The organism is Brevundimonas sp. SL161 (genome assembly GCF_049896985.1).
Taxonomy (GTDB): domain Bacteria; phylum Pseudomonadota; class Alphaproteobacteria; order Caulobacterales; family Caulobacteraceae; genus Brevundimonas.
This window is the reverse complement of the sequence record NZ_JAFCVJ010000001.1, coordinates 1-111,170: the sequence shown is the minus strand read 5'-3', so window position 1 is coordinate 111,170 and position 111,170 is coordinate 1. Positions and strand designations below refer to the sequence as shown.

Here is a 111,170-nt window from a genome sequence, read left to right as displayed (position 1 = left end):
ACGTACTGGCGTTCTTCCGGCGTCAGTTCCTCCCAGCTACGGCCGTTGTAGCTGAAGACATGCTGGCCGTTCTGGCTGGGCGGGGCCGGCGGAACGGGCGGCAAAGGCGGCGCCGGTGGCGCGATCATGCGGAAGGGCGCGGGCGGAGCCGGAGGCGCCGGCGGTGCGACCATCGCGGGCGGAGCCGGAGGTGCGGGCGGTGCGGGCGGGGCCGGCGGGGCGAACCCGAAGGCCGCGAGATTGAAGAAGCCGCGAGGCGTTTCAACGGCCGGAGCGGCGTCCGTCCTCGGCGCGGCAGCCTGGGCGATGGTGGAAGCGGCCGCGACGGCGGCTGAGGCGGCCTGGGTCGTCTTGGGGCTCCGCGAATGCAGCTCCAGAGCGGCGATGGGGGTGGCCACGGCGGTCAGTACGGCGACGGCGGTCAGGATGACGGCCGGGCGACGTGCGGGGGACTTGTCGGTCATCAGGGTTGCGATCCTTCGTTTCAGGGAGCGGCCGTCGCCCGCCATCGCGGTTGCGGCCAAAGACGTGGTTTGTGGATCCGGGGCGGCGGCGAGGCCGATCAGGGCGCGGGCATAGGCGTGACGATCCACCTGTCCGACGGCGACGGCGTCGGCCGCCTCCTCGGAGCGTTCGATCAGACTGCGATGCAGCATCCAGATCAGGGGATTGAACCAGAGCAGGGCCAGGGCCAGCCGCGACAGGACCAGGAAGAGCCAGTCGCGACGACGGATGTGGGCCATCTCATGGGCCATGACGGCGGCGGCCGTCTGGGGCCGGGACAGGGTTGCGGGGTCGATCAGGACGGCGCCGGGCGGCAGGCCCCAGCTCAGCGGGCTGGCGATCCGGTCGCTGGATCTCAGCAGGGGACGGGCGGCAGGCGCGAGCGTCCGCAGGGCCTCGGTCCAGACCTCGGACTTCACGGGCTTGCCGGCCCCGGTCCAGCGCGAGAGGGTCCAGACCCCGGCCGCGAACCGGCCGGCGACGATCAGGGCCCCGATGGTCCAGGCCAGGGCCAGGGTCTGTCCCAGCGACGGCAGCAAGAGGGCGCCGGAGACGGTGACCCCCTCGACCGGATGCAGGTCGCCGCTCCACAGGGCGAGCGGCGTGGCGGCCTGGGCAGGCACGGGGAGCAGGGCGAAGTTCAGCGCCGGGCCGAAGGTCATCAGCACCGGCAGTGCCAGCAGGATGCAGACCGTGGCGCGAAGCACATCGACCCGGTCGACGGCACGGCGCGCAACGAGATGGGACAGGGCCAGACCCAGGCCGGCGACGACCGACGACTTGGCCAGCAGGGCGACCAGAAGGGCGGCGCTCATTGCTCGCGCTCCCGCGCCGCGTCGAGAAGCTTTTCCAGGGCCGCGATTTCGGTCGGCTTCAGCGGTTCGCCCATGCCAAGCAGGGCGGTGGCGGCGCTGGCGGCGGAGCCGGCGAAGAAGGTGTCGACCATCCGCTTCAGGGCGCCGGCGGCGACGGTCTCAGTGCGGGGTACGGGCCGATAGTCGAACCCGTCCCCGCCCGCCGCCCGCGATACCAGCCCGCGATCTTCCAGTCGCTTCAGCAGGGTTCGAACGGCGGAGTCGCTCAATGTATCGGGCATGGCCGCGCGCACGGCGGCGGCGGTCGCGACATCGAGGCGACAGAGGAGTTCGAACACCTCTCGCTCCCGCCTCGGCAAGCCTTCGATCATCGCACCCTCTCCCGATCCGGTCCGCTACATTTGTAGCGTTACATATGTAGCGGATTGGGGCGGGATTGGGGCGGCGAAATGAAGACTTGGACAGACGTCGATCAGGCGGCCGGGGCGTCCAGCGAAGCCATGTCGATAACGAAGCGATAGCGGACGTCGGACTTTTCCATCCGATCGAAGGCGTGGTTGATCTCGTCCATCCGGATCATCTCGACGTCGGGATGGATGTTCTTCTCGGCGCAGAAATCGAGCATCTCCTGGGTCTCGCGGATGCCGCCGATGGGCGAACCCGAGACGCGACGGCGAGCCATCAGCAGCGGAAGGGTCGACATCTCTTCCATCGGACCCAGCTGGCCGACGATGACCAGGGTGCCGTCGATGTCGAGCAGCGGCATATAGGGGTTGAGGTCGTGCTTTACCGGCACGGTGTCGATGATCAGGTCCAGGCTGTTCGCCGCCGCCTTCATCGCCGCCTTGTCGGACGAGACCAGCAGTTCATGCGCGCCCAGTTCCTTCGCATCCGCCTCCTTGTCGGCCGAGCGGCTGAGGACGACGACATGGGCGCCGAGGCCGGCGGCCAGCTTGACCGCCATGTGGCCGAGACCGCCCAGGCCGATGACGCCGACACGGGTGCCTGCCTTGACGCCCCAGGTCTTCAGCGGCGACCAGGTGGTAATGCCGGCGCACAGCAGGGGCGCGGCCTTGGCGATGTCGAGCGCGTCCGGCACCGACAGGACGAACTCCTCGCGCACCACAAGGTGCTTGGAATAGCCGCCGTAGGTCGGCTCTCCGGTCACCCGGTCCTTGCCGTTGTAGGTCTGGGTGTTGCCGTGGCGGCAGAGCTGCTCCTCGCCCTTGTCGCACTGGTCGCAATGCTGGCAGCTGTCGACCATACAACCGACGCCGACGCGATCGCCCTCCTTGAACTTCGTGACCTCGGGGCCGACAGCGGTGACGACGCCGATGATCTCGTGGCCCGGCACGATCGGATAGGACGAGAAGCCCCAGTCGTTGCGGGCCTGGTGCAGGTCGGAGTGGCAGACGCCGCTGTACAGGATCTCCATGGCGACGTCGTTCGCGCGCAGCTCGCGTCGATCGAACTCCCACGGGGCCAGAGGGGTCGTGGTCGAATGGGCGGCGTATCCGATGGTCTTCATGGGGCGATCCTTGAACGGCTGGCGCGGCGTCGGCGCATGGCCGACCCGTGGATGGTTCAAGGATAGGCCGCGACTGACCGCCCGATTACCCGCTATAATCGGCATGATCCTATGAATGGAGATCATCAATGAAGCGGGACGAACTCGGCGATCTCGCCGCCTTCCTGGCCGTGGCCGAAGAGCGCAGCTTCACCCGGGCTGCGGGGCGGCTGGGCCTGTCGCAGTCGGCGCTCAGCCATACGATCCGACGGCTTGAAGCCCGTCTGGGCCTTCGTCTGCTGCTGCGCACGACCCGCAGCGTCGCCCCGACCGAGGCAGGCGAGCGGCTGGTCGAGACGCTGCGCCCGGCCTTCGACACCATCAACGCCCGCATCGACGCCCTCAGCGAATTGCGTGACCGGCCCGCCGGAACCATCCGCATCACATCGGGCGAGCATGCCGCCCATACGGTGCTGTGGCCGGCGCTTCAGCGGCTGCTGCCGTCCTATCCGGACATCACCGTGGAGATCGCCACCGACTACCGCATGGTCGATCTGGCAGAAGGACGGTTCGACGCGGGCGTGCGGTTGGGCGAACACCTCGCCGACGACATGATCGCCGTGCCGATCGGGCCGGACATGCGAATGGTGGTCGTCGGCTCGCCCGCCTATTTCTCCGGGCGACCGGTCCCGCAGACCCCGCACGACCTGACGGCTCACGTCTGCATCAACCTGCGCCTGCCGACGCGTGGCGGCCTCTATGTCTGGGAGTTCGAGAAGGACGGCCGACCGCTGAACGTCCGCGTCGACGGCCCCCTGATCGTCAACGACATGAACCTGATGGTTCAGGGGGCGCTGTCCGGCCTCGGACTGTCCATCGTGATGGAGGATCAGGTCTGGGCGGAGGTCGCCGACGGCCGGCTGATAAGGGTGCTGGAGGACTGGTCCCCGCCCTTCCCGGGCTACCACCTCTACTATCCCAGCCGACGCCAGCCGACGCCGGCCTTCACCGTCCTCATCGAGGCCCTGCGCTATCGCCAATGACCCGAGAACCGATCATCCGCCGAGGAGAAGCCGCCGTTCAGATCAGGGGGCGGGAATCCAGCGACGGTCTTCGAGCAGGGCGATGATCCGCTCGGCGGCCGTGTCGGGGGTGAGCGCGAGCGTATCGAGGACCAGGTCGGGGTCGGACGGCGGCTCGTAGGACGAACCGACGCCGGTCAGGTCGGCGATGACGCCGGCATCGGCCCGGGCATACAGGCCCTTGGGGTCGCGCGCGCGGCAGGTGTCCAGAGGGGCGTCGACGAAGATTTCAAGGAAGCCGTTCGCGGGCAGACGGTCACGGACGGCCTGGCGCGCCGTTTCGCTGGGCGAGACGAAGGCGCAGAGACTGATCACGCCGCCTTCCGCGAACAGACGCGCCACTTCGCCCGCCCGGCGCACGTTCTCGGCCCGGTCCTCCGGCGAGAAGCCGAGGTCCCGGTTCAGGCCGTGGCGCAGATTGTCGCCGTCTAGCAGGACCGTCCTTATGCTCCGTCCGTGGAGTTTGCGCTCCAGGGCCGTGGCCAGGGTCGACTTGCCTGCACCGGGCAGACCCGTGAGCCAGATGGCGCCGCCCTCGTGGCCGTTCAGGCGCGACCGGTCACGCCTCGAGACCGCCTCGGCGGTCGGATAGATGTGCCTCGCCCGACCCAGGGCGGCCCGGGCCACGCCCGCCGCCGCGACGGCGCCGGTTTCCCTGTCGATCAGGGTAAGGCCGCCCATGGCCGGATCGTCCGTGAACGGATCGAAGGCAACCGGCGACGGCAGCGTCAGTTCGGCGGCGGCGATCTCGTTCAGGCTCAGACCCGCTGCATGGCCGGCCTCGGCCTCCGCCAATGCGATCTTCACCGGCGAGGTCCGGCCTCCGATGCGGATCCTGTAGGCGCGGTTGGGGGTGAAGGCCTGGTCGTCCATCCACAGCAAACTGGCCGAGAACCGGTCCGCCGAGGTCGGCCGGGCATGAGGCAGGGCCAGGACGTCGCCGCGCGCCACATCGACCTCCTCCTTGAGTACAAGGGTCACCGCGTCGCCGGCCTCGGCCGAGGTCCGGTCCCCCTCCCAGGTCACGATGCGCGAGACGGTCGCCGTCTTGCCGGACGGACTGACCACGATCTGGTCGCCGGCGCGGACGCGGCCCGACGCCACCGTTCCGGCATAGCCGCGGAAGCTGTGGTCGGGGCGATTGACGTACTGGACGAGGAAGCGGAACGGCCGCGACAGGCGGTTGTCCTCGACCGGCAGGCTCTCGAGCGCCTCGATCAGGGTCGGCCCCTCGAACCACGACAGCCGGGATGCGCGGCGGACAACATTATCCCCCAGACGCGCGCTGATCGGGACGGCGGTGACGGACCGGAAGGCGAGACCCGCCGCGAAGGCGGCGTAGGCGGAGGCGATGGTTTCGAAGACCGAGGGATCGTAGTCGACCCGGTCGATCTTGTTCACCGCCAGGATGACGTGGCGGATCCCGAACAGGGAGACGATACGGCTGTGACGCTCGGTCTGGGCCGTGACGCCCCGCGACGCATCGACCAGGATGACGGCCGCGTCGCACCCGGACGCGCCGGTCGCCATGTTGCGGGTATACTGCTCATGGCCGGGGGTGTCGGCGACGATGAAGTTGCGGCGGGCCGTCGAGAAATAGCGATGGGCCACGTCGATGGTGATGCCCTGTTCGCGCTCGGCCTCGAGCCCGTCCAGCAGCAGGGCGAAATCCAGACCGTCGCCCGCCGTGCCGAAGCGGCGGCTGTCGCGCTCAAGCGCGGCGAGCTGGTCGTCCGCGATCTGGCCGGTGTCATACAGGAGGCGGCCGATCAGGGTAGACTTGCCGTCATCGACCGAACCGCAGGTCAGGAACCGCAGGTGATCGCGCCCCGCCAGATCGGGAACGGGGTCGGGAACGGGAACGATCCGGGACAAGGGTACGACTTCGCCGTCCATCAGAAATAGCCCTCGCGCTTCTTGCGCTCCATCGAGGCGGTCTCGTCGGCATCGATCAGCCGGCCCTGGCGCTCGGAGGACCGGCTGGAGCGGAGTTCCGCGATGACGGAGTCGATGTCGGCGGCGTCCGACTCCACGGCGGCCGAGAGCGGGTAGCAGCCGAGCGAACGGAAGCGCACACGGCGTCGCTGCGGAACCTCGCCGGCCTGCAGCGGCAGACGCTCGTCGTCGCGCACGATCAGGGCGCCGTTGCGCTCGACGACCGGCCGCAGGGCGGAGAAATAGAGGGGGACCACCGGGATGGCCTCGATCCGCGTGTATTCCCAGACATCGAGCTCGGTCCAGTTCGACAGGGGAAACACCCGCAGGGATTCTCCGGGCTGGAGGGCCGAGTTCCAGAGCTTCCACAGCTCGGGCTTCTGGCGGCGCGGATCCCAGGTGTGGCCGGGACCACGCACAGAGAAGATCCGCTCCTTGGCCCGGCTTTTCTCCTCGTCGCGCCGGGCTCCGCCGAAGGCGACGTCGAAGCCGTGCAGGTCCAGCGCCTGTTTGAGCGCATCCGTCTTCATGACCTGGGTATGCAGCGACGATCCCGAGGCGACGGGGCTGACGCCACGCTCCACGCCGGCCCGATTGATGTGGACCATCAGGCGGACGCCATAGGTTTCGGCGACCGTATCCCGATGCCGGATCATGTCGCGGAACTTCCAGGTCGTGTCGATGTGGAGCAGCGGGAACGGAGGCGGAGCGGGATAGAAGGCCTTGGCGGCGAGGTGCAGCAGGACGCCGGAGTCCTTGCCGATCGAATACAGCATCACCGGGTTGCGTGCGGTGGCGGCGACCTCGCGGAAGATCTCGATCGCCTCGGCCTCCAGACGCCTGAGGTGGGGCGATAGCCGTCCGATCGGCGCCAGGGGCGCGGATGACGTGGGGGTCGGAAGAATGAGGGGTGCGGCAAGGGTCATGGAAGCCTCGTGGATGCCCCAGTCAAACCCCACCGGTGCGGCCTGGGTCGAACGATTTGATCTCGGTGAGGCCGATAGTTTTTCTTACCCATCATCCGACGAAGGCCCGTTCGAGGACGTAGTCCCCGGGCGCCGCGTTGGAGCCCTCCGTCAGCCCCGCCCGCTCAAGCAGGGCCGACACATCCCGGATCATGGCCGTCGATCCACACAACATGGCGCGATCGGTTGCGGGGGCAAAGCCGGGGTCGAGGCCCAGATCGGAGAACAGGGCGCCATCCTCGATTCGTCTCGTGATCCGTCCCGGCCGCTCGAACGGTTCGCGCGTGACGGTCGGATAGTAGAACAGCCGCCCCCGGGCGAGGTCGCCGACCAGGGGATCGTCGAATATGTCGCGCGCCAGGAAGGTTCGGTAGGCCAGGTCCTGCACCTGTCGAACGGTGTGGGTCACGACGATCTGGTCGAACCGCGCCCAGGCTTCCGGCTCGCGCAGCACGCTCAACCAGGGCGCCAGACCTGTCCCGCTGGCGATCAGGAACAGTCGCCGGCCAGGGGTCAGGGCGTCCAGCACCAGGGTGCCGGTCGGCTTGCGGCCCAGCAGGATCCTGTCTCCGGCGGCCAGCCGTCCGAGCCGCGAGGTCAGGGGGCCGGCGGGAACCTGGATGGAGAAAAACTCGAGCGCGTCCGCCCAGCCCGGGCTGGCGATCGAATAGGCCCTCAGCGTCGGCTTGCCCGTTCCGTCCTCGGCCGGGAGGCCGAGCATGACGAACTCGCCGGAGCGAAACCGGAAGCTCTCCGGTCGCTCGACCGCGAAGCTGAACAGCCGGTCGGTCCAGCGCCGGGTCCACAGGATGCCGGGCTCATGCCAGGCGGAAGCGGCGGCGGGACGGGCGGGCGCAAGGGTGTCGGTCATGGCGATCCTTCAGGCAGGACCTCGCCCATAGGAGACGGCGTCGCCGGAGCGCGAACGACTTCTTCTGCCGCCGTGAGGCAGAAAAACTGCGACCCCGCCCCTAGAGCTGGTCCAGGCTGGTGTCGTGGAAGGCCGCCTGTTTCCTCATCCAGTCGGTGAAGGCCCTGGCGCTGGGCGACAGCGGCCGGTCCTTCGGGTGCACCACATGATAGGCGAAACCGACGACCGCCCCGCCGTCGTGGAAGGGCGCGACCAGCCGCCCGGCCGCCAGATCCGCCTGGGCCAGGGTGCGCTTGGCCAGGGCGACGCCGCGGCCCGCGACCGCCGCCTCGATCAGCATGGCGGACTGGTTGAAGCGCGAGCCCCGTCGCGCGTCGGCATGCCGAACACCGCGCGCCATCAGCCACATCGGCCAGTCGGGTCGCCCGGGGTCCCCGTCCCCCGACATGTCGTGCAGCAGCACATGATGGACCAGGTCCGCCGGGCTGCGGATCGCATTCAGCGACTGCATCAACGACGGCGCACAGACCGGCAGGACGCTCTCGATCAGCAGCCGTTCGCTCGCATGCCCCGGGTAGTGGCCGGGACCATAACGGATCGCCAGATCGACCTGGCCCTGATCGAAGGCGACCGGCTCCATGTCCGCCGACACCCAGACCTCGATCTCGGGATGGAGGGCGTGGAAGTCGTCCATGCGGGGCATCAGCCATTTGGACGCAAACGACGGCGCGACGCTGATCGAGACCTGGCGACGACGGGGCGGCTCCCGCATGAGGGCCGAGACGTCGCGCAGCCGGTCCAGCCCCTCGGCCACCAGCGGCGCCGACGACCGGCCCAGGTCGGTCAGCTGCAACCCCCTGGCCTCGCGCTTGAACAGCGGGGCGCGAATGATCTCCTCGAGCTGCCGGATCTGCTGGCTGACGGCGCCGGGGGTCACCGCCAGCTCCTCCGCCGCGCGCGAGAAGCTCAGGTGCCTTGCGGCGCTCTCAAAGACGCGCAGGGCGTTCAGGGGCAAAAGGGTTCGGGCCATCGCTGATAGAAAACCTAATAGGACGACAAAGACAATATCGTTTGTTGGTCATCGTCGCCGGACCTAGGGCTGGGACAGAAGCTCGGCCGTCAGAGCGCCGTGAAATGATCCGATGCGCGTTTTCCTCGCCTCCATTCCCTTGCCGGGAACCTCCATCGTCGTGATTGGCGCGGGCGACGCCGCCGCCGCCAAGGCGCGCCTGTTCGACGGGTCCGGGGCGAAACTGCGCTGGTTCGCAGGACCGGCCGCCGAGCCTGACGAGGCGTGGATCACGCGCTGGCCTGAGGCGGAAGATCTCTGCGGCGCCAGGCTGGTCTTCATCGCCCTCCCCGACCCGACCCAGTCGGCCTTCTTCGCCGGACTGGGTCGGACGTCCGGCGCCCAGGTCAATGTCGTCGATCAACCTGGGTTGAGCGATTTCCACACCCCCGCCCTGATAGACCGGGACGGGGTGGTGGTCGGGATCGCCACCGGGGGTGTCGCACCGGTCCTGGCCCGCGAGGTGCGCGCGCGGGTCGAGGCGGCCCTGCCCCAGGGGCTGGACCGCCTCGCCCGCCTTGCCGAAGGCCTGCGCGAGACGGTGATGGCGACCCTGCCTGACTTCATGGCCCGGCGTCGGTTCTGGGAGGCCGCATTCCGCGGCGCGCCCCGGGATCTGGCCGTCGAAGGTCGAACGGCGGAGGCGCGTCGCGAGATGCTGCGGCTGCTGAACCGTCCCGAACAGCCGAAGGGCGTCGTGCATCTGGTCGGGGCCGGACCGGGCGATCCCGAACTGCTGACGCTCAAGGCGCTGCGCGCGCTTCAGGACGCCGACCTCATCATCCATGACCGGCTGGCGCCGCCCGCCGTCCTGGACCGCGCGCGCCGCGACGCGCGCCGGATCTACGTCGGCAAGAGACGCGGCGAGCACTCCGTTCCGCAGGAGCAGATCGCTGAACTGATGATCGCGGAGGCGAAGGCCGGGCACCGTGTGGTCCGCCTGAAGGGCGGCGACCCCTTCGTGTTCGGCCGCGGCGGCGAGGAGCTGGAGGCCGTGCGGGCCGCCGGAATCGACGTCATCGTCGTGCCCGGCATAACCGCCGCCCTGGGATGCGCGGCGGCGGCGGGCATTCCGCTGACTCATCGCGACCAGGCGCAGGCCGTGAGTTTTGTGACCGCCGAGACCCGGCCCGGCGGGGCCGGGCCCGACTGGACCTCCCTCGCGGTCCCCAACCACACGCTCGCCGTCTATATGGGCGTCGCGGGCGCGGCGGCGGTGCAGGCGGGTCTGATCGCGGCTGGCCGGGCGCCGGACACGCCGGTCGCGGTGATCGAGAACGGATCCCGTCCCGATCAGCGCGTCCTGACAGGCCGACTCGACGGTCTCGCCCGTCTGGTGGCCCGCGAGAAGGTCATCAGCCCGGCGCTGCTGATCGTCGGCGAGGTCGCGGCCTGGGCCCGATCGAGCGCAACAGAACAGGAGGTCGCGGCATGAAGATCGTGACCGCCAACCGCCTGTCAGACGGCCGGGTGATCTACGCCGACGCGTCGGGAGACCCTGTAGGCACGCTCGACCAGGCGGGCCGGTTCGACGGCGACGCCGCCGATCTCGCCCTGTCACAGGCAGCGCTCCGACCCGCCACCTTCGTCAACCCCTACCTGGTCGAGGTCGACGACGGCCGTCCCTCGGGCCGCGACCGGTTCAAGGAGCAGATCCGCTCGCAGGGCCCCACCGTCGGCAACAGTCTGGAGCGGCTCTGATGTACCGGTACGACGAGTTCGACACAGCCGTGGTCCGCGAGCGGATCGAAGAGTTCCGCGACCAGGTTTCGCGCCGGGTGTCGGGCGGCCTGACTGAGGACGAGTTCAAGCCGTTGCGCCTGATGAACGGCGTCTATCTGCAGCTCCACGCCTATATGCTGCGCGTCGCGGTGCCCTACGGGACCATGAACAGCGGCCAGATGCGACGCCTGGCCCGCATCGCGCGCGTCTACGACAAGGGCTACGGCCATTTCACGACCCGCACCAACATCCAGTACAATTGGCCGGCGCTCAGTGACGTCCCCGCGATCCTGTCGGAGCTGGCCGAGGTCGAGATGCACGCCATCCAGACGTCGGGGAACTGCATCCGCAACGTGACGACGGACGTGTTTGCCGGTTGCGCGGACGACGAGATCGAGGATCCCCGCCCGTGGTGCGAGATCCTGCGCCAGTGGTCGACCATCCACCCCGAATTCTCGTTCCTCCCACGCAAGTTCAAGATCGCGGTGATCGCGGCGCCGAAGGACCGGGCCGCCATGCGCACCCACGACGTCGGCCTGCAGCTGGCCCGGGGCGAGGATGGAGCGGCGGCCTTCCGGGTCTTCGTCGGCGGCGGCCAGGGACGGATCCCCCACATCGCGCAGGAGATCGCGCCGGCGGTGCCGGCCCGCGACCTGCTGGCCTATCTGACCGCCATTCTCCGCGCCTGGAACCTGCTGGGTCGCCGTGACAACATCCACAAGGCGCGGATCAAGATCCTGGTGGCCTCGCTCGGCATCGACGCCTTCCGCGAGGAGGTCGAGCGCCACTTCGCCACCCTGAGGCGCGAGGACCTGCGGATCCCCGACGAGGAGGTCGCCCGCATCCGCGCCTATTTCGCCCCGCCGCCATTCGCCGACCTGCCGAGGACCAGCGGGGCCTTCGACCGGGCGAGTCTCGCCGATCCCGACTTCGCCCGTTTCGCGCGCAACAATGTCCGACGCCATCGCCAGCCGGGCTATGCGACCCTCATCATCTCACTGAAGCCGCAGGGCGGGGTTCCGGGCGACATCACAGCCGACCAGATGGACCTGGTCGCGGATCTCGCCGAGCGCTTTTCCTTCGACGAGGTGCGGGCGGCCTACGAGCAGAACCTGGTCCTGCCCCATGTCCGTCTGGACGACACGCCGGAGATCTGGCGGCGGCTGGCCGAAGCCGGTCTGGCGACCCCGAACGCGGACCTGGTGACGGACATCATCGCCTGCCCCGGGCTGGACTATTGCAGCCTGGCCAATGCCCGGTCGATCCCGGTCGCCCAGGCCCTGTCCGAACAGCTCGCCGACCTCGACTATCAGGAACGGCTGGGTCCAATCCGGGTCAATATGAGCGGCTGCATCAACGCCTGCGGCCACCACCATGTCGGCCACATCGGCGTGCTCGGCGTCGACCGGAAGGGCGAGGAATACTACCAGATCACCATCGGCGGTTCGGCGGACGAGCAGGCGGCGCTGGGCGAGATCGTCGGCCGGAGCCTGGCCGCCGACGAGGTCGCGCCGGCGGTCGGACGGGCTCTGGATCGCTATCTCGAGGTGCGGCGCGAGGGCGAGACCTTCCTGCAGACCGTTCGTCGCCTGGGCGCTGATCCGTTCCGCGACGCCATCTATGGGGCGTTCAATGCAGTGGCTTGATACGGCGCCCGAGGGCGCGCGGCTGCCCGTGACGACTCCGTTGGAAGAGGTCGAGGCGGCGGCGCGGGACGCCGGGGTTCTGGTTCTGGAATTCGACGCCTTTCGCGATGGGCGAGGCTTCTCCCTCGCGGCGGTCCTGCGCGAGCGCGGCTATCGCGGACGATTGATCGCAGAGGGGCGGCTCATTCCCGACCAGGCTCGTCACCTGCGCCGCTCCGGCTTCGACGGCGTGGTGCTGGGCCCCGGCGCCGACATCGAGGCGTGGAGGCGGATGGATGCCGCCTTCAGCGCGACCTACCAGCTCGCAGAGGACGACGCGGCGCCGATCTGGCGGCACCGGACCCTCGCACGGGAGACGCCCGAGGCCGTGGTCAAGCGGCTCAATCGCGACACGCAGGACGGCAACGCGGAGGATATTCTTTGCGCGGCGCTGGATCCGTCGCTCGGGTTGAGGCCCGCGATCCTGTCGTCGTTCGGCGCCGAGGCCGGCGTGTTGCTGTCGCTGGCCGCTCGCATCGATCCGTCGATTCCGGTCATCTTCCTCGATACCGGCATGCATTTCCTGCAGACCCCGGCCTACAGAAAGGCCCTGTCAGAGCGTCTGGGCCTGACCGACGTCCGGCTGGTGACGCCCGACGCGGGCGAGCGCTGCGACCTCGACCCTGACGAAGACCTGTGGCGCGCCGACCCCGACGCCTGCTGCGATCTGCGCAAGGTGCGTCCGCTCGAGCGGGCTCTGGCCGGCATCGACGCCGTGATCACCGGCCGCAAGCGACACCAGACCCTGGACCGGCGTGACCTGCGGCCGTTCGAACTCTTCCAGGGTCGCATCCGGGTCAATCCGCTGCACGACTGGTCGGAGGAACAGGTCGAGGCCTGGTTCGACGCCGAGGACCTGCCGAGGCATCCGCTCTTCGACCAGGGCTACCGGTCGATCGGTTGCTGGCCCTGCACCACAGTCGTCAAGGCCGGCGAGGACGGCCGCCTCGGCCGCTGGTCCGGAGCCGCCAAGACCGAATGCGGTATACATCTGGGTCGCCGCACGATGGCCGTCGGCTGATCCTTCCCGCCTCCCCCGTTTCCAGAGAGACCCGCTTGACGCTTCGACGTTCCGTAATCGACCTGATCGGCCAGACCCCGCTTCTGCGCCTGAACCGCCTCTCGGATGCGACGGGGTGCGAAATCCTGGGCAAGGCGGAGTTCCTGAATCCCGGCCAGTCGATCAAGGACCGCGCCGCCCTGTCCATCATCCAGCGCGCACGAGCGTCCGGCGAACTGCGTCCGGGCGGGACCATTGTCGAGGGCACCGCCGGCAACACCGGGATCGGTCTGAGCCTCGTCGGAGCCGCCCTCGATCACCCGGTCGTGGTCGTCATGCCCCGCACCCAGTCGGAGGAAAAAAAGCTGGCGCTGCGGGCGCTCGGGGCCTGGCTGGTCGAGGTGGATGCAGCGCCCTTCTCGAGCCCCGGCCATTTCGTCCATCACTCGGCGCGTCTGGCGCGTGAACTCGACGCCGAACGGCCCAACGGCGCCTTCTGGGCCAACCAGTTCGACAACCTCTCCAACCGCCTCTCCCACTACGAAGGGACCGGGCCGGAGATCTGGGAGGAGACCCAGGGTCGCATCGACGGTTTCGTCAGCGTCGTCGGGTCCGGCGGCACCCTGGCGGGGGTGGGCGGCTTCCTTAAGGAACGCAATCCGGGCATCCAGACCGCCCTCGCCGACCCGGCCGGCGCCTCGCTCTACAGCTGGTTCACCCGCGGCGAGATGAAGTCCGAAGGGTCCTCGATCACCGAGGGTATCGGGTTAGGCCGGATCACCGGCAACCTCGAAGGCTTCACGCCGGACCACGCGTTCCGCGTCGAGGACGCCGAGTTCCTGCCGGTCCTCTTCGATCTGGTTCGGGAGGAAGGCCTCTCGCTGGGGGGATCGAGCGGGGTCAACCTTGTCGGCGCGGTGCGGCTGGCCCGGGAACTCGGCCCTGGCAAGACCATCGTCACCCTGCTGTGCGACCCCGGCACGCGATACGCCTCGCGTCTGTTCAACGTCGAGTATCTGTCGGCGCGCGGCCTGCCCGTGCCGGACTGGCTGACGCCAGGCTGATGGAAGAGTTCCTGCTGTTCGCAGCCGTCGGCTTCGCGGCCCAGATCGTTGACGGGGCGCTCGGCATGGCGTTCGGCGTCATTTCCTCGACCCTGCTGCTCAGCCTGGGCACGCCGCCGGCCATCGCCTCGGCCAGCGTGCACGCGGCCAAGGTATTCACCGGAACCGCGTCCGGCCTGTCCCATCTCGCCCATGGCAATATCCGCTGGTCGCTGTTCTGGCCCCTCGCCGTCGGAGGCATGATCGGCGGCGTGGTCGGCGGCGTCTTCCTGACGTCGGTCGACGGCGCCCTGATCAAGCCCTGGGTGCTGGGATGGCTCGCGCTGATGGGGGTGATCATCCTGGTGCGCGCCACCCGGGAGATCCGGCTTCGACATGCGCCGATCAAGGGCGCCGTTCCACTCGGCCTGGTGGGCGGCTTTCTGGACGCGCTCGGCGGCGGAGGCTGGGGGCCGACAGTGACGACCACCCTGGTGAGCGTCGGCGAACCGCCGCGTCAGGCCGTCGGCACAGGCAACGCCGCCGAGGCCGTGGTCGCAGCGGCCGTCTCGACCACCTTCCTCGTCGCCCTGGTCACGGGGCATTGGGAGGACATCGACGGGCTGAGACAGTACGGGACCTCGGTCGCCGGCCTGATCGTCGGCGGCGTCATCGCCGCGCCCTTGGCCGCCCTCATCTCCCGCGTCCTGCCTGTGCGGCCCTTCGCCTGGTTGATCGGCCTGCTGATCCTGGTGCTCGCGGGCGTCCAGCTGGTGGGGCCTCTGCTCAGCCGCTGAGCCTCGTCGGGGGAGCAGGACCGACAGCGACCCGAGCCGTCACATCCAGCTGTGGAGCCTCAACAGGTTGTCCTGAGCCAGGCGTGGACATCCACCAGAAGCCGTCCCCCACTCCAGCTCGACTCATCAGTCGCCCCCGTCCCGATCCGGTTCCGACAGGCCGAGATCACCCTCGTCGAACAGGTGGAATTCGTGCCAGACGCCATTCAGCACGCCGAAAGCGACGGCCAGTCCGACGCCGAGTATCCAGGCGAAATACCACATGGTGTCTGTCCTTCAGCGATCAGTAGAGGTCGGGGTTGGTGTTGAACTCGGTCGAGCTGCTCCGCCCCCACAGCACCCGGTAGACCCAGGCCGTGTAGAGCAGGATCAGGGGCAGGAAGACGAGGGTCACGCCCAGCATGATGAACAGCGTCAGATGGGTTGAGGACGCGTTCCAGACGGTCAGGCTTGAGCCGGGATCGATCGAACTGGGCAGGATGAAGGGGAACATCGACAGGCCGACGGTCGAGATGATGCCGACTGTTCCCAGAGACGAGCCGCCGAAGGCCAGCGGCTCGGACCGCCGCCAGAGGCCCGCGAGCGCCACAACCGTCCCCAGAAGACCGAGCATGGGCGCAGCGATCGTCCAAGGCGCGGCCGTGTAGTTGTCGAGCCAGGCGCCCGGCGCGGCCACGACCGCAGTGCGCAGCGGATTGGACATGCCCGAGGGATCGATCAGGCCCACGATGCGGAAGCCCAGGTCACCGAAGGCGACGAACAGGCCGCCACCGACGAACAGGACCAGACTTGCCACGCCGGCGATCGTGCCGAACACTCGGGCCCGCGCCTGAACGGGCCCCCGCTCCGCCTTGAGGCCTAGCCAGGCCGCGCCGTGAAGCACGAGCATGGCGACCGAGAGCAGGCCGCACAGCAGGCTGAACGGCGTGAACAGCCCCAGCAGACTGCCCTCGTAGAAGGACCGCAGATCGCCATCCAGGCGGAAGGGCGCGCCCAGGAGGACGTTGCCGACCGCGACGCCGAAGACCAGCGCCGGCACGAACCCGCCGACGAACAGCGCCCAGTCCCAGAATGCGCGCCAGCGTCTGTCGGGGCGCTTGGAGCGATATTTGAACGCGACCGGCCGCAGGATCAGCGCCGACAGCACCAGGAACATGGCCAGATAGAAGCCCGAGAAGCTGACGGCATAGACGAAGGGCCAGGCGGCGAAGATCGCGCCGCCGCCCAGGATGAACCACACCTGGTTGCCTTCCCAGGTCGCGCCGACGGTGTTGATCACCATGCGGCGCTCCTCGTCCGTCTTCGCCACGAACGGCAGCAGGGCGCCGACGCCCAGGTCGAACCCGTCGGTCAGGGCGAAGGCGATCAGCAGCACGCCCATGAGGCCCCACCAGATCAGGCGGAGGCTGGCGTAGTCGAGGGGCAGTTCCATCTCGGATATCCTTGGGATTCGATAGTCAGGCGACGGTGGGCGCAGGCGTCGGAGCAGGACGGTCCGGTCCGTCGGTCGGGTCTGGCGTCGCAGGTGCGACGTCCAGACCGAACAGGTCGATCTCGGCGAACGGCCCCTTCTTGATCGTCTTCAGGATCAGCCCGACCTCGACCACCGCCAGCGCGCCGTAGAGAACGGTGAAGCCGATGATGGTGGCCCACAGTTGAGGCACGCTGAGGCTGGAGGCTCCCAGGAAGGTCGGCAGCACCCCCTCGACGGCCCAGGGCTGTCGTCCGACCTCGGCAAGAATCCAGCCCAGTTCGGTCGATATCCACGGCAACGGGATGGCCAGTACGGCCAGCCACAGGAACCAGCGCGTCTCATGCTTGCGCAGGGTGCAGAGCACAAAGGCGGTGGCGAACAGACCGATCATCAGGAACCCGATCCCGGCCATGATCCGGAACGACCAGAACATCACCGGCACATTGGGCACTGTGCTCCAGGCGGCGAGGACCACCTGATCCGGCGTGGCGTCACGGGGGTCGGCGACATAGCGTTTCAGCAGCAGCGAATAGCCGAGGTCGCGGCGGTTGAGTTCGAAGTCGCCACGCGCGCCGACGTCGGTCGGGTCGGCCTTGATCCGCTCCAGGGCGTCATAGGCCAGGACACCGGATTCGATGCGGGTCTGGGCGATCGCGACCAGTTCGAGAATGCCTTCAACCGGCGTGTCGATGCTGCGGGTGGAGATGAGGCCGAGCACATAGGGAATCTTGACCTCATAGTGGGTCTCGCGGTCTTCGAGGCTGGGAATGCCGAAGGCGGTCAGGCCGGCGGGCGCCGGCTCGGTGCGCCACATGGCCTCAAGGGCCGCCAGCTTCATTTTCTGGTTGTCGGTCAGGGCATAGCCGCTCTCGTCTCCCAGAACGACGACCGAGAGAGAGGCCGCCAGGCCGAAGGCCGCCGCGACGGTCATCGAGCGTTTGGCGAATCCCCTGTGGCGACCCTTCAGCAGGTAGAAGGCCGATATGCCCAGGACGAAGACCGCAGCGATGACGTAGCCGGCGCTGACCGTGTGAACGAACTTGGCCTGGGCCACCGGGTTGAACAGCACGGCCATGAAGTCCGAGACCTCCATCCGCATCGTGTCGGGATTGAAGGTCGCGCCGACGGGGTTCTGCATCCAGCCATTGGCGATCAGGATCCACAGCGCCGACAGATTGGTGCCCAGCGCCACCATGAAAGTGACGAACAGGTGCCCGACCCGGCTGAGCTTGTCCCAGCCGAAGAACATCAGCCCGACGAAGGTCGCTTCCAGGAAGAAGGCCATCAGACCCTCGATGGCCAGCGGCGCTCCGAAGATGTCGCCGACGTAGTGGGAGAAGTAGGACCAGTTCATCCCGAACTGGAATTCCATGGTGATCCCGGTCGCCACGCCCAGCGCGAAATTGATCCCGAACAACAGACCCCAGAACCGGGTGATGCTCCGCCAGATCGGTCGGCGGGTCATCACATAGATGCTCTCCATGATGACCAGCATGAACGACAGGCCGATCGTCAGCGGCACGAACAGGAAGTGATACAGAGCCGTCAACGCGAACTGCAGCCGCGAAAGGTCAACGACCGCAAGGTCAATCATGGGGCAGGCTCCGCAGCGCCGGCCCGATGGCCGACAAACCTTCGCCTACGACCGTATGCGATGCTCCGCCTTGATTTCGATCAAGGCCCGAGCCTGCGCCGGCGTCTAGGGCGGACCCATGACGGCCGACGCCCTTCCAACACTTGCTCCCGGTTCCTGGCTCAAGGCCGCGGGCCGGCCCCATCGTCGGCTGCTGGGTCTGTCAGCGGCTCTGGTCGTCGGCGACGTCGCGCCGGCGATCGGTTTCGCGGCCGGCCTCGGCCTGGCCATCGGCGCCCTTGAGCATTCGGTCGCCGAGGCCGCCCCCTGGCTGGTTCTGGCCGCCGCGAGTCTGGTGCTGCGAGGCTGGATGGGTCAGGCCGCGACCTTCGTTTCCGCCAAGGCCGCGGCGGCGGTCAAGGGCGAGGTCCGGCAGGGGATCGTCGCCGATCTGTTCGCCGGTCGGCGATCTGCCGCCGCCGCCCTGACCGCGGTTGTCGAGGCGGTCGAAACCCTGGACGGTCATGTCGCCCGCTTTGCCCCCGTTCGCCTGGCCGCGACCGTTTCGCCCGTGATCGTGATCGCGGTGTGCGCCCTGGCCAGCCCGGTCGTTGCCGGCATCCTTCTGCTGACCCTGGTCCCCTTCGTGGTCGGCATGGCCCTGGCCGGTGGCGCGGCGGCGGCCGAGAGCCGGCGGCAGTTCCAGGCGCTTGAACGGCTGTCCGGGATGTTTCTGGACCGCGTCCGCGCCCTTCCCACCCTTCTCTCCTTCCAGGCCGAGGCGCGCACCACGCGCGAGATCGCCGGCGCGGCCGACGAGCTGGAGCGCCGCACGGGTCGGGTGCTCAAGGTGGCGTTCGTCTCGTCGGCCGTGCTGGAGTTTTTCTCGGCCCTCTCGGTCGCGCTGGTCGCGGTCTACTGCGGCTTCAACCTGTTGCGCATCCTGCCGTTTCCCGTGCCCGAGACGCTGGACCTGGGCCGCGCCTTCTTCGTGCTGGCCATGGCGCCCGAGGTCTATGCCCCCATGCGCCGTCTGGCCGCAGCCTATCACGAGAAACAGGCCGCCGAAGCCGCCGTGCCGTCGATGGCCGGGCCGGAGCCGGGTCGACCCGGCATTGCCCCGCCGTCCCGCCGGTGGTCGAGCGCCCCGGAACTCGACTTCCGATCGGTCACGATCCGCTACGGCGACGGCGCGCCGGCGATCACCGATTTCGACCTCCATGTCCCGACCGGAGCGATCGTGGCCCTGGTCGGCCACAGCGGCTCGGGCAAGACCAGCCTGCTGCATCTGCTGCTGGGCCTGGCGCCGCTGTCATCGGGCGAAGTCCGGGTCGGCGGTCACGGCCTGTCGCACGCGGGCGCGTTCGCCGGAGCCGTCGGCTGGGCCAGCCAGAACCCGGTCGTGGCCCCCGGAGCCCTCTTCGACAACATCGCTCTGGCGAGGCCGGGTGCGAGCGTAGAGGAGATCCGCGACGCCGCCGCCCGCGCGGGTCTCCAGGGTGATCTGGGCCGCATCCTCGACGAACGCGGCGGCGGGCTCTCGGGCGGCGAGCGCCGACGTCTGGGCCTCGCCAGGGCTCTGCTGTCGCCGTCACGCCTGCTGTTGCTGGACGAACCGACCGCCAATCTCGACCCGGCGTCCGAGACGGCCGTGCTGGAGGTGATCCGCGCGGCGGCGGAAGGCCGCACCACCCTGATCGCGACCCATTCACAGGCCGTCATGGCCCTGGCCGACCGGGTGGTGCGGCTGTGAAACCGACGACCGCGCACACGGAAGACCCGACCCTCGACGCCCTGCTGGCCGAGCAACGCCGCGCCCAGGGCGGACGGTTGCGGCTTGCCGCCCTGTCCGCCGCCCTCGTCTCCGGCGCCTCGGTGGCGCTGCTGGGTCTGTCCGGCTGGTTCATCACCGGGGCGGCGATCGCCGGAGCCGGCGGCTTCGCGGTCGTCCAGGCGTTCAACTATCTGCTCCCGGCCGCCGTGATCCGGATGCTGGCCATCGTGCGGACGGGCTCGCGCTACGTCGAACGGGTCAGCGGCCACGCCGCGGCTCTCAAGGCCCTGGCCCGTCTGCGGCCGCTGTTGTTCGCGCGACTGGCGGCGGCCGCGCCCCGTCAGGCGTTCAGCCTCTCCAGCGGCGAAGCGTCAGCGCGGATGATCCAGGACGTCGATGCGATCCAGACCGTGTTCGTGCGCCTGAGCGGGCCCTGGGGCGCCGGCGCCGGCGCTCTGGCCGCGATCGGCCTGGCGCTGTTGGCCGGTCCCCTGCCCGCTCTCGTCCTGGCCGCTGGCATCGCCATCACCATCTTCGGAGGCCTTCTGATCGGCCGGCGCGTCGCGGACCCCGCGGGACGGCGGGTGCAGGTCGCCATGGGCCTGTTCAAGGACCGGCTTTCGGCCTTGCAGGCCGCGGCTCCCGAGCTGCGAGCCTATGGCCTGGAGAGTTGGGCCGCCGACCAGGTGGGTCAGGCGGCGCGGACCCTGGATCGTCGCCGGGTCGCGGACGCCGTGGCCGGCGGATGGATCCCGGTGTTCCAGGCCGCGGTCCTGGCCGTGACCGTAATCGGGGTCATTGCGACATCCGCCCCGGCGTCCCTGCCGCTCGTCGCCCTCGCGGCGCTGGCGTCCGTGACGGGACTTGAGGCCGCCGCCGCCCTCACCGGAGGTCTGCGCCAGAATGGCGCGGCCCAGGAGGCGCTGGCACGGCTGGCTGAGGTTCTGGATGACCCGGCCAGGCCCGTCATCCGGCGACGCGCACCTTCGATGGCCGGCGACGCCATCATCATCCGCTCTGCGGCGTTGGAGATCGTGCCGCCCTTCCGTCTGGGCGTGATCGGTCCCTCCGGCTCCGGCAAGACGCGGTTGATCGAAACCATGATGGGGCTACGCGCCTCTCTCGCCGACCAGTTGCGACTGGGCGGCCTGCCTCTCGAGGACGCCGCTCTGGACGACGTTCGGGCGCGTTTCGCCTATGCGTCGCAGGACGTCCGGCTGCTGGCAGGGTCGATCGCGGACAATCTCCGTCTTGCCAATCCAGCCGCTTCGACCGACGACCTCTGGGCTGTCCTGAGCGACGCATGCCTCGCCGACCGGGTCGCGGCGCTTCCGGCCGGTCTCGACACGGTTCTGAGCGAGAACGGCGACCGGCTGTCCGGCGGCGAGCGCCGGCGCCTGGGACTGGCGCGCGCCTATCTGCGCGACGCGCCCTGGCTGGTGCTCGACGAACCGACCGAAGGCCTCGACGCCGCGACCGAAACCCGGGTGCTGAACGGTCTCACGCATCACCTTTCGACCCGCCGCCAGGGCCTGATCCTGGTCAGCCACCGATCGGCGCCCACGGCCCTGTGCGACCAGATCGTCGACGTCTCGGTCACGCTCTCGCCAGGTGGAATTCCGCTCGGGGATCGCGACGTCAGGGCCGCCGCTTGACCTGGGTCAAGGACGCCGACCCGGGGCACTGGTCAAATGAGACCTGGTCGCCGGAGTAGTGTCATGCGAGTCCCCACGATTATCGGTCTTCTGCTGGTTGGGGCGTGTTCGCCGCTTCCCGGGCCCCGGGTCGCGTCGCCGCCGAGCGCGCCACGCGCTTCAAACACCCAAGACAGCCCTGCCGTCTCGTCCCTGTCGACGGCCCTGGATCGGGAGTCCGCGTCCCGAGGCCGCGCCATGGCGATCGTCGGGTGCGCCAGCTGCCACGCCATCGACGCCGCGGGCGACAGTCCGCTCGCCGTTGCGCCGCCATTCAGAGACATTGTCCGGCGCCGAGGCTCCGACGAGCTGGCCGCCGCATTCGAACAGGGCCTGGTTACGACCCATCCCGCCATGCCGCCCTATGTCTTCGGCGCCAGCCAGATTCACGACCTGACCGCCTATCTCGACACGTTGCGCGCACCGGACGGTCGCCCGTCTGCTCCGTAGGCGCGTGTCCCGCATCAGGAACCATTGAACCGCTGCACCGCCCGCGCCCGGACCCTCGCCGCGGCGAGGATGGGTCCGGACCGCCACGAACCGGACCTCGATCCCGCCCGGGTCTCGCTCAACCGCCGGCCATGCTGCCGGTCCGGACGAACCGGGCATGCCACGACAGGGCCTCATCGAGCAGCATCGGCGTCTGCAGGCCGTAGGAGCCCTTGAGCGCGCGCTGGAAATAGTCCTCCAGCATCGGGCGGAACGTCGGGTGGGCGCAGGTGTCGATGACGACGCGCGCGCGCTGTTTGGGCGACAGGCCGCGAAGATCGGCCAGACCCTGTTCGGTGACGATCACCTGGACGTCCTGATTGATGTGATCGACGTGGGAAACGGCGGGCACCAGGGTCGAGATCTTGCCGCCCTTGGCCGTCGAGGCGCTCATGAAGATGGAGATATAGGCGTTGCGGGCAAAGTCGCCGGAGCCGCCGATGCCGTTCTGGATGCGCGACCCCATCACATGGGTCGAGTTGACGTTTCCGTAAATGTCGGCCTCGATCATGCCGTTCATGGCAATGACGCCCAGACGGCGGATCACCTCCGGATGATTGCTGATCTCCTGCGGCCGAAGGATGATCCGGTCCCGGTAGTCGCCCATATTCCGGTTGACCCGCTCGGTCAGTTCGGGGCTTAGGCTGAGGGCCGTCGAGGAGGCGACGCGCAGCTTGCCGCTGTCCATCAGCGCCAGCATCCCGTCCTGGATGACCTCGGTATAGGCGCTCAGATTGTCGAACGGCGCGTCGATCAGGCCGGTCAGGACCGCATTCGCTGTATTGCCCACGCCCGACTGGAGCGGCAGCAACGACGGCGACAGTCGGCCCCTGGACACCTCGTGCTCGAGGAACTCCAGCAGATGGCCGGCGATGGCCAGGTCGTCCGCTCCGGGCGCGGTGAACCCCGCGTTGCGGTCGGGCCGGTCGGTCTCGACGATGGCCACGATCTTGTCCGGGTCGCAGCGGAAACAGGGCTCGCCGATGCGGTCGCCCGGGCGGATCAGCGGGATCGGCACCCGGTTCGGCGGCAGGGCGGTGCCATAGTAGATGTCGTGCATGCCCAGAAGCTCCGGGTTCTGCCAACGGTTAACCTCGAGGATCACCTGGCTGGCCCGGTCCAGCCAGGTCTTGTTGTTGCCGACCGAGGAGGCCGGGATCAGCGCCCCGTCCTCGCGGATGCCCGTGACCTGGATGATCGCCGTGTCCAGCGGGCCGAGAAAACCCTGCCAGGCCATCGGCGCGACCTGGCTCAGATGCATGTCGAAATAGGCCATCTCGCCGCGATTGATCCGGTCGCGGCAGGTCGGGTCGGAGTTGTAGGGCAGCCGGAACTCGATGCCGTCGGCCTTGGCCAGGGCTCCGTCCAGTTCCGGGCCGGTCGAGGCGCCCGTCCAGATCCGCAGCTTAAAGGGTTGGCCCGCCGCATGCTCGGCCTCGATCCGGGCGGCGAGCGCCAAAGGGACCGCTGTCGGATAGCCCGAGGCGGTGAACCCGCTGAGCCCCACCGTCGTGTTGGGCGCGATCAGGCTTGCGGCGTCCTCGGCCGACATGACCTGGGCCCGGTGTCGGGCGCTGGCGAGACGATGGTCCGTCATGAAGTGATCTTTCCCAGGTCCCGGCATGGGCCCTGCCATCAGGTGAACGCGCCTGTCGGCCCTGGACCCACGCAGCCGGGCGTCCCTTGATTCAGGTCAATGTCTATCGAGACCAAAACCTCATCAGCCTAAATAGGGCCTGCCGAACCTGCCGGGGCGTCCTGCTGGCCGCGATAAATGTCCCGAAGCGTATGCAGCACCCGGAGTGCGGAAGGATCATCCAGCCGATAGTAGATCGTCTGCGCATCGCGCCGGGTGGCGACGAGACCTTCGGCCCGCATCCTGGCCAGGTGCTGCGAGGCTGCGGACGGAGCCAGCCTGGCATTGTCGGCGAGGTCGCCAACCGACGCCTCGCCCTCGACGAGCCGGCACAACAGCAGAAGCCGTTGTTCGCTCGCCAGCAGTTTCAACAGGCGCGCCGCAGGTTCGACGCAGTCCTCGAACCCGCCAAGGTCATTCCACGAAGGGTGAACTGTGGGCGCAATCATCTGCTTACTGTAGAAGGTGCGCATACACGATCAAGCCACTCTCCGCCGTCCTGCGGGTTCGAGGAGACTGCGCAGGGTCGGACCTGCTCGGTAGCGAAGCCGAAGTCGATTGCCATGCTCATCTCAGCTTTCTTCCGGGGCCAGGGGACGGCCGTCGTCGCGCAGGACGATATAGATGGCCGGGATCACCAGGACCGTCAGCAGGGTCGATGAGGCCAGGCCGAACAGAAGCGAGATGGCCAGACCCTGGAAGATCGGATCGGTCAGGATCACCGCCGCCCCGATCATGGCCGCTGCGGCGGTCAGCACGATGGGCTTGAAGCGGATCGCGCCCGCGTCCAGCAGAACCTCGCGCAGGGACCGCTCCCCGGTCTGGCTGTGACGAATGAAGTCCACAAGCAGGATCGAGTTTCGGACAATGATGCCGGCCAGGGCGATGAAGCCGATCATCGAGGTCGCGGTGAAGGGCGCCCGGAACAGGATGTGGCCGATGACGATGCCGATCAGGGTCAGCGGAATCGGCGTCAGGATGACGAGGGGCAGTCGGAAGCTTTTGAACTGGGCGACGACCAGCACATAGATGCCGAGAATCGCCACGCCGAACGCTGCGCCCATGTCGCGGAAGGTGACCCAGGTGATCTCCCACTCGCCGTCCCAGAGCACGGTCGGTCGGCTCTCGTCCGTCGGCTGGCCGTTCATGCGGATATCCGGCTTGGGAACATCCCCCCAATCGCCCTGACGGATGATCTGGTCGACCGCCATCATGCCGTAGATCGGGGCTTCATAGGCGCCGGCCAACTCGCCCATGACCATGTCCACGTCCCGGCCGTCGCGGCGGAAGATGTGGGTTGAGCCGGGTTCGCTCGAGATGGTGGCGACCTCGCCTAGGGACACGAGCCGTGCGCCAGCCGCGCCTTGCGACACGGCGACCGGCATGGACGCCAGGCCCTCGCCCCAGCTGCGCGCCGACTGGGGCAGGCGCACCGAGATTTCCAGCGGATCGCGACCCTCGCCACGATGCGCATAGCCGACGACCTGGCCGCCGAGCGCGGCGGCGATGGAGTCGTAGACGTCTCTGTCGCTGACCTTCAGGGCTTCCGGCCGGTCCCGGTCCGGGACGAGCCGCAATCCGGGCCGCGGCTGGCCATAGCTGTCGTCGACATCGACGATATAGGGCACCGAATGGAACGCGGCCTTCACCCGTTCGGCGACAGCGCGCCGGGTCGGGGCGTCGGGGCCGTAGACCTCAGCCAGAAGGGTCGCCATGACCGGAGGACCGGGCGGCGCCTCGACCACCTTGATCACGCCGCCGGCAGGCAGCACCACACCCGCGAGCTTCTCACGCAGATCGAGGGCAATGGCGTGGCTCGACCGTTTGCGCTCTCCCTTTTCCGCCAGGGCGACGGCCAGATCGCCCATCTCCGGCTTGTTGCGAAGGTAGTAGTGGCGCACCAGACCATTGAAATTGAACGGCGAGGCCGTTCCGGCATAGGCGTCGATGGCGACCACTTCCGGCAGGCCGCGCGTGATGATGGCGGCGTCGGCCAGGGTGCGCTGGGTGACCTCCAGCGACGTGCCCTCGGGCATGTCGAGTACGACCTGCAGCTCCGACTTGTTGTCGAAGGGCAGCAGCTTCACCGTCACTGTCCTGGTCGCGAACATGGCGCCGGCCAGAAGCGTGGCCAGACCGACGCCGATCAGGAAGATCCAGGCGGACCGCCTCGTGCCGATCACCCGGCTCGCGACCCTGCGATAGAGGGCGCCGAGTTTGCCTTCGCCGTGAGCGGGTGCGGCGGCAACCAGCGTCTTGCGGGCGAACCGGATCATCAGCCACGGCGCGATGACCACGGCGACGAAGAAGGAAAACACCATGGCCGCCGAGGCGTTGACCGGGATCGGCGCCATATAGGGACCCATCAATCCGGACACGAACAGCATCGGCAACAGGGCGGTGACCACCGTCAGGGTGGCGACGACGGTCGGGTTGCCGACCTCGGCGACGGCGTCGACAGCGGCGTCGATCCGGGTCCGCTCGTCAGGCATGGCCCAGTGCCGGGCGATGTTTTCGATCATGACGATGGCGTCATCGACCAGGATGCCGATCGAGAAGATCAGTGCGAACAGGCTGACCCGGTTGATGGTGTAGCCCAGCAGGTTGGAGGCGAAGAGGGTCAGCAGGATCGTCGTCGGGATGACGACCGCTGTCACGCCCGCCTCGCGCCAATCGATGGCGAAGCCGATCAGGACGACGATCGACAAGGTGGCCAGGCCTAGGTGGAACAGCAGCTCATTGGCCTTCTCGTTGGCCGTAGCGCCGTAGTCCCGGGTGACCGCCACATCCAGGCTGTCGGGAAGCAGCGTGCCCCTCAGCGCCTCGACGCGCGTCAGGACCTGTTGCGAGACGACGACAGCGTTCGCTCCCTTGCGCTTGGCGATCGCCAGGCTGACCGCCGGAGCTTCGCTCCAGCCGTCGTCCGTGCGCGCATAGCGCCAGGCGTGGGCCTGGTCCTCGCGCGGCGCCTCGATGACGCGGGCGACATCGCGGACATAGACGGCTTCGCCCCGGGCGGAGGGCAGCGCCAGAAAGCCGATCTGGGTCGCGCTGGCCAGGGTTTGACCGGCGGTGACGTCAACCGCCTCGCCGCCGTTGCGCACCTGACCCGCCGGGAAGGCCCTGTTGGCTTGCCGAATAGTGTCCATCAGGGCGCCCAGCGACACGCCATGCTGGGCCAGGCGTGCCGGGTCCGGCTCCACCCGAATTTCCTGGGGACGGCCGCCGACGATGAAGGTCAGCCCGACATTATCGACCTTGGCGACCTCGGTCCTGAGCTTGCCGGCGAGTTCGAACAGGGCCTGATCGGTCCACTGGCCTGCGGCCCCGGGCCTGGGCGACAGCGTCAGCACCAGGCTCGGCACGTCATTGATGCCCCGGGTCTGGATCAGGGGTTCGGCGATGCCGGAGGGAATCCGGTCGTAGTTGGCGCGGATTTTCTCATGAATGCGGACTGCCGCCGTGTCCGGATCGGTCCCGACGTCGAAGCGTGCGGTGACCATGACCTGGTTGTCGTCGGCGAAGGTGTAGACGTGTTCCACGCCCGCCACGCTCTTGACGATCGTCTCCAGCGGCTTGCCGACCAGTTCGACCGCATCCGCCGCCCGCAGCCCCAGGGCGGCGACCATGATGTCGACCATGGGCACGCTGATCTGCGGCTCTTCCTCCCGGGGAATCGACACCAGGGCCAGCAGGCCCACGGTGATGGCGGCCAGCAGGATGAGCGGCGTCAGCGGCGAACGGATGGAAATCCGGGTCAGCCGTCCGGAGAGGCCGAGGTTCATCGGGCGGCTCCGGCGGGACTCAGCACGTCACCGGCACGAAGCCCGGCCAGCACCTCCACGGTATCGGCGTCGGGACCCGCCGTGGTCTGAACGGGGATCTCCGAGAGCGTTCCATCCGCCCGGACCAGTCGGGCGTAGTCGATCCCGAACCGGGTGAGGATGTAGCGCCGCGGCACGATCAGGGCCTGGCGTTCGCCAATCCTGACATGGGCGCGGACCCTTTGCCCGATCAGGTCCTGCGGCAAGCCCGGTGCGCTGACGTCGGCCATGACCTGACCGTCCGTGATCGACGGATAGATCTGGCTGATCGCGCCTTGGGTCGCGACGCCCAGCAGGTCCGCCGCCGCCAGTTGCACGACGTCGCCGACCTGCGGCGCGCGCGCCTGACCCTCCGGCAATTCGATACGCACCACCATCGGCCCCGCGGTGATGGTCGCCAGCGTCTGGCCCGCCATCAACACCGATCCCACCGGGACGTTTGCCTTGAGGACGCGACCGGCAGCCGGGGCAAGAATCGCGCCTTGCCCGGCGAGTTCGACACTCGCGCCGCGCTGGGCGCGGGCCGCGGTCAGGTTGGCGTTGGCGGCCCGGGCCTGGGCCTCGACCTGGTCGAGCCTGGCCTGGGCGTAGATGCCCTGGGCGAACAGGCTGCGTGTCCGCGCGAGGTCCGCATCGGCGCGACCGGCCTCGGCGGCGGCGGCGGCGACCTGGGCGTCGAAGGCGCCGGTTTGAAGCGCCAGACGGGCGTCCGTCACGCGGCCGATCAGCTGGCCCTGGCGGACCATGTCCCCCTCCCTGACGCCGAGCATAACCAGGGTCCCCGAGATGCGCGCCCGGGCTTCGGCCATGTCGCGGGTCGTCAGCGTTCCGGGGACGGGCTTGAGGTCAGCGACGGTCCGGGCCTGCAGGGTCAGGCGGCCGGCCTGCGGGGCGGCCTCGGCGACCGGAACCGCAGGTTCAGGGTGTCCGCAGGCGCCCAGCAGCAGGGCCGCGCCCAGGACGATCAGAAAGGGAAGTCGTGCCATGATTCATCCATTCGCCCCGGCGCCGATCAACCGGCGACCGTCGGCAGGCCTGCGACCTTCCAGGCGGCCAGTCCTCCCGCCAGATGGGTTTCCATGACCTGTCCGGCCTTGCGGCACTGATCGACCGCCATGGCAGATCGCTTGCCGCCCGCGCATTGCATCACGATCGTTCTGGAGCCCGCATCGGGCAAGGTCTCGGGGTTGAAGGAGGAAAGCGGGACGTTGAGCGCGCCCGCGATCCGTTCGACCTCGAACTCGCTCGGCTCCCGAACATCGATGAGCAGGATCCGGTTCTCATCGAGACCGGCCTTCAGCTCGGCGGGTGTGAGGTCCTTGGGTTTGGGGGAGCCGAACATTCTGGGAAATCCTTGGAAGAGTGCGCGCTTCTGGCGTGATGAAGCCGCTGTTGATTCGTTATTGCGTATATGCGCGTAGACTAATACACAATCAAGCACCGCCTACGAGCCGTAGGGCTGAGGGTGTTGCCCGGCCTTGATCCGGATCAAGGCGCGGTCGGGCGAAAGCGCGGACGTTCCACAGCGGTCAAGGCCGCAAATGCAGGAGACCGAACATGGCCAAGCCCCGCATCGTCATCCTGGGCGCAGGATTGGGGGGCGCCGTCGCCGCCTTCGAAATCAAGGACGCCGTCGGAGACGGGGCCGACGTCAGCGTTGTGTCGCAAGGCGACAGGTTTCACTTCGTCCCCTCCAACCCCTGGGTCGCCGTCCACTGGCGAAAGCGCGACGCCATCGAGGTCGATCTGCCGCCGGTCTTCGCCAAACGCGGCATCGCCTTCACGGGCGTCGGAGCCAGGCAGGTCTCGCCTGCCCTCAATCAGGTCGAGCTGAACGACGGCGCCATCGCCGGCTACGACTATCTGGTCATCGCCACCGGCCCCGACCTGGCCTTCGATGAGATCGCGGGTCTTGGCCCGCATGGCGGCTTCACCCAGTCGGTCTGCCATGTCGATCACGCGGAAGCTGCGGCCGCGGCCTTCGACGCCTTCGTCCTGAACCCGGGTCCGATCATCGTCGGCGCCGTCCAGGGCGCCTCCTGCTTTGGCCCGGCCTACGAGTTCGCCATAATCCTCGATACGGAGCTCAGGCGCCGCAAGATCCGCGACAGGGTGCCGATGACCTTCGTCACCTCGGAGCCCTACGTCGGCCACCTCGGCCTCGACGGCGTCGGCGACACCAAGGGTCTGCTCGAGAGCGAGATGCGCAATCGCCACATCAAATGGGTCACCAACGCCAGGGTCGCCTCGGTCGAAGCCGGGCTCATGCATGTCGAGGAGATCGCCGACGACGGTTCGATCAAACAGACCCATGACGTGCCGTTCGCCTACTCAATGATGCTGCCGGCGTTTCGCGGCGTCGCCGCCGTCCGGGGCGTCGAAGGCCTGACCAACCCGCGCGGCTTCATCGTCATCGACAAGCACCAGCGCAATCCGACCTATCCGAATGTCTTCGGCCTTGGTGTGTGCGTGGCCATCGCGCCGACCGGCAAGACGCCTGTGCCCGTCGGGGTCCCCAAGACCGGTTTCATGATCGAGAGCATGGTCACCGCCATCGCCCAAAACATGGCCGAGATCCTCGATGGCAAAGCCCCGACGCACGAGGCGACCTGGAACGCCTTCTGCCTCGCCGACTTCGGCGACGGCGGCGTGGCCTTCGTCGCACAGCCGCAGATCCCGCCCCGCAACGTCAACTGGTCGGCGAGCGGCAAATGGGTCCACCTCGCCAAGGTTGGTTTCGAAAAATACTTCCTGGGCAAGATCAGGCGGGGCGAGAGCGTGCCCTTCTACGAGAAACTAGCCCTCGAGATCATGGGCTTGCGCAAGATCAAGGCCTGACCCGTGCGCCAGTTCGTCTGCCCGGCCTGTGGCGCGGCCAACCGCACGCCGGACGGCAAGGACCCGGCATTCCGGCGCTGCTGCTCCTTCGCGACGATCATGTGATCGCCCGAACCGCCGGGCTGCTGACCAGCCCACAGATCGTCGCCTGGACGCGCCAGGCCCTTGATCCGGCCCAAGGCCGGGCCTGACTGGAGACTGACCATGACCGTCGACCGTGCTGTATTCCTTTTCCTTGGCTGTGTTGTCCTGACCAGCGTCGCCCTGGCGTATTTCGTGAACCCCTGGTGGATCGCATTGACGATCTTCGCAGGCCTCAACGCGATCCAGGCCGCCTTCACCGGATTCTGTCCCGCCGCCCTCGTTTTCAAAAAGCTGGGACTCAAGGTCGGGGTCGCCTTCCGCTAGCGCCGAGCGGTCGTCGCGCTCTATGCCCGGAGTCGGGCGCGCGGAGCTTCGTCGTGCGCCATTAGACCGCGGCGGGTTTCTGAGCCGTCGGACGGACCGACGCCGCCCCTCGAATGGCGAAGCGCCGGGGTCGCCTACGTGCGAAATGGCATCTAGCGTGTGAAACCAGTTCATCGCTTTGGGGAAATTCCATGTCGTCCGCCAAATCTCTTCTCGCCCTCGTCATCTCCCTGTCGATCACGTCGGTCGGACCTGCGCTCGCTCATGAGCCCGGCCAGACTGCCGCCACCTCGGTCGTTGATGTCCAGGTCGAGGCGATGGCGGCGGCGAGTGTCGTCGACGCCTTTCATGCTGCGCTGGAACACGGCGAGACAGACACGGCACTGGCCCTCCTCGCCGACGACGTTCTGATTTTCGAGGGCGGCGGGGCCGAACGATCGAAAGCCGAATATGCGCAGCACCATCTGGCCGCCGACGCGGCATTCTCGGCCGCGGCGCCCAGCATCCAATCCCGCCGGCTAGCGCGAGCCGGCGCAAACAGCGCGTGGGTCGCGACCGAAAGCCGAACGACAGGCATGTTCAACGGGCGCCCGATCGACAGTCTCTCGGTCGAAACCATGGTCCTTCGTCGCGAGGCCGGTGGATGGCGGATTTCGCACATTCATTGGTCGTCGCACGCGGCGCGCTGATCCAGGTCAGCCAGTGGGGGCCGCACCTGCCCCCTTCTGCGCCAGCCAGGCGTCGATCAGTGTGATTTCCCGCTCCTGCGCCGCGATCACCTCCTGGGCCAGGCTTCTCGCCTGGGCGTCCTTGCCCTGCGCAAGTTCCACGCGAGCCATCGAGACCGCGGCGACATGGTGGCCGCGCATCTGCTTCATGAAGTCGATGTCCGCATCGCCGGTAAACGCGGGCATCTCCTCCATCATCGTGTTCATCGAGGATTTGTAGCCCTGGGTGGCGACGGAATCGCCGGGCGCGGCCGCAGACATGCCGGCGCCCATCTGTCCGTGCCCGCCTGCCATTGCGGCCGCCTCAGGCGACGCGGCAGCGGGCTCTTCGGGTTGACGCGGGGAACAGGCCGCCGACAGGGCGCAGGCGGCGAGGACGAGACTGATGCGTTTCATGACGGGTTCCTTGATATCCCGACGTGAGCGACCAGCCAGGCTGGTTTGTTCCGTCGGTCCTACCGTCCGGCCCGCGCCAGAAGTTCGATCAGTTCGCCAGCCTTGGCCTTTCGATCCTCGGGATCGTCGCCGGTCATGGCGCCCATCACGCAGTGATCGAGGTGATCCCGCAGCACTTCGGTCTCCACGCGATGAAGCGCGGCCCGGACCGCCTGCAACTGGGTCAGCAGGTCCACGCAATATCGGTCGTCTTCGACCATGCGGGCGATTCCCCGCACCTGGCCTTCGATGCGGCTCAGCCGGTTGAGGACCTTGGGTTTCGTTTCAGTTTGCATGCGGCCTCGCCCCGTGAGCCTTCCATATACCCCATATGGGTATCTTGCGATATACCCCCCATGGGTATATGTGAGCACTTCGATCAGACGGAGAGAGCGATATGTCCACGCATCCCCACAGTCACACGGCAGCCCACACCTGCTGTGCGGCCAAGACCTCGGACGGCTCTGCCACGGTCAAGGATCCGGTCTGCGGCATGACGGTCGATCCCGCGACGACGGCTCATCGCGCCGACCATGACGGCAAGGACTATTTCTTCTGCTCGGCAGGGTGCCGGACCAGGTTCGTCGCCGACCCGGATCGCTACCTGACCCCCAGGGCAGAGGGCGGGCCCGTCGTTCCAGGCGTCATCTACACCTGCCCGATGCACCCGGAGATCCGGCAGGAAGGCCCAGGCTCCTGCCCGATCTGCGGCATGGCGCTCGAACCGGAAACGGTCACCGCTGAAACGCCGCCCAACCACGAACTGATCGACTTCACCCGCCGCTTCCAGGTTGGCCTGGTCCTGACCCTGCCGGTTTTCGTCCTGGAGATGGGCGGGCACCTGACCAACCTGCACATGCTGATCCCGGGCCAGATATCGAACTGGATCCAGTTCGCGCTGGCGACGCCCGTGGTCCTTTGGTGCGGCCTGCCCTTCTTCGAGCGCGGCTGGATATCGCTGCGCACCCGTAGGCTGAACATGTTCACCCTGATTTCCATGGGGGTGGGGGTCGCCTGGCTCTACAGCGTCGTGGCGGTCCTGGCTCCGACCCTGTTCCCGCCCGCCTTCCTCAAACCCGATGGAAGCGCGCCAGTGTATTTCGAGGCGGCGGCGGTCATCACGGTGCTGGTGCTGATCGGACAGATCCTGGAACTGCGGGCACGGGAGCAGACCTCCGGCGCCATCCGCGCCCTGCTGGACCTCGCGCCCAAGACCGCGCGACGGGTTCGGGCCGACGGCGTCGATGAAGACGTTTCGCTGGATCAGGTCGTGGTCGGGGATTCCCTCAGGGTCCGTCCCGGAGAGAAGATCCCCGTCGACGGCCAGCTGCTGGAGGGCCGCGTCGCCGTCGATGAATCGATGGTGACCGGCGAGTCCATGCCGGTGACCAAGGAAGCCGGCGACCGCGTCGTCGCCGGTTCCCTGAACACGACCGGCTCCTTCATCATGCGCGCCGACAAGGTCGGGGCCGACACCCTGCTTTCGCAGATCGTCCAGATGGTGGCCCAGGCTCAGCGCAGCCGCGCGCCGATCCAGCGGCTGGCCGACACGGTCTCCGGCTGGTTCGTCCCGACGGTGATCGCGATCGCCATACTGGCTGCCGTCGTCTGGGGCCTGGTCGGTCCGGAGCCTCAACTGTCCTACGCCCTGATCGCGGCGGTTTCGGTCCTCATCATCGCCTGTCCCTGTGCGCTCGGCCTGGCGACCCCGATCTCGATCATGGTGGGAGTGGGCCGAGGGGCGCACGCCGGCGTACTGATCAAGAACGCCGAAGCGCTCGAACGCTTCGAGAAGGTCGACACCCTGGTTCTGGACAAGACCGGCACCCTGACTGAAGGCCGCCCGTCCGTGACGGCGATCCTGCCCGCCGAGGGCTTTGCCGAAGCGGACATCCTGCGTCTGTCAGCCAGCCTCGAGCGCGGCAGCGAGCATCCCCTGGCCGACGCGATCGTCCGGGCCGCCAGGGACCGGGATATCTCCCTTTCCGAGGCAGCGGACTTCGACAGCCCGGTCGGCCGCGGCGTGCGCGGGACGATCGAGGGTCGCCAGGTGGCCCTGGGCAACACCCGCTATCTCGGCGAACTCTCGATCGACGTCTCCGCCCTGGAGCCGCAGGCCGAGGCGCTCCGCCACGACGGCGCCACCGCCATCTTCGTGGCGGTCGATGGGAAGGCCGCTGGAGTCATCGGCATCGCCGACCCGATCAAGGCCACCACGCCGGATGCGATCCTCGCGCTGAAGGCAGCCGGCCTGCGGCTGGTCATGATGACAGGGGACAACCGGACGACGGCTGAAGCCGTGGCGCGACGCCTCGGCATCGACGAGGTCCAGGCCGAGGTCCTGCCGCAGGACAAGGCGTCCGTGGTTCAGCAGCTTCGCGCGGAAGGCCGGATCGTCGCCATGGCGGGGGATGGCGTCAACGACGCCCCGGCCCTCGCCGCCGCCGATGTGGGCGTCGCCATGGGGGCGGGCTCGGACGTCGCGATCGAGAGCGCCGGCGTGACCCTGCTGGGCGGCGACCTGCAAGGCATCGTCCGGGCCAGGCATCTGTCGAAGGCGGTGATGGGCAATATCCGCCAGAACCTCGTCTTCGCCTTCGGCTATAATGCGCTCGGCATCCCGGTGGCGGCCGGCCTGCTCTACCCTGTGTTCGGCTGGCTGCTGTCGCCCGCCCTGGCGGCGCTGGCCATGGCGCTCTCCTCGGTCAGCGTCATCGGCAATGCGCTGAGGTTGCGCGCGGTGAAACTCTAGGCGCGGCTTCAACTCCTGCAGCGCCGGGGAACTGGCGGCGTAGGGCCGGATTGAACCGCAGCGACCGCCGACGCCTTCGTGCGTTTCAAGGCCAACGGGCGGTGTTGGCTGACATTTCTGCAGAAGGACACGGACGATGTCGCATCAACATTCGAGCCACGACGAGCACGGCCGCGCGGGCGGTATGGGCCCCTACCGAAGCCTTTACCTCGAGTTGGCGATAGATTTCGTCATCATGTACCTGGTCATGTTCACGATGATCGCCACGCTCGGTCACTTCTACCTCAACCTGAACAACGTCTACATGACCTTGATGATGGTCGCGCCGATGGCAGTCCTGATGCTTGTCTTCATGCGGTCCATGTATCCGTCCTGGAAGACGAACCTGATCATCGGAGCGGTCGCGACCGTGATCTTCGTCGGCAGCTTCATCGGCATGCGAACCCAGGCGTTCGTAGGCGACGACGAGTTCCTGCGGTCGATGATCCCGCATCATTCCGGAGCCGTGCTGATGTGCGAACAGGCGTCGCTCACCGATCCGGAGATCATCGCCCTGTGCGACGGCATCGTGCGGGGCCAGCAGGAGGAGATCGCCCAGATGCAGGCGCTGCTCGAAAAGCGCCGCGACTGAACGGAAGAGGCTGCGGCGAGGGAAAGCGGCGTCCGCCGCGTATTTCTGAGACATCATCTGGATGTCAGTGGAGTCACGACATGCGTTTCAATCGTTTCGTTCCCGCCTTTGCCGTCGCCGCGGCCGTGGTCATGGCCGCCGGTGCGGTCAGCGCTCATGCACGCCTGGTCAGTTCGACGCCCGCGGCCAACACGACCGTGGCCGCGCCCCGCTCCATCGCCCTCACCTTCAGCGAGCGGATGGTCCCGGCCTTCTCGACGTTCGAAGTCGTGACGACCGCCGGCGCCAAGGCCGCCGTCAGCACGGCCGTGAGCGAAGACGGCCGATCGATCACGGGCACACTCGCCCGACCGCTCGCCGCCGGAGGCTATACGGTCAACTGGACCATCGCCTCGAACGACGGCCACCGCATGACCGGTTCCTACGCCTTCACCGTTCGCTGACGTGATCGAGGCCGCGGTCATTGGCCTGCGAGCGGTCCAGTACGCCGCATCCGCCCTGCTGTTCGGTCTGCCCGCCTTCCTGATCTACAGCGCGGCGGCGACGACGCCCCTCGCCCTGACCTGGCCGCGGCCCGCCCTGTTCTGGGCGGCCGTGGCCCTCGCCCTGGCAACTCCGGCCGCCCTCGTCGCCCAAACCGCGATGATGGCGGGATCCTTGAGCGAAGCGATCAAGCCTGGTTCGCTGGTCATGATGGTCACCGGAATGGGTCTCGGCATGGCGCTGGCCGTCCGATCCGCCCTTGCGCTTCTGGCCTTGGCGGCGATCGCGATGATCAGACCCGGGCCCCGGCTATGGTGGATTTGCGCCTCGTTTGGCCTTGTCATCTCGGCGAGCTTCGCCTGGACCGGTCACGGCGCGGCCACGGAGGGTTCCGGACACGCGCTTCATCTGGCGTCGGACATTCTGCACGCCGTTGCGGCGTCGGTTTGGGTGGGGGCTCTGGCCGCCTTTGCCGCCCTGGTGATGTGGCGCCCAAGGGAGCCGTCGGTTCAGAATCGCGCTCTGGCGCGTGCATTGATTGGCTTCGCGGGTGTCGGCGCCTTCGCCGTGGCGATTCTCGTGCTGACAGGGCTCGTCAATAGCGCCTTCCTGGTGGGGTGGAGCGGGATCTGGACGCTGATCGATACCGCCTACGGGCGCTGGTTCATTCTCAAGATCGTCCTGTTCGGCCTCATGCTGAGCCTGGCGGCCGCCAATCGCTTTCGGCTGACGCCCGCCTTCGAGGCTGCCAGCGCGGACCCGGCTGCCGTGTTCGGCCATCTCAGGCGAAGCCTTGTCGCGGAATTCGCGCTCTCTCTGGCTGTTCTGATGGTCGTCGCCGTGATGGGCACGCTCGCCCCCCCGGCCTCATTGCCTTGACGGCGCGAGACCTCAACCGAGGGATTTGGCTGTACGAAGCGTATGGGGTTACGGGGGCCGACAGAGGTGGAACATGACTGAGGACATCGATCGCCTGATTGCAAACGCCCGACCGGCGAGCCCGGCCACGCTTTCCGGTCTGGAATCCGATGTGTGGCGCCGCATCGAGACCCGGGTCGGCGAGCGGCGGATGGGCCACGTCCGCCTCGCCGCCATGGGCATGGCGCTCGTCGTGGGCCTCGCCAACGGGGGCCTGTTCGCCCTGTCCGCACAGGCCAAGCCCTCGGAGATGCAGGTGTTCAGCGTGTCGGGGGGCCTGTCCCCGATCGCAATCCTCGGAGCCGCCGAATGAAGGCGAGCTGGCGATCCATCGTCATCACGGCGGCGCTCGCCGCCCTCGCCAGCGGCGCCGGGACCTGGGCCAGCACGGCATGGCTGATGAAGCGGCACGACCCGCCCAATCTGCACAGCATCGTCCATCATCAGCTGGATCTGACGGCGGAACAGGAAGCCCGTCTGGAGACGATCGAGGCCCGTTTCGCCTCGCGCCGGGGCGCGCTTGAAGGGGAAGTCCGGACGGCCAATCGCGAGTTGGCGGACGCGATCGCGGCCAGCGAGGGCGACAGTCCGCAGGTCCAGGCCGCGGTTGATCATTTCCATGCCGCCATGGGCGATCTCCAGAAGGCCACCATCGCCCATGTGTTCGAGATGCGGTCGGTCCTGACGCCCCAGCAGGCCCAGGCGTTCGACCGCCAGGTCGTCGGAGCCCTCCTGCAAGACGCAGGGTAAGAGCCGGGTGGGTTCGGGGGCTCCACTCGAAGCACGGGCGGTGACCGGCGACCGGGCCGCCTTCAGCGCGCTGATGACCGCGACCAAGGGCGACCTGCATCGCTTCGTGCGCCGGTATGTCGGCGACGACGACGAGGCCTACGACCTCGTACAGGAAACCTACACCTCCGCCTGGCTCGCCATTCGCCGGTATGACCCCAGCCGCAGCTTCCCCACCTGGCTCCGCTCGATCGCCGTCAACAAATGCCGCGACTGGGGCCGCAAGCGGACGGTGCGCCGGGTAGTCCGCGGTGTCATGGGGCTGGACGCGCCGGAGGCCCTCGCCGTCGGGGACGGGACCGCGTCCCCCGAAGAGCGTCTGGACCAGGGACAGCGCCGGGCGGCCCTGGACCGGGCCATAACCGCCCTGCCGGACGCCCTGAAGGCGCCGCTCCTTCTGACCGCCCTCGAAGGCCGCTCTCACGCCGAGGTCGCGCGCATCGTCGGGGCCACGCCCAAGGCGGTTGAGACCCGCGTCGCCAGGGCCCGGGCCCGGCTGGCCGAGGCGCTTCGGGGACTCTGATCGTCACCACCGTCTGAGACGGTTCGCCGCAAGGGGCCGGGCGTGTTCACGCGTATTGACAAGTAGGACGTCCAGTCTCCCGCGCCTTGGAAGACGACGTCGACATAGTCTGAGCGAGGACCGAACTGTCATGTCGAGTATGCGACTGGATCGCCGCAGCCTTCTCCGCAGCGCTGCGGCCGGAGGCGGCTTGCTGGGTCTGCAAGGCCTGATGCCGGCCTGGGCCCAGACGGGGTCCGCGGGCCTGCGGTCCGATCTGCCCTCGCTCGTCGGGCCCAATATCGACCTCACGGTTGGACATTCGCCCTTCTCGGTCGGCGGCCGAACCGGGCACGCCGTGACGGTCAACGGCCTGCTGCCGGCGCCGTTGCTGCGCCTCCGCGAGGGTCAGAACGCCCGTCTCTCGGTGACCAACACCCTGGACGAGGACACTTCGATCCACTGGCACGGCGTGCTGCTGCCCTTCCAGATGGATGGCGTGCCGGGCATCAGCTTCCCGGGCATCGGGCCGCGCGAGACCTTCATCTACGAGTTCCCGGTCCGTCAGCACGGCACCTACTGGTACCACGGCCACTCCGGGCTTCAGGAGGCGATGGGGCACTATGGGCCGATCGTCATCGACCCGGCCGGCTCCGATCCGGTCGCCTACGACCGCGAGCATGTCCTCGTCCTGTCGGACTGGAGCTTCATGCATCCCCACGAGATCCTGGCGAAGCTGAAGAAGAGCCCCGGCTATTTTAATCGCCAGCGCACGACCCTGTCCGGCCTGCTGTCAGGCGAGGACGGCATGAGCCTCGAAGAGCGGCGCATGTGGGGCCAGATGCGGATGGACCCGCGCGACATCTCGGACGTGAACGGCACGACCTACACCTTCCTGGTCAATGGTCATGGCCCGGACGAAAACTGGACCGGCCTGTTCCGTCCGGGCGAGCGCGTCCGCCTGCGCATTATCAACGCCTCGGCGATGTCGATCTTCAATGTGCGGATCCCCGGCCTGCCCATGACCGTCGTCCAGGCGGACGGGGTGGACGTGCGGCCTGTCGAGGTCGACGAGTTCCAGATCTCCGTGGCCGAAACCTATGACGTCATCGTCCGGCCGACCGAGGACCGCGCCTACACCATCGTGTCCGAGGCCATCGATCGTTCGGGCATGGGCCGCGCAACCCTCGCGCCCCGCCTCGGCATGACAGCCGAGGTTCCGCCCCTCCGTGAGGTTCCGACCCTGACCATGCGCGACATGGGGATGGGCAGTATGGACCACGGCGGCATGGCCGGGATGGATCATGGAGCCATGGCCGGGATGGACCACGGGGCTATGGCCGGGATGGACCACGGGGCTATGGCCGGGATGGACCACGCCGCCATGGCCCAGGCGCCGGCCGCCGCCCCGCCCTCTGACATGGCGGACATGGGCGCGATGAACATGCGCGATCCCGACAACGCGCCACCCGACATGGCGGTGGGCGTCGGCGTCGACATGATCGCCATGGCCCCCGCCAACCGGCTCGGCGACCGACCGCTGGGACTGGAGACCGTCGATCACCGGGTGCTGGTCTACACCGATCTGGTTTCGCTCCAGCCCAACAGCGATCGCCGGCCGCCCTCCCGAACCATGGAAATCCATCTGACGGGCAATATGGAACGGTTCATGTGGGGCCTGGACGGCCGCAAGTTCAGCGAACTGGTCGAGCCGATCCGGTTCGAACGGAATGAACGGGTTCGCGTCACCCTGGTGAACGACACCATGATGGGTCACCCTATCCACCTGCACGGCCACTTCTTCGAACTCGTGACGGGCGGGCCGGCGGGACACCAGCCCCTCAAGCACACGGTGAACGTCGCTCCGGGATCGAAGGTCACCTTCGACCTGACCGCTGACGCGCCCGGCGATTGGGCCTTCCACTGCCACATGCTGATGCACATGCATGCCGGCATGTTCAACGTCGTGACAGTGCGACCCATGGACGGAGCGGCGTCATGAAGCGTCTCGCTCTCGCTCTTGCGCCGCTGATCCTCGCCGTCAGCGCCTTCAACGCCCAGGCCCAGGACCCGCACGCGGGCCACGCCATGCCTGCCCCCGCACGACCCGCGCCCGTTCCGGCCCCCAGTCCCCCGACGCCCGCTCGCCCTGTGGCTCAGGATCCTCACGCGGGTCATGTCATATCCCCCGCGCCGACGCCGCCCGCAGCCGATCCGCATGCGGGCCACGACATGTCCACCATGCAACCCGCCCCGGCGGATCCTCATGCCGGACACGACATGTCGACGATGAGCATGGGACCGCCGGATGTCCCGACCAGCGCGAACGATTCCGGCCGACCTCCAGAGACGCCGATCCCGGCCGCCGCCCTGAGCGGCCCGACGCACGCCGCCGATCTGGTCTTCGGCGCGGAGGCGATGGCCCCATCACGCCAGACCTTGATTGCCGAGAACGGCGACGTCCGCACCACGGCCGTCATCATCGATCGCCTCGAAGCGGGCTTTGGCGATGGCGGTGACACCTACCTTTGGGATGTCCAGGGATGGAGTGGCGGGGACATTAATCGCTTCTGGTGGAAGTCAGAGGGCGAAGGCGACTTCGGCGGCAATCTTGAGAAAGCCGAACTCCAGGCCCTCTACAGCCGGGCCATCACGCCCTTCTGGGATGTGCAGGCCGGCGTGCGCCAGGACTTCCGCCCCGACGGGGAGGACACCACCCATCTAGTTCTGGGTCTACAGGGGCTGGCGCCCCATTGGTTCGAGGTCGACGCGGCCGCTTTCCTGTCCACGGAGGGTGACCTGACCGCCCGTGTCGAAGCCGAATATGATCAGCGGATCACCCAACGCCTGATCCTTCAGCCACGCTTCGAAATCGACGCCTCGGCCAGCGATATTCCGGGGCTGGAGATCGGCTCTGGCCTGTCCTCGGTCGAGGCCGGCCTGAGACTGCGCTACGAATTCCGCAAGGAGTTCGCCCCCTACATCGGCGTCGAGTGGAGCCGCGCGCTCGGAAACACCGCCGACTACATCGAAGCCCGCGGCGGCGAAGCTGAACACACCCGTTTCGTCGTGGGCCTCAAGGCCTGGTTCTAGTCAAAGGAGACCACCCCATGATCCGCACTCTCGTTCTCACCGCCGCCCTGGCGTTCGCCGGCGCGGCTGCCGCCCAGGACCCGCACGCCGGACACCACCCGGCGCCGCAGGCCCAGGCTCCCGCCGCCTCCGGGATCGTCACCACGCCCGCCGATGGCGCGATGATCTCACGCTCGCCCGAACGGTTCAGCGCGACCTTCCCGCACCCCATGATCCTGAAGACCGTGACCCTGACTGCCAATGGCCAGGAGCCGGTTGTCGTGACTGCGCCCGCCGCGCCGGCGGCCGCGACCGTAGGGGTGGCCTTGCCGCGTCTCGCCCCGGCAACCTATGTTGCTGCCTGGGCCGCCGAAGGTCCGGACGGCCACAAGATGTCCGGCGCTTCCAGCTTCATGGTTCACTAGGAGAACGACGATGAAAGTTTCCAACCTGTTGGCCGCCGCTGCCGCGATCCTGACGCTGAGCGCCGGTGCGGCCCTGGCCGCAGAAGCCCGCGACTGCTGCAAGGACATGGCCGCAGACGCTGCCATGCCCTGCTGCGAGAAGATGAAGACCGAGCCCGCTCCGACCGAGCCGGCGCCGTCAGCCCCGGTTCCGTCGGACACGCCGGCGCCCCGGGGTCACGCTGACCACAACTGATCGAACCGATCGGGACCGCCTGGGCCGAAGGCGCGAACTGGCTGGATGTCAGCCTTGCGCCGACGGCCACGAAACGGCGTCTCCATCAATGGGCGACGGCTGCGACGAGCCCCTCGTTGCGTCGTCGCCCGATTCCCCCTAGTCGGCCAAGATCGGGGTCTTCTATTGCCGCAATCGTTCCGCCTCCTCTGCGTCTGCCTCGGCGTGGCCATCCTGGTCGCGCTGCAGGCGCATGGCGTGATCGACACCCGGCATCGCCTTGAACACGGCCTGCAGTTCCCGGGCGTATCCTATGCCGAGGCCGCCACGATCGGCCACGATCACGAGCATGATCAGACCGAGCCTGCGCCCACTGACGACGCCTCGGCGTTCGACGTCGCCGACAGGCCCGGCGGGGATAGTCCGATCAACCATCACCATCATGGTGGTGGTGATGTGCATGTCGCCCTGACGACCCCGGCCCACCAGACAGAGGCCGTAATCATGGCGTCCGCCCGTCTGGGTCCGGCGTCAGGCCTGAGGCCGCCCGGAATCCGTGGTGACGGTCCTTCTCACCCTCCAAAACAGCAGCGCCTGACCGCCTGATCCTGCGCGACCGCCCGGTCGCGCGCGTCCTGTTTTTGGAGACTACCCTTGAGACATCCCATGTCCGGCGCTGCCGGATCGTGGACGCGAGTGGCGGCCGTTTCGGCCCTCGTGCTCACCTTTGCGGCGGCCTTGCCGCCCATCGAGGCTTTCGCCCAAGCGACGCCCGACTCCCTTGCCGGTGCGTCTGTGCGGTCACTTCATCTTGAAGAGGCGCTCCGTCGCGCCGCTGCCGCCGATCCCGCAAGGGCCGGTCTTGAGGCCCGATCCCGCGCCGCGGAGGCCGGCGTCCGTCAGGCGGATGTTCGCCCCAACCCGACGCTCGGCCTGATGGTCGAGAACCTGCCGACCCTCGGCAGCGGCGACATCCTCGGCCGCACCGAGACGACGTTCAGCTACGAACAGCAGCTCGAGCGAGGCGGGGACCGACCGGCGCGGGTCGATCTGGCGCGGGGCGAAGGCGTGTTGGTCCTCGCCACTGCCCGTGTCCGTCAACTCGACCGGCTCGAAACCGTGCAACGCGCCTGGACCGAGGTGCTGACTTCCGAGGCACAGCTGGAAATCGCCCGCGAACGGCTGGTCCTCGCGGAACGGTTCCAGGGCGAGGTGCAGCGCCGGGTCGACGCCGCCCGTGATCCGCTGTTCGCGGGCGCGAGGGCGGAGGCCGAACTGGCGCAGGCGCAGATCGATTTCGACGAGGCCGAGATCTCGGTCCGGATCGCCAGGATCAGCCTGGCCAAATTCTGGGACGGCCCCGCCGACTTCGAGGTCGGTCCGGCCGCTTTCGAAGACACCCGTGCGTCGCGGGTAGCGGCCGGCGAGGCCGCCCAGGCCGACTTCGACGTCTTCCTGGCCCAGCGAGGGATCGCCGACGCCCGTGTGCGGGTCGAGGAAGCCCGGGCCATTCCGGATCCGACCGTGAGCTTGGGCGTGAGGCACATCTGGGACAATGATCTGTCCCTGGTGTTCGGCGGCTCCATTCCGCTGCAGCGCCATGACCGGAACCAGGGCGCCATCGACCGCGCCCGCGCCGAGGGCACGGCCTACCAGGCCGATCTCGAGGCCTTCCGGATCGACCGCGAACGCGAGATCGCCCGGCTGCAGGTGCAACTCCTGGCCCGGGCCAATGAGGCCCGCCGCATCGCCGAGGAAACCCTGCCGCAGGCCGAACGCGCGGTGTCGCTCGTCCAGGAAGGGTTCGCCCGTGGCGGCTTCACCTACAACGACGTCATGGCCGCACATGCGGCCCTGCTCGAAACCCGGGCGCGCCGAGTGGCTGTGCTCGAACAATTTCACGCCGACCGCGCCCGCCTTGACCGGCTGACAGGCGCGCACGCCGGCCTGCTCGGCCTGGAAATCCAGCCATGACCCCTCCCCTCGTTTCGCGGCGCCTGATCGCCGTGTCCCTGATGGTGCTCGCCGCCGGCGTCTCGGCCTGCGGCCAGGGTGCGCCCGCCGGGAAGGCCGAAGGCGAGACCGCTGCGGCGGACTATGAGCGCGGTCCTCACCGGGGCCGGATGCTGCGCGACGGCGACTTCGCTCTGGAGATCACGATCTTCGAGGAAGGGCCGGAGCCCTTGTTCCGGCTCTATCCCTATCTGAAGGACAGGCCGCTGGACCCGCGTCAGGTCCAGGCGACCATCGCCCTGACGCGGCTTGGGCCGAAGGTCGATCGGTTCACCTTCATCGCGACCGAGGACTATCTCGCAAGTCCCGGTGTGGTCTCCGAGCCCCACTCCTTCGACGTGGCGGTCGCGGCGACGCAGAACGGCAAGCGATCGACCTGGACCTATCCGTCCTATGAGGGGCGCACGGTCATCACCGCCGACGCGGCTCGCGCCGGGGGTGTCACGACACAGCGTGCCGGTTCGGCGGTCCTGGGCGAATCCCTGCCCCTCAGCGGTCGGGTGGAGATCACGCCCGAGGGCCAGAGCGACGTCTTCGCCCGCTATCCAGGCCGGGTGATGGCGATGAACGTCGAACTGGGCCAGCGGGTCTCGCGCGGCCAAGTGCTGGCGCGTGTCGAGTCCAGCGAGAGCCTCCAGACCTATTCGGTCACCGCGCCGATCTCCGGCATCATTATGGCCAAGAACGTCAACGCCGGCGCGATAACGGGTTCGGGCGGCGAGCCCATGCTTGTGATAGGCGACCCCACCCGCCTCCACGCCGAGTTCGCCCTCTATCCGCGCGATGCGGAGCGTGTCCGCCGGGGCCAGCGGGTCGAGGTCACCAGCCTGGCGGGCGATCACCGCTTCAATGGCGTCATCGAAACCGTCCTGCCCGGCTCTGATCCAATGAGCCAGACACTCATCGCCCATGTCGATCTGGCCTATCAGGGCGGTGTCTGGCGGCCTGGGCTCGGGGTGCAGGGCACGGTTCAGGTCGGTCAGGGAGAGGTGCCCCTCGCGGTCCAGACCAGGGCGCTGCAGCCCTTCCGCGACTTCACCGTCGTCTACGCCAAGGTTGGCAACACCTACGAGGTTCGGATGCTCGAACTGGGTCGAAGGACCGACGAGTGGACCGAGGTGCTGGGCGGGCTCGAACCCGGAACCGAATACGTCGTGGACGGCGCCTTCCTCATTCGCGCGGACATCGAGAAGTCCGGCGCGAGCCATGACCACTAGAGGGCGCCAGAACCATGCTTGAACGCATCATCGCCCTGTCGATCCGCTTTCGATGGGGGGTCATGGGGCTGGTCCTCGCGGCCTGCGCCGTCGGCGTCTGGAGTTTCCAGCGGCTGCCGATCGACGCCACCCCGGACATCACCAACGTCCAGATTCAGATCAACACCGAGGCCCCCGGCTATTCGCCGCTCGAGGCCGAACAGCGCATCACCTTCCCGGTCGAAACGGCCGTGGCGGGCGTGCCGGGCCTGCAATACACCCGCTCGGTCTCCCGCTACGGGCTGAGCCAGGTCACCGTCATCTTCGACGACGGCACCGACATCTATTTCGCTCGCCAGCTGGTGAACGAGCGCCTGCAAAGCGCGCTGGGCCAGCTTCCGCCGGGCGTCATCCCTGAACTCGGCCCCATCGCCACCGGCCTCGGGGAAATTTTCATGTATACGGTCGAGGCCGAACCGGGCGCGCGTCGTCCCGACGGCCAGCCCTGGACGTCCGAGGACCTGCGTACCCTCCAGGACTGGGTCATCCGGCCCCAGCTTCGCAACACGCGCGGCGTGACCGAAGTCAACACCGTCGGCGGCTACGAGCGCCAGTATCACGTCACGCCCGATCCCCAGCGGCTTGCGGCCTACGGAGTGACCATGGCCGAGGTGGTCGAGGCGCTGAACAACAACAACGCCAACGTCGGCGCTGGCTATGTCGAACGCTTCGGAGAACAGTATCTGATCCGCGTTCCTGGCCAGGCCTCGACGACCGAAGACCTGGGCAACATCGTGATCGCCACGCGCGGCGGGGTTCCGATCCGCGTTCTGGACGTCGCCGACATCGGCATGGGCCAGGAACTGCGCACGGGCGCCGCGACCGAGAACGGCAAGGAGACGGTGCTCGCCACCGTCCTGATGCTGGCCGGTGAGAACAGCCGCATCGTCGCCCAGGCCGCCGCCGCCAGCCTGGAGGAAGCATCCAAAGCCTTGCCGGCAGGGGTGGTCGCCACCCCTGTCTACGACCGCACCGAACTGGTCGAACGCGCGATTCACACCGTCGAGAAGAACCTTGTCGAGGGCGCCCTGCTGGTCATCGTCGTGCTGTTTCTGCTGCTCGGCAATATCCGTGCGGCCCTGATCACGGCTGCGGTCATTCCGATCACCATGCTGATGACCATCACCGGCATGGTTCGCACCGGGACGTCGGGCAATCTGATGAGCCTCGGCGCACTCGACTTCGGCCTGATCGTCGATGGGGCCGTCATCATCGTCGAGAATTGCCTGCGCCGTTACGGCGAGGCCCAGCATCGCCTGGGTCGCATCCTGACCCGCGAGGAGCGGTTCGACCTCGCGGCGACCGCCTCCAGAGAGGTGATCCGACCGTCGCTGTTCGGGGTGATGATCATTACCCTGGTTTATGTGCCGATCTTTGCTTTGACCGGGGTGGAGGGAAAGACCTTCCATCCCATGGCCATCACCGTGGTCATCGCCCTGACGGCGGCGCTGCTTCTGTCCCTGACCTTCGTGCCGGCCGCCGTCGCCATGTTCGTCACCGGCAAGGTCGAGGAGAAGGACAGTTTCCTGATGCGCTGGGCACGGGTCGGCTATCAGCCGGCGCTCGACTTCGCGCTCAAGGCCCGCACTCTGATGATCGGCATCGCGGTCGTCCTCGTGCTGATCGCCGGGTTCGGGGCGTCGAGGATGGGCTCGGAGTTCGTGCCCAATCTGGACGAGGGCGACATCGCCATGCACGCCCTGCGCATCCCCGGCACCAGCCTGACGCAGGCCGTGCAGATGCAGACCGCTCTGGAGGCGCGCATCGCCCGCTTCCCCGAGGTCGAGCGGGTCGTGGCCAAGATCGGCACCGCCGAGGTCGCCACCGATCCCGTGCCGCCGTCAGTTGCCGACACATTCATCATGCTGAAGGACAGGAAGGACTGGCCAGACCCCAGGAAGGCTCGCGGCGATCTCGTCGCCGAGATGGAAGCGGCCGTAAACGAGATCCCCGGCAGCAAGTATGAGTTCACACAGCCGATCCAGATGCGGTTCAACGAACTGCTGAGCGGTGTGCGGGCCGATGTCGCCATCAAGGTCTATGGCGACGACCTGGACGAACTCCTGCGGCTAGGGGGCGAGATCGAGACCATCGTGGCCTCGGTCGCCGGGGCCGCCGATCCTCAGACCGAACAGATCACCGGCCTGCCGGTGCTTCAGATCACGCCCAACCGGCCCGCCATGGCGCGTCTGGGACTGAGCATCAACGACGTCCAGTCGGTGATCTCGACCTCGATGGGCGGCACCACCGCCGGACAGATCTTCGAGGGCGACCGCCGCTTCGACGTCGTCGTCCGTCTGCCCGAACGTCTGCGCGCCGACACCGACGCCATCGGTCGTCTCCAGATCCCGCTCCCGGCGGGCGAGGGACAGCCGCGGCAGTTCGTGCCCCTGAATGAGGTCGCGACCATCGAACTGACCTCGGGACCGAACCAGATCAGTCGCGAAAACGGCAAACGCCGCATCGTAACCACGGCAAACGTCCGCGACCGCGATCTGGGCTCGTTCGTCGGGGAGGTCCAGGATCGGGTCGAGGCCGAGGTCACGCTCCCCTCCGGCTATTGGGTCACCTATGGCGGCACATTCGAGCAGCTGATCTCGGCGGCCAAGCGACTCCAGCTGGTCGTGCCTGCGGTGCTGCTGCTGATCTTCGGCCTGCTGTTCGCCCTGTTCCGGTCGGTGAAGGACTCGGCCATCGTCTTCTCCGGCGTTCCTCTGGCGCTGACCGGGGGCGTGGCGGCCCTGATGATGCGCGGCCTGCCGCTGTCGATTTCAGCGGGCGTCGGCTTCATCGCCCTGTCCGGGGTCGCGGTTCTCAACGGCGTCGTTTTGGTCACCTTCATCCGCAGCCTGATCGCCGAGGGCAAGCCGCTCGACGAGGCCATCCGGGAGGGGGCGTTGACCCGTCTTCGCCCGGTGTTGATGACTGCCCTAGTCGCCAGTCTCGGCTTCGTCCCCATGGCCCTGAACGTCGGGGCCGGCGCCGAGGTCCAGCGCCCTCTGGCCACGGTCGTTATCGGCGGGATCCTCTCCTCGACGATCCTCACCCTGCTGGTTCTTCCGGCCCTCTACAGCCTCGTCCACGGCCGCCCGCCTCGTCCAGAGGGCACGCCGCGCCGCGGGTTTCCCCGCCTTGCCTTCAATCGGAGGAGCCAATGACCGCCGCGAGCCCTCGCTGGACGGCCTGGCTGAGGCAATGGACCCAAGACCGTCCGGCAGACCGACAGGCGGGTTCGCTACCCCTCGAAACGTACCGAGAGACGGAGAACATATTTATTTTTTAGGTCAGTAATTTAGAGGGAAAATCGGAAGTGGCGCCGAAAGGCTCCGGAAGCCCTGAATCATTCCCACTCGATCGTGCCGGGGGGCTTGGAGGTCACGTCGTAGACGACGCGGTTCACACCCCGCACTTCGTTGACGATCCGCGTCGCGCACTTGCCCAGGACGTCCCAGGGGAATTCGAAGAAGTCGGCGGTCATGCCGTCGGTGGACGAGACCGCGCGCAGGGCCAGGACTTTTTCGTAGGTGCGGGCGTCGCCCATGACGCCGACGGTCTTGACCGGCAGCAGGACAGCGAAGGCCTGCCAGATCTTGTCGTAGAGGCCGGCCTTGCGGATCTCGTCCAGATAGATGGCGTCGGCCTGTTGCAGGGTCGCGACGGCCTCGGGCGTGATCTCGCCGGGAATGCGGATGGCCAGACCCGGTCCCGGGAAAGGGTGTCGGCCGACGAAGGCGTCGGTCAGGCCCAGTTCGCGGCCCAGGGCGCGGACCTCATCCTTGAACAGTTCGCGCAAGGGCTCGACCAGCTTCAGCTTCATGAAGTCGGGCAGGCCGCCGACATTGTGGTGGCTCTTGATCACGTGGGCCTTGCCACTGGACGACGAGACGCTCTCGATCACATCCGGATAGAGGGTGCCCTGGGCGAGGAATTCGGCGCCCTCGATCTTGCCGGCCTCGCGGTCAAAGATCTCGATGAAGACCCGGCCGATGATTTTGCGCTTGGTCTCGGGGTCCGAGACGCCGGCCAGCTCGCCGAGGAATTCCTTCGACGCATCAACGTGGATCAGGGGAATGTTGTAATGCTCCCTGAACAGAGCCGTGACCTGGGTGGCCTCGTCCTTGCGCAACAGGCCGGTGTCGACGAAGACGCAGGTCAGCTGGTCGCCGATGGCCTCGTGGATCAGGACGGCTGCGACGGAGCTATCGACCCCGCCCGACAGGCCGCAGACGACCTTGGCCGAGCCGACCTGTTTGCGGATCTGGGCGATCTTCTCATCGCGATAGGCGGCCATGGTCCAGTCGCCCTTCAGCCCGGCGATGCCATGGGTGAAGTTCTTCAGCATGGTCGCGCCGCGCGGCGTGTGCATGACCTCGGGGTGGAACTGGACGCCGTAGAAGCGGCGGGTCTCATCGGCGATCACGGCGTAGGGGCTTCCGGCCGAGGTCGCGACGACGTCGAAGCCCTGGGGAATGGCGACGATCTTGTCGCCGTGGCTCATCCAGACCGTCTCGTCCTCGCCGACCGGGGCGAGACCGGCCAGCAGAGGCGAGGATTTGGAAACGGTGATCCCGGCGCGGCCGAACTCGCGGTGATGGCCGCCCTCGACCTTGCCGCCCAGCTGCTCGCACATGGTCATCTCGCCGTAGCAGATGCCCAGCACGGGCACGCCGGCCTCAAACACGGCCTGGGGCGCGCGCGGGCTGCCCTCCTCGTGGACGCTCTCGGGACCACCGGACAGGATGATGGCCGCCGGGCTCATGGCGGCCAGGGCGGCCTCCGCCTTGGCGTAGGGATGAATCTCGCAATAGACGCGGGCCTCGCGCAGGCGGCGCGCGATTAGCTGCGTCACCTGGCTGCCGAAATCGACGATCAGGACTTTCTGGTGATCGGCGGCGGCAGTCATGGCGTCTCCTCGGGAAGGGGGGCGGTCAGGCGTTCGAATTCGGCTTTCAGCAGGTCCAGCGCCTCGGCCAGCCCTTCGTCGATCACCGACAGGGTATCGGTCCAGTCGGACAGGCCGGTCAGGTCGGCCTTGCCGTCCGAAATGCCGCGCAGGCCCATGACCGGCACGTCGAACTTCGCAGCGGCGCGGACGACGGCATAGGTCTCCATATCGACCATGTCGGCATCAATGTCGTCATAGGCCTCGCCGGTGACGACGCTGCCGCCGGTCGCGAGGCGGGCATAGGGCTGACCCGCCGGTCCGCTGGCCAGGGTCAGGACGGCGGGTTCGTCGAGGAAGGGGGTGACGCCCCTGGGGAAGCCGATCGCCGAGGCGTCCATGTCGCGATAGGCGACCTCGTCCACCCAGTAGACACGGCCGTGTTGCAGCGTCTGTGACCCCGCCGAACCGAGGGAGAGGATGAGGTCAGGCAACCGCCCTTCCCGCTCCAGCATCGCCAGGGCGATCGTGGTCTCGACCGCCGCCTCGACCGGTCCGACGCCGGTGATCAGGGGCCTAATCCGCGCCTTCAACGCCGGGCCGTACTCGGCCCGGGCCGCCATGACGCACAGGGCTGTCAGCGGGCCGAAAGCCGTCAGATCCCAGGGCGTGGTCTTCTCAGCGCTCAACCAGCGACCCTCGCCTCGAGCCACAGGGTGCGTTCAACGGTCTTGCGCAGGACGCACTGGGCCATGTTCACGCGGGCGATCGAACCCTGGCCCGCTTCGGCGGCGCAGTCGCTGTCGCGCGTGGACAGCCAGGCCCGCTGCGAGCGGCGGAAGCCGGCGGCGGCCGAGGCGTTCGATTGCGCCATCAGCGTCCGGTAGACGCGGTTCAGATCGGCGTCGCGACCGACCAGTTCGTCCGTGTTGCACTTGACCATCTCGACCGTGGTCTCGGCGACGTTCAGGCAGCGGTCGTAGCGGGCCGACAGCCGGGCATCGATCTCGTCATCGCTCTGGGCGAAGGCGGGCGCGGCGCACAGGCCAACGACGGCGAGACCGAGCAGCAAAGGCGATTTCAGCATCAGGCGGTCCGTTCGTAGATCGCGGCGAAGAAGCCATCGGTGTCAGCCGTGGCCGGGGAAAGGCGCAGACGATGTCCGCCGCCGGCCAATTCGGCCAGTTTGTTGCGGCCCGCGTCGGTGAAGGAGGACGACGCCAGGCCTTCGGTGATCGCGACCGGGGCGAACGACGGATGATCCTCTTCGAAGTGGTCCAGCGTGGCCTCGTTCTCGACCCGCAGCATGGAGCAGGTCACATAGACCAGACGCCCGCCTGGCTTCACCAGCTTGGCCGCGCGGGCCAGGATGGCCATCTGCAGCGAGTGCATCCGGTCGACCTCTTCGGGCTTCAGACGCCAGGCGTCCTCGGGCCGACGACGCCACGTGCCGGAGCCGGTGCAGGGCGCGTCGACGAAGACGACATCGGCGATGCCGACGATGTCCTCGACGCCGCCGCCGTTGGGACCAAGATGGATCAGCTCCGCCTCGACGCCAGCGCGCGCCAGGCGGGGCCGGATGTTGTCGAGCCGCTTCTGCACCACGTCGCAAGCGATCAGCCGGCCATCGGCCCTGGCGATCGTCGCAGGTTTGGGCTTCGCTTTGGGCGCATCGACCCAGCCGGTCGGAGTCCAGATGCGTTCGGGCTCGGGCGGCGCGGCCTCGACGCGTGAGGCGCCGACGGCCAGCCCCTGCATCGCCAGACCCAGGGTCTTGCCCCCGCCCCCGGCGCAATAGTCGACGACGGTCATGCCGGGTTCGACGCCGGCCAGCCAGCAGGTGATCTGGCTGCCCTCGTCCTGGATCTCGATCCGCCCGGCCTTAAAGGCTTCCAGCGCCTGGACGTTGGGCGGCGGCTCGGCCGAGAGGCGCAGGCCCCAGGCCGACCAGGGCGTGCGTTCCGGCGCCAGGCCCGCCTCGCGCAGTTCGGCGATGACCTCGTCGACCGTGGCCTTGGCGGCGTTGACGCGCAGGTCGATCGGGGCGCGTGGCACCATCAGCCCGGCGGCCTCCTCGGCCCAGCGGTCGCCGAAGGTGTTCTTGAAGTCCTCGACCACGAACTCGGGCAGGCCGGCGAGCGCCCAGGCGGGCGCCCCGTCGTCGGTCAGGCTGATGCGGCTGCGTTCCTGTTTCGACAGGGGCTTGGGCCCGTAGCCGTCGCCGGAGTGCAGGGCCTCGATCTCCTCGACCGACAGACCGTCGATCAGGCTCAGCGCGCCGATGACCAGGGCGCGCCCGTCCTCGCGCCCGCCCATGGCCCAGACCAGGCGACCCCGCGCGCGCGTGACCTTGTAGACCTGGTCGGCGATGGCCCGGCGGTCCTTGGACCCGGCATAGCGGTTCTCGGTCCCCCAGGTCTTCAGGACGGCCTCGGCCGGGGCCTTGCCCGCGCTGATGCGGTCGATGATGGCGGCGGCGGCGGCGAGGCGAGCGGCTGGGGTCACTTAAACTTTCAGATGAACAGGGCAGCGACGATCATCAGGAGACCGGCGAGCGATGCGAGGAAGGCGAGGCTGCGAACGCCCGTCACGCCGAAGGCGTACAACGGGACATAGACGACGCGGGCCCAGAAATAGAGGGTAGCGCCCCAGTACGTCAGAAATCCGTCCTCGCCCGCGATATGGGCGATCAGGACGGCGCCGAGGAACAGCGGAAGGGTTTCGTACAGATTGGCCTGCGCCCGCTCCAGCCGGCCGGTGATGACGTTGGACGGTGGAACGTCCGCGTCGCGCGGCCCGGCGTTCCACTTGGGCCCGTGCTGCAGCGTCCGGCCCGTGGCGGGCAGAAAGATCTGCACCACCGCCAGCAGGATGATCAGGGCCGCATAGGTCAGTTCGGGCGTCATGTTGAACATCTGCTACCCCTGTCGATAGTTCGGCGCCTCACGCGTGATCATCACGTCGTGGACATGGCTTTCGCGCAGGCCCGCGCCGGTGATGCGCACGAACCGCGCCTTCTCCTGGAAGTCCGCGATGGTGGCGGCGCCCACATAGCCCATGGCGGCGCGCAGTCCCCCGACCATCTGGTGCAGAACCGGCGCGATCGGACCCTTGTAGGGAGTCTGGCCCTCGATGCCCTCGGGCACCAGCTTCTGGGTGTCCTCGACTTCCTTCTGGAAGTAGCGGTCGGCCGAGCCGGCCCCCATGGCCCCCACCGAGCCCATGCCGCGGTACGACTTGTAGCTGCGGCCCTGGTACAGGAAGACCTCGCCCGGGCTCTCGTCGGTGCCCGCGAACATCGAGCCCATCATGGCGACAGAGGCGCCGGCCGCGATGGCCTTGGCCAGGTCGCCCGAGTATTTGATCCCGCCGTCGGCGATGACAGGTGCGCCGGAGTCCTTCGCCGCCCGGACCGCGTCGATGATGGCCGTCAGCTGAGGCACGCCGACACCGGCGACGATGCGGGTGGTGCAGATGCTGCCCGGACCGATGCCGACCTTGACCGCATCGGCGCCCGCGTCGATCAACGCGCGCGCCGCATCGTAGGTGGCGATGTTGCCGGCGATGATCTGCAGCCGGTTGTTCTCGCGCTTGATGCGTTCAACAACCCGCGCCACCTGGGCCGAGTGTCCGTGGGCGGTGTCGATGACCACCACGTCGCAACCCGCATCGGCCAGGGCCATGGCCCGTTCATAGCCTGCGTCCCCGACGGTCGAGGCCGCGCCGACCAGCAGGCGGCCCTGTTCGTCCTTGGCGGCGTGCGGGTGGGCCTGGGCCTTCTCGATGTCCTTCATCGTGATCAGGCCAGTGGCCCGATAGTCCTCGTCCACGACGATGACCCGCTCGATCTTGCGGTCTCGCAGCAGTTGCCGCGCCTCGTCGCGCCCGGCGCCTTCGCGCACGGTGACCAGATCGCCCGTGGTCATGAGCTGGGCGGCGGTACGGGTCGGATCGGTGTCGAACCGCATGTCGCGATTGGTCAGGATTCCGACCAGCTTGCCGGTCGCATCCACGACCGGGAAGCCACTGATCTTGCGGGCCGCCACAATCTGGCGAACCTCGCCCAAGGTCGTCTCGGGGCGGATCGTCACCGGGTTGATGACCATGCCGCTCTCGAACCGCTTCACCTCGCGGACCTGATCGGCCTGTTGCTGCACGGTCATGTTGCGGTGGAGGATGCCCAGACCGCCGGCCTGGGCCATGGCGATGGCCAGCCGGCTTTCGGTGACCGTGTCCATGGCGGACGAGGTCAGCGGGATGTTCAGCCTGATGTCGCGGGTGAGCCGGGTCGAGACGTCCGCGTCGGCGGGCATGATCTCTGACGGACCGGGTTCAAGCAAAACATCGTCGAAGGTGAGCCCTTCGCGAATCTCCATGGGAGTCTCCGTTTTGCGGGCCGCCTATCCTCTCTCGCGGGTGCGAAGTCAACCATGACGACCTGCATCCGGCCATTCGTCACATTCGTAACTTTTTTCAGCCGAGCTTGAAACTTTCAGCCAGAGCTAACATTTAGGGACCTGATGGTCGTCAATCTCGCCAGATCCGTCCGGAGCCTCGCGCTCAAGATCGCCTCCTATGGCGTGATGCACCTCGTCGTCGCCATGCTGGTGGCCTTCGCCATCACCCGAGACTGGCGCATGGCCCTGGCCATCGGCGTGGTCGAACCCTTCTTCCAGACCATCGCCTATTCCTTCCACGATCGGGTCTGGCACCGGATCGAGCGCCGTCGCATGGGCAGCAATATCGAAGAGACGGCCGAGGCCTTCACTGCCCGCCTCGACGTCATGAACGCCGAGGAACAGTCCCGCACCCACGGCCATCACGGCCACAGCCACGCCCTGCCCTCGTTCAGGAAGATCGCGGTCAAGACCGTAACCTATGGCGTGATGCATTTCGTGGTCGCGGTGACGGTGGCCTTCGCCATTACGCAGAACTGGCGCATCGCCCTGACGGTCGGGGTTATCGAGCCCCTGGTCCAGATGGTCTTCTTCGCCGTACACGACCGCATCTGGGCTGTCCGCGAAGCCCGCCGGGCGCTCCAGGCCGCCTGATCAGGCCAACCGGTCGCAACCCGCGTCGTGCAGATGGCCGCCTGTCCGGCGAACGCAGCGCGGACCCCGGCCTCGCTCACTTCTTGTTCAATGCCACCAGATAGACCTCCGACGAGCCCTTCCGGCTGGCGGCGGGCTTGACGTATTTCACGTCCTGGAAGTTGGCGCGCAGGTCGGCCAGAACGTGGCCGGCGTCCCCGCCCTGGAAGTTCTTCGTCACGAAAGACCCGCCGGGCCTAAGTGTCCGGATGGCGAATTCCGAGGCGATCTCGATCAGGGCGATGATCTTCAGGTGGTCCGTCTGGCGGTGCCCGACCGTGTTGTGCGCCATGTCCGACAGCACCAGATCGGGCGGTCCGCCAAGGGCTTCGAGCAGCTGCCGGTCCACGCCGGGTTCGGTGAAATCGGCCTGGATCAGGATCGAACCGGGGATCGGCTCGATCGGCAGCAGATCGACGCCGACCACCGATGCCGCACCGCGATTGACGCAGACCTGGATCCAGCCGCCCGGCGCTGCGCCCAGATCGATGACCCGGGAGCCCTTCTTTACCAGACGAAAGCGGTCGTCGATCTCGCTGAACTTGAACGCCGCCCGGCTGCGCCAGCCTTCGGCGCGCGCCTTTTCGGACCAGGGATCGGCCAGCTGACGCTTGATCCACTCGATGGACGAGATCGACTTCTTCTCGGCAGTCTTGATCTTGCCGCCCATGCCGCGGCCGGCGGCCGTACCGCCGGTGGGCGGACGGACCATGCGGCGGCGCGCAGGCTCGACAGGCGGAGATGTGGGCTTTTCGTCGTCACTCATCGCTCCCACATAGCGCCCACGGCCCTCAGGGGCTATGACCCCCGCCAATCATCCGAAAATGGAGCGCCACATGGCCGACCAGACCCTGACCCTGACCCTCGAAACCGGTGACGTCGTCATCAAGCTGCGCCCCGACCTGGCGCCCGGCCACGTGGCCCGCATCACCGAACTGGCGAGCGACGGCTTCTACGACGGCGTCGTCTTCCACCGCGTCATCCCCGGCTTCATGGCCCAGGGCGGCGATCCGACGGGCACCGGCACCTCGGGCTCCAAAAAGCCCAACCTGAAAGCCGAGTTCTCGAAAGAGCCGCACGTGCGCGGCGTTTGCTCGATGGCCCGCACGAACCAGCCGGACACCGCCAACAGCCAGTTCTTCATCGTCTTCGACGACGCCGGCTTCCTGGACGGCCAGTATACGGTCTGGGGGCAGGTCATCGAGGGCATGGAACACGTCGACGCCCTGCCCAAGGGCGAGCCGCCCCGCGCCCCCGGCAAGATCGTCAAGGCGACCGTCAACTAAAGACTTGTTCGTCACCTCCCCTTTCGCCGCTTGGGGAATGGGGAGGTGGACCGCGAAGCGGTGGAGGGGTTCTTGCGGCACGCGGAACCCCTCCGTCAGCTCGCAAGCGCTCGCTGCCACCTCCCCATCGCTACGCGACAGGGAGGAGACCACAATCCGTCAGTCGCCGCCGTACCAATGCAGCTTCACGCCCGAGAAGCTCTGGTCGCCAATCCGGAGTGTCGCCGTGATCGACGGCTCTTCCGCCCCGCCCAGATTGCGGCGTGCGGTCGCCAGCGTCCCGGCGTTTAGCTGGCCGTCGAAGGTGACGCGGTCGCCATCCGCGCTCGTCCCCGTCATGCGGATACGGCTATCGCTGACCGAATAGCTGTCGGGCAGAACCCGCTCGGTCGTCTCGCCGGGCGCCAGGAACTCCAGCATCACCGGGGCGAAGGTCGCGGACCGTTTGCCCTCCTCCCAGTCGGTGAACGCCTGCGCCTGACCGATGAACAGATGCATCAGCGCAAAATCACCTGGGCCGACCTGGGCCTCGCCGACCTGATAATAGCCGGACAGGTCCTCGGTTTGACTGTGGGCGAAGGCGCCGCCGCGGGCAGGCGCGGTCGCCGGCGCCTCGCCGCCCGGCCCCGCCGGCCTTGACGGTGCATTGACCAGGTCGCAGCCGGCCAGCGTCAGGCCCACGGCGGTCAGCAGAACAATCGTGCGCATGGCGGCTCTGCTCAAGGAAGGCGCAGCAGGACCGGCAGCCATCCCACAGCCTGCGCCATGTCCACGCCTTCGAAGACCGGAATGGCCAGCAGGAACACCAGTCCGTCCCGGATCGTGGTCAGGAAGAAGCGCGGCTTGATGTTGAGGTTCTCCTCGTCGCGCCATTTGGAGAAGTCGGGTCCGCAGCGCGGAGTCCGGGCCATATAGGCCTTGTATGACTCGCCGAACTCCGCCGACAGCCAAGCCTCTTCCTGCGCGATGGTGAAGTGGAAGACCACGACGGCAATCAACACGAACAGCGCGGCGATCGTCATGCTGCCGGTCTGAGCCCCGACACCGAAGGCGCCGGCATAGCTGAAGACATAAAGCGGATTTCGGCTGAGCGAATACGGACCGGTGGAGACCACCTCCGCCTTCTTGCGTCCGCCGATGTAGAGCGAACACCAGGAGCGGCCGACAATGCTCAGAACGATGGCGCCGAGGCCGACCGACTCCACGGCTTCACTGATCGGACCCTCCCCCCACCAGGTGGAGGTGAACATCGCCAGAACAACGACCGCCAGCAGGCACAGGCCGATGGCCCATTTCCGGATCTTCTGGATTCGTTGAAGATCGAACGCGTCGGTACTCACCGTTGTCATAGTCGTTTCCAGCCCCCTGTGTTCTCAGCAGACGGAAACGCCGATGCGCGAGTTCGCGCAAGAACTATCTTTGCGGCTGAAACTCTCTCGCGATCAGCGATCCAGGCCCTGATCCAGCGCCCGGAACGCCGAGACCGACAGTTCGGCCACACTCTGGAACACCGACGGCGTGATCCGCTCGAAGTCATCGGAGGGGCGGTGATAGTCGGGATGGTAGTCGACGCCCAGGTACAGGAACGGCACCTCGGCCGCGAAGAAGGCGCCCTGATCCGAGGCCTCGACCCAGTTGTTCTCACCGGTGTCCTGCGGCGTGTCCTTGCCGAAGGCCAGCGACACGGCGCCATTCGCCGGGATGGTCTCCAGGATCGGCCGGAACGTCGGGTGCTGGTATGTACCCGTGACCCACAGCTTCCCGTCCGTTTCGGCACGGGCGATCATGTCGAAGTTCAGGTTCATGGCGATCGACGACAGCGGCACAGGCGGCGCCTGGACGAAATGTTTGGCGCCCAACAGGCCCCGCTCCTCGCCGTCGAAGGCGACGAAGATGACGCTGTGTTCCGGAGCCGAAGCCTTCAGCTGATCGGCGATCTCCAGCATGGTCGCTACGCCCGAGGCGTTGTCGTCTGCGCCGTTGTAAATCTGGCCGCCGTTCGAGCCGACGTGGTCATAGTGAGCGGTGATGACGATGTAGCGATCCGGAACCCTCGTCCCCTCGATCAGGCCCATGATGTTGACGCCGTTGAAGGTCTTCGGCCCCTCGCGGGTGCGGCCCTGCGCCGCGAACGGCTGCAGCCGGCCCATCGGCGGAGCGGCGACGCCCAAAGCCTCGAACCGCGACACGATATAGGCCCGCGCCCGCTCGCCGCCGGGCGCGCCCGTATCGCGCCCTTCCATGTCATCCGCCGACAGGATGCGCACATCGGCCATCAGCTGGTCGTACGAGATCGGCGTCGCGGCGGCGTCGGCAGACGTCTCGGGTGCCCGCTGCGTCTCGGTCATGCCCGCACAGCCGGACAGGATCAGCACGGCGACGGACGACAGTGCGAGGGCGCGAAGGGAACGGGACATGCGGAATCTCTGGATGTTTCGCTTTCGGCATAGCGGCCCGGGATGGACGCGTCCGCTTAAATTCGTGTCATCCACCCTCACCGTGCGCCCCGCCGGGGTGCACGGTGAGGGTTGAAGTCTCCGCACGGATCGTCACTAAAAGCGCCATGGCCGAACCGACCGTCGAATCCCTGACCGCAGCCGAAGCCGAGGCCGAGTTGGCCCGGCTCGCCGCCGGAATAGCGCGCCACGACGCCCTCTACGCCGAGGCGGCGCCCGAAATCTCCGACGCCGACTACGACGCCCTGCGCGGCCGCAACCTGGCCATCGAGACGCGCTTCCCCGCCCTGGTCCGCGAGGACTCACCCTTAAGGAGGGTCGGCGCCCCCGTCTCCAGCCAGTTCGCCGAGGTGCGGCATGGCGTGCCCATGCTGTCCCTCGACAATGCTTTCGACGACGGTGACGTCACCGATTTCGTCGCCCGCATCGCGCGCTTCCTCAATCTGCCCCCGGATGAGGTTATCGCCTTCGTCGCCGAACCCAAGATCGACGGTCTCAGCGCCAACCTGCGCTACGAAAACGGCATTCTGGTCCAGGGCGCGACCCGCGGCGACGGTCGGGCGGGCGAGGACATCACCGCCAATCTGAAGACCATCGCCGACATTCCCCACCGTCTGAAGGGCTCCGGCTGGCCCGCCCTGATCGAGGTGCGCGGCGAGGTCTATGCCCCCAACGACGCCTTCGCCGCCTTCAACGCGGAGGCCGAGGCGGCCGGCCGCCGCACCTACGCCAACCCCCGCAACTTCTCCGCTGGATCGCTGCGCCAGATCGACCCGTCGGTGACGGCCCGGCGCCCCTTGAGCTTCTTCGCCTACGCCTGGGGCGAGACCTCCAAGCCCTTCGCCGCAACGCAGGCCGAGGCGCTGGAGAGGTTCGAGACCTGGGGCTTCCCGGTCAATCCGCGCTCGACCCGCGTCGAGGGCGCCGATGGACTGGTCGGCGTCTATCACGGCCTAGAAACCGATCGCGCCCAGCTCGGCTATGACATCGACGGCGTGGTCTACAAGGTTGACCGCCTGGACTGGCAGCACCGCCTCGGCTTCGTCTCCCGCAGCCCCCGCTGGGCCATCGCGCACAAATTCCCGGCGCAACAGGCGACCACCGTGCTGGAAGGCATCGACATCCAGGTCGGGCGCACCGGCTCCCTCACCCCCGTCGCCCGCCTCGCCCACGTCACCGTCGGCGGCGTCGTGGTCCGTAACGCCACCCTGCACAACGAGGACGAGATCGCGCGCAAGGACGTGCGCATCGGCGACACCGTGGTCCTGCAACGCGCCGGCGACGTCATCCCGCAGATCGTCTCGGTCGTCGCCGACAAACGCCCCGCCGACGCCCTCCCCTACGTCTTCCCGACCCACTGCCCGGTCTGCGGTTCGGAGGCCGCGCGGCCCGAGGGCGAGGTTCGCCGTCGTTGCACCGGCGGGCTGATCTGCGCCGCCCAGCTGGTCGAACGGCTCAAGCATTTTGTCTCCCGCCGCGCCTTCGACATCGAAGGTCTGGGCGAGAAACAGCTGACCGCCTTCCACGAGCGGGGCTGGATCCACGAGCCTGCCGACATCTTCCGCCTCGCGCGCGATGCGGAAAAGCTCGACGCCCTCCGCGCCGAGGACGGCTATGGGGAGACCAGCGTGAGGAACCTCGTCGCCGGCATCGACGCCCGCCGCACGGTCGCGCTGGAGCGGCTGCTGTTCGGACTCGGCATCCGCGACATCGGCGACCAGACCTCCCTGCTGCTGGCCCGCCATTTCGGCGACTGGAAAAGCTTCCACGCCGCCGCGCTTGAGGCCGCCTCCGGCATCCCCTCACCCGAATGGACGCAGCTGGCCGAGGGCCATGGCGTCTCCGCCCGCATTCTGTCCGTCATGGCTTCGGCGGTTCTGTCGCCCGCCGATCCCTGGCCCGAGGCGCCGCTGGACCAGAAGCTGGCCCTCGCCTTCCTCGGCGTCGCCGCGCCTGCCCGCCGGGCCCTGTCCGAGATGACCACCGACTGGGCCAGCATCGTCGAACTGGCACGCGTCGCCCGCGAGGAAGGTCCGTCGTTGACACTTGGGGACATCGCCGGGATCGCCGGCGTCGGCCCGGTCGCCGCCCGCGCTGTCGCCGAGTTCTTCCACGAGCCGCACAATCGTGAGGTCGTCGACGCCCTCGTCGCCGAACTGACCACCATCGAGGACGCCGAACGCCCGAAGGCCGATACCCCCGTCGCCGGCAAGACCGTCGTCTTCACCGGCTCGCTCGAACGCTTCACCCGCGACGAGGCCAAGGCCCGTGCCGAAAGTCTCGGCGCCAAGGTCTCCGGCTCTGTGTCGAAGAAGACCGACTATCTCGTCGCCGGACCCGGCGCGGGCTCCAAGCTGGCCGAGGCGCAGAAGCACGGCGTCGCCGTCCTCACTGAGGACGAGTGGCTGGCGTTGATTTCGTGATCCTTCTCCCCTTGCGGGAGAAGGTGGCCGAGCGAAGCGAGGTCGGATGAGGGGTCACGCTGATATGAATGGTCAGCGCTCGTCCCGCCTATCCCGGTCGTCGGTACGACCCCTCATCCGTAAGCCTTCGGCTGCGACCTTCTCCCACAAGGGGAGAAGGACGTTGTCTCACCGGTTCAACGCGCTGCGGGCGGCCTCGGCATAGCGGTGACCCGAGGCGGCATCCTTCGGGAACACGGCCTCGATCGCCTCGACATCCTCGGCTGTCAGCGTGATGCCCGCGGCCGCCGCGTTCTGTTCCAGCGTCGCAATGCGTCGCGTCCCCGGAATCGGCACGATCTCGTCTCCCTGGGCCAACACCCAGGCCAGCGCCAGCTGGGCCGCCGTGACGCCGCGGTCGTCGGCGATGCCCTTGATCGCCTCGACCAGGTTCAGGTTCTTCTGGAAATTCTCGCCCATGAAGCGCGGATTCGTGCGGCGGAAATCGCCCTCTTCCAGGTCTTCGATCGACTTGATGTCGCCGGACAGGAAGCCGCGCCCAAGGGGGCTGTAGGGCACGAAGCCGATGCCCAGTTCGCGCACGGTCAACAGGATCTCGTCCTCCGGCTCGCGGCTCCACAGCGAATACTCCGTCTGCAGGGCGGTGATCGGATGGGTCGCGTGCGCCTTGCGGATCGTCTCCGGCGCGGCCTCGGACAGCCCCAGGAAACGGACCTTCCCTTCCTTCACCAGCTCAGCCATCGCCCCGACCGTCTCCTCGATCGGCGTGTCCGCGTCGACGCGGTGCAGATAGTAGAGATCGACATGGTCCATCCCCAGACGGGTCAGGCTGCCTTCGATGGCGCGGCGCACATTGGCAGGCGATCCGTCGACCTTCAGGGCCGTGCGGTCGGCGTTGTAGCCGATGCCGAACTTGGTCGCGACGAAGGCCTTGTCGCGACGATCCGCCAGCGCCTTACCGACCTGGATCTCGTTGGTGTGGGGGCCGTACATCTCGGCCGTATCGAAGAAGGTGATCCCCAGCTCCAGCGCGCGATGGATCACCGCCGTCGCCTGTCCCTCGTCCGACGGCGCGCCATAGAAGGACGCCATCCCCATGCACCCCAGGCCGATAGCCGAAACTTCGGGACCGTGCGGTCCGAGACGACGGGTCTTCATGGGGCGATCTCCTGAGGGGGGTGAAACCGGTACGTCGGCGCCGCCCTGCCGATCCGCAAGGTCAGACCGCCGAAACGACATCCGTCTGTGCGAAGTCGTCACCCTTGAACAGCCGAGACTCGCCGGTCTGTTTGGCGAGGGCATAGGCGAAGCAGTCACCGAAGTTCAGCTTCGCCGGATGGTTGCCTTTTCCGAACGTGGCATACGCCTCCCGGGCCGATCGCGCCGTATCCGCGGACACAGCAACGATCTCGGCTTCGATCAGCGACAGCAGTGGCTCAACGCCGCGAGACACGAGCGGCTCTTTCCACCGATCCACTACCATCCCGAACTTGAAGAAGGTTACGGCTGACACCTTCACTTCTGAATCTGCTCGCAGCAGACGGAGAAACGCCATCCGTTCCGGCTGTGCAGTCAAAACCGCGACGAGCGCCGACGTATCGACGATCACGCCGGCAAACCGGTTTCCGGATCATACAGGAAGGCCGACGGATCTTCTTCCTCGAAGAATTCCGGCGGGAGGTGACTGCGCATTTCGTCGAGAAGGGCCAGGATCGTCTCCATAGACGCCTTATCGCGCTTCACCGCCGGCGTGCGCTCCAATCGCTCCTCCGACGCGTGAATGACAGCGTCGGTCAGGCTCCCGCCCGTTCGGACGGCGACCTCGACGGCCAGTTCATGCGCTCGGGGTTCTTGATATTCAGCATGGTAGAACCGCTTTTACCACACCGCCGAATCCCCTCAAAGCGGGGCGCACTGCCCTCCGAGCCAAGCCTTCGCCTCGCCGTCCAACAGCGGCCCGACCTTGGCCAGGGTCTCGGCGTGATAGGCGTCGACATAGGCCCGCTCGTCGGTGGTCAGGGCCGCGACATCGATCAGCTTTCTGTCCAGCGGGGCGAAAGTCAGTTGCTCGAAGCCGTGCATCGGCCGCTCGCCGCCGGGGATGGGCTCGGGCGCCGTCACGACCTGCAGCGTCTCGATGCGGATGCCCCAGTGGCCCACGCGGTAGTAGCCGGGCTCATTGGACAGGATCATGCCGGTCAGCAGGGGCTGACTGTTGACCGCCTTGGCGATCCGCTGCGGCCCTTCGTGCACGCCCAGATAGGAGCCGACGCCGTGACCCGTGCCGTGGTCGTAGTCGTGGCCCACCATCCACATCGGCGCGCGGGCGAGCGCGTCGAGCTGGTGCCCCGACGTCCCGACGGGGAAGCGGATCACGGCCATGGCGATGTGGGCCTTCAGCACCAGGGTGAACATGCGGCGCTGGTCGGACGAGGGCTCGCCGATGGCCATGGTCCGGGTCACATCGGTGGTGCCGTCGAGATACTGTCCGCCGCCGTCGACGAGCAGCAGCGAGCCCGGCTCCATCTTGCGGATCGTGCGGGTGACGGGCTTGTAGTGCGGCAGCGCCGCATTCGGCCCGACACCCGCGATGGTGTCGAAGCTGAGGTCCTTCAGCGCCCCAGTCTTCTCGCGGAACCGCTCCAGCGCCTCGACCACGCCGCGCTCGTCCGGCAGTTCGACCTGTGCGACCGTATCGACCCAGTGCAGGAACCGCGACAGCGCCGCGCCGTCGCGGATGTGGGCCTGACGTGAGCCTTCGATCTCGACCGCGTTCTTGGCCGCGCGCGGCAGGGCGCACGGGTCCACCCCCCGAACCACGGTCGCCCCGACCAGATCCAGCCGGTCGAAATACCAGGCCGAAGACTGGGCGGGATCGATCAGGACCTTGAACCCCTTCATCCCCTCCAGCGCCTGCCCCAGTTCGCCCGGGGCCATCAGGGTCACGTCGTCGCCCACCCAGCCCGGCAGTTCGTTGGTCACCTTGGCAGGGTCGAGGAACAGCATCGCCGTCCCATTGGCCGCCAGGATCGCCTGGGCCAGCGGCAGGGGCGAGCGGATCACGTCCCCGCCCCGCACATTGAACAGCCAGGCGATCGACGAGGGCGCGGTCAGGACCACGGCGTCGGCTCCGGCTGCGGCGACCGCTTCCGCTATCCTTCTCCGCTTCGACGCACTCGACTCGCCCGAATAGCGGTCTTCGTGCGGCACGACGGGAGCGGCGGGCTGGGCCGGGCGCGCCTCGGCCCAGGCGGCGTCCACCGGATTGTTGTCGACGGGCTTCAGGCTGGCCCCGGCCTTGGCCGCCGCTCGCTTGAGCGTGGCCAGGGCATCGGGGCTGTGCAGGCGCGGATCGTAGCCGATCACGGCCCCCTTCGGCGCACGCTCGAGGTAGGCGGGGACACCGCCGTCAACGAGGTCGAGGATCTCGAACAAATCGGCATCGACTTGGGCCCGGACCTGCACCGTGTAGCGACCGTCGGCGAAGACGGCGGCCGTGTCCTTCATCACCACGCCCGCGCCGGCCGAACCGGTGAAACCGGTCAGCCATCCCAGACGGTCATTGGCGGTAGGCAGGTATTCGTTCTGATGCTCGTCCTCGTGCGGGACCAGGAAGCCGTCCAACCCCTGCTGCGCCATCGCGGCGCGAACGAGCGGAAGGTGTTTCGCCCCGAAGGACGGCGAGGTGGTTTCATCGAAGGACTGGCGCATGAAAATCGCCATAGCATCTCCCTCCCCATGAAGGGGAGGGAGATGCAGGAGACGATCAGTTCTGCGGCGACGTGCTTGTGATTACTGCCGAACCCGAAGTGGGCGCGGGCTGCGCGGCCGGGACGGTGATGATCACGGGCGCCGGTTGGCTGGCGGCGCGGGCCATGTCGGAGCGCGCCTGACTGGTGGCGCGAGCCGCCTCGGCCTGGGCGCGCGCAGCATCCATCCGGGCGATGTCGACGCTCTGCTGGGCGCCGGCGATTTGACCCTGGACCACCGCCTGATCCGCGCGCGCCTGGGCGGCAACGGCGTCCGCCTGGGCCTGGGCCAGCAGGACCTCGGTCTCGTCGTCGCGCCCCCCCGATGACAGGACCCACAGCACGGCGATCAGGACGGCGGCAGCCAGTCCGCCGGCAATCCACCAGCCTGTGCTCGACTCGCGCTGCACGACGACCGTCTCGCTGTAGACAGGCTCGGTCACAACGATGCGCTCGATCCTGGCATTGGGGTCGATATTCGGGTCGTACTGGCTCACGTGAAATCCCTCCATTAAGTCACCAGAACGGCTTCGCTTCGTCGGAGTTCCGCCTATGCCATCCGCCTCAGCACCAGGGCGCTCCACGCATCGCGATGGATCCGTCGTTCCAGCCGGAATCCGCGCGACAGATAGGCGGCCGAAACCCGCCGCTCCTGTGTCCGCAGCAGCCCGCTCAGGATCGCCACCCCGCCGATCCGCAGGCTCATCTTGATGTCCTGCGACAGGGCGACCAGCGGCGGAGCCAGAATGTTCGCGAACACCAGGTCATAGGGCGCGCCGGCCCGCACCTTCATGTCGTTCAGGCCCGAGGCGTGGACGAAGCGGGCATTGGCCTGGTTCAGCTTCGCGTTCTCATTGGCGATCCGCACCGAAGGCGCGTCGATGTCGGTGCCGACGGCCAGAGCCGCGCCCGTTCGCGCCGCCGCGATGGCCAGCACGCCCGTTCCACAGCCGACGTCCAGCACCTTCTCGAACCGTTCGCGCTTCAGCAGTTCGTCGTAGGCGACCAGACAGCCGACCGTCGTGCCGTGGTGCCCGGTCCCGAAGGCCGCGCCCGCGTCGATCTTCAGATTCACGGCATTGGGCGGCACCCGTCCCTGATCGTGGGCGCCATAGACGAAGAACCGTCCGGCCCGCACGGGCGGCAGGCCTGACAGCGACATGGCCAGCCAGTCGGCGTCGGCCAGGGGCTCGACCTTCACCGTCACGCCGGGATGCTCGGCCAGTCGCGCAATCAGGGCCTCGACCTCTTCCTCCGAAGTCGGGAAGGCGTCGATGCGCCAGATGTCGCGATCCTCGTCTTCCTCGAGAATGGAATAGGTCGCGCCTTCCAGCAGGAAGTCGGAATCAATGGCTTCGGCGGCCGCTTCGGCGGCGGCGCGAGACCCGCGCGCGATTATCTGGACGGGATTGTGGGACATTTATTCAAACACCGGTATCATTGCGAATCGATACTATTGAGTTTGCGCCTGTGCTCTCACGCACCGGACGCAATCGTTCCAACCGAGGGGTCGGGGAATACATGGCCAAGTCACCGTCTACTGCGTCGCCCAAAGCGTCCGCCGCTTCCAAGCCTAAAGCAGCCGCGAAGTCGACTGCGAAAACGGCCAAGCCCGCTGCAGCAAAGCCCGCCGTCGCCGCCAAGCCCGTAGCGGTGAAGGCCGCCCCGGCCGCCAAGCCGGCTCCAAAGGTGGCTGTGAAGTCCGCCGCCAAGCCGGCTGCGAAGCCTGCGGCAAAGCCCGCCGCCAAGGCCGCCGCCCCGAAGACCACGGTCAAGGCCGGCGCTCCCAAGGCTGCCGCCAAACCCGCTGCCAAGCCTGCCGTCGCGAAGGCTCCAGCCAAGGCCGCTCCGAAAGCGGCTGGGAAGAAGCCCGCCGCCAAGGCTGCTCCGAAGGCCGCTACGACGGCTCCGGCCGCGAAAGCTGTCGCTCCCGCCGCCAAGCCGGCCGCCGTCGCACCGGCTGCCAAGCAGGTCGTCGCTCCGGCTCCCGCCGCGAAGCCCGCCGTGTCCCCGGCCGCCGCTGCCCCTGCTGCCAAGCCTGCGGCTCCCGCGCCGAAGAAGGGCTTCTTCGACAAGTTGGCCGACGCGATCTTTGGCAAGCGCTAGAAGCCTGTGGCCTGAAACGACAAACGCCGGGCGGTTCGCACCGCCCGGCGTTTTCGTGTCTGGTATCCGGCGCCGGGTCAGTCGGCGGGCAGATCCTCGGCCAGGATCGCCATCTCGAACATGAAGCTGCCGTCCTCGTCCTCGTCGTCGAACACGACACCGATGAACTCGTCACCGACATAGACCTCGGCCGAATCGTTCACCTTCGCACGGGGCTTCACGATGATGCCGCCGGTGTTGAAGGTGCGCTTCAGGTGCGTCTCGATGCGCTTCATGTCTGCTTCGTTCACGGCGGGCCTCGGTGGTCTGGATTGAAGGCGCGGACCCTAGAGAAGCTGGATCGGCCTGTCACGTCTCCTCCCTGTTCGCGCAGCAAATGGTGAGGTGGCAGCGAGTTCTTCCGAGCTGACGAAGGGGTTCTTGTCGCCGCGAAGAACCCCTCCGTCTCGTCGCTTCGCTACGAGCCACCTCCCCACGCCTGCGGCGCAGGGAAGAGACACTCGGCTCAGATCACGAAATCATAGACGATGTCGGCCAGGGTATGGTCCATCGTCCGGGCCGGCTCCGCCGCAGTGGGGCAGTTGACCAGCCGCGCCGGAACACCGGCCACGGTGCAGCCCGCGGGTACCGGCTTCAGCACCACCGACCCCGAAGCCACCTTGGCGTAGTCGCCGACCACGATATTGCCCAGCACCTTTGCCCCGGCGCCCAGCAGCACGCCCTTGCCGATCTTCGGATGGCGGTCGCCCCGCTCGGCGCCCGTGCCGCCCAGGGTCACACCGTGCAGCATCGACACCTGGTCGCCGACCACGGCCGTCTCGCCGATGACGATGCCCGTGCCGTGATCCAGGAACAGGCCGGAGCCGAGCTGCGCGCCCGGGTGGATGTCGATCTGGAACAGCTCGGAGATCCGGCTCTGGAAGTGGAAGGCCAGGGTCTCGCGTCCCTCCGTCCACAGCCAGTGCGCGACCCGGGACGCCTGAAGCGCCTGGAAACCCTTGAAGTACAGGAACGGCTGCAAGAGCGTCTTGATCGCCGGATCGCGCTCGGCCACGGCCTGCAAGTCCGCCTCCGCCGCCGCCACAATGGTTGCATCGGCCTGGAACGCCGACAGGCAGACCTCGCGCACAGTCATGGCGCGCAGTTCCTCGTCGCCCAGCTTCCTGGCGATCTGGAAACTCAGCGCCGCCACCAGGTCGTGGTGCGAAAGGATCACGGCGTTCAGCAGCGACGCCAGATGCGGCTCCTCGCGCGCGGCGGCCTCGGCGGAGGACCGCAGCTGGTTCCACACGCTGTCCTGCGACGCGACGACTTCAAGCTTGGGCATCACCGGCTCCATCCGCCCCATCATACCCGGGTGAGCATGGCGTGCGCCAGCCAGCCGGGGATCAGGGATTGCTTCGCCATATGGTAGGCCCTCAGCGCCGTCGCCACCGTAAAGGTGTCGCGCACCGCGCCCCGGTCGATCTCGTGCATCAGGGTCATGAAGGGCACCCGCGCCATGGCGATCACCTCGGTCGGATCCGGCGCAGTGTCGACCTCAGACAGGTCCCAGGCAAGCCAGGCGATGGCCCGCTCGTCGGTGATTGAGTTCGACATCTCCATTCTCAGCACCTCGCGCCAGGACTTCGCCGCCAGGCCGGCTTCCTCGGCCAGTTCGCGCTTGACCCCGTCCAGCGGATCTTCGTTGAACGGCGCCCCGCCCTCCGGCATCTCCCAGGAATAGTTGGCCAGGGCGAACCGCGCCTGGCCGACCAGGGTCACCGTCCCGTCCGAATGAATCGGCAGAACCCCGACAGAAAGGTTCTTCGGCCGCATGACGACATAGGTCGCCGCCGCCCCGGTCGGCGCCGTCGCCGGATGCGAGGTCAGGGTCAGCCACGGGTTCTCGAACACCGTCGCGTCGCCGTCGCTCTTCCACCCCGGCCGCGCGGGCGGGTTCACGTCCCACGAAGGCAGGGGCCGGCCGGCATCGAAGTCGTCGCGAGAGTCGCTCATCACGGGCATATGGCGCCGCATGGGTCGAACGCCTAGCTTCCCGGCATGACACTGCCTCCCCCCGTCGATCTCGGCGCCCCCCTCCCCTCGCCGACCCCGTCACCCGAGATGCTGGCCCGCCTGGCCACCCGCCGCTCGGCTCCGGCCCAGGCCTTGACTGCGCCCGGACCTGACGCCGGGCAGGTCGCCGACATCCTGACCCTGGCCGCCCGCTCGCCCGACCATGGCAAGCTCTTCCCATGGCGGTTCGTCGTCATGGGTCCGGCCAGCCGCGCCGTGATCGCGGAGACGCTCGGCGCCATGGCCGTCGCCAAGGGTCTGCCGTCCAAGGCCCGGGCCGTCCTCGCCAAACTGACCGCCGCCCCGACCACTGTGCTCGTGATCTCGACGGCAGCGCCCGCATCGAAACCCGTCTGGGAACAGCAGCTGAGCGCAGGCGCCGTCTGCATGAACCTGGAGCATGCCGCCTCCGCCTTCGGCTTCGCCTCAAGCTGGATCACCGACTGGTACAGCTACGACGCCGACGCCCTGCCCCTGTTCGGCGTGGGCGAAGACGAGAAGGTCGCCGGCTTCATCCACCTCGGCACCGCAGTCGAGCCCCTGCTGGAACGCGACCGTCCGGACCTGACAGCGATCACGCAACATCGTCCATGAACCGTGTTATGTTGACGCGTCCAGAAAAGGAGATCCGGCCATGAGCCTGCCCTCGTCTGCAACGGCCATCACCTTCGTCCTGACGCGCGACCGGGCCGTGTCCGACGCCTTTTACCGCGACACCCTGGGCCTCCCGTTTCTGACCGACGACGGCTTCGCGGCCGTATTCGATCTGAACGGCGCGAGCTTGCGGATTACCCATGTGCCCGATCATGCCGCAGCCCCTCATCCGGTGCTCGGCTGGCAGGTCGCTGACATCGCCGCGACCGTCGCCGACCTGACGGCCAGGGGCGTGGTCATGATCATCTATCCAGGCATGGGTCAGGACGAGACGGGCGTCTGGACCGCCCCTGGCGGCAGCGCGAAGGTGGCCTTCTTCGCTGACCCCGATGGCAATTTGCTCAGCCTGACGCAGAGCTGACGGGCGGCTTCGTCCACTCCATCATCATGAACCAGGGTACGCGGTTGTAGTGGGCCTGTCGCACCGGATCGCCCCCGTGCGCGGGCGGCTCGGCGAAATGGGTCAGGGTCAGCCCCTGCTCCAGCAGCAGCGCCATATAGGTGCTCAGCGGCCGGTGCCAGTTCTGGATCCGGATGCCCTTCCAGGCGATCCAGCCGGCCTTCTCCTCCAGATAGTCGTCCATCGCATGGGCCCGCCGCCCGTCCGGCAGGGTGACCCACCCCAGGTCGTTGGCGTCGGCGGCCGAGTTGTACCCCGCCAGATTGGCGATCAACAGCCTCCCGCCCGGCGCCAGCATCCGCGTCATCTCCGCGATCGCGGCCCGCACATCCGGGATATCGATCAACGACAGATAACTGACCACAAGGTCGAACACCCCATCGTCGAATCCCAGGGCCTCGGCCGCCTCCACGCGATAATCTCCCTCGGGATCCAGCCTGCGCGCATGGTCGATCAGGCCCACGGTCGGATCGATCCCGACCGCCGCCACCCCCTCGGCCTTCAGCATCCGGCAGAACCGTCCCTCGCCACAGCCGACGTCCAGCGCGCGGGCATACGGCCTCAGCCGGACCCGTTCCAGCATCGGTGCATCCATGACCCAGCGCCGCCCGAAGTCGCCCTCGTCCCCCTGGGACGCGACCCAGGCATCCGCCGATTCCGCCCATCCATCGCTCATCGCGGCTCCTCCTCCGGGCGGTGGACCAGCGACACCAGCACCACCGAGATGATCATCAACAGATACCAGCTGCCGAGCTTGGCCAGCGAAACCATCTCCCACCCCGCCTCCTGACCCGGATAGGCCCAGGCGCGCCCGAGGGTGCCCAGGTTCTCCGCGAACCAGATGAACAGGGCGACCAGGAAATACCCCACCAGCAAGGGCATCTTCAGCCGCGTCCGGTTCGCCGTGAACCAGAACCATCCTCGCCCGAACAGCAGGGCCGTCGCCACGAACAAGGCGAGCCGGATGTCCGGCAGCCAGTGATGGGCGAAGAAGTTGACGTAGATCGCTGCCGCCAGCACCCAGGTCGACCACACCGGTGGATAACCGCGCACGCGGATATGGAAGATGCGCTGCACCCGCGCGATGTAGGAGCCTACCGCCGCATACATGAAGCCCGAGAACAGCGGCACGGCCCCGATCCGCAGCACCGAGTCCTCCGGATAGATCCACGACCCGTGGGCGGTCTTGAACAGCTCCATGATCGTGCCGGCAATGTGGAACAGCAAGATCACGATGACAACGCTCCAGCGACTGGCCGGTAGGCACGCTAAAATGGGTCGCCCTAACGTCCGCTTGTCGCGCTCACGCCAAAGACTGCACCACTCAAAGCAGACGTTCAGAGGCTCGGGAAGCTGTGAACGCGGTCCGGGATTAAGAGTTAGTGAGCAAAGTGCGCCTACCCTACGCCGTCACGAAGCGGGGGTTCTCATGCATGTCATACTAAAAGCTGCGGTTGCGTCCGTAGCTGCGATGCTGGTTCTCGGCGGCTGCGCATCGCAATCTACTCGCATCGCGCTTCAACGCCCCAACCTACCCACAGGGCAGGCGTTTCTGATCCCCGATCACAACGCCTTAAGGGGTGCTGTTGTGGTCGATTATATCTCCGGGATGTCGCAGCATTCGTTCTTTTTCGCCGAAGCTAATCAGCGACAGTTCAGGCCGATGCTTGAAACTGCGCTTGAGAGATCAGGAATGCTTGCCCGAACGCCTGCGGCAGCGAGATACGGCCTCCAAATTGAGTTCATAGACCTGCGAGGTTCCTTTATTGGAGTCGATTTTGACAGCCGAAGCAGAGCGATCTACCGCATTGTTGAACGACGGACGGGACGGATAATCTCCGAGAAAACTGTCGACGCAGGCTTCATGCTCAGATTCATTGGCCTCGTCGAAGAAGACCTGGTCGTAGCCAATCTCGTAACTAATACAGTCTGGGCTGCAGGGCTTGGCCACGTAGCTGGCGCTGGTGGAAGCGCGACCGCATGGAGGCAGGCTTACCAAGCGACGCTGTGGTCAACTCTTTTTGTCCCGTTGCAGCTTGTGAACCCGCTGAACTTCTTCGCGGGAGGCGATTTTTACGGCGATAGTCGCGTCCCTCGTCCACGCGTTCTGAATGGCGACATGTCCACTGAGGGTTATGGATCGAGAGACGGATTCCAACGCGGTGTCCAGGCAGACAAACAGATGATGCGCCAGTCCATTGCGAAGTTCTTCATCGGGCTATCCCAAGAACAAAATATTCCCCTTACAGTCATTCTTCCCTGTGCTTATAATAGAGAGGTCGAGAACCTAAAGGTTGAACTCTCTTATCGCGGTATTCCGTATGCAGGCGAAAACTGCCGAATGGAGCGAGTTGAGATCATACAATAGGTCTAGTGTCCGGAAGAGAAGGTTGCTACCCATTCGATTCGCGCGTTGCTGCCGGGTGACCCAACGACTGCTCACTACCCATCTCTGACATTGAGCACGTCCGCCTTGGAGGCTGAGTGTAATCGCTAGAGGCGATGACCCGCGCCTCGGCCCAGCTCTCCAGCTTCAGGACCAGCATGGCGGCCTGGATCAGCACCGCCCCGATGACCAGAAAGTCATAGCGCGACACCGGGCTGTCGTCGGGCCAGAACAGGAAGGTCAGCAGGATCAGCCCCAGCATCGCCCCTCCGAACAGACAGGCCCAGGCCTGTTTGATCCCGAACATCAGGAAGGCGAAAGCGAAGCGGGTGGCGGGGCGGCGGTCGGCGTCCGTCTGCAGCCGTTCCAGCCATTGACGACCCAGGCTTTCCAGCGGCAGGCGAAGGGAATCTGGCATCTCATCAGACTAGGCCGTTGGCTCTTGCGCCGCCGCCTGGAAATTGCACCAAAAGCCCTTACGCCTGGTTGGCCGCGTCGACGCGCCTCACCCCGCCCGCGTGTTTCGCTTGATGGCAAGGTTCGTCTCGTATATTGCGACGCGTTCTCAATTCGCTGAAAGCCTTCCCATGCTTCGATCCGCCCTGCTCGCCTCCTGTTGCACCCTGCTGCTCGGCGACCCGGCCCTCGCCCAGGAGGCCACGGCCCAGCTCGACGAAGTCATCGTCACGGGTTCCCAGGTGACCCTGACCTCGCCCTACGCCGGGGGTCAGATCGCGCGCGGCGGCCGTGTCGGCCTGTTCGGGGCGCTGAATGTCATGGACACCCCCTTCGCCTCGACCAGCTATACCGAGGCGCTGGTCCGCAACCAGCAGGCCCGCAGCGTCGGCGACGTGCTGCAGAACGATCCGGCCGTGCGCGTATCCAAGGGCTTCGGTAATTTCCAGGAGCTGTATGTCATCCGCGGCTTCCCGGTGTTCTCCGACGACATGACGTACAACGGCCTGTACGGCATTCTGCCGCGCCAGTTCGTGGCCGCGGAATTCCTCGAGCGGGTCGAGGTCTTTCACGGCGCCACGGCCTTCCTGAACGGCGCGGCACCTGGCGGCAGCGGCGTCGGCGGCGCCATCAACCTGACGCCCAAGCGCGCGCCGGACGCGCCGCTGAACCGTCTCACGGCGGGCATCGACGGCGAGAGTGAACTCTATCTGGCCGCCGACCTGGCCCGTCGCTTCGGCGCCGACGGAGACTGGGGCGGACGCTTCAACATCGCCCGGCGCGACGGCGAGGCCGGTGTCGGGGGCGAGGACCGCCAACTGACCGTGATCAGCCTCGGTCTCGACCGCCGTGGCGACCGCGCCCGCGTCTCGGCGGATATCGGATATCAGGATCACCATATCGACGCCCCCCGCCCGACCGTGACCCCGACCGGCGCTGTCCCCGGCGCGCCGTCCGCCGCTGGTAATTTCGCCCAGCCCTGGACCTATACAGACGAGGAACAGTTGTTCGGGGTCGCCCGCGGTGAGTTCGATCTGACCGACACGGTCTCGGCCTGGGCCGCCATCGGCGGGCGTCAGGGCGTAGAGGCCAATGTGCTGGCCAACCCCACGACCCAACCCGACGGTACCCTGAGCACCTATCGCTTCGACAATGCGCGCGAAGACACAGTCTGGTCCGCCGACGCCGGCCTCCGCGCCCGCCTCGCCACCGGCCCCGTCGGCCACACCCTCGTGGCCTCGGCCTCACAGGTCCAGTCGAAATCGCGTAACGCCTACGCCTTCTCCAGCTTCGCCGGCTTCGCCGGCAACCTGTACGCGCCCCTCGCCGTCGCCCCGCCCGCTGCCACCTTCTTCGTCGGCGGCGACCTGTCGGCCCCCAATGTGACCGAGCGGGTCGACAACGCCAGCCTCGCCCTCGCCGACATGATGGCCTTCATGGACGGGCGGCTGCGGATCACCGCCGGCGCCCGGTATCAGAAGATCGAGACGCGCACCTATGACTACAACACCGGCGCGCCCCTCTCGGCATACGAGGGCAACGCGGTCACTCCGGTCTTCGCCGTCGTCTACAGGCCCATCGAGCAGATCTCGCTCTACGCCAACTACGCCGAGGCGCTGATCCCCGGCCAGATCGCGCCGGCCCTCAGCGGCGGCGTGCCCGTCACCAACGCGGGAGAGGCGCTCGATCCCTTCCGGGGCGAACAGGTAGAGGTCGGCATGAAGTATGACGTCGGTCGCTTCGGCGGGAGCGTCAGCCTGTTTCGGAGCACCCTGGCCAGCGCCTATGTCGAGAACGGCGTTTTCGCGGCCAATGGCGAGCAGGAGAACACCGGCCTGGAGATCGCCTACTTCGGCGAGCCCCGAGACGGCCTGCGGGTCCTCGGCGGCTGGACCTGGCTGGACGCCGAGGTAACCCGCTCGGCGGGCGGCGCTTTCGACGGAAACCGTCCCATCGGCACGCCGGAATTCCAGGGCAACGTCAATGTCGAATGGGACCTGCCGCAGGTCCCCGGACTGACCCTCGAGGGCCGCCTCGTCTACACCGGCGAACAGCCGGTCGACGCCGCCAATACCGTCGAGCTGGACAGTTGGACCCGCTTCGACGCCGGCCTCCGCTACGCCGCCGACGTCGCCGGCCGTCCGGTCACTGTGCGTGCCCGGGTCGAGAATCTCGCCGACGAGGATCATTGGGTGGCCGTCGGCGGCTATCCGGGCGCCAACTATCTGACGCTGGGCGCGCCCCGCACTCTCAGGCTGTCGCTTTCGACGGATTTCTGAACCGGATGAAGACCCGCACGATCCGCCTCTGGTCCTGGGTCCACAAATGGTCGAGCCTGGTCTCGACCGCCTTCCTGCTGATGCTTTGCATCACTGGCCTGCCGCTGGTGTTCACCCATGAGCTGGAACACTGGCTGTTGGACGAGGCCTGGGCCCCGGCGAACCCCGAAGGCGACGGCCTGAACCTGGATCAGGTTCTGGCCGTCGCCCTGTCGCGCCATCCAGGCGACGTCCCCGCCTTCATGAGCTTTGACGAGGACCGGCCGGTGGTGAATGTCACCAGCCGCGCTCCCGACGGCCCCGCCGGCCAGTTCAATTTCCAGCCTGTCGACCGGACCAACGGCGACCCGGCCCCGCCGGTCGCCGGCCATCCGGTGATGGAGTTTCTGCTTCAACTCCACACCGACATTTTCCTCGGCCTGCCAGGCATGTTGTTCCTCGGCGGCATGGGGTTGCTGTTGATCGTGGCCGTGGTCTCCGGCGTCGTGCTTTACGCCCCCTTCATGCGACGGGCGCCGTTCGGCACGCTCAGGCTGGAAAAAGCCGCCCGCACCCGCTGGCTGGACTGGCACAATCTGCTGGGGATCGTCACCGTCGCCTGGGTGCTGGTCGTCGGCGCGACCGGGGTGGTCAACGCTCTGGCGACCCCCATCCTCGCCTATTGGAAGGACACGGCGCTGGCCGGTCTGACCGCCGCCCAGGACGCCTCCGCGGCCCCCGGCGAATGGGCCTCGCTGGACGCCGCCGTGGAGCGGGCCAGGGCAGCCCTGCCCGGCCGCACCCTGCAGTTCGTCGCCTTCCCCGGCACGGAGTTCTCGACCGACCACCACTATGCTGTCTTCTTCCACGGCGACACGCCGCTGACGACCCATCTGACCACCCCGGCCCTGATCGACGTCCGCACCGGCGAACTCGCCGCCGTCGCCGCCTCGCCCTGGTATGTGAAGGCCTTGTCCCTGTCGCAGCCGCTGCATTTCGGCGACTACGGCGGCCTCGGGCTCAAGATCGTCTGGGCCCTGCTGGACCTCGCGACCATCATCATCCTCGGGTCAGGCCTCTATCTGTGGCTGACGAAGAAACGGCGGACGCGCTGATGCGCAGCGCGCTTTCCCTGGGCTCCATCTTCGGCGCACCGCTGGCGCTGGCCGGGCTGAGCCTGATCGGCCTTGTCGGCGCCTTGCTGGCCGACGGTGTGTGGGACGGACTGGGCGCCGCCCTGCTGGCGACGACTGTCCTCACGATCGCCTGGACCCGCTTGCGGCAGCGCCGCCGGCGAACGGCGCGCCCGACCTGACCTACCCTCGTCCGCGATAGGTCGGCACGCCCTGGTCGGGCAGCCACAGGCCCTCGGGCGGGGTTCCCGTCTGCCAGAAGACGTCGATCGGAATACCCCCGCGCGGATACCAGTAGCCGCCGATCCGCAGCCAGCGCGGATCCAGCAAATCGGCGATCCGCTTGCCGATGGCCACGGTGCAGTCTTCGTGGAAGGCACCGTGGTTGCGGAAGGCGGTCAGGTACATCTTCAGCGACTTGGACTCGATCAGCCAGTCGCCCGGCGCATAGTCGATGACGATATGGGCGAAGTCCGGCTGGGCCGTCACCGGGCACAGCGACGTGAACTCCGGCGCCGTGAACCGGGCCAGATACAGGGTGTCGGCATGCGGGTTGGGCACCCTCTCCAGCACCGCCGTCTCGGGCGAGGTCGGCTGGATGATGTGCTGGCCGAGCTGGGAGAGGCCGGAGGTGTCGGTGGTCATGAGGCGGGATTTAACGCGACACCGGCCTTCTGTCTCCTCCCCGCGACCCGCATCGGCAGAGTGACGCGGCCGGGACATCCAGCGACGGCGGCACCCGATTTTTCCTCATCGCGCCTTCGGCCGCGCGATCTGACTGGACTCGAAGCGTCGCGTTGCACTCGAAGTGCAAAACTTAATCCAGAACATAATCCTGTTAAATCAGAGCATTAAACAGACCCTCTGCCCGATCTGGACTCTTGCACCCGATGCTCTCCGAGTGCAAATGTCGAGCGTGCCGCCCCACGCGCAGCCGACATTTGCCTTCCCCCGCGACACCCCGCTAAGCGTAGCCAAACGAAACGGAGCGAACGCCATGGCCATCCCCGCCTCCCTGCAGAAGGGCCTCGTCCTGCCGGTCATCGAGGCGCCGATGTTCCTGGTCTCAGGGCCGGATCTGGTGGTCGAGTGCTGCAACAACGGGGTGATCGGCACCTTCCCCTCGCTGAACGCCCGCACGTCCGAAGGCTATGCCGAGTGGCTGGTCGAGATCAAGTCGCGCCTGAACCCCGACGCCGCCGCCTACGGCGTCAACCACATCGTCCACCCGACCAACCCGCGCCTGATGGCCGACATGATGGTCTCGGTCGAGCATGAGGTGCCGCTGATCATCACCTCGCTGGGGGCCGTGCGCGACGTGGTTGATGCGGTGCACGGCTACGGCGGCGTGGTCTTCCACGACATCGCCAACGTCCGCCACGCCAGGAAGGCCGCAGAGTCCGGCGTCGACGGCCTGATCCTGGTCGCCAACGGCGCCGGCGGCCACGCGGGCATCATCAACCCCTTCGCCCTCGTCAACGAGGTGCGCGAGTTCTTCGAGGGCACCATCATCTTGTCGGGCTGCCTGTCGAACGGCCAGGATGTCGCCGCCGCCCTGATGCTGGGCGCCGATTTCGCCTATATGGGCACCCGCTTCATCAACACGACCGAGGCCATGGCTCCCGAGGCCTACAAGGAGATGATCATCGAGTCGGGCGCGACGGACATCGTCCACACCCCCGCCGTCTCCGGCATCCCGGCCAACTTCATGACCAAGTCGCTTCAGGCCAACGGCATCGACCCGAAGTCGCTGCCCGAGCACAAGCTCGACATGGGCGACGAGGCCAAGGCCTGGAAGACCGTCTGGTCCGCCGGCCAGGGCGCCGGCACGATCCACGACGTCATCCCGGCGGCCGAACTGGTGGCGCGGCTGCGGTCGGAATACGCCCTGGCCACAGATCAATTCGCCAGGAAGGTCGGCGTCGCCTAGATCATAGGCGGATGATCCGCATTTTCCTCTGTCTTCTCGTTCTTGCCGGGGGCTTGCCAAACGCTGTGGCGGCGCAGGACAGGGACACCGCGCGCTACCGTCCGGAACGCGCGTCGCACTGGTCGTTCGAGATGGGGGCCGGCACCGACAACCGCTCCAAGGGGGCCTCCAAGAGCGGCTCTGACCCCTACGTCTTCGGGGACGTCCAGTGGAACGGCGCCAACGGCTTTTATGCGGATGCGGAGTTCGAGACGATCGACTCCTCCGGCTCATCGGTCGAGACCGAGATGGAGGCCGGCTGGCAGTATTCGGCGCTCGGGTTCGATTTCGACACCTCCGCCTCGCACAAGTGGCGGCTCGGCGCCGTCGCGGGTCATGACGACGCGGCCTGGGAATATCAGTTCGACGTCATCAAGGATTTCGGCGCAGTCGATGCGCGCTTCCGCGTCGAACATTCGCCGGACGGCCTGGGTTCGACCCGGGCCTCCACCTGGGTCGAGGGCCGCGTCCGCTTCCCCCTCGCCGATCGCCTGAAGGCCAGCGTCACCCTGGGCCTGCGCGAACAGAACAACGCTCCCGACTACACCGGCTGGAACGCCGGCGTCGCCTGGGCCCTGACCGATACGACCGCGCTCGACCTGCGTTGGCACGGCACGGACGCGCAGGATCAGGGGAGCCAGTACGAGGACGCTCTGGTGGCCTCGGTCCTGGTCAGCTTCTAGGGGGGGCAGCGCCCTTGCACCACGGTCGCGCCGACGGGTGCGACACCTGCGGCGGCTTGACGCGCGCCGCGCTGCCCTCGCATCCGGACCGGCGCCGTGACCGTCTCTGTGACGATCCCAACAAGGCGATCCCACTGTCAGGAAACGACTCATGAAGCTCTCCGCCCTCGCCGGCGCCGTCTCGGCCGCTGCCCTGCTCGTCGCCGCCCCCGCGGCCTTCGCCGATCATCACGGCGGCATGAGCCAGTCGACCGTCACCGTCGGCGGCGCTGCCATGTATGCCAACAAGACCATCGTCGAGAACGCCGTCGCCTCGCCGATCCACACCACCCTCGTGGCCGCCGTCACCGCCGCCGGCCTGGTCGAGACCCTGTCGGGCCCCGGCCCCTTCACCGTCTTCGCCCCGACCGACGCCGCCTTCGCCGCCCTCCCCGCCGGCACGGTCGAGACCCTGATCCAGCCCGCCAACAAGGCGACCCTGACCAAGATCCTGACCTATCACGTCATCGCCGGCCGCGTGACCGCCGCCGATGTCATCGCCCTCATCCAGGCGGGCGGTGGATCGGCTGCCATCACCACCGTCTCGGGTGACATCCTGACCGCCTCGCTGCGCGGGGGTTCGGTCATCCTGACCGACGAGAACGGCGGCGTCGCCACCGTGACCCAGGCCGACGTGTTCCAGTCAAACGGCGTGATCCACGTCACCGACGCCGTCTCCCTGCCAAACTAGTGTCCGGGTGCGGAGGTGTTGTAATCACACCTCCGCACATCGCGCCTATACATAACAACGACAGTGTCGCATGGTCACTTTGCCGCACGTCTATTGCATTCATGGAATGTCCGCCCACTTCCTGATCTCTATCAATCAGGAACGTAACATGATCACCGAAACTCACGACATCGTCGACACTGCCGTCGCCGCTGGCTCGTTCACGACCCTCGTCGCCGCCGTCACGGCCGCAGGCCTGGTCGAGACCCTTAAGGGCGCAGGCCCGTTCACCGTCTTTGCCCCCTCCGACGACGCCTTCGCCAAACTGCCCGCCGGCACCGTCGAGGATCTGGTCAAGCTCGAGAACAAGGACAAGCTGACGGCGATCCTGACGCTCCACGTCCTGTCCGGCGCCGTCCATGCCGCCGACATCTCGGGCAAGACCCTCAGCCCGGCCTCGGTCAACGGCGAGACGCTTGACGTCGACGGCACTGATGGCGTCACCGTAAACGGCTCCAAGGTTGTCTCGGCCGATATCGCCTGCACCAATGGCGTGATCCACGTGATCGACACCGTGCTTCTTCCCAAGGGCTAAAATCTGCCTGCAAAAGCAGAGGGCGGCCCTTGCAGGCCGCCCTCTGTAGTTTCGAAATGGTCGTTTCAGGCCGGTCGTTTCAGGCCAGCGCCTGGTCCAGGTCGGCGATCAAGTCGTCCAGGTCCTCGACCCCCACCGACAGGCGGATCAGGTTCTCTGTCACCCCCCCCTCCTCGCGGACCTCCTTGGGCACAGAGGCATGAGTCATGATGGCCGGGTGGTTGACCAGGCTTTCGACCCCGCCCAGCGACTCCGCCAGGGTGAAGACCTGAACCCGCTCGAGCACCTGTTTGGTCCGCGCCAGATCGCCGTCGATGATCACCGTGACCATGCCCCCGTAGCGTCCGTTCATCTGGTGCGTCGCCAGATCGTGCTGCGGATGGCTGATCAGACCCGGATAGATGACCCTGGCCACGCCACCGCCCGGCCGGCCGATGCGATCTTCCAGCCAGCGGGCGATCGCCAGGGCGTTCTCGTTATGCGCCTTCATGCGCAGGCCCAGGGTCTTCAGCCCCCGGTTGGCCAGGAAGGCGTCGAATGGCCCCATGACTCCGCCGATGGAGTTCTGGAGAAACTTGAGTTCCTTCGCGACCTCTTCAGACCCCGCCACCAGAACCCCGCCGATAATGTCGGAGTGACCATTCAGGTATTTGGTCGCCGAATGCATGACCACATCGGCGCCCAGGCTCAGCGGCCTCTGGCTCCACGGCGTGGCGAAGGTGTTGTCCACGACCAGCAACAGGCCGTGCTTCTTCGCGATGACCGACAGCCCCGCGATGTCCGCCAGCTTCATCAGCGGATTGGTGGGCGTCTCGGCCCAGATCATCTTCGTCTTCGGCGTGATCGCCGCCTCGACCTTGGTCAGATCGGCCATGTCGACATAGGCGAAGTCCAGCCCCATCGAGCGCCGCCGCACCCGCTCGAATAAACGCCACGACCCGCCGTACAGGTCGTCGCCGGTGACGATGTGCGAACCCGCGTCCAGCAGCTCCAGCGCCGTCGAGGTCGCCGCCATGCCGGAGCCGAAGCCGAAGGCCTGGACCCCGCCCTCCAGGTCGTTGATGCAGGCCTCGAAGGCCTCGCGCGTCGGGTTCTTACCCCGCGCATACTCATAGCCCTTGTTCACCCCCGGGCTTTCCTGGGCGTAGGTCGAGGTGGCGTAGATCGGCGTCATCACCGCGCCGGTGGTCGGATCCGGCCGCTGACCGGCATGGATGGCGCGAGTTGAAAAACCCTGACTGTTCTTGAGTTCGGCCATGGTCCTACCGGTTCAGGCTGAGGTGGTTGATCAGATCGACGCGCGCGATCAGGCCGACGAACTTTTCGCCGTCCAGCACAATCGCAACCCGGTCGCGGTCGAACAGGGGGATCAGGGCGTCCAGAGGCTCACTGACCTGCACCGTGTCCAGATCGCGCGTCATGGCCGAGGACACCGGCTTGGCGAACCGCTCCTTGCGCGTGATCTCGTCGGTGTTCATCACGTGAACCAGATCGCTCTCGTCCAGAATGCCAACCAGGCGCCCGTCCTGAATGATCGGCAGTTGCGACACGTCCGCCCCGCGCATCCGCTTGAAGGCGGTGTCCAGAGTGTCGGTCGGCCCGGCCGTGACCACGTCGCCCTTCTCGTATTTGCGCGAGATCAGGTCCGACAGGTCGCCATGCAGCTCCCGCTCGCCCAGCCCCTGATCAGCCAGCCAGGCGTCGTTGTAGACCTTGGACAGATATTTCGCGCCCGTATCGCAGACGAAGGTCACGCAGCGCTTCGGCTCGGTCTGTTCCCGACACCAGCGCAGGGCCGCCGCGATCAGCGTCCCTGACGACGATCCCGCCAGGATGCCTTCTTTCAGCAGCAGCTCGCGCACCGTCGCCACAGCCTCGGCGTCCGGGATTGAATAGGCCTTGTCGATCAGGTTCATGTCCGCCGTGTCCGGCACGAAGTTCTGGCCGATACCTTCGACAGTGTAGCTGCCTTCCGGGCTCGGCACGCCGTCGTTGACGATGCCCGCCAGCACCGACCCGACCGGATCGGCCAGAATGATCTCGGCCGCCGACCCCTGGCTCTTCAGGTACTGGGCCACCCCTGTGATCGTGCCGCCGGAGCCGATGCCGGCGACATAGGCGTCGATGTCGTGGCCCATCTGTTCCCAGATCTCCGGCCCCGTCGTCCTGACGTGCGCCTCGGAGTTGGCCGCGTTGGCGAACTGGTTGACGAAGAACCCACCCGGAATCTGCTGCGCCAGCCGTTCCGCCATGTCGGTGTAGTATTCCGGGTGGCCGTGATCGACGTCCGACCGCGTCAGGCGCACATCGGCCCCCATGGCCCTCAGATGCTGGATTTTTTCCTTGGACATCTTGTCAGGGATGACCAGCAACACCTTGTAACCCCTGGCCTGACCCACGAGAGTGAGCGCCAGGCCCGTGTTTCCGGCCGTCGCCTCGACGATGGTGCCGCCGGGCTTCAACCACCCTTCCGCCTCCGCCGCTGCGATCATCGACAGCGCGATGCGGTCCTTGATCGACCCGCCGGGGTTCTGCGCCTCAAGCTTCAGGAACAGCCGGCAGGGCCCGGTGTCGATCCGCGTGACCTCCACCATCGGCGTCTTGCCGATCAGGTCCAGCAGCGAGCCGGTCGGCGCGCTCAGGGTCGGGTTTTCGGACAGCGGCAGGGAAGACATTCAGAATAACTCCGGGACGGACGGGCGCGGCGGAAGCTGATCGCCCGACTTCATCCGGTCAAGCGGCGCAAGATTTCGCCCTTTTACGCGAAGCGCCCTACATAGGAACTCAATGACCAAAACACCCAGAAAACCCGCCGCCGGATTGCCGGACGAGGCCACCCTGCTCACCTTCCTGCGCGACGCCGGCAGTGCGGAAAAGGGCGATATCGCCCGCCACTTCGGCCTGAAGGGCGAGGATCGCCGCCGCCTGCGCGAAATGATCCGAGGCCTCGAATCGGACGGCAAGCTCGGCAAACGTGGCAAGAAGGGCTTCTCCGAAGCTGGCGCCCTGCCCCCCGTCGGCGTCGCCGACGTGGTTGAAAAAGACATCGACGGCGAACTCTATGTCCGCATGGTCGAGGCCTCGGCAGACGCGCCCAAGGCCCTCCTCATTCCCGACAAGGGCAAGCCCGGCCCGGCCCCCGGCCTCGGCGACCGTGTCCTGGCGAAGTTCGAGCATGGCCCGAACGGCTGGGAAGCCCGGCTGATCAAGAAGCTCGACACCAACAACAACCGCGTCCTCGGCGTCATCCGCAAGTCGAACAAGGAGACCCGCGTCGAGCCCGTCGACCGCCGCTCGAAGGACGTCCTGATCATTCCGCAGATCCTCGCCGGCGATCTGCGCGACGGCGACCTCGTGGTCGCCGCCATCGAGAAGTCCGACCAGCGCTATGGCCACAAGCGCGGCAAGATCCTGGAGACCGTCGGCCGCGAGGACGACCCCCGCGCCGCCTCCCTGATCGCGATTCACACTCACGGCGTGCCCATGGGCTTCTCGGAAGCCGTGGAACAGGAGGCCGAAAACCAGGACCTGCCGACGCTGAAGGGCCGCGACGACCTGCGCGACATCCCCTTCGTCACCATCGACCCCGCTGATGCCCGCGACCATGACGACGCCGTCTTCGCCCAGCGCGACGACGAGCCGAAGAACGAAAGCGGCTGGGTCGTCTGGGTCGCCATCGCCGACGTCGCCGCCTACGTCCGCCCCAACACCAGCCTGGACCGCGAGGCCCGTACCAAGGGCAACTCGACCTATTTCCCCGACCGCGTCGAGCCCATGCTGCCCGAGCGGCTGTCGAACGGCCTGTGCAGCCTCAAGGAAGGCGAGAACCGCGCCACCCTCGCCGTGCGCATGGTCTTCGACAAGGACGGCCGCAAACTGGGCCACAAATTCCACCGCGGCCTGATGCGCAGCCACGCCAAGCTCAGCTACGAACAGGCCCAGGCCGCCATAGACGGCCTCGAGAACGGCGGCGGAACCGACGACACGACCGGTCCGATCATGGACACCATCCTGTATCCGCTCTGGAACGCCTACCACACCATGCTGAAGGGCCGGCTGAAGCGCGCGCCCCTGCAGATCGACTCGGCCGAACGCCGCATCCGCATGGCGCCCGACGGCGGCATCGCCTCGATCGAGAAGCGGGTCTCGCTGGAGGCCCACCGCCTGATCGAGGAGATGATGGTCCAGGCCAACGTCTGCGCGGCCGAGACCCTGGAGGCCAAGAAGACCCCCCTCATCTTCCGCGTCCACGACACGCCCAGCCAGGAGAAGGTCTTCAACCTCGCCGACTTCCTCTCGACCATCGGCAAGCCGTGGAACAAGGGCGAGGCCCCGACGACCAAGCGGTTCAACAAGCTGCTCGACGAAACCCGCGACGGCCCCCACGCCGAAGTGGTCAACGAGGTCGTCCTGCGCTCCCAGATGCAGGCCATCTATTCGCCCGACAACGTCGGCCACTTCGGACTCAACCTTGACCGTTATGCACACTTCACCTCACCGATCAGGCGCTACTCCGACCTGATCGTGCACCGGGGCCTGATCCGCGCGCTGAACCTCGGCAGCGACGGCCTGACGGATCGCGAGATCGCCGAACTGCCCGCAATCGCCGATCAGGTCACCCTGACCGAGCGCCGCTCAATGGCCGCCGAGCGCGACGCCATGGATCGCTACATCGCCGCCTTCCTGGAGGACCGCGTCGGCGCGACCTTCACCGGGCGCATTACCGGCGTGACCCGCTTCGGCCTGTTCGTCCGCCTGGACGAAACCGGCGCCGACGGCCTCGTGCCCGTCTCGTCACTGGGCAACGAATACTTCACCCACGACGACCGCGCCCATGCCCTGGTCGGAGAACGCAGCGGCCAGCGCTACACCCTCGGCCGCACCGTCGAGGTCAAGCTGAAGGAGGCCACCCCCATTACCGGCGGACTCCTTTTCGAGATGCTCAGCGACGCCGAACCCCGCGATCCCAACGCCCCCGCCCCTCGCCTCGGCATGCGCGGACGCGGTCCCGGCACGGGCGGCAACAGCCCACCCAAGCGCGGCGTCGGCCGTCCCGGCGGCCCCAAGCCTCCGCGCGGCGGCACGCCGAAAGGCGTCCGCAAGGGCAAGCGGCGCTAGCCGACGATCCCTAGCCCCATCGTCAGGGCGAACCCCAGCCAGGCCATGGCGGCGAGACCGATCACCGGCACGCTCCGGCGGATCGGTCTCGCCGTCGCGGTGCAGTTCGCCCTGCGGGGAATGAGCAGCAACGGCAAGGACGCCGCCCCGATCTCCAGCATCGTATTGATAAGATTCTCGCCGACCCCGCCGCGATAAATCAGAGCGGCCGCCACCGTCGCGACCGTCGCGGCGGCCCAGGCCGTCCGCGCCGCCTTGCGGGGCTCGACGAGTGTTCCCGCCAGCATCCGCGACGCGAACACGACAGTCGCCAGATAGATCGCCGCCCCGACAGCCGCGCCGCCGACCCGAACCGCGACAGTCGCCTCGCCGGCCAGCCCGGTCCAGACGGAATACAGGTCGCCATGCCGGGTCAGCACGGCCTGCACCAGATAGGCCCCCTCCCAGAACCCGGCCATGGCCGCGACCAGCACCAGATAGAGCGTTAGCCCCGGTCGGGTCTCCCGCGTCACCGTGGCCGCGAGCGCCGCAACGGCCGCCACGGCCAGACTGGTAAACGGCCCGCTCAGATCGATCAGAAACGAAGGAACGTCGCACCGGAACAGCGACGTGGTCAGCAAGGTCACCCGCCCGCCGACCGCCAGACACACGCTCCCGTGCCCGACCGCTTCGTGCGCCACCGTCACCGTGATCGCCGCCAGAACCGCCAGCGCGGCCACGGTCAGCGTGTCGTTGCTTCCTCCAGGCAGCTGCCGCTTATAAGTCTGTGCCATCATCGCCTCTCCGCCAGCCGCTGTGCCAGTACCGTCTGCGCGCACGGGGCCTCGCCGCCCAGCCACACCCTGAGCAAGGCCAGCTGCGACGCCGCCGAGGCTGCTGCGGCCATGGCCGAAGGGATGTCTCCGTCCTGCCCGTCTCCCAGTCTTGCCTCGATCATCCCCGCCAGTTTGCGCTGCAGCTTCGCGGCCAGCGGCGGCTCGAACATGACCCGCGCCAAGGCCCGGCGTTCCCACAGGTGGTCCAGCACGAACCGCAACCGGGGCAGGCTCGCCTGACCGGCCGCCGCCTCGGCAAGGGGCGCGAAGATCGGGTCGATGGCCCAGACCATCACGTCGTCCTTGTTGCGGAAATGCTCATAGAAGGTCGAGCGCCCGACACCCGCCTCCTCGATCAGGTCCGACGTCCGGATGGCGCCGTAGCGACGCGAGAAGACCAGCCGCGTGAAGGCGTCGAACACCGCCCGGCGGGTCCGCTGGCTACGCCGGTCAAGGTCCTCGGCCGCAAGGGTCATGCCCGACCCTAGCGGATCGCCCGCCCGGGTTCAGCCCGTAACCGCCCCTCGTTCCGGACTTTTGCCCGGGTTCGTCCGTTAACGGACTCTGTCCGGCTTCGTCCGTCGCCTGGCTCGTGCGCTCCCGGCACAGAGATCCTCTGAAACGGGGAACTCACATGACCGCCAACCAGACCCGCGCTGACGGCGCCATCATCGCCGCAGCGACCGGACTCGCCCTCGTCCTGATGTTGCACCATCCGACCTCGCTCTCGACTACACACGACGACGGACAGTTCCTCAGCGACTGGAGCAATGGCTTTGTTCACGCCGCCATGATCGGCTGCCTCCTGGCCCTCGCGATCGGGCTCGATGGCGTGAAGCGACAACTCGACGAAACCCGCATCCTGACCCGCACCGGCACGCTTCTCCTCGGCGCGGGCTTGCTGGCCCTGGCCGGGGCGGCGTTGGTCAACGGGTTCGCGACCGGACGACTGCTGGCGTCGACCTCAGATCCCGCCGTCCGCGAGGCCGGCGGACACACCCTGTGGGCGCTCAATCAAAGCCTCGACGCCCTCGGCACGGTCCTGGTCGCTCTAGGCGCCGCGACATGGTCTCCCGGGCTCTGGCACCGGTCCTTTGCAGGTCGCGTGGCGGCGGCGCTGGGCGTCGTGATTCTCGGCCTCGCCCTCTGGCACACGACGACGGACGGCGGCTTCGGCCTGCAGGTGGCGGTCGCCGCCATGGCCGCATTCGCCCTCTGGTCGCTGGCCGTCGCCGCGACGATGATCCTCGCCCGCCCCGACGGAGAGGCCGAATGATGGAACAGCATCACGCGGCGGCCATCGTGCCCGCCCACGACATCGACGCCAGCGAAGCCTTCTACCGTCGGCTGGGGTTCGAGGTGGTCAGCGACCACGGCGGCTACCGCCGGCTCGCCGAAAACAGCGGCTGCCGCATCCACCTGAGGTCCACACCCGGCTGGCCCGGCCGTTCGGAGGACAATCCGATGGGCCCCTACCTCTATGTCGAGGACGTGGACGCCGTCGCCGACCGGGTCCGGGACCTGATCCTGGAACCGCAGGGGCCGCACGCCCGCCTCTGGGGAACCTATGAGTTCTCTCTCAGCGACCCCGGCGGAACGCTCGTCCGAATCGGCCGCGTCCTCGGCTGACCCGACGGCGGTCACGCTTTCCTTGCCGGCGCCCCCGTGGCATCGGTTTTCGATGCCGTCGCCCCTCCAGCCCTTCGATGCCGCCCAGGACCTCCGCGACGCCCCCCGAGCGGCTGGTCCGCGCCAGCGCCCCAAGGACGCCGCCACCCTGATCCTGGTCCGGAGCGGCAAGAGGCCCCAGGTGCTCATGGGCCGCCGCGCGCCGGGCCATGTCTTCATGGCGTCCAAATGGGTCTTCCCCGGCGGCCGCATCGACCGCGCCGACTTCACCGCGGCTGCGGGCGCTGAACCCTCCGGCCCCACCCGCGCCCGTCTCGAAGCCGAACTGGCGCCGCATCGCGCCCGCGCCCTGTGCCTGACCGCCGTGCGCGAGACCTTCGAGGAGACCGGCCTGATCCTCGGCCGGTCCGCTCCGTCCGCCTCCGTCGCCGGACCTTGGCGCGAGTTTCGCCAGGCCGGCGCCCTGCCCGACCTCGCGGCCCTGTCCTACATCGCCCGCGCCATCACCCCGCCCGGCCGCACCCGCCGCTTCGACGCCCGCTTCTTCATGGCCGACGCCTCGACGCTGCTGGCCCCCGAACCGACCACCGGATCCGGTGAACTGGACGAGATCGCCTGGCTCCCGCTGGACGAGGCCCGCGCCCTGGACCTGCCCTCCATCACCCGCTTTGTCCTGGCCGAGGTCGCCGAACGGATTGTCATCGCGGACGGTGCGCAGCGACGATCCGGGACGGACCGGCCCCTCCCGTTTGTCCGCATGGTGCGCGGAGCCCATCTGGTCAGTCATGACTGAGACCCTGACCCTGCGCCTGACCATCGCCGATCCGGTCCCCGGGCTGCACTACTGGCGTCAGGATGCGAAGAACGCGCCGCATGACATCCGCCTGTCGACCGATGCGCCCCTGACCTTCGACATGCCTGTGGATCTCCGGCCGGACGGCAAACTCGGCGGAACCTTCGTGCGCCGCGAGGGGCCGACGCGCCGGTTCGTCTACATCGCCGTCGGCGGTTCGATGGAGGGCCTGCCCCCCGGCCTTGTCCAGGTCAGCCGCCGCGCCAAGATTGACGTCCACGACATTCCATCGGGCCTGTTGAAGCCTGGCGCCATCATCGCAGCCACACTCCCCGGCCGGGGCAAGGACGGCACGCCAGCCTGCGCCACCGTTCGTCCGCTCTCGCCCTGGACCATCATCTCGCGAGCTTGTCATCCCGGAAGGCGCGGCGCGCCTGTCCGGGACGCCCTGTTCCGGCCACGGTCGCCCGTCAGCGTGGCTGGACCCACGGGGAGGATGTGTGTCGAACGCCGGCCTGAGTATCGCGCCCTGGCGCTCGCCCGCCGACCGTCGCCGCGCCGCGGTGCTGGCGGCCTCGGTCGCGTTTCACGCGCTCGTCCTGACGCCGCTGGCCATCGGCCTGTTCGCGGGCGATCCGCCGGTCACAGAGGCCCCGAACATCCCGATCTTCGTCGAGATGGAGCCTCGCCCCCTCCTCGAGGGCGAAACGGTGCGCGAGCCGACGCCCGCCAGCGCCGCCGCCCGTGAAACGGTCCCGGTCCTCGGCGAGGCCGTGCCGTCCGTCGCCCGCGACCGCATGCGTGAGGACCAGGATGAGGACCGCCCCACCGCCGCCGTTCCGCGAATCGGCGCCAGCCCCCTCGTCGGACATCCCCCAGCCTCCGCCGACCCCTGGCAGGTGACGCCCGAGGGGATGGCGGCCGCCGTCGGCCGTTCGATGCGCACCGGGGCGGGCGGCTGCCGGACGATGGACGGCCGGCTGTCCGCCTCCGAACAGCAACTCTGCGACGACCGCTTCAACACGGCCGCCGGCCGCGCCGGCCCGCTCGGCCCGCGCACCCTGACGCCCTCGGAACAGCGCCGCGACGCCCAGTTCGCCCGCGACGGCGCGGCAGCCCTCGCCGCCCATGATTCCCTGCGCGGAGCCCGCTCCGGCGTCGGCATCGTCATGTCCAGCCCCGACTGCCCGGGCGGCAACCTGCGCAGCACCTGTGCCGGCGCCCACCTGCGGCCCGGCTTCGAGATGACGGACGAGCGCCTGCGAAACAACCGCAAGATGGAGTAGCCGACGGCCCCTTAAATGGCCCAGCCGTGGTCCGGGCAGAAGGAGTCGTGCGCTGCGGCGCCCACATCGATCATGAGGTTGGCGCTGGACGCCACGATCGAAACCATCAGGCTGACCGCCAGGATGGCTGCGACCGTCTTTCCCTCTCTGGACGACAGATAGGTGATGACAAAATCCAGCATCAGCATCTCCCCGCCACGCCGCAATCGTCTCCATTGCCCGCAAAGCCGTCAACTCTGGATGCGAAAAGGGCGGCTCCGTCTCCGGAGCCGCCCTCTTCAGTCTTCAGCTTGCGAGAGCGATCACTCGCTCTCGGCCAGCTCCAGTTGCAGTTCCGCAGGCAGGGGCTCGACGGCGGCTTCGCGCGTCGAGGTCAGCAGGGCGTCACGCTCGTTGGCGATCTTCTGCAGGCTGCGCAGATAGGCGCCCGTACCGGCCGGGATCAGTCGGCCGACGATGACGTTCTCCTTCAGGCCTTCCAGCATGTCCTTCTTGCCGTGGACCGAGGCGTCGGTGAGGACGCGGGTGGTCTCCTGGAAGGACGCCGCCGAGATGAAGCTGCGGGTCTGCAGCGATGCCTTGGTGATGCCGAGCAGGACGGGCTGGGTGGTGGCGATCCGGCCCCCACGCTTCTCGACCTTCTCGTTCTCGAGCACGGCCTCGGCCACCTCGACCGTGTCACCACGGATCAGGGTAGTTTCGCCCGAGTCGAGGATCTCGACCTTCTGCAGCATCTGGCGAACGATCACCTCGATGTGCTTGTCGTTGATCGGCACGCCCTGCAGTCGATAGACCTCCTGCACTTCGTTCACGAGATACTCGGCCAGCGCCTCGACGCCCTGAATACGCAGCAGATCGTGCGGATCGGGGTTGCCGTCGATGATGTAGTCGCCCTTCTGGATCAGATCGCCGTCATGGACGGAGATGTGCTTGCCCTTGGGGATCAGGAACTCGACCGGTTCACCTTGTTCGCCATCGGCGTTCAGTTCCGGCGTGATCTTGATGCGACGCTTGTTCTTGTAGTCGCGACCGAATTCGACGCGACCGTCCATCTCGGCGATGACCGCGCAGTCCTTGGGACGACGGGCTTCGAACAGCTCGGCCACCCGCGGCAGACCGCCGGTGATGTCGCGCGTCTTGGCGCCCTCGGTCGGGATACGGGCCAGGATCTCGCCGGGCTTGACCTCGTCGCCGTTGGCGACCGACAGGATGGCCCCCACCGGCAGCAGGTACCGGGCGTCGGAGCCCGAGGCCAGCTTGGCGAACTCATCGCCCTTGGTGATGCCCATGGCCGGACGCAGGTCCGAACCGCGCGGCGAGGCGCGCCAGTCGATGACGACGCGCTGGGCGATGCCCGTCGCTTCGTCGGTCTCTTCCTTGAAGGACAGACCTTCGACCAGATCCTCGAAGCGAACGGAGCCACCGACTTCGGTGATGATCGGGGTGGTGTAGGGGTCCCACTCCGCCAGACGCTGGTTCTTCTTGACCTCGGAGCCTTCCTTGACGCGCAGGCGGCCGCCGTAGGGGATCTTGTAGCTTTCACGGTCCTTGCCATCGACCATGACGGTGACGACAACGTTGCGGCTCATCGAGACCAGATCGCCGTGGGCGCCGGTGACGGTGGGGCCGACGACCTTGACGACGCCGGCGTTGGTCGCCTCGTAGAACGAGGTTTCCGCCACCTGGGCCGTGCCGCCGATGTGGAACGTCCGCATCGTCAGCTGGGTGCCCGGCTCGCCGATGGACTGCGCCGCAATGACGCCGACCGCTTCGCCGATGTTGACGTTGGTGCCGCGCGCCAGGTCACGGCCGTAGCACATGCCGCAGATGCCGGCTTCGGCCTCGCAGGTCAGGGCCGAACGGACCTTGATGGACTGGACACCCTCGCGGTCGATGACCTCGACGATGTCCTCCACCAGATAGGTGTCGGCGGGGAACAGGACGTTATCGGTGCCCGGCTCCTTGATGTCCTCGGCGTTGTAGCGGCCCAGGACCCGTTGACCCAGCGAGACCAGGACGTCGCCGCCCTCGACCACGGCGCGCAGGGTGATGCCCCGCGTTGAACCGCAGTCTTCCTCGGTGACGATCGAGTCCTGCGCCACGTCCACCAGACGACGGGTCAGATAACCCGAGTTGGCGGTCTTCAGCGCGGTGTCGGCCAGACCCTTGCGGGCGCCGTGGGTGGAGTTGAAGTATTCGAGGACGGTCAGGCCTTCCTTGAAGTTCGAGACGATCGGGGTCTCGATTATCTCGCCGGACGGCTTGGCCATCAGGCCGCGCATCCCGCCGAGCTGCTTCATCTGGGCCTGCGAACCGCGGGCGCCGGAGTTGGCCATCATATAGACCGAGTTGATCTCGGCGGTACGACCCGAGGCCAGGACGCGCGGTTGCGCGATCTCGCCCATCATCTCGTCGGCGACCCGGTCGGTGGCCTTGGCCCAGGCGTCAACGACCTTGTTGTACTTTTCGCCCTTGGTGATCAGGCCGTCGGCGTACTGTTGCTCGTACTCCTCGACCAGGGTGCGCGTGGCGGCGACGATCTCGACCTTCTTGGCCGGGATCACGATGTCGTCCTTGCCGAACGAAATGCCGGCCTTGGCGGCTTCCTTGAAGCCCAGACCCATCATCTGGTCGGCGAAGATCACCGTCGCCTTCTGACCGCAGTGGCGATAGACCACGTCGATCAGGTTGCCGATTTCCTTCTTGGTGAGGTTCTTCTCGAGCAGGCGGTAGCCGACGTTCGGGTTCTGCGGCAGCAGCGCGCCCAGCTTCATGCGGCCCGGCGTTGTGTCGATCACCTTGGTGATCTCGTTGCCTTCGGCGTCCTGTTCGCTCCAGCGCGCCTTGATGCGGGTGTGCAGGGTCACCACGGCGGCGTCCAGCGCCGCGTCGATCTCGCCGATGTTGGCGAACAGCTTGCCTTCGCCCGGCTCACCGTCCTTGACCAGCGACAGATAGTACAGACCCAGGACGATGTCCTGCGACGGCACGATGATCGGCTTGCCGTTGGCCGGCGACAGGATGTTGTTGGTCGACATCATCAGCACGCGCGCTTCCAACTGGGCCTCGAGGCTCAGCGGGACGTGCACGGCCATCTGGTCGCCGTCGAAGTCGGCGTTGAACGCGGCGCAGACCAGCGGGTGAAGCTGGATGGCCTTGCCCTCGATCAGCTTGGGCTCGAACGCCTGGATGCCCAGACGGTGAAGCGTCGGCGCGCGGTTCAGCATCACCGGGTGCTCGCGGATCACCTCTTCGAGGATGTCCCACACCTGGGGCTGTTCGCGCTCGACCATGCGCTTGGACTGTTTGACGGTGCCCGACAGGCCCTTGGCGTCCAGGCGCGCATAGATGAACGGCTTGAACAGCTCGAGCGCCATCTTCTTGGGCAGGCCGCACTCGTGTAGCTTCAGATCCGGGCCCACGACGATGACCGAACGGCCGGAGTAGTCGACGCGCTTGCCCAGAAGGTTCTGGCGGAAGCGGCCCTGCTTGCCCTTCAGCATGTCGGCCAGCGACTTCAGCGGACGCTTGTTGGCGCCCGTGATGACGCGACCACGACGGCCGTTGTCGAACAGGGCGTCGACCGATTCCTGCAGCATCCGCTTTTCGTTGCGGATGATGATGTCAGGCGCGCGCAGCTCGATCAGCCGCTTGAGGCGGTTGTTGCGGTTGATGACCCGGCGATACAGGTCGTTCAGGTCGGAGGTGGCGAAGCGGCCGCCGTCCAGCGGCACCAGCGGACGCAGTTCCGGCGGGATGACCGGCACGACCGTCAGGATCATCCACTCGGGCTTGTTGCCGGATTCGAGGAAGGCCTCGATCAGCTTCAGGCGCTTGGAGGCCTTCTTGGCCTTCACTTCCGACGGGCTGTCGGCCAGCTCGCCGCGGTGGCGCTCGGCCTCCGAATGCAGGTCGATGCCCATCAGCAGGTTGCGCACGGCCTCGGCGCCGATCTCGGCGGTGAAGCCGTCATCGCCGAACTCGTCCTGGTAGCGATAGAACTCGTCTTCCGTCAGAAGCTGGTTCTGCTTCAGCGGGGTCAGACCCGGCTCGGTGACGATGTAGTTCTCGAAGTAGAGCACGCGCTCCACGTCCTTCAGCGCCATGTCCAGCATCAGCGAGATGCGCGACGGCAGCGACTTCAGGAACCAGATGTGGGCGACCGGAGAGGCCAGTTCGATATGGCCCATCCGCTCGCGCCGGACGCGGGCCAGGGTGACCTCCACGCCGCACTTCTCGCAGATAATGCCCTTGTATTTCATGCGCTTGTACTTGCCGCACAGGCATTCATAGTCCTTGGTCGGACCAAAGATACGGGCGCAGAACAGGCCGTCACGCTCGGGCTTGAACGTGCGATAGTTTATCGTCTCGGGCTTCTTGATCTCGCCGAACGACCACGAGCGGATCTTTTCCGGCGAGGCCAGGGCGATCTTGATCTGGTCGAAGGTCGGGGTGACCGGGACCGCGTTGAAGATGTTCAGGACTTCCTGGTTCATCTTGTTTCCTTCTGCGGCGGGGGCCGCGTAAAATTCGAGAGATGGAGAGAGCGGAGGGACCGTCCCTCCCCGCTTGCGCGAGGAGGGATTATTCGGCCGGTCAGCTGTTCTCCAGCTCCACGTTCAGACCCAGCGAGCGCATTTCCTTGATGAGAACGTTGAAGCTCTCGGGAATGCCCGCCTCGAAGCTGTCGTCGCCGCGCACGATGGCCTCGTAGACCTTGGTCCGGCCGGCCACGTCGTCGGACTTCACCGTCAGCATTTCCTGCAGGGTGTAGGCGGCGCCGTAGGCTTCCAGAGCCCAGACCTCCATCTCCCCGAAGCGCTGACCGCCGAACTGCGCCTTGCCGCCCAGCGGTTGCTGGGTGACCAGGGAGTACGGACCGATGGAGCGGGCGTGGATCTTGTCGTCGACCAGGTGGTGCAGCTTCAGCATGTAGATGTAGCCGACCGTGACCGGACGCTTGAACTGCTCGCCGGTCGTACCGTCATAGACGATCGACTGACCCGAACGCTCCAGACCAGCCTTCTCGAGCAGGTCCTCGATGTCCGAGATGTGCGCGCCGTCGAATACGGGCGTCGCGAACGGAACCCCCTTCGACAGGTTCTGCGCCAGCTCGATCAGCTCGTGCTCTTCCTGCGGCAGGGGGGTGTCTTCGCCGTAGATGCCGGTCAGATACTCGATCAGCGCCTGCTTCTGGCCGCCGCCCTGCCAGGCTTCCAACAGGCCAGCGATCTGCTTGCCAAGGCCCGCAGCCGCCCAACCGAGGTGGGTTTCGAAGATCTGGCCGATGTTCATGCGCGAGGGCACGCCCAGCGGGTTCAGAACGACGTCGACCGAGGTCCCGTCTTCCAGGTGCGGCATGTCCTCGATCGGCAGGATCTTGGAGATGACGCCCTTGTTGCCGTGACGACCGGCCATCTTGTCCCCGGGCTGAAGCTTGCGCTTCACGGCCACGAACACCTTGACCATCTTCATCACGCCGGGGGGCAGCTCGTCGCCGCGCTGCAGCTTCTCGACCTTGTCCTCGAAGCGACGGTCGAGCGCCTTGCGGGCGTCCTCGAACGACTTCTTCATCTGCTCCAGCTCGCCCATCGCCTTCTCGTCGTCGAGGGCGATCTGCCACCACAGGCCGCGCGACAGCTCGCCCAGCTTGGCTTCAGTGACTTCACCGCGGCCCAGGCCCTTGGGACCCGAGACGGCGTTCTTGTTCAGGACCAGCGGACGCAGGCGGCCGTAGACGTTGCGTTCCAGGATCGCGAGTTCGTCGTCGCGATCCTTGCCCAGGCGCTCGATCTCGTCGCGCTCGATCGACATGGCGCGTTCGTCCTTGTCGACGCCGTGACGGTTGAACACGCGCACGTCGACGATAGTGCCGGCGACGCCGGGCGGCAGACGCAGCGAGGTGTCGCGGACGTCCGAAGCCTTCTCGCCGAAGATGGCGCGCAGCAGCTTCTCTTCCGGGGTCATCGGGCTTTCGCCCTTCGGCGTCACCTTGCCGACCAGGATGTCGCCGGGCTGGACCTCGGCGCCGATGGCCACGATGCCGGCCTCGTCGAGGTTGCGCAGGGCTTCCTCGCCGACGTTCGGGATGTCGCGGGTGATTTCTTCCGGCCCGAGCTTCGTATCGCGCGCCATCACCTCGAACTCCTCGAGGTGGATCGAGGTGAAGACGTCGTCGCGCACGATGCGTTCCGAGATCAGGATCGAATCTTCGAAGTTGTAGCCATTCCAGGGCATGAACGCGACGAGCGCGTTCCGGCCCAGGGCCAGTTCGCCCAGGTCCGTTGAGGGACCGTCGGCAATCACGTCGCCGACCTTCACCTCATCGCCCACACGCACGATCGGGCGCTGGTTGATGCAGGTCGACTGGTTGGAGCGCTGGAACTTCGACAGGCGATAGATGTCGACGCCCGAACGGCTGGCATCCTGTTCGTTGGTCGCACGGACCACAATCCGGGTGCCGTCGATCTGTTCGACAACACCGTCGCGGCGAGCCACGACCACGGCGCCCGAGTCGCGGGCCACGACGGCTTCCATGCCCGTGCCGACCAGAGGCGCGTCCGACTGCACCAGAGGCACGGCCTGACGCTGCATGTTCGCGCCCATCAGGGCCCGGTTGGCGTCATCGTTTTCCAGGAACGGGATCAGGGCGGCGGCGACCGAGACGACCTGTTTCGGCGACACGTCCATCATGTCCACGTCAGCGCGGATCAGCAGCTGGGAGTCGCCGTTGATCCGGCCCGGGACCAGCTCCTCGACGATCATGCCGTCCTTCAGCTGAATGTTGGCCTGGGCGATCGTGTATTTCGACTCCTCCATGGCCGAGATGTAGACCACCTCGTCCAGGGCCTTGCCGTCCTTCACGCGACGGTACGGGCTCTCGATGAAGCCGTACTTGTTCACCCGGGCGTGGGTGGCCAGCGAGTTGATCAGGCCGATATTCGGGCCTTCCGGCGTTTCGATCGGGCAGATGCGGCCGTAGTGGGTCGGGTGCACGTCGCGCACTTCGAAGCCGGCGCGCTCGCGCGTCAGACCGCCAGGGCCAAGCGCCGAAAGGCGACGCTTGTGGGTGATTTCCGACAACGGGTTCGTCTGGTCCATGAACTGCGACAGCTGCGACGAGCCGAAGAATTCACGCACCGAGGCCGCGGCCGGCTTGGCGTTGATCAGGTCGTGCGGCATTACCGTGTCGATATCGACCGACGACATGCGCTCCTTGATGGCGCGTTCCATGCGCAGCAGGCCAACGCGGTACTGGTTTTCCAGCAGTTCGCCGACCGAACGGACCCGACGGTTGCCGAGGTTGTCGATGTCGTCGATCTCGCCGCGGCCGTCTTTCAGGCCGACGAGGATCTGCAGGACTTTCAGCACGTCGTCCTTCTGCAGGACGCGGGTCTCGTCGGACACTTCCGGCGTTTCCAGACGCATGTTCATCTTGACCCGGCCGACGGCCGACAGGTCGTAACGTTCGCTGTCGAAGAACAGCGAGTTGAACATGGCTTCCGCGGCTTCCGTGGTCGGCGGCTCGCCCGGACGCATGACGCGATAGACGTCGAACAGCGCATCGTCGCGGCCGGTGTTCTTGTCCACACGCAAAGTGTTGCGCATGTAGGCGCCGACCGTCACGTGGTCGATGTCCAGCACGTCGATGGTGGTGAAGCCACGCTCTTCGAGCAGCTCGATGATCGGAGCGTCAAGCTCGTCACCGGCCTCGGCGTAGATTTCGCCGGTCTCGTAGTTGACGGCGTCGGCGGCCAGGTAGCGGGTCACCAGGGCGTCAGCCGCCAGCGACAGCGACTTGGTCGTGTCGCCCAGCTTCTTGGCCGCACGGGCCGAGATCTTCTGGCCGGCCGAGGCGACGATCTCGCCGGTGTCGGCATCGACCAGGTCGAACTCGGGCTTCACGCCCTTCCAGCGATCCGCCTTGTAGGGGGTGACCCAGCCTTCGCCGCGCTTCTCGTAGGGAACGGTCTCGTAGAAGGTGCGCAGGATCTCCTCGCCGTCCATGCCCAGGGCATAGAGGAAGGTGGTCGCCGGCAGTTTGCGGCGACGGTCGATGCGCACGAACACCACGTCCTTGGCGTCGAACTCGAAGTCGAGCCACGAACCGCGGTACGGGATCACGCGGGCGGCGAACAGCAGCTTGCCCGACGAGTGGGTCTTGCCCTTGTCGTGGTCGAAGAAGACGCCCGGCGAGCGGTGCATCTGCGAAACGATCACCCGCTCGGTGCCGTTGACGATGAAGGTCCCCTTGTCCGTCATCAGGGGGATGTCCCCCATGTAGACGTCCTGTTCCTTGATGTCCTTGACCGAGCGCGCGCCGGTTTCCTCGTCCGCCTCAAACACGATCAGACGCAACTTGACCTTCAGCGGCGCGGCATAGGTCATGTCGCGCTGGATGCACTCCTCGACATCGTACTTGGGGTCCTCGAACTCGTAGGACACGTATTCCAGCACGGCGCGTTCGTTGAAGTCCTTGATCGGGAAGACCGACTTGAAGACCGCCTCGATGCCCTGCTCCTTGCGGACGCCCGGACGGACCTCACGCTGCAGGAACTGCTCATAGGAGGCGCGCTGAACCTCGATCAGGTTCGGCATGGCCACCGCTTCCGGGATACGCCCGAAGGACTTGCGGATGCGCTTCTTGCCGGTGAAGGTCGTGGCCGATGCGATCTGACCATTGATGGTGAGACCGTTCAGGACGTCAGTCATTCTGTTTTCCCATTCGCGGATCCGGGGGGAGACCACGCGCAAAATGCAGCAGCCACGGCGGTGCGAGCGGCACGCCGTGACAATCGGTTTCGGCCTCCACCCTCGACGCGCTTTCGCGGTCAGGAGGCCTGAAATCTGGTGAGCTCCCTGGGTAAGGAGCCACGCCTTCGCTCGGTCGGAGGGCGACGGACCGGGCCTCGGCGCTTTCGCGCAGACTCATGGGGAGTGTTGCGGAACGCGGACATATACGCGCTTCTCAGGCGAAATAAAGGCCCGCACTCCGATTTCCAGCATCTTCGCAAGAGCTTTTTCGACTGCTAGCGTCGCTCCATGAAAATCATCCCCATCTTCGTCGCTGCTGCCGCCCTCGCCGCCTGCGCCACCGCGCCGGAGCCTGTCGCCGTGGTCGACCCGACCGTCCACTCGACGCCCGCCGAGTACGAAGCCGGTCAGGCCGCCTACCTGGCCTGGAACGGCGCCCGTCGCGGCTGGACCACCACGGCCACCGGCCTCCAGTACTTCCGTGAAGGCACCGCCCACCCCGAGGGTGCCCAACCGACCGAGACCTCGACCGTCCGGGTCCACTACGAGGGGACCTTCATTGACGGCCGCAAGTTCGACTCCTCATACGACCGGGGCGAACCGGCCGAATTCCCGCTGAACCGGGTCATCAAGGGCTGGACCGAGGGAGTCGCCCTGATGCGGGTCGGCGAGACCTTCCATTTCGCCATCCCCGCCGACCTCGGCTACGGCGCCCGCTGGGTCGGCGGCGACGAACTGCCGCCCAACTCGACCCTGCTGTTCAAGGTCGAACTGCTGGAAGTGAAGTAGGCCAACTGACTCGAGGCTCACGATAATTCCCCTTGCATCCCCGCGAAGGCGGGGATGCAAGGATTTGAAGACAAGGCGCCGCTTGACGGACTGTCGCACCCGGCGCTCATGTGCCCGCCTGTTCATCTCCGGATTCCCAGCATCATGAAGCGTCTCGCCGTCTCCGCCTGTTTCGCGGCCCTCCTCCTCGCCTCGGCCTCGCCGACCTTCGCCCAGACGGCGCTCCAGACGCCTCCGACGCCCCAGCCCATCCCCGCCGTCGTCGATCGCGCCTGGCCCGGCGTCGTCCGCCTCGACGTCGACGCCACGGACCTGAACCGCCGCATCTATCGCGTGCGCGAGACCATTCCGGTCGAGGCCGCCGGCCCGATGACCCTGTTCTTCCCGGAATGGCTGCCCGGCAACCATGGCCCGGTCGGCCCGGTGACCCAGCTCGCCGGCCTGACCTTCACGGCCGGCGGCCAGCGCATCGAATGGGTGCGGGATGCGCTCAGCCCCTACGCCTTCCACATCGTCGTTCCGGCGGGCGCCACCGAACTGGTGGCCGAGTTCCAGCACCTGTCGCCGACAACCGGGGCCCAGGGCCGCATCACCATGACGGCCGAGATGCTCAACATCCAGTGGGAGAAGATGCTGCTCTACCCCGCCGGCCGCTTCCACCGGAACATCACCATCCAGGCCGGCGTCACCCTTCCCGAAGGCTGGGAATACGGCACGGCTCTCCGCCCCGACAGCTCGACCGGCGCCACCACCACCTTCCAGCCCGTCCCGCTCGACGTTCTCGTGGACAGCCCGATGTTCGTCGGCGACCACTATCGCCAGATCGACCTCGATCCCGGCGGCCGTTCGCCCGTCCTCCTCAACATCGTCGCCGACGCCGACGAAAACATCGCCCCGACAGACGAACAGATCGGCATCCTGCGCACCCTGGTCGTCCAGGCCGACCGCCTGTTCGGCACACGCCAGTACGACCACTATGATTTCCTCGTCGCCATGACCGATCGGATGGGCGGCATCGGGCTGGAGCATCACCGGTCGTCGGAGAACAGCGTCGATCCGGGCTTCTTCACCGACTGGGACAGCAAGCTCGGCGACCGCGACCTGCTGGCCCACGAATACACCCACTCCTGGGACGGCAAGTACCGCCGCCCGGCGGGCCAGGATGTCGCCAACTTCAACCTGCCCATGCAGAACGAACTTCTGTGGGTCTACGAGGGCCAGACCCAGTTCTGGGGCAAGGTTCTGGCCGCCCGCTCGGGCCTGCATAGCCGCCAACAGGCGCTGGACGCCCTGGCTATGGACGCCGCCACCTATGACAACACCGTCGGTCGCGAATGGCGGGCGATGCAGGACACGGTCAACGACCCGATTGTCTCCCAGCGCCGCCCGATCGGCTGGCGGTCCTGGCAGCGCAGCGAGGACTACTATGTCGAGGGCCAGCTGATCTGGCTCGACGCCGACACCCTGATCCGCGAGCAGACCAACGGCCGCAAGTCGCTCGACGACTTCGCCCGTGCCTTCTTCGGCGTCCAGGAGGGGAATTACGACGCGAACCCCTACACCTTCGAAACGGTCGTCGAGACGCTCAACGGCGTCATGGAACACGACTGGGCGACCTTCCTGCGCACCCGTCTCGACGGCCACGGCCCGGGCGCGCCGCTGGATGGTCTAACGCGCGGCGGCTACCGCCTCGTCTATACCGACACGATGAGCGACTATCAGAAGACGCTCTGGGCCGAGTACGGCCGCAACGACTTCATCTATTCGCTCGGCTTCATGACCGGCGCCGACAACACCCTCTCGAGCGTCCAGTGGAACAGCCCTGCCTTCGGACAGGGGCTGGCGATTGGCATGCAGATCATCGCCGTCAACGGCGAGGTCGCCTCCGCCGCCACCCTTCGCGCCGCCGTTACCGCCGCCAAGGGCGCCGACCAGAAGATAGAACTCATCGTCCGCGACGGAACCCGCTACCGCACCGTGGCCTTCGACTATCACGAGGGCCTGAAATACCCGCATCTGGAGCGGATCGAAGGCGCCCCCGACCGGCTCGGCGACCTGTTCACGGCAAGGCGGCGGTAATCCGACGGATCTGATTCTCCCTCCCCCTCGGGGGAGGGTGGTCGAAACGCAGCGGAGACCGGGTGGGGCGGCAAGGCAAAACCTAAAGCTGCGTGTCCGCATCGCTATGCCGCCCCCACCCCTTCGCTACGCGAGGCCCCTCCCCCTGGTGGGAGGAGACAGGTCGCCCCTTGCCCCTCCCCCCAATCCGCCGTTAATCCAGGTCAGCCGGCCGGGCGTTGACCGGCCGCCAGCCACGGCGACGACACCCGCATGAGCCCTTCCCGCAACGACAATCTGGAAGCGGCGCTGGCGCGGGTTTTCGAGGATCAGAACACCAGGGCCAGCTGGTTCGCCCTGACCGGCGGAGAACTGCTCTTCTCGGCCGGGGACGAGCCAGACAGCCTCTATCTGGTTCGGTCCGGCCGCCTCGGCGTCTTCCGTCAGGACGAGGATCAGCCGCCCCAGTTCCTCGGCGTCATTAAGCCCGGGGAGCCGGTCGGCGAAATGGCCCTGATCGCCGGTACGCCGCATTCGGCCAGCGTCGTCGCCCTGCGCGATTCCGAGATCCTGGCCCTCCCGCGCGACGTCTTCTTCGAGGCCGTCCGCACCCACCCCGACGTCATGATCGAGCTGTCCCGGCTGATGCTGCGCCGGGCCCGCGAGCGCGCGCCGGGCGTCACCGAACCCAGTGTCTTCGGCTTCATCTCGGTGCGTGGCCGCCCCATCCGCCCCTTCGTCGACCGCCTCACCGCCGCCGTCGAGGCCCAGGGCCACACCTGCCAGGTCATCGACCACTCAGCCCTGTCCTCGGTTTCCGAATGGTTCTCGCGCATGGAGGACAGCCACGACTTCGTCCTCTACGTCGCCGAACTGGATGAGCCGTCCTGGGCCAATCTCTGCGCGCGCCAGGTCGATCGATTATTCCTCATCGGAGACGCCCTGACAGCGCCGCCGGCCAACATCCCGATCCGCACCGCCCACGGCCTGCAGCAGTTCACCGACCTGATCCTGCTGCGCGACCCCCGCATGCGCCGCCCGGCCAACACAGCCGTCTGGCTGGACGCCATCAACCCCGGCCGCTGGTTCCACGCGATCGAGGGCGACGCGGCGGACGCCGCCCGTATCGCCCGGATCATCACCGGGCGGGCCGTGGGTCTGGTCCTGTCCGGCGGCGGCGCCCGCGCCTATGCCCATATCGGCGCCGTCAGCGCCCTGCATGAGGCTGGGGTGCGGTTCGACTTTCTGGGCGGTTCATCCATGGGCGCCGTCATCGCCGCCGGCCCCGCCCTGGGCTGGACCGACGAGGAGCTGGACGCCCGCATCCGGACCGCCTTTGTCCGCTCCGATCCCCTGTCGGACCTCGCCTTCCCGATCATCGCCATGACCCGCGCCGGCAAGGTCGCCCGCCTGCTTCAGGACGCCTATGGCGAGATCGACATCGCCGACATGCCCCTGCCCTTCTTCGCCGTCTCGTCGAACCTGACGAGCGGCCGGATCGAGGTGCACCGTCGGGGCCTGCTGCGCCGGGCCATGCGCGCCTCCATCTCCATCCCCGGGGTCATGCCGCCAGTCGTCATCGACGGCCAGGTGCTGGTCGACGGCGCCGTGATCAAGAATTTCCCCACCGACGTCATGCGCCAGATGAATGCGGGCCCGATCATCGGCGTCGACATGTCCCAGACCCGCGGCGTCGATCCCGCGACCCTGGCCAACCCGCCATCCTGGTGGCGCTGGATCGTCTCCGGAGCCTGGAAGAAGGGCCCGCCGATCGTCTCGGTGCTCATGCGCTCGGCGACCATCACCACGGACGCCGACATGGAGAGTTCGCGAGCCGACACGGATCTGTTGATCCTGCCCGAACCCGACGGCTCCGACATCCGCGACTGGAAGGTTTACGACCCTGTAGTCGCGGCCGGCCATGCGGCTGCGGTCAAGGCCCTGGCGAAGCTGGAAGGGCCGATCGAGACCCTCCGCCAGCGCGCCGACGTGACGGCCTCGCCCCTGGACCAGAGCGAGTCAGAACCGGCCGTGGCCTGATTGGGAGAGCGGACCTTCAGGTCCGCATTTCGCGGCGCAGGCGGACCTGCAGGTCCGCGTTCCGAACCCATCGATGCTGTGAAGGAATGGTACCGCCTCTCAGGCTTGAACTGAGGACCTCCGGTTCCACAAACCGGCGCTCTAACCAACTGAGCTAAGGCGGCGCAGCGGCCCCCCCGAATGTCGGCCGATCGAAGATCGGACCGTGGGAGGGGCGACGCGAGGCGCGTGTCTAGCGTCGCGGGAGACGACGATCAAGACCGCTTCGGCGCCTCTAGCCTATCCGGCAACGAAAAACGCCCCGAGGTCTCCCTCGGGGCGCATTCGCTGGTCCGTTTCCGGGCCATGTTCTAGTCCGGCAGGTTGAACCTGACGGTGAAGCGAACCGTACCCCCGGTGGCCACGCCATCGACCGAACGGGGCGACAGACGGGCACTGCGGGCCGCAGCCAGAGCAGCGCGACCGAAGCCGGCGCCCGACGGCGTTTCCGAGACGATCGAGCATCCGGAGACGCTGCCGTTCGGGTTGACGGTGCAGCTCAGATCGGCGCTGCCCGACAGACCGCGCTCGAGAGCACGATCCGGATAGCTCGGGCGGGGCTGCGAGGCCCAGCTCGGGTTCGTGATCACCGGCGGACGAACCGGAGCCGGCGGAGCCGGCGGCGGCGGAGGTCCGGGGACGATCACGGGCGGACCCCGATACTCGACCCGGTCTTCCTTCTTCGTCGGCTCGATCGGAAGCGTGATCGGCGGCGGAGGCGCCAGGGTGTTGATCACCGGCGGACGGACCTGCAGCTTGGGCGGCGGCGGGGTGTCCGGCGGTGGCGGAGGCGGCGGGGGCGGCGGGGGCGGCGGGATCGGTTCGACGATCTCGACGTCCACGGCGTCGTCCGAATACTCCTGGATGCGCAGCTCGAACTTGGTCTTCTGCAAGTAGAAGATCATGATCGCGAAGAGGACCGTAACGGTCGACAAGGCGATCAGCCAAACGCCAGGGGAGACCCCCATGAAACCCTTCTTGCGAGGGGCGTCATAGCGGCTGCGATGATACTCAACGGGTGTGTCTGTCATCGTCAACCTCCCGGCGGCGTCGAGTTGTCTTCGCCGACCAGGGCGACGCTGTAGAAGCCGTTGTCCTGCAGGGCGTTCATGACCTGCATGAAGTCGCCATACCGGGTCTGCTGGTCGCCACGGATGAAGATACGTTCTTCTTCCGGGTTACGCGTGCGGATCAGGCGCCGCAGATCGTCCCCAAGCTGTTCGGGGCTGCTGCGTCCGTCGCCGATGAAGACGTCACCATCGTTCTGGATGGAGATGAACACCGGCTTGGGAGGATTCTCCTGCGGCGGGGCCACGGCCGTCGGCAGCTTCACCTCGACCGACACGGTGGCGAGAGGCGCCGCCACCATGAAGATGATGAGGAGAACCAGCATGATATCAACGAATGGCGTGACGTTGATGTCGCTCTGCTGCTCGACGTTATACTTGCCGCCGCCGCCGCCTGAAAGTTTGGCGGCCATCCGTCTTACGCTCCCTTGTCGAGTTGACGCGAGATGGCGTTGACCAGTTCGGCGTTGAAGCCGTCCGAGCGCGTGCCGTACGCCGAGATGCGGGTGTTGAAGTAGTTATAGAAGATAACGGCCGGGATAGCGGCGAACAGGCCGATACCGGTGGCGAGCAGGGCCTCGGCGATACCCGGGGCGACGACGGCCAGGTTGGTCGTGTTCGACTGGGCGATACCGATGAAGGAGTTCATGATGCCGTAGACGGTGCCGAACAGACCCACGAACGGGCCGGTCGAACCGGTCGAGGCGAGGAACTGCTGACCGCCCGAGAGGCGGGCGGCGAGGCCGGCCTGAACTGCGGCAACGGCTTGTTGAGCGCGCAGCAGAGCCGAATCGCTGTGGTCGCCGTGGACATTCAGACCCGCCTGACGGGACAGTTCGATTTCTTCGGTGGCCGCGGCGGCCATGTCGGCCAGCGGGTTGCCGTCGAACTCGTCGGCGGTGGCGACCCGACGCATGTCAGCGATCGTGCGGGCGCCGCGGAAGGCTTCCAGGAACTGGTCGGTCTTGCGGTTCAGACCGCCGAACTCGATCAGCTTGATGAGCAGCAGGGTCCAGGAGAAGATCGAGGCCAGCAGCAGGCCGATCATGACGATCTTAACGACGATGCCGGCTTCCATGAACATGGAGATCGGCGTGATGTCGCCGCCGTGTCCGCCCGAGACCGCATCGCCGACCGATTCCGGATCGGCTTCAGCGACGGGAGCGGCCGGGGCCGGGGTGGTGGCGGCCGGAGCGGCAGCAGCGGCGGCAGGAGCCGCAGTCGCGTCAGGGGCTGCCGGGGCTTGCGCCAGAGCCGGCGAGCCCGCCATCAGGACGGCGGCGCCGGCCAGGGCGAGAAGGGTGTTGGTCTTAATCATGTGTCGCCAGTTCCTGCTTTTTTGGTCTGACTCGTGGAACCCAGGATCGGAGCGCGTCAGGGGCGCTCCGCCCTCTATGAAATCGGTTGTGTCCCGCCGATCGGCCGGATGGCCAACTGCGGAACGCCTTCTGTCGCATCCGGTTGCTCGAGAGCACCATCGGCGGGTTGGTCGAAGCCTTGGAGCACGAGGCCCGGCGGGCGTTCGGCCGCTCACGCAAAGAAAGCGGTCAAGCTCCTTTGGCGAACCGATAACAGAGCGTCAAGGCTTCAGAGGTGCTTTTCGCCCCGCGGGCGAGCCCCCGGGCCGAATCCCCGCAATGTCTTACCACTGCTGCATTTCGGCGTTAGGTTAATCGACCCCGCCATGCCGAAACGGAATCGAAGCCTTACGTTTGGGAATGGTCGGCTCTTCCGCTTGGGAAGGATGGTGCCTGGAGGCGGGTTCGAACCACCGACACATGGATTTTCAATCCATTGCTCTACCAGCTGAGCTATCCAGGCCACGCGTCAAAACGCGAGAGGCGGGTCTATAGGCGAGCCGAAACGGGGTGTCCAGAGCAGGATCGAGCGGAGATCAGTCTTCGTTTTCGGGATCGGCGTCGGGGACGCCCTCGCCCGTGTCCGGCAGGACGTAGGACCCCACCAGCCAGCGCTGCAGGTCCACATCGGCGCAGCGCTTCGAACAGAAAGGCCTGTAGGCCTCGGCGGCCGGATTCTTGCGGCAGATCGGACAGGTCGCCATTGGTTCAGCCCTCCTCGACCATGAAACGCCCGGCCGCGAGGACGGCGTCCGCCTTCAGCGCCGCACGGGGTCCAAGCCGCGCGATCAACGGCGCGGCGGCGGCGGCCTCGTCCGGGCTGCATCGGGCGGTGAAGCGCGGCGTGGCGGTGTCGGACAACATGGCGTGCCTCAGGGATCGCGCGACATCGATCGCCCGCGTGGTGACGGACCGCCGTCCGCCCGCTTCCAGCAAGATCTCTTCCACCGGCCGCGTCCGCCACGGCAGGGCCAGTTGCAGCAGGCCGAACCGGCTTAGGGGCCCCAGCGTCGCGTCGTCGCCGGCGAAGGCCGTCTTCGCCATCTCCGTGACCTGCGCCGGATCCAGCGTCGTTCCCACCAGATCGACGGCGACCAGCCCGCCCCAGCCGCTCAGCCGGATCATCCGCGCCGCCTGGTTCAGACCCTGTCGATTGGCCTGCGCCCGCCCCTTGCGCGCATCGCGTCCCGGCAGGTGTGTATAGTCTATGTCCACTGCGATCAGCGCCCGCATCCTCTGCACCGCGAGGTCCAGCGCCCATTCGGCGAAGACCTCCCCCGACCCCAGCGCCTCTTCCTCGGCGTCCCAACTGGCCTGGATCGCCGCCACGCCCCGAATCGGCTCGACCCCGGTGGCAGCGCAGCGCAGCCGCTCGATGACATCTGGTCCGGGCGCAATCAGCCGGGGTTTCCCCTCCCCCTCCCCCGCGCCGAGCCGCTTCAGCGCCGGCCCCTTGGCTTCGCGCCGTTCCGCCGTCACCTCGACCTCGACAATTTCGCCGGCGTTCAGGCCTTCGCCCTTGCCGAGCGGCAGGAACCCGGACGGGCCTTCGCATCCCAGGTCGATGAATGCGGCGCGGAAGGCGGCATCGGCCTCGATTACCCGCCCGACGCTACGCGCGCCCAGCCGATGCTGAGGCGGATCGTCTTCTCGCTGGATAAGCAGGCGTTCGAACCGGCCGTCCCGCGCCACGACGCCCCTGACCTCGCCCGGCGTGTCGTCCAGAAAGGTCTCGACCTCGCTCATCTGCGCCAGCCGGCGCCCGCCAGCAGGTTGACCGTCTCCGGCAGGGGCAGGCCCATCACCGCCGGATGACTGCCGATGATCTTCAGCACGAAGGCGGCCGCCGGCCCCTGGATACCATAGCCCCCGGCCTTGCCCTTCCAGTCGCCCCCGGCGACGTAGTCCGCGATCTCGGAGTCCGACAGCCGCTTGATGGCTACCCTCGTGTCCACGACCCGGTGCCTTACGGTCTCGCCTGCGGCCACAGCCACCCCGGTGAAGACCCGGTGATTCCGTCCCGACATCAGGCGCAGGAATTTCTCGGCCTCAACCGCATCGGCGGGTTTCTCCAGCAGCCGGCGCCCCACGGCCACCACCGTATCGGCGGCCAGGACGACGGCGTCGGGCGCCCGCGCCGCGACGGCCTGCGCCTTGGTCCGGGCCAGCCGCACGGCCAGCCGCGAAGGCGTCTCGTCCTTCAGCGGGGTCTCGTCGATGTCAGCGGGATCGATACGATCGGGGGTGATCCCGATCAGCGCCAGCAATTCGATGCGGCGCGGGCTGGCCGAGGCCAGCACCAGTTCAGCACGGGCCATGCAGCCCCGTCCTTATTTGAAGCGATAGGTGATGCGGCCCTTGGTCAGGTCATAGGGCGTCATCTCGACCAGGACCTTGTCCCCGGCCAGCACGCGGATGCGGTTCTTGCGCATCTTGCCGGCGGTGTGGGCGATGATTTCGTGGTCGTTCTCGAGCGTCACGCGGAACGTGGCATTCGGCAACAGTTCGCTGACCGTACCGGGAAACTCGAGCAGTTCTTCCTTAGCCATGCGGCCTCTCGCGCCCTTGAATACGAATCAAGGCCCGCGCCGGACGAAAGCGCGAGCCGTAAGAAGTCGGCGCTAATGCACCAAAACCGGCGGCTAGTCGAGTTCAACCCCGCCGATACAACGCGCACACCAGCGTAAACAGCCGTCGCGCCGTCTCGTGGTCGATCTGGACCTTGCCGTCCAGCCGGGCTTTCAGCAGTTCGGCGCCTTCGTTGTGCAGCCCCCGCCGGCCCATGTCGACGGCCTCGATCTGGCTGGCCGACGACCCGCGCAGCGCCTCGTAATAGCTGTCGCAGATCATCAAATAGTCCTTCAGCACGCTCTTCAGCGGCGTCAGGCTCAGGGCATAGGTCCGCGTGTAATCCACCCCGGTGATGTCGAAGACCAGCCGGTTGTCCTGCAGCGACAGCTTCAGGCCATAGGGTCCGCCTTCCGACCCTTCGGGCTCGAACGAGTTCTTCTCGATCAGGTCGAAGATGGCGACGCGGCGCTCGTGCTCGATCTCCGCCGTCGCCGACGGCAGGGTCACCTCGTCCAGATCGACGGAGGCCAGGCGATGATCGCTCACGGCTCCATCCCTGCCGAGGGCGCGTCCAGGTGAGTCGGGGCGACCCGGGCGGGCCAGCGTTCCGAAAGATCGGTCACCACCGCGTCCAGGCATTCGACGTCGACCCTCAGGTCCCCGCCGCCGGCGAACATCAAAATGGCCCGACCGCCCGGCGCCTCACCCTCGAAGAAGTGGATCGCCAGCAGTTCAAGCGGCGCGTCGGGCAGCCTCGGCAGGCCCCGGCTCTTGACCGCGAGCACGTCGCCGAACTGCATCGCGGCCCTCACACGCGTCCCGCCGCACTCCCAGCAGAACCGGCTCAGCTCGATCGTCAGCCGCCTCGCGCCCTTTTCCCAGACGATGTCGGCCGGCCTCAGGATCGCGTCCTGCAGCGCCGCCGAAATGATCGCCAGGTCCTCGCCGTCCTCGGCCAGCAGCCGCAGGGGCTCATTGGCGCCGCCGCTCTGGGTGCGGATCGCCTCCTGCGCGTCCCATTCGAGGGCTTCAGTGGTCATCGCCCGGTCCTTCCACGGGCGGGCCTTTGACCCGCCGGATGTCCGCCCCGCATGCGCCGAGCTTCTCTTCCAAACGCTCGAACCCGCGATCCAGATGATAAACCCGACCGATATTGGTTTCACCTTCCGCGACCAGACCCGCGATGACCAGGCTGACGGAGGCTCTAAGGTCCGTCGCCATGACCGGCGCACCCTTTAGTTTCTCGACACCCGTGACATGCGCCTCGCCCGCGTGGACCGAAATTTCGGCACCCAGACGCATCAGCTCGGGCGCGTGCATGAACCGGTTCTCGAAAATGTTCTCGTGGATGACGCTGACACCGTCGGCCGTGGTCATCAGGGCCATGAACTGGGCCTGCAGGTCGGTGGCGAACCCCGGATAGACCTCGGTCGCCACATTGACGGCCTTTAGCCGCTGCGCCGGATCGCGCTTCACGATCACCCCGTCCTCGGTCGGGATGATCTCGACGCCCGCCTCGACCATCCGGTCGGTCAGGGCCGTGATCAGCTCCGGCCGGCTCCGGGTCAGCCGCACCTCGCCCCCGGCCATAGCGGCGGCGCAGGCGTAGGAGCCCATCTCGATCCGGTCGGGAATCACCGACCATTCGCCGCCGTTCAGCGAGGTCACGCCCTCGATCGTCAGGGTGTCGGTGTCGATCCCCTCGATCTTCGCGCCCATCATCACCAGACAGCTGGCGAGGTCGCCGATTTCCGGCTCCCGCGCCGCCCGCCTCAGGACCGTCGTTCCCCGCGCCAAGGTCGCCGCCATCAGCGTGTGTTCGGTCGCGCCGACCGAGACGAACGGAAACTCGATCTCGGCACCGATCAGCCCCCTGGGCGCCGTGGCGGAGACATAGCCCTCGTCCAGCTCGATCAGCGCCCCCAGACGGGTCAGGGCGTCGATATGCAGGTCGACCGGCCGCGCCCCGATGGTGCAGCCGCCCGGCAGGGACACCTTGGCATGCCCCGTGCGCGCCAGCAGCGGGCCCAGGACGTTGAACGACGCCCGCATCTGGCGAACCAGATCGTAGGGCGCAAAGCTCGACGTGATTTCCCTGGCGTCAAACAGGGTTTCCTGATCGGCGCCATAGCCGTTCTCGGTCACTGTGATGCCGAACTGCTGCAGCAGCCGGCCGAGGAATTTCGTGTCCGCCAGCCGCGGCATGTTTGTCAGCAGCAGTGTCTGGTCGGTCAGGATCGACGCCGCCATCAGCTTGATGGCCGAGTTCTTGGCGCCGCTGACCGGAATCGAGCCGTGAAGCGGACCGTTGCCGTGAACCGTGATGCTGTCCATGTCGTCCCTGAACGTCCGCAGGGAAAAAGGAGGGCCCGGCGAGCCGGCTATCTAGCGCGGTCGCCCCGTGTCGCGAAAGGGCCTGTCACCAACCGTGACCATTCTCCAGGGACCGCGCGCCCTCTGCCGGCGGGAGAGGGAAACCACCCTAGGTGATGTGGACAAAGTGGATTCCCAAATCAGCTGATCGCTGATTCAAGGCTGTTCTTTGCGGAGAGCAGCCATGGTTCGTGGTTTGATGTCGGATGCGGAGTGGGCGTTCTTCGAGCCGTTCGTGGTCGAGAAGGGTCCGAGGCGAGGGCG

General features: G+C 67.3%; 105 protein-coding genes, 2 tRNA genes and 3 pseudogenes (1 of these 110 running past the window's edge). 50 read left to right on the top strand and 60 right to left on the bottom strand.

Annotation, left to right across the window (positions count from 1 at the left end):
- From ACP7AU_RS00550 to ACP7AU_RS00540, 3 genes are all read right to left on the bottom strand, one after another.
- On the bottom strand, window positions 1–1,319 hold the 5' portion of the coding sequence (locus ACP7AU_RS00550) for a M56 family metallopeptidase (RefSeq protein WP_426050195.1). 544 nt of this gene lie to the left of the window's left edge; the window shows 1,319 of its 1,863 coding nt (coding positions 1–1,319); the start codon lies at window positions 1,317–1,319; the stop codon falls past the left edge of the window.
- Window positions 1,316–1,657 carry a BlaI/MecI/CopY family transcriptional regulator gene (locus tag ACP7AU_RS00545; protein ID WP_426050194.1) on the bottom strand — a complete coding sequence of 114 codons (342 nt, stop codon included), beginning with the start codon at window positions 1,655–1,657 and terminating at the stop codon, window positions 1,316–1,318. Before ACP7AU_RS00545 ends, ACP7AU_RS00550 begins: the two co-directional genes overlap by 4 nt.
- A 134-nt stretch (window positions 1,658–1,791) precedes the next feature.
- On the bottom strand, window positions 1,792–2,847 hold the full coding sequence (locus ACP7AU_RS00540) for an NAD(P)-dependent alcohol dehydrogenase (RefSeq protein ID WP_426035143.1): 1,056 nt from the start codon (window positions 2,845–2,847) through the stop codon (window positions 1,792–1,794).
- A gap of 128 nt (window positions 2,848–2,975) precedes the next feature.
- On the opposite strand from ACP7AU_RS00540, the gene ACP7AU_RS00535 reads away from it, so the two are divergent.
- The gene (locus ACP7AU_RS00535; protein ID WP_426035141.1) at window positions 2,976–3,869 is read left to right on the top strand and encodes a LysR family transcriptional regulator; all 894 of its coding nucleotides are present in this window, start codon (window positions 2,976–2,978) and stop codon (window positions 3,867–3,869) included.
- Window positions 3,870–3,911: 42 nt separating this feature from the next.
- Here the strand turns inward: ACP7AU_RS00535 and cysC are convergent, their stop codons facing one another.
- From cysC to gcvA, 4 genes are all read right to left on the bottom strand, one after another.
- Window positions 3,912–5,804: an adenylyl-sulfate kinase gene (gene cysC / locus ACP7AU_RS00530; protein WP_426050193.1), complete on the bottom strand. Its 1,893-nt coding sequence runs from the start codon at window positions 5,802–5,804 to the stop codon at window positions 3,912–3,914.
- Window positions 5,804–6,769: a sulfate adenylyltransferase subunit CysD gene (gene cysD / locus ACP7AU_RS00525; RefSeq protein WP_426050192.1), complete on the bottom strand. Its 966-nt coding sequence runs from the start codon at window positions 6,767–6,769 to the stop codon at window positions 5,804–5,806. Before cysD ends, cysC begins: the two co-directional genes overlap by 1 nt.
- 91 nt (window positions 6,770–6,860) lie before the next feature.
- Entirely contained in the window at window positions 6,861–7,679 is an 819-nt protein-coding gene (locus ACP7AU_RS00520) for a ferredoxin--NADP reductase (protein ID WP_426050191.1), read from the bottom strand.
- Window positions 7,680–7,779: 100 nt separating this feature from the next.
- On the bottom strand, window positions 7,780–8,709 hold the full coding sequence (gcvA, locus tag ACP7AU_RS00515) for a transcriptional regulator GcvA (RefSeq protein ID WP_426050190.1): 930 nt from the start codon (window positions 8,707–8,709) through the stop codon (window positions 7,780–7,782).
- A gap of 112 nt (window positions 8,710–8,821) precedes the next feature.
- On the opposite strand from gcvA, the gene cysG reads away from it, so the two are divergent.
- Genes cysG through ACP7AU_RS00485 form a run of 6 tightly spaced genes read left to right on the top strand, consistent with a single transcriptional unit; the run spans window position 8,822 to window position 14,995 of the window.
- Window positions 8,822–10,183 (top strand): siroheme synthase CysG, encoded by a 1,362-nt coding sequence (gene cysG / locus ACP7AU_RS00510; RefSeq protein WP_426050189.1) that lies wholly within the window; start codon window positions 8,822–8,824, stop codon window positions 10,181–10,183.
- Window positions 10,180–10,449, top strand: a complete 270-nt coding sequence (locus ACP7AU_RS00505; protein WP_426035129.1) for a DUF2849 domain-containing protein — start codon at window positions 10,180–10,182, stop codon at window positions 10,447–10,449. The genes cysG and ACP7AU_RS00505 overlap by 4 nt, the downstream gene beginning before the upstream one ends.
- Complete coding sequence (locus ACP7AU_RS00500; RefSeq protein ID WP_426035127.1) at window positions 10,449–12,116, top strand: nitrite/sulfite reductase; 1,668 nt, start codon at window positions 10,449–10,451, stop codon at window positions 12,114–12,116. The genes ACP7AU_RS00505 and ACP7AU_RS00500 overlap by 1 nt, the downstream gene beginning before the upstream one ends.
- Window positions 12,103–13,176, top strand: coding sequence for a phosphoadenylyl-sulfate reductase (locus ACP7AU_RS00495; RefSeq protein WP_426050188.1), 1,074 nt, complete (start codon window positions 12,103–12,105; stop codon window positions 13,174–13,176). The genes ACP7AU_RS00500 and ACP7AU_RS00495 overlap by 14 nt, the downstream gene beginning before the upstream one ends.
- Before the next feature lie 35 nt (window positions 13,177–13,211).
- Entirely contained in the window at window positions 13,212–14,219 is a 1,008-nt protein-coding gene (locus ACP7AU_RS00490; protein ID WP_426050187.1) for a cysteine synthase A, read from the top strand.
- Window positions 14,219–14,995 carry a sulfite exporter TauE/SafE family protein gene (locus ACP7AU_RS00485; protein WP_426035122.1) on the top strand — a complete coding sequence of 259 codons (777 nt, stop codon included), beginning with the start codon at window positions 14,219–14,221 and terminating at the stop codon, window positions 14,993–14,995. The genes ACP7AU_RS00490 and ACP7AU_RS00485 overlap by 1 nt, the downstream gene beginning before the upstream one ends.
- 126 nt (window positions 14,996–15,121) lie before the next feature.
- Here ACP7AU_RS00485 and cydX read toward each other — a convergent pair whose 3' ends face one another.
- From cydX to ACP7AU_RS00470, 3 genes are read right to left on the bottom strand one after another with little or no spacing between them, the layout of a single operon-like run.
- Window positions 15,122–15,259, bottom strand: coding sequence for a cytochrome bd-I oxidase subunit CydX (gene cydX / locus ACP7AU_RS00480; protein WP_426050186.1), 138 nt, complete (start codon window positions 15,257–15,259; stop codon window positions 15,122–15,124).
- A gap of 19 nt (window positions 15,260–15,278) precedes the next feature.
- Window positions 15,279–16,427: a cytochrome d ubiquinol oxidase subunit II gene (gene cydB, locus ACP7AU_RS00475; RefSeq protein WP_426050185.1), complete on the bottom strand. Its 1,149-nt coding sequence runs from the start codon at window positions 16,425–16,427 to the stop codon at window positions 15,279–15,281.
- 25 nt (window positions 16,428–16,452) lie between these two features.
- The gene (locus ACP7AU_RS00470) at window positions 16,453–18,060 is read right to left on the bottom strand and encodes a cytochrome ubiquinol oxidase subunit I (RefSeq protein WP_426036041.1); all 1,608 of its coding nucleotides are present in this window, start codon (window positions 18,058–18,060) and stop codon (window positions 16,453–16,455) included.
- Window positions 18,061–18,181: 121 nt separating this feature from the next.
- On the opposite strand from ACP7AU_RS00470, the gene cydD reads away from it, so the two are divergent.
- The 3 genes from cydD (at window position 18,182) to ACP7AU_RS00455 (ending at window position 21,960) form a co-directional block, all read left to right on the top strand.
- Window positions 18,182–19,795, top strand: a complete 1,614-nt coding sequence (gene cydD, locus ACP7AU_RS00465; protein ID WP_426050184.1) for a thiol reductant ABC exporter subunit CydD — start codon at window positions 18,182–18,184, stop codon at window positions 19,793–19,795.
- Window positions 19,792–21,471, top strand: a complete 1,680-nt coding sequence (locus ACP7AU_RS00460) for an amino acid ABC transporter ATP-binding/permease protein (protein WP_426035114.1) — start codon at window positions 19,792–19,794, stop codon at window positions 21,469–21,471. Before cydD ends, ACP7AU_RS00460 begins: the two co-directional genes overlap by 4 nt.
- A 237-nt stretch (window positions 21,472–21,708) precedes the next feature.
- Window positions 21,709–21,960, top strand: a complete 252-nt coding sequence (locus ACP7AU_RS00455) for a c-type cytochrome (RefSeq protein WP_426050183.1) — start codon at window positions 21,709–21,711, stop codon at window positions 21,958–21,960.
- A gap of 118 nt (window positions 21,961–22,078) precedes the next feature.
- Here the strand turns inward: ACP7AU_RS00455 and ACP7AU_RS00450 are convergent, their stop codons facing one another.
- The 5 genes from ACP7AU_RS00450 to ACP7AU_RS00430 form a co-directional block, all read right to left on the bottom strand.
- Entirely contained in the window at window positions 22,079–23,596 is a 1,518-nt protein-coding gene (locus ACP7AU_RS00450; RefSeq protein ID WP_426050182.1) for an acetyl-CoA hydrolase/transferase family protein, read from the bottom strand.
- 128 nt (window positions 23,597–23,724) lie between these two features.
- The gene (locus ACP7AU_RS00445) at window positions 23,725–24,108 is read right to left on the bottom strand and encodes an ArsR/SmtB family transcription factor (RefSeq protein WP_426035108.1); all 384 of its coding nucleotides are present in this window, start codon (window positions 24,106–24,108) and stop codon (window positions 23,725–23,727) included.
- A gap of 99 nt (window positions 24,109–24,207) precedes the next feature.
- Window positions 24,208–27,420: an efflux RND transporter permease subunit gene (locus ACP7AU_RS00440; RefSeq protein ID WP_426050181.1), complete on the bottom strand. Its 3,213-nt coding sequence runs from the start codon at window positions 27,418–27,420 to the stop codon at window positions 24,208–24,210.
- On the bottom strand, window positions 27,417–28,445 hold the full coding sequence (locus ACP7AU_RS00435) for an efflux RND transporter periplasmic adaptor subunit (RefSeq protein WP_426050180.1): 1,029 nt from the start codon (window positions 28,443–28,445) through the stop codon (window positions 27,417–27,419). Before ACP7AU_RS00435 ends, ACP7AU_RS00440 begins: the two co-directional genes overlap by 4 nt.
- 26 nt (window positions 28,446–28,471) lie before the next feature.
- Window positions 28,472–28,801, bottom strand: coding sequence for a rhodanese-like domain-containing protein (locus ACP7AU_RS00430; RefSeq protein ID WP_426035102.1), 330 nt, complete (start codon window positions 28,799–28,801; stop codon window positions 28,472–28,474).
- Window positions 28,802–29,016: 215 nt separating this feature from the next.
- Between ACP7AU_RS00430 and ACP7AU_RS00425 the strand changes: the two genes are divergently transcribed.
- From ACP7AU_RS00425 to ACP7AU_RS00415, 3 genes are all read left to right on the top strand, one after another.
- Window positions 29,017–30,297, top strand: coding sequence for an NAD(P)/FAD-dependent oxidoreductase (locus ACP7AU_RS00425; RefSeq protein ID WP_426050179.1), 1,281 nt, complete (start codon window positions 29,017–29,019; stop codon window positions 30,295–30,297).
- A gap of 204 nt (window positions 30,298–30,501) precedes the next feature.
- On the top strand, window positions 30,502–30,705 hold the full coding sequence (locus ACP7AU_RS00420) for a YgaP family membrane protein (RefSeq protein WP_426035098.1): 204 nt from the start codon (window positions 30,502–30,504) through the stop codon (window positions 30,703–30,705).
- Between the two features lie 191 nt (window positions 30,706–30,896).
- Window positions 30,897–31,394: a YybH family protein gene (locus tag ACP7AU_RS00415; RefSeq protein WP_426035096.1), complete on the top strand. Its 498-nt coding sequence runs from the start codon at window positions 30,897–30,899 to the stop codon at window positions 31,392–31,394.
- Between the two features lie 6 nt (window positions 31,395–31,400).
- On the opposite strand, the gene ACP7AU_RS00410 is transcribed toward ACP7AU_RS00415, so the two are convergent.
- Both ACP7AU_RS00410 and ACP7AU_RS00405 read right to left on the bottom strand, forming a co-directional pair.
- A complete protein-coding gene (locus ACP7AU_RS00410) occupies window positions 31,401–31,829 on the bottom strand; it encodes a DUF305 domain-containing protein (protein ID WP_426050178.1) in 429 nt (142 codons plus the stop codon).
- A gap of 59 nt (window positions 31,830–31,888) precedes the next feature.
- Window positions 31,889–32,164: a metal-sensitive transcriptional regulator gene (locus tag ACP7AU_RS00405; protein WP_426035092.1), complete on the bottom strand. Its 276-nt coding sequence runs from the start codon at window positions 32,162–32,164 to the stop codon at window positions 31,889–31,891.
- Window positions 32,165–32,265: 101 nt separating this feature from the next.
- On the opposite strand from ACP7AU_RS00405, the gene ACP7AU_RS00400 reads away from it, so the two are divergent.
- The 11 genes from ACP7AU_RS00400 to ACP7AU_RS00350 all read left to right on the top strand — a co-directional run bounded on the left by ACP7AU_RS00400 (window position 32,266) and on the right by ACP7AU_RS00350 (window position 41,675).
- Window positions 32,266–34,620 (top strand): heavy metal translocating P-type ATPase, encoded by a 2,355-nt coding sequence (locus ACP7AU_RS00400; protein WP_426035090.1) that lies wholly within the window; start codon window positions 32,266–32,268, stop codon window positions 34,618–34,620.
- Window positions 34,621–34,756: 136 nt separating this feature from the next.
- A complete protein-coding gene (locus ACP7AU_RS00395) occupies window positions 34,757–35,251 on the top strand; it encodes a DUF305 domain-containing protein (RefSeq protein ID WP_426050177.1) in 495 nt (164 codons plus the stop codon).
- Window positions 35,252–35,331: 80 nt separating this feature from the next.
- The gene (gene copC / locus ACP7AU_RS00390) at window positions 35,332–35,694 is read left to right on the top strand and encodes a copper homeostasis periplasmic binding protein CopC (protein WP_426035087.1); all 363 of its coding nucleotides are present in this window, start codon (window positions 35,332–35,334) and stop codon (window positions 35,692–35,694) included.
- Between the two features lies 1 nt (window position 35,695).
- Window positions 35,696–36,613, top strand: coding sequence for a copper homeostasis membrane protein CopD (copD, locus tag ACP7AU_RS00385; protein ID WP_426035085.1), 918 nt, complete (start codon window positions 35,696–35,698; stop codon window positions 36,611–36,613).
- A 73-nt stretch (window positions 36,614–36,686) separates the two neighbouring features.
- A complete protein-coding gene (locus ACP7AU_RS00380) occupies window positions 36,687–36,965 on the top strand; it encodes a hypothetical protein (protein ID WP_426050176.1) in 279 nt (92 codons plus the stop codon).
- On the top strand, window positions 36,962–37,402 hold the full coding sequence (locus ACP7AU_RS00375) for a Spy/CpxP family protein refolding chaperone (protein WP_426050175.1): 441 nt from the start codon (window positions 36,962–36,964) through the stop codon (window positions 37,400–37,402). The genes ACP7AU_RS00380 and ACP7AU_RS00375 overlap by 4 nt, the downstream gene beginning before the upstream one ends.
- 40 nt (window positions 37,403–37,442) lie before the next feature.
- Window positions 37,443–37,964 carry an RNA polymerase sigma factor gene (locus ACP7AU_RS00370; RefSeq protein ID WP_426035079.1) on the top strand — a complete coding sequence of 174 codons (522 nt, stop codon included), beginning with the start codon at window positions 37,443–37,445 and terminating at the stop codon, window positions 37,962–37,964.
- Between the two features lie 130 nt (window positions 37,965–38,094).
- Entirely contained in the window at window positions 38,095–39,945 is a 1,851-nt protein-coding gene (locus tag ACP7AU_RS00365; protein WP_426050174.1) for a copper resistance system multicopper oxidase, read from the top strand.
- The gene (locus tag ACP7AU_RS00360; RefSeq protein ID WP_426050173.1) at window positions 39,942–41,036 is read left to right on the top strand and encodes a copper resistance protein B; all 1,095 of its coding nucleotides are present in this window, start codon (window positions 39,942–39,944) and stop codon (window positions 41,034–41,036) included. Before ACP7AU_RS00365 ends, ACP7AU_RS00360 begins: the two co-directional genes overlap by 4 nt.
- A 17-nt stretch (window positions 41,037–41,053) precedes the next feature.
- On the top strand, window positions 41,054–41,440 hold the full coding sequence (locus ACP7AU_RS00355) for a copper resistance protein CopC (RefSeq protein WP_426035073.1): 387 nt from the start codon (window positions 41,054–41,056) through the stop codon (window positions 41,438–41,440).
- Window positions 41,441–41,450: 10 nt separating this feature from the next.
- Window positions 41,451–41,675 carry an ammonium transporter family protein gene (locus tag ACP7AU_RS00350; protein WP_426050172.1) on the top strand — a complete coding sequence of 75 codons (225 nt, stop codon included), beginning with the start codon at window positions 41,451–41,453 and terminating at the stop codon, window positions 41,673–41,675.
- A 162-nt stretch (window positions 41,676–41,837) separates the two neighbouring features.
- Here the strand turns inward: ACP7AU_RS00350 and ACP7AU_RS00345 are convergent, their stop codons facing one another.
- Window positions 41,838–42,116 (bottom strand): hypothetical protein, encoded by a 279-nt coding sequence (locus ACP7AU_RS00345; protein WP_426050171.1) that lies wholly within the window; start codon window positions 42,114–42,116, stop codon window positions 41,838–41,840.
- 204 nt (window positions 42,117–42,320) lie between these two features.
- Here ACP7AU_RS00345 and ACP7AU_RS00340 point away from each other — a divergent pair, with 204 nt between their 5' ends.
- From ACP7AU_RS00340 to ACP7AU_RS00330, 3 genes are read left to right on the top strand one after another with little or no spacing between them, the layout of a single operon-like run.
- The gene (locus ACP7AU_RS00340) at window positions 42,321–43,628 is read left to right on the top strand and encodes a TolC family protein (RefSeq protein WP_426035067.1); all 1,308 of its coding nucleotides are present in this window, start codon (window positions 42,321–42,323) and stop codon (window positions 43,626–43,628) included.
- Window positions 43,625–44,884, top strand: a complete 1,260-nt coding sequence (locus ACP7AU_RS00335) for an efflux RND transporter periplasmic adaptor subunit (protein ID WP_426050170.1) — start codon at window positions 43,625–43,627, stop codon at window positions 44,882–44,884. Before ACP7AU_RS00340 ends, ACP7AU_RS00335 begins: the two co-directional genes overlap by 4 nt.
- A 14-nt stretch (window positions 44,885–44,898) precedes the next feature.
- Window positions 44,899–48,081 (top strand): efflux RND transporter permease subunit, encoded by a 3,183-nt coding sequence (locus ACP7AU_RS00330; protein WP_426050169.1) that lies wholly within the window; start codon window positions 44,899–44,901, stop codon window positions 48,079–48,081.
- 182 nt (window positions 48,082–48,263) lie between these two features.
- On the opposite strand, the gene guaA is transcribed toward ACP7AU_RS00330, so the two are convergent.
- From guaA to guaB, 6 genes are read right to left on the bottom strand one after another with little or no spacing between them, the layout of a single operon-like run.
- Window positions 48,264–49,826: a glutamine-hydrolyzing GMP synthase gene (gene guaA / locus ACP7AU_RS00325; protein WP_426035061.1), complete on the bottom strand. Its 1,563-nt coding sequence runs from the start codon at window positions 49,824–49,826 to the stop codon at window positions 48,264–48,266.
- The gene (locus tag ACP7AU_RS00320) at window positions 49,823–50,494 is read right to left on the bottom strand and encodes a 5'-methylthioadenosine/S-adenosylhomocysteine nucleosidase (RefSeq protein WP_426035059.1); all 672 of its coding nucleotides are present in this window, start codon (window positions 50,492–50,494) and stop codon (window positions 49,823–49,825) included. Before ACP7AU_RS00320 ends, guaA begins: the two co-directional genes overlap by 4 nt.
- Window positions 50,491–50,892: a lysozyme inhibitor LprI family protein gene (locus ACP7AU_RS00315; RefSeq protein WP_426035057.1), complete on the bottom strand. Its 402-nt coding sequence runs from the start codon at window positions 50,890–50,892 to the stop codon at window positions 50,491–50,493. Before ACP7AU_RS00315 ends, ACP7AU_RS00320 begins: the two co-directional genes overlap by 4 nt.
- Window positions 50,892–52,310: an RsmB/NOP family class I SAM-dependent RNA methyltransferase gene (locus ACP7AU_RS00310; RefSeq protein ID WP_426050168.1), complete on the bottom strand. Its 1,419-nt coding sequence runs from the start codon at window positions 52,308–52,310 to the stop codon at window positions 50,892–50,894. The genes ACP7AU_RS00315 and ACP7AU_RS00310 overlap by 1 nt, the downstream gene beginning before the upstream one ends.
- Window positions 52,311–52,318: 8 nt before the next feature.
- Complete coding sequence (locus ACP7AU_RS00305) at window positions 52,319–52,720, bottom strand: MAPEG family protein (protein WP_426035053.1); 402 nt, start codon at window positions 52,718–52,720, stop codon at window positions 52,319–52,321.
- Between the two features lie 3 nt (window positions 52,721–52,723).
- The gene (gene guaB, locus ACP7AU_RS00300) at window positions 52,724–54,181 is read right to left on the bottom strand and encodes an IMP dehydrogenase (protein ID WP_426035051.1); all 1,458 of its coding nucleotides are present in this window, start codon (window positions 54,179–54,181) and stop codon (window positions 52,724–52,726) included.
- A 144-nt stretch (window positions 54,182–54,325) separates the two neighbouring features.
- On the opposite strand from guaB, the gene ACP7AU_RS00295 reads away from it, so the two are divergent.
- Window positions 54,326–54,856 (top strand): DUF2061 domain-containing protein, encoded by a 531-nt coding sequence (locus ACP7AU_RS00295; protein WP_426050167.1) that lies wholly within the window; start codon window positions 54,326–54,328, stop codon window positions 54,854–54,856.
- 76 nt (window positions 54,857–54,932) lie between these two features.
- Here ACP7AU_RS00295 and ACP7AU_RS00290 read toward each other — a convergent pair whose 3' ends face one another.
- Complete coding sequence (locus tag ACP7AU_RS00290; protein ID WP_426035047.1) at window positions 54,933–55,661, bottom strand: RlmE family RNA methyltransferase; 729 nt, start codon at window positions 55,659–55,661, stop codon at window positions 54,933–54,935.
- A 70-nt stretch (window positions 55,662–55,731) separates the two neighbouring features.
- Here ACP7AU_RS00290 and ACP7AU_RS00285 point away from each other — a divergent pair, with 70 nt between their 5' ends.
- On the top strand, window positions 55,732–56,181 hold the full coding sequence (locus ACP7AU_RS00285; RefSeq protein WP_426035045.1) for a peptidylprolyl isomerase: 450 nt from the start codon (window positions 55,732–55,734) through the stop codon (window positions 56,179–56,181).
- Window positions 56,182–56,340: 159 nt separating this feature from the next.
- Here the strand turns inward: ACP7AU_RS00285 and ACP7AU_RS00280 are convergent, their stop codons facing one another.
- From ACP7AU_RS00280 to ACP7AU_RS00270, 3 genes are all read right to left on the bottom strand, one after another.
- The gene (locus ACP7AU_RS00280) at window positions 56,341–56,889 is read right to left on the bottom strand and encodes a hypothetical protein (protein ID WP_426035043.1); all 549 of its coding nucleotides are present in this window, start codon (window positions 56,887–56,889) and stop codon (window positions 56,341–56,343) included.
- Between the two features lie 11 nt (window positions 56,890–56,900).
- Window positions 56,901–57,530, bottom strand: a complete 630-nt coding sequence (locus ACP7AU_RS00275) for a methyltransferase family protein (RefSeq protein WP_426050166.1) — start codon at window positions 57,528–57,530, stop codon at window positions 56,901–56,903.
- 93 nt (window positions 57,531–57,623) lie between these two features.
- Complete coding sequence (locus ACP7AU_RS00270) at window positions 57,624–58,598, bottom strand: M20/M25/M40 family metallo-hydrolase (protein ID WP_426050165.1); 975 nt, start codon at window positions 58,596–58,598, stop codon at window positions 57,624–57,626.
- 146 nt (window positions 58,599–58,744) lie between these two features.
- Here ACP7AU_RS00270 and ligA point away from each other — a divergent pair, with 146 nt between their 5' ends.
- Window positions 58,745–61,060: an NAD-dependent DNA ligase LigA gene (gene ligA, locus ACP7AU_RS00265; RefSeq protein WP_426050164.1), complete on the top strand. Its 2,316-nt coding sequence runs from the start codon at window positions 58,745–58,747 to the stop codon at window positions 61,058–61,060.
- A gap of 168 nt (window positions 61,061–61,228) precedes the next feature.
- Here the strand turns inward: ligA and ACP7AU_RS00260 are convergent, their stop codons facing one another.
- The 6 genes and pseudogenes from ACP7AU_RS00260 to ACP7AU_RS00235 all read right to left on the bottom strand — a co-directional run bounded on the left by ACP7AU_RS00260 (window position 61,229) and on the right by ACP7AU_RS00235 (window position 66,229).
- On the bottom strand, window positions 61,229–62,218 hold the full coding sequence (locus ACP7AU_RS00260; protein ID WP_426035035.1) for an aldo/keto reductase: 990 nt from the start codon (window positions 62,216–62,218) through the stop codon (window positions 61,229–61,231).
- A 61-nt stretch (window positions 62,219–62,279) separates the two neighbouring features.
- On the bottom strand, window positions 62,280–62,669 hold the full coding sequence (locus ACP7AU_RS00255) for a type II toxin-antitoxin system VapC family toxin (protein WP_426050163.1): 390 nt from the start codon (window positions 62,667–62,669) through the stop codon (window positions 62,280–62,282).
- Window positions 62,666–62,899, bottom strand: a pseudogene (locus tag ACP7AU_RS00250) (type II toxin-antitoxin system VapB family antitoxin); the annotation flags it as partial. The gene ACP7AU_RS00255 and the pseudogene ACP7AU_RS00250, both read right to left, overlap by 4 nt.
- A gap of 60 nt (window positions 62,900–62,959) precedes the next feature.
- Window positions 62,960–64,771, bottom strand: coding sequence for an aminopeptidase P family protein (locus ACP7AU_RS00245; protein WP_426050415.1), 1,812 nt, complete (start codon window positions 64,769–64,771; stop codon window positions 62,960–62,962).
- 55 nt (window positions 64,772–64,826) lie between these two features.
- Window positions 64,827–65,306 (bottom strand): hypothetical protein, encoded by a 480-nt coding sequence (locus tag ACP7AU_RS00240; protein ID WP_426035031.1) that lies wholly within the window; start codon window positions 65,304–65,306, stop codon window positions 64,827–64,829.
- A gap of 53 nt (window positions 65,307–65,359) precedes the next feature.
- Window positions 65,360–66,229: a 50S ribosomal protein L11 methyltransferase gene (locus ACP7AU_RS00235; RefSeq protein ID WP_425987500.1), complete on the bottom strand. Its 870-nt coding sequence runs from the start codon at window positions 66,227–66,229 to the stop codon at window positions 65,360–65,362.
- Window positions 66,230–66,330: 101 nt separating this feature from the next.
- On the opposite strand from ACP7AU_RS00235, the gene ACP7AU_RS00230 reads away from it, so the two are divergent.
- On the top strand, window positions 66,331–66,915 hold the full coding sequence (locus tag ACP7AU_RS00230) for a hypothetical protein (protein ID WP_426035029.1): 585 nt from the start codon (window positions 66,331–66,333) through the stop codon (window positions 66,913–66,915).
- A gap of 77 nt (window positions 66,916–66,992) precedes the next feature.
- Here ACP7AU_RS00230 and ACP7AU_RS00225 read toward each other — a convergent pair whose 3' ends face one another.
- The 3 genes from ACP7AU_RS00225 to ACP7AU_RS00215 all read right to left on the bottom strand — a co-directional run bounded on the left by ACP7AU_RS00225 (window position 66,993) and on the right by ACP7AU_RS00215 (window position 68,913).
- On the bottom strand, window positions 66,993–67,190 hold the full coding sequence (locus ACP7AU_RS00225; RefSeq protein WP_426036037.1) for a DUF3126 family protein: 198 nt from the start codon (window positions 67,188–67,190) through the stop codon (window positions 66,993–66,995).
- Between the two features lie 230 nt (window positions 67,191–67,420).
- Window positions 67,421–68,242 carry a serine O-acetyltransferase gene (gene cysE, locus ACP7AU_RS00220; protein ID WP_426035027.1) on the bottom strand — a complete coding sequence of 274 codons (822 nt, stop codon included), beginning with the start codon at window positions 68,240–68,242 and terminating at the stop codon, window positions 67,421–67,423.
- Window positions 68,243–68,262: 20 nt separating this feature from the next.
- The gene (locus ACP7AU_RS00215) at window positions 68,263–68,913 is read right to left on the bottom strand and encodes an NUDIX domain-containing protein (RefSeq protein ID WP_426050162.1); all 651 of its coding nucleotides are present in this window, start codon (window positions 68,911–68,913) and stop codon (window positions 68,263–68,265) included.
- 45 nt (window positions 68,914–68,958) lie between these two features.
- Between ACP7AU_RS00215 and ACP7AU_RS00210 the strand changes: the two genes are divergently transcribed.
- Window positions 68,959–69,567 (top strand): nitroreductase family protein, encoded by a 609-nt coding sequence (locus tag ACP7AU_RS00210; RefSeq protein WP_426035023.1) that lies wholly within the window; start codon window positions 68,959–68,961, stop codon window positions 69,565–69,567.
- A 40-nt stretch (window positions 69,568–69,607) separates the two neighbouring features.
- A complete protein-coding gene (locus ACP7AU_RS00205) occupies window positions 69,608–69,988 on the top strand; it encodes a VOC family protein (protein ID WP_426050161.1) in 381 nt (126 codons plus the stop codon).
- On the opposite strand, the gene ACP7AU_RS00200 is transcribed toward ACP7AU_RS00205, so the two are convergent.
- Both ACP7AU_RS00200 and ACP7AU_RS00195 read right to left on the bottom strand, forming a co-directional pair.
- Window positions 69,969–70,703 (bottom strand): class I SAM-dependent methyltransferase, encoded by a 735-nt coding sequence (locus ACP7AU_RS00200; protein WP_426050160.1) that lies wholly within the window; start codon window positions 70,701–70,703, stop codon window positions 69,969–69,971. The two genes, ACP7AU_RS00205 and ACP7AU_RS00200, sit on opposite strands and share 20 nt — an antisense overlap.
- Window positions 70,700–71,266: pseudogene (locus ACP7AU_RS00195) on the bottom strand (DUF817 family protein); the annotation flags it as partial. The gene ACP7AU_RS00200 and the pseudogene ACP7AU_RS00195, both read right to left, overlap by 4 nt.
- 232 nt (window positions 71,267–71,498) lie before the next feature.
- Here ACP7AU_RS00195 and ACP7AU_RS00190 point away from each other — a divergent pair.
- Window positions 71,499–72,395 carry a hypothetical protein gene (locus ACP7AU_RS00190; protein ID WP_426050159.1) on the top strand — a complete coding sequence of 299 codons (897 nt, stop codon included), beginning with the start codon at window positions 71,499–71,501 and terminating at the stop codon, window positions 72,393–72,395.
- 25 nt (window positions 72,396–72,420) lie between these two features.
- On the opposite strand, the gene ACP7AU_RS00185 is transcribed toward ACP7AU_RS00190, so the two are convergent.
- On the bottom strand, window positions 72,421–72,831 hold the full coding sequence (locus tag ACP7AU_RS00185) for a DUF817 family protein (protein WP_426050158.1): 411 nt from the start codon (window positions 72,829–72,831) through the stop codon (window positions 72,421–72,423).
- A gap of 169 nt (window positions 72,832–73,000) precedes the next feature.
- Here ACP7AU_RS00185 and ACP7AU_RS00180 point away from each other — a divergent pair, with 169 nt between their 5' ends.
- From ACP7AU_RS00180 to ACP7AU_RS00170, 3 genes are read left to right on the top strand one after another with little or no spacing between them, the layout of a single operon-like run.
- A complete protein-coding gene (locus ACP7AU_RS00180) occupies window positions 73,001–75,148 on the top strand; it encodes a TonB-dependent receptor (protein WP_426050157.1) in 2,148 nt (715 codons plus the stop codon).
- Window positions 75,058–76,242 (top strand): PepSY-associated TM helix domain-containing protein, encoded by a 1,185-nt coding sequence (locus tag ACP7AU_RS00175; RefSeq protein ID WP_426050156.1) that lies wholly within the window; start codon window positions 75,058–75,060, stop codon window positions 76,240–76,242. Before ACP7AU_RS00180 ends, ACP7AU_RS00175 begins: the two co-directional genes overlap by 91 nt.
- Entirely contained in the window at window positions 76,242–76,442 is a 201-nt protein-coding gene (locus ACP7AU_RS00170) for a hypothetical protein (protein ID WP_426035011.1), read from the top strand. Before ACP7AU_RS00175 ends, ACP7AU_RS00170 begins: the two co-directional genes overlap by 1 nt.
- A gap of 1 nt (window position 76,443) precedes the next feature.
- Here ACP7AU_RS00170 and queF read toward each other — a convergent pair whose 3' ends face one another.
- The gene (queF, locus tag ACP7AU_RS00165; protein WP_426035009.1) at window positions 76,444–76,905 is read right to left on the bottom strand and encodes a preQ(1) synthase; all 462 of its coding nucleotides are present in this window, start codon (window positions 76,903–76,905) and stop codon (window positions 76,444–76,446) included.
- A 352-nt stretch (window positions 76,906–77,257) separates the two neighbouring features.
- Here queF and ACP7AU_RS00160 point away from each other — a divergent pair, with 352 nt between their 5' ends.
- The 4 genes from ACP7AU_RS00160 to ACP7AU_RS00145 all read left to right on the top strand — a co-directional run bounded on the left by ACP7AU_RS00160 (window position 77,258) and on the right by ACP7AU_RS00145 (window position 80,216).
- The gene (locus ACP7AU_RS00160; protein WP_426035007.1) at window positions 77,258–78,190 is read left to right on the top strand and encodes an NAD(P)H-dependent flavin oxidoreductase; all 933 of its coding nucleotides are present in this window, start codon (window positions 77,258–77,260) and stop codon (window positions 78,188–78,190) included.
- 11 nt (window positions 78,191–78,201) lie between these two features.
- A complete protein-coding gene (locus ACP7AU_RS00155; protein WP_426050155.1) occupies window positions 78,202–78,912 on the top strand; it encodes a TorF family putative porin in 711 nt (236 codons plus the stop codon).
- Window positions 78,913–79,063: 151 nt separating this feature from the next.
- Complete coding sequence (locus tag ACP7AU_RS00150; protein ID WP_426050154.1) at window positions 79,064–79,642, top strand: fasciclin domain-containing protein; 579 nt, start codon at window positions 79,064–79,066, stop codon at window positions 79,640–79,642.
- 148 nt (window positions 79,643–79,790) lie between these two features.
- Window positions 79,791–80,216 carry a fasciclin domain-containing protein gene (locus tag ACP7AU_RS00145; protein ID WP_426050153.1) on the top strand — a complete coding sequence of 142 codons (426 nt, stop codon included), beginning with the start codon at window positions 79,791–79,793 and terminating at the stop codon, window positions 80,214–80,216.
- Window positions 80,217–80,295: 79 nt separating this feature from the next.
- On the opposite strand, the gene ACP7AU_RS00140 is transcribed toward ACP7AU_RS00145, so the two are convergent.
- Complete coding sequence (locus ACP7AU_RS00140; protein WP_426050152.1) at window positions 80,296–81,474, bottom strand: trans-sulfuration enzyme family protein; 1,179 nt, start codon at window positions 81,472–81,474, stop codon at window positions 80,296–80,298.
- A 4-nt stretch (window positions 81,475–81,478) separates the two neighbouring features.
- Window positions 81,479–82,891, bottom strand: a complete 1,413-nt coding sequence (locus ACP7AU_RS00135) for a pyridoxal-phosphate dependent enzyme (protein ID WP_426034997.1) — start codon at window positions 82,889–82,891, stop codon at window positions 81,479–81,481.
- A 112-nt stretch (window positions 82,892–83,003) separates the two neighbouring features.
- Between ACP7AU_RS00135 and rnr the strand changes: the two genes are divergently transcribed.
- Window positions 83,004–85,334: a ribonuclease R gene (rnr, locus tag ACP7AU_RS00130; RefSeq protein WP_426050151.1), complete on the top strand. Its 2,331-nt coding sequence runs from the start codon at window positions 83,004–83,006 to the stop codon at window positions 85,332–85,334.
- Here rnr and ACP7AU_RS00125 read toward each other — a convergent pair.
- Window positions 85,331–86,107, bottom strand: coding sequence for a hypothetical protein (locus ACP7AU_RS00125; RefSeq protein ID WP_426050150.1), 777 nt, complete (start codon window positions 86,105–86,107; stop codon window positions 85,331–85,333). The genes rnr and ACP7AU_RS00125 overlap by 4 nt on opposite strands.
- A complete protein-coding gene (locus ACP7AU_RS00120) occupies window positions 86,107–86,625 on the bottom strand; it encodes a TetR/AcrR family transcriptional regulator (protein ID WP_426034991.1) in 519 nt (172 codons plus the stop codon). Before ACP7AU_RS00120 ends, ACP7AU_RS00125 begins: the two co-directional genes overlap by 1 nt.
- Before the next feature lie 158 nt (window positions 86,626–86,783).
- Here ACP7AU_RS00120 and ACP7AU_RS00115 point away from each other — a divergent pair, with 158 nt between their 5' ends.
- The 5 genes and pseudogenes from ACP7AU_RS00115 to ACP7AU_RS00095 all read left to right on the top strand — a co-directional run bounded on the left by ACP7AU_RS00115 (window position 86,784) and on the right by ACP7AU_RS00095 (window position 89,857).
- Window positions 86,784–87,425 carry a hypothetical protein gene (locus ACP7AU_RS00115; RefSeq protein ID WP_426050149.1) on the top strand — a complete coding sequence of 214 codons (642 nt, stop codon included), beginning with the start codon at window positions 86,784–86,786 and terminating at the stop codon, window positions 87,423–87,425.
- Complete coding sequence (locus ACP7AU_RS00110; protein WP_426050148.1) at window positions 87,422–87,778, top strand: VOC family protein; 357 nt, start codon at window positions 87,422–87,424, stop codon at window positions 87,776–87,778. The genes ACP7AU_RS00115 and ACP7AU_RS00110 overlap by 4 nt, the downstream gene beginning before the upstream one ends.
- A 52-nt stretch (window positions 87,779–87,830) precedes the next feature.
- Window positions 87,831–88,571: an NUDIX hydrolase gene (locus ACP7AU_RS00105; protein WP_426050147.1), complete on the top strand. Its 741-nt coding sequence runs from the start codon at window positions 87,831–87,833 to the stop codon at window positions 88,569–88,571.
- Window positions 88,564–88,905 (top strand): annotated as a pseudogene (locus ACP7AU_RS00100) (DUF5990 family protein); the annotation flags it as partial. The gene ACP7AU_RS00105 and the pseudogene ACP7AU_RS00100, both read left to right, overlap by 8 nt.
- Before the next feature lie 166 nt (window positions 88,906–89,071).
- Window positions 89,072–89,857 (top strand): hypothetical protein, encoded by a 786-nt coding sequence (locus tag ACP7AU_RS00095; RefSeq protein WP_426050425.1) that lies wholly within the window; start codon window positions 89,072–89,074, stop codon window positions 89,855–89,857.
- Window positions 89,858–89,868: 11 nt separating this feature from the next.
- Here the strand turns inward: ACP7AU_RS00095 and ACP7AU_RS00090 are convergent, their stop codons facing one another.
- The 3 genes from ACP7AU_RS00090 to rpoB form a co-directional block, all read right to left on the bottom strand.
- Entirely contained in the window at window positions 89,869–90,039 is a 171-nt protein-coding gene (locus tag ACP7AU_RS00090; RefSeq protein WP_426034979.1) for a hypothetical protein, read from the bottom strand.
- 120 nt (window positions 90,040–90,159) lie between these two features.
- Window positions 90,160–94,353 (bottom strand): DNA-directed RNA polymerase subunit beta', encoded by a 4,194-nt coding sequence (gene rpoC, locus ACP7AU_RS00085; protein ID WP_426034977.1) that lies wholly within the window; start codon window positions 94,351–94,353, stop codon window positions 90,160–90,162.
- 100 nt (window positions 94,354–94,453) lie between these two features.
- Window positions 94,454–98,569, bottom strand: a complete 4,116-nt coding sequence (rpoB, locus tag ACP7AU_RS00080) for a DNA-directed RNA polymerase subunit beta (RefSeq protein WP_425987551.1) — start codon at window positions 98,567–98,569, stop codon at window positions 94,454–94,456.
- A gap of 330 nt (window positions 98,570–98,899) precedes the next feature.
- On the opposite strand from rpoB, the gene ACP7AU_RS00075 reads away from it, so the two are divergent.
- From ACP7AU_RS00075 to ACP7AU_RS00065, 3 genes are all read left to right on the top strand, one after another.
- Entirely contained in the window at window positions 98,900–99,400 is a 501-nt protein-coding gene (locus ACP7AU_RS00075) for an FKBP-type peptidyl-prolyl cis-trans isomerase (protein WP_426034975.1), read from the top strand.
- A gap of 144 nt (window positions 99,401–99,544) precedes the next feature.
- Window positions 99,545–101,479 carry a M61 family metallopeptidase gene (locus ACP7AU_RS00070; protein ID WP_426050146.1) on the top strand — a complete coding sequence of 645 codons (1,935 nt, stop codon included), beginning with the start codon at window positions 99,545–99,547 and terminating at the stop codon, window positions 101,477–101,479.
- 252 nt (window positions 101,480–101,731) lie between these two features.
- Window positions 101,732–103,498, top strand: a complete 1,767-nt coding sequence (locus ACP7AU_RS00065) for a patatin-like phospholipase family protein (RefSeq protein ID WP_426050145.1) — start codon at window positions 101,732–101,734, stop codon at window positions 103,496–103,498.
- An 87-nt stretch (window positions 103,499–103,585) separates the two neighbouring features.
- Here ACP7AU_RS00065 and ACP7AU_RS00060 read toward each other — a convergent pair.
- The 12 genes from ACP7AU_RS00060 to murA form a co-directional block, all read right to left on the bottom strand.
- Window positions 103,586–103,662: transfer RNA gene (locus ACP7AU_RS00060), tRNA-His, on the bottom strand.
- Window positions 103,663–103,848: 186 nt separating this feature from the next.
- The gene (locus ACP7AU_RS00055) at window positions 103,849–104,568 is read right to left on the bottom strand and encodes a TonB family protein (RefSeq protein WP_426034943.1); all 720 of its coding nucleotides are present in this window, start codon (window positions 104,566–104,568) and stop codon (window positions 103,849–103,851) included.
- A 2-nt stretch (window positions 104,569–104,570) separates the two neighbouring features.
- Entirely contained in the window at window positions 104,571–105,017 is a 447-nt protein-coding gene (locus ACP7AU_RS00050) for a biopolymer transporter ExbD (protein ID WP_426034941.1), read from the bottom strand.
- Between the two features lie 5 nt (window positions 105,018–105,022).
- A complete protein-coding gene (gene exbB / locus ACP7AU_RS00045) occupies window positions 105,023–105,922 on the bottom strand; it encodes a tonB-system energizer ExbB (RefSeq protein ID WP_426050144.1) in 900 nt (299 codons plus the stop codon).
- Between the two features lie 427 nt (window positions 105,923–106,349).
- Window positions 106,350–106,425 (bottom strand) — tRNA-Phe (locus tag ACP7AU_RS00040).
- A 73-nt stretch (window positions 106,426–106,498) separates the two neighbouring features.
- Window positions 106,499–106,666, bottom strand: coding sequence for a DNA gyrase inhibitor YacG (locus ACP7AU_RS00035; protein WP_303697036.1), 168 nt, complete (start codon window positions 106,664–106,666; stop codon window positions 106,499–106,501).
- A gap of 4 nt (window positions 106,667–106,670) precedes the next feature.
- Window positions 106,671–107,708: a ribonuclease E/G gene (locus ACP7AU_RS00030; RefSeq protein ID WP_426050143.1), complete on the bottom strand. Its 1,038-nt coding sequence runs from the start codon at window positions 107,706–107,708 to the stop codon at window positions 106,671–106,673.
- Window positions 107,705–108,280 (bottom strand): Maf family protein, encoded by a 576-nt coding sequence (locus tag ACP7AU_RS00025; protein ID WP_426034935.1) that lies wholly within the window; start codon window positions 108,278–108,280, stop codon window positions 107,705–107,707. The genes ACP7AU_RS00030 and ACP7AU_RS00025 overlap by 4 nt, the downstream gene beginning before the upstream one ends.
- A 12-nt stretch (window positions 108,281–108,292) precedes the next feature.
- Window positions 108,293–108,511, bottom strand: coding sequence for a translation initiation factor IF-1 (gene infA / locus ACP7AU_RS00020; protein ID WP_008261544.1), 219 nt, complete (start codon window positions 108,509–108,511; stop codon window positions 108,293–108,295).
- A 103-nt stretch (window positions 108,512–108,614) separates the two neighbouring features.
- Window positions 108,615–109,079, bottom strand: coding sequence for a UPF0262 family protein (locus ACP7AU_RS00015; protein ID WP_426034933.1), 465 nt, complete (start codon window positions 109,077–109,079; stop codon window positions 108,615–108,617).
- Entirely contained in the window at window positions 109,076–109,573 is a 498-nt protein-coding gene (locus tag ACP7AU_RS00010; protein ID WP_426034931.1) for a DUF2948 family protein, read from the bottom strand. The genes ACP7AU_RS00015 and ACP7AU_RS00010 overlap by 4 nt, the downstream gene beginning before the upstream one ends.
- Complete coding sequence (gene murA, locus ACP7AU_RS00005) at window positions 109,563–110,867, bottom strand: UDP-N-acetylglucosamine 1-carboxyvinyltransferase (protein ID WP_426050142.1); 1,305 nt, start codon at window positions 110,865–110,867, stop codon at window positions 109,563–109,565. Before murA ends, ACP7AU_RS00010 begins: the two co-directional genes overlap by 11 nt.
- Window positions 110,868–111,170 lie beyond the last annotated feature (303 nt).

Bases quoted from the DNA above. Each gene is read 5' to 3' on its own strand.
- ACP7AU_RS00170 (WP_426035011.1), top strand. From the start codon at position 76,242: ATGCGCAGCGCGCTTTCCCTGGGCTCCATCTTCGGCGCACCGCTGGCG.
- ligA (WP_426050164.1), top strand. From the start codon at position 58,745: ATGGCCGAACCGACCGTCGAATCCCTGACCGCAGCCGAAGCCGAGGCC.
- ACP7AU_RS00115 (WP_426050149.1), top strand. From the start codon at position 86,784: ATGACCGCCAACCAGACCCGCGCTGACGGCGCCATCATCGCCGCAGCG.
- ACP7AU_RS00495 (WP_426050188.1), top strand. From the start codon at position 12,103: ATGCAGTGGCTTGATACGGCGCCCGAGGGCGCGCGGCTGCCCGTGACG.
- ACP7AU_RS00440 (WP_426050181.1), bottom strand. From the start codon at position 27,420: ATGAACCTCGGCCTCTCCGGACGGCTGACCCGGATTTCCATCCGTTCG.
- ACP7AU_RS00125 (WP_426050150.1), bottom strand. From the start codon at position 86,107: ATGGCACAGACTTATAAGCGGCAGCTGCCTGGAGGAAGCAACGACACG.
- cydB (WP_426050185.1), bottom strand. From the start codon at position 16,427: ATGGAACTGCCCCTCGACTACGCCAGCCTCCGCCTGATCTGGTGGGGC.
- ACP7AU_RS00355 (WP_426035073.1), top strand. From the start codon at position 41,054: ATGATCCGCACTCTCGTTCTCACCGCCGCCCTGGCGTTCGCCGGCGCG.
- ACP7AU_RS00535 (WP_426035141.1), top strand. From the start codon at position 2,976: ATGAAGCGGGACGAACTCGGCGATCTCGCCGCCTTCCTGGCCGTGGCC.
- ACP7AU_RS00010 (WP_426034931.1), bottom strand. From the start codon at position 109,573: ATGACCACTGAAGCCCTCGAATGGGACGCGCAGGAGGCGATCCGCACC.
- cysD (WP_426050192.1), bottom strand. From the start codon at position 6,769: ATGACCCTTGCCGCACCCCTCATTCTTCCGACCCCCACGTCATCCGCG.
- ACP7AU_RS00225 (WP_426036037.1), bottom strand. From the start codon at position 67,190: ATGAAGCGCATCGAGACGCACCTGAAGCGCACCTTCAACACCGGCGGC.
- ACP7AU_RS00215 (WP_426050162.1), bottom strand. From the start codon at position 68,913: ATGAGCGACTCTCGCGACGACTTCGATGCCGGCCGGCCCCTGCCTTCG.
- ACP7AU_RS00405 (WP_426035092.1), bottom strand. From the start codon at position 32,164: ATGCAAACTGAAACGAAACCCAAGGTCCTCAACCGGCTGAGCCGCATC.
- ACP7AU_RS00230 (WP_426035029.1), top strand. From the start codon at position 66,331: ATGGCCAAGTCACCGTCTACTGCGTCGCCCAAAGCGTCCGCCGCTTCC.
- ACP7AU_RS00145 (WP_426050153.1), top strand. From the start codon at position 79,791: ATGATCACCGAAACTCACGACATCGTCGACACTGCCGTCGCCGCTGGC.
- ACP7AU_RS00260 (WP_426035035.1), bottom strand. From the start codon at position 62,218: ATGAAGACCCGTCGTCTCGGACCGCACGGTCCCGAAGTTTCGGCTATC.
- ACP7AU_RS00190 (WP_426050159.1), top strand. From the start codon at position 71,499: ATGCTGGTTCTCGGCGGCTGCGCATCGCAATCTACTCGCATCGCGCTT.
- ACP7AU_RS00155 (WP_426050155.1), top strand. From the start codon at position 78,202: ATGATCCGCATTTTCCTCTGTCTTCTCGTTCTTGCCGGGGGCTTGCCA.
- copC (WP_426035087.1), top strand. From the start codon at position 35,332: ATGCGTTTCAATCGTTTCGTTCCCGCCTTTGCCGTCGCCGCGGCCGTG.
- cysG (WP_426050189.1), top strand. From the start codon at position 8,822: ATGCGCGTTTTCCTCGCCTCCATTCCCTTGCCGGGAACCTCCATCGTC.
- ACP7AU_RS00415 (WP_426035096.1), top strand. From the start codon at position 30,897: ATGTCGTCCGCCAAATCTCTTCTCGCCCTCGTCATCTCCCTGTCGATC.
- ACP7AU_RS00435 (WP_426050180.1), bottom strand. From the start codon at position 28,445: ATGGCACGACTTCCCTTTCTGATCGTCCTGGGCGCGGCCCTGCTGCTG.
- ACP7AU_RS00140 (WP_426050152.1), bottom strand. From the start codon at position 81,474: ATGGCCGAACTCAAGAACAGTCAGGGTTTTTCAACTCGCGCCATCCAT.
- ACP7AU_RS00070 (WP_426050146.1), top strand. From the start codon at position 99,545: ATGAAGCGTCTCGCCGTCTCCGCCTGTTTCGCGGCCCTCCTCCTCGCC.
- ACP7AU_RS00105 (WP_426050147.1), top strand. From the start codon at position 87,831: ATGCCGTCGCCCCTCCAGCCCTTCGATGCCGCCCAGGACCTCCGCGAC.
- ACP7AU_RS00350 (WP_426050172.1), top strand. From the start codon at position 41,451: ATGAAAGTTTCCAACCTGTTGGCCGCCGCTGCCGCGATCCTGACGCTG.
- ACP7AU_RS00210 (WP_426035023.1), top strand. From the start codon at position 68,959: ATGACACTGCCTCCCCCCGTCGATCTCGGCGCCCCCCTCCCCTCGCCG.
- ACP7AU_RS00235 (WP_425987500.1), bottom strand. From the start codon at position 66,229: ATGTCCCACAATCCCGTCCAGATAATCGCGCGCGGGTCTCGCGCCGCC.
- ACP7AU_RS00065 (WP_426050145.1), top strand. From the start codon at position 101,732: ATGAGCCCTTCCCGCAACGACAATCTGGAAGCGGCGCTGGCGCGGGTT.
- cydD (WP_426050184.1), top strand. From the start codon at position 18,182: ATGACGGCCGACGCCCTTCCAACACTTGCTCCCGGTTCCTGGCTCAAG.
- ACP7AU_RS00330 (WP_426050169.1), top strand. From the start codon at position 44,899: ATGCTTGAACGCATCATCGCCCTGTCGATCCGCTTTCGATGGGGGGTC.
- ACP7AU_RS00380 (WP_426050176.1), top strand. From the start codon at position 36,687: ATGACTGAGGACATCGATCGCCTGATTGCAAACGCCCGACCGGCGAGC.
- queF (WP_426035009.1), bottom strand. From the start codon at position 76,905: ATGACCACCGACACCTCCGGCCTCTCCCAGCTCGGCCAGCACATCATC.
- ACP7AU_RS00110 (WP_426050148.1), top strand. From the start codon at position 87,422: ATGATGGAACAGCATCACGCGGCGGCCATCGTGCCCGCCCACGACATC.
- ACP7AU_RS00445 (WP_426035108.1), bottom strand. From the start codon at position 24,108: ATGCGCACCTTCTACAGTAAGCAGATGATTGCGCCCACAGTTCACCCT.
- ACP7AU_RS00425 (WP_426050179.1), top strand. From the start codon at position 29,017: ATGGCCAAGCCCCGCATCGTCATCCTGGGCGCAGGATTGGGGGGCGCC.
- exbB (WP_426050144.1), bottom strand. From the start codon at position 105,922: ATGATTAAGACCAACACCCTTCTCGCCCTGGCCGGCGCCGCCGTCCTG.
- ACP7AU_RS00270 (WP_426050165.1), bottom strand. From the start codon at position 58,598: ATGTCCCGTTCCCTTCGCGCCCTCGCACTGTCGTCCGTCGCCGTGCTG.
- rpoB (WP_425987551.1), bottom strand. From the start codon at position 98,569: ATGACTGACGTCCTGAACGGTCTCACCATCAATGGTCAGATCGCATCG.
- ACP7AU_RS00450 (WP_426050182.1), bottom strand. From the start codon at position 23,596: ATGACGGACCATCGTCTCGCCAGCGCCCGACACCGGGCCCAGGTCATG.
- ACP7AU_RS00375 (WP_426050175.1), top strand. From the start codon at position 36,962: ATGAAGGCGAGCTGGCGATCCATCGTCATCACGGCGGCGCTCGCCGCC.
- ACP7AU_RS00400 (WP_426035090.1), top strand. From the start codon at position 32,266: ATGTCCACGCATCCCCACAGTCACACGGCAGCCCACACCTGCTGTGCG.
- ACP7AU_RS00360 (WP_426050173.1), top strand. From the start codon at position 39,942: ATGAAGCGTCTCGCTCTCGCTCTTGCGCCGCTGATCCTCGCCGTCAGC.
- ACP7AU_RS00540 (WP_426035143.1), bottom strand. From the start codon at position 2,847: ATGAAGACCATCGGATACGCCGCCCATTCGACCACGACCCCTCTGGCC.
- ACP7AU_RS00200 (WP_426050160.1), bottom strand. From the start codon at position 70,703: ATGAGCGATGGATGGGCGGAATCGGCGGATGCCTGGGTCGCGTCCCAG.
- ACP7AU_RS00485 (WP_426035122.1), top strand. From the start codon at position 14,219: ATGGAAGAGTTCCTGCTGTTCGCAGCCGTCGGCTTCGCGGCCCAGATC.
- ACP7AU_RS00205 (WP_426050161.1), top strand. From the start codon at position 69,608: ATGAGCCTGCCCTCGTCTGCAACGGCCATCACCTTCGTCCTGACGCGC.
- ACP7AU_RS00120 (WP_426034991.1), bottom strand. From the start codon at position 86,625: ATGACCCTTGCGGCCGAGGACCTTGACCGGCGTAGCCAGCGGACCCGC.
- rnr (WP_426050151.1), top strand. From the start codon at position 83,004: ATGACCAAAACACCCAGAAAACCCGCCGCCGGATTGCCGGACGAGGCC.
- ACP7AU_RS00505 (WP_426035129.1), top strand. From the start codon at position 10,180: ATGAAGATCGTGACCGCCAACCGCCTGTCAGACGGCCGGGTGATCTAC.
- ACP7AU_RS00035 (WP_303697036.1), bottom strand. From the start codon at position 106,666: ATGGCGACCTGTCCGATCTGCCGCAAGAATCCGGCCGCCGAGGCCTAC.
- ACP7AU_RS00340 (WP_426035067.1), top strand. From the start codon at position 42,321: ATGTCCGGCGCTGCCGGATCGTGGACGCGAGTGGCGGCCGTTTCGGCC.
- ACP7AU_RS00135 (WP_426034997.1), bottom strand. From the start codon at position 82,891: ATGTCTTCCCTGCCGCTGTCCGAAAACCCGACCCTGAGCGCGCCGACC.
- cysC (WP_426050193.1), bottom strand. From the start codon at position 5,804: ATGGACGGCGAAGTCGTACCCTTGTCCCGGATCGTTCCCGTTCCCGAC.
- ACP7AU_RS00315 (WP_426035057.1), bottom strand. From the start codon at position 50,892: ATGCTGAAATCGCCTTTGCTGCTCGGTCTCGCCGTCGTTGGCCTGTGC.
- ACP7AU_RS00500 (WP_426035127.1), top strand. From the start codon at position 10,449: ATGTACCGGTACGACGAGTTCGACACAGCCGTGGTCCGCGAGCGGATC.
- ACP7AU_RS00420 (WP_426035098.1), top strand. From the start codon at position 30,502: ATGACCGTCGACCGTGCTGTATTCCTTTTCCTTGGCTGTGTTGTCCTG.
- ACP7AU_RS00335 (WP_426050170.1), top strand. From the start codon at position 43,625: ATGACCCCTCCCCTCGTTTCGCGGCGCCTGATCGCCGTGTCCCTGATG.
- ACP7AU_RS00520 (WP_426050191.1), bottom strand. From the start codon at position 7,679: ATGACCGACACCCTTGCGCCCGCCCGTCCCGCCGCCGCTTCCGCCTGG.
- cydX (WP_426050186.1), bottom strand. From the start codon at position 15,259: ATGTGGTATTTCGCCTGGATACTCGGCGTCGGACTGGCCGTCGCTTTC.
- guaA (WP_426035061.1), bottom strand. From the start codon at position 49,826: ATGACTGCCGCCGCCGATCACCAGAAAGTCCTGATCGTCGATTTCGGC.
- ACP7AU_RS00410 (WP_426050178.1), bottom strand. From the start codon at position 31,829: ATGAAACGCATCAGTCTCGTCCTCGCCGCCTGCGCCCTGTCGGCGGCC.
- ACP7AU_RS00075 (WP_426034975.1), top strand. From the start codon at position 98,900: ATGAAAATCATCCCCATCTTCGTCGCTGCTGCCGCCCTCGCCGCCTGC.
- ACP7AU_RS00050 (WP_426034941.1), bottom strand. From the start codon at position 105,017: ATGGCCGCCAAACTTTCAGGCGGCGGCGGCGGCAAGTATAACGTCGAG.
- ACP7AU_RS00430 (WP_426035102.1), bottom strand. From the start codon at position 28,801: ATGTTCGGCTCCCCCAAACCCAAGGACCTCACACCCGCCGAGCTGAAG.
- infA (WP_008261544.1), bottom strand. From the start codon at position 108,511: ATGGCTAAGGAAGAACTGCTCGAGTTTCCCGGTACGGTCAGCGAACTG.
- ACP7AU_RS00160 (WP_426035007.1), top strand. From the start codon at position 77,258: ATGGCCATCCCCGCCTCCCTGCAGAAGGGCCTCGTCCTGCCGGTCATC.
- ACP7AU_RS00280 (WP_426035043.1), bottom strand. From the start codon at position 56,889: ATGCGCACGATTGTTCTGCTGACCGCCGTGGGCCTGACGCTGGCCGGC.
- ACP7AU_RS00055 (WP_426034943.1), bottom strand. From the start codon at position 104,568: ATGACAGACACACCCGTTGAGTATCATCGCAGCCGCTATGACGCCCCT.
- ACP7AU_RS00150 (WP_426050154.1), top strand. From the start codon at position 79,064: ATGAAGCTCTCCGCCCTCGCCGGCGCCGTCTCGGCCGCTGCCCTGCTC.
- ACP7AU_RS00365 (WP_426050174.1), top strand. From the start codon at position 38,095: ATGTCGAGTATGCGACTGGATCGCCGCAGCCTTCTCCGCAGCGCTGCG.
- ACP7AU_RS00290 (WP_426035047.1), bottom strand. From the start codon at position 55,661: ATGAGTGACGACGAAAAGCCCACATCTCCGCCTGTCGAGCCTGCGCGC.
- rpoC (WP_426034977.1), bottom strand. From the start codon at position 94,353: ATGAACCAGGAAGTCCTGAACATCTTCAACGCGGTCCCGGTCACCCCG.
- ACP7AU_RS00180 (WP_426050157.1), top strand. From the start codon at position 73,001: ATGCTTCGATCCGCCCTGCTCGCCTCCTGTTGCACCCTGCTGCTCGGC.
- ACP7AU_RS00455 (WP_426050183.1), top strand. From the start codon at position 21,709: ATGGCGATCGTCGGGTGCGCCAGCTGCCACGCCATCGACGCCGCGGGC.
- ACP7AU_RS00025 (WP_426034935.1), bottom strand. From the start codon at position 108,280: ATGGCCCGTGCTGAACTGGTGCTGGCCTCGGCCAGCCCGCGCCGCATC.
- ACP7AU_RS00345 (WP_426050171.1), bottom strand. From the start codon at position 42,116: ATGCACATCACCACCACCATGATGGTGATGGTTGATCGGACTATCCCC.
- cysE (WP_426035027.1), bottom strand. From the start codon at position 68,242: ATGCCCAAGCTTGAAGTCGTCGCGTCGCAGGACAGCGTGTGGAACCAG.
- guaB (WP_426035051.1), bottom strand. From the start codon at position 54,181: ATGGAGATTCGCGAAGGGCTCACCTTCGACGATGTTTTGCTTGAACCC.
- ACP7AU_RS00090 (WP_426034979.1), bottom strand. From the start codon at position 90,039: ATGCTGGATTTTGTCATCACCTATCTGTCGTCCAGAGAGGGAAAGACG.
- ACP7AU_RS00185 (WP_426050158.1), bottom strand. From the start codon at position 72,831: ATGCCAGATTCCCTTCGCCTGCCGCTGGAAAGCCTGGGTCGTCAATGG.
- murA (WP_426050142.1), bottom strand. From the start codon at position 110,867: ATGGACAGCATCACGGTTCACGGCAACGGTCCGCTTCACGGCTCGATT.
- ACP7AU_RS00395 (WP_426050177.1), top strand. From the start codon at position 34,757: ATGTCGCATCAACATTCGAGCCACGACGAGCACGGCCGCGCGGGCGGT.
- ACP7AU_RS00295 (WP_426050167.1), top strand. From the start codon at position 54,326: ATGGTCGTCAATCTCGCCAGATCCGTCCGGAGCCTCGCGCTCAAGATC.
- ACP7AU_RS00245 (WP_426050415.1), bottom strand. From the start codon at position 64,771: ATGCGCCAGTCCTTCGATGAAACCACCTCGCCGTCCTTCGGGGCGAAA.
- ACP7AU_RS00285 (WP_426035045.1), top strand. From the start codon at position 55,732: ATGGCCGACCAGACCCTGACCCTGACCCTCGAAACCGGTGACGTCGTC.
- ACP7AU_RS00305 (WP_426035053.1), bottom strand. From the start codon at position 52,720: ATGTTCAACATGACGCCCGAACTGACCTATGCGGCCCTGATCATCCTG.
- gcvA (WP_426050190.1), bottom strand. From the start codon at position 8,709: ATGGCCCGAACCCTTTTGCCCCTGAACGCCCTGCGCGTCTTTGAGAGC.
- ACP7AU_RS00275 (WP_426050166.1), bottom strand. From the start codon at position 57,530: ATGACAACGGTGAGTACCGACGCGTTCGATCTTCAACGAATCCAGAAG.
- ACP7AU_RS00030 (WP_426050143.1), bottom strand. From the start codon at position 107,708: ATGAGCGAGGTCGAGACCTTTCTGGACGACACGCCGGGCGAGGTCAGG.